The organism is Candidatus Liberibacter solanacearum CLso-ZC1 (assembly GCF_000183665.1).
Lineage (GTDB): Bacteria > Pseudomonadota > Alphaproteobacteria > Rhizobiales > Rhizobiaceae > Liberibacter > Liberibacter solanacearum.
This window is the reverse complement of the sequence record NC_014774.1, coordinates 1,037,188-1,152,530: the sequence shown is the minus strand read 5'-3', so window position 1 is coordinate 1,152,530 and position 115,343 is coordinate 1,037,188. Positions and strand designations below refer to the sequence as shown.

Below are 115,343 nucleotides of genomic sequence, written 5' to 3'. Positions count from 1 at the left end.
TTAATACGAATATCATATATTCCACGGCGTATAATTTTTTTTAAGCTTTTTGAAACATGAAAATTTTCGAGAGGCAGTATACCTCTTTTTATAGGTCTAATCCATGCAATCTTAGAACTATCATCTGAATTTGCCATTGGAAATATTCCCAAAGAATAGGCTTTTATTAGAATATCTGGAGTTATATTCACAATTTCGATATTGCTCAAAATTTAAAAATTAATACTGTTGTTTTTTTAGGTAGTTATCTTCTAACCAATGGATATCGTAATTTCCTTGTATGATATCTTCATTTTTTATGAGTTTTTGAAATAATGGTATAGTTGTTTTGATTCCATCTATGATAATTTCATTTAATGCACGATCTAAGCGCATCATACATTCATTTCTATTTTTCCCGTGTACAATTAATTTAGCAATAAGGCTATCATAGTGAGGGGGGACTGTATATCCTTGATAAGATGCTGAATCCATTCTTATTCCAAGGCCCCCAGGAGCATGGAAATGAGTAATCGTTCCCGGATTAGGGATGAAATTTTCTGGGTCTTCAGCATTAATACGACATTCAATAGCATGTCCGGAAAACACTATATCCTTTTGTTGAATAGATAAATTATTTTCTGATGCCACATAGATCTGCTCATGAACAAGGTCTATGCCTGTAATAGCTTCAGTAATAGGGTGTTCTACTTGTAAACGTGTGTTCATTTCAATAAAATAAAACTGTCCATTTTCATAAAGAAATTCGACAGTTCCAGCGCCACGGTACTCAATTTTTTTCATGGCCTGCACACAGATTTCTCCTATTTCTGCGCGATCTTGAGCGCTGATTAGGGAGTGTGCCTCTTCCCATATTTTTTGATTTCGACGCTGTACAGAGCAATCGCGCTCACCAAAATGGATAGCATTTCCTTTTCCATCGCCAAAAATTTGTATTTCAATATGGCGCGGTTTTTTAAGATATTTTTCTATGTAAACAGCATCACTGCCAAAGGCAGAGAGAGATTCCGAACGTGCTTGATTAATTGCTTCTATGAGATTTTTTTCAGAATGAGCTATCCTCATGCCACGCCCTCCTCCTCCTGCGGAGGCTTTGACCAAAACAGGAAATCCTATTTTTTGGGCGATAGGCATGGCGGTACGGACGCATATTTCTCCAGATCCAGGAACCACGGGAATGCCAAGTTTTTGAGCGGTTTCTTTAGCAGTAATTTTATCGCCCATAATTTTTATATGTTCTGAAGAAGGTCCAATAAACTTGATATTATGAGCCTCCAATATCTCAGCAAATTTTGCATTTTCCGAGAGGAACCCATAACCAGGATGGACAGCATCTGCGCCTGTTACTTCACACGCAGCTACTATTTGTTGAATATTGAGGTAGCTTTCCTTTGAAGAAGGGGGGCCTATACATACGCTTTCATCTGCTAAACGTACATGCATCGCACTGGAATCTGCTGTCGAATGTACCGCAACCGTAGATATTCCTAACTCTTTGCAGGCACGTAAAATACGCAGAGCAATCTCTCCACGATTAGCGATAAGAATCTTGGAAATCATTAGTTTTCCTCTGTTTTTTCTAACACTAAGAGTGTTTCACCGTATTCAACTAATTGTCCATTTTTTACATTAATATTTTGAATTTTACCAGAACACGGTGCTACAATGTGATTCATAGTTTTCATAGCTTCAATAATGAGAAGGGTTTGTCCTTTGAGCACAACACTTTCTTTTTCAACAAAAGGATCGCTTTCAGGGCTACTTGCTAAGTATGCGGTTCCAACCATTGGAGAGGTTACTATATAGGAGTTGTCAGGTTTAGGCGGGGAGAGTGCCTCCGATTCACTTGTGCTGTGTGTAGGAATTTCTATCAGAGGATGGGTGTCTTTGTTTTCTTCAGAATAATAGTTTGTAATAGTGTTTTTTTGCGGAGAGCGTAGTAGTCGAATCCGCATTCCATCGCTATCTACTTCAACTTCTGTCAAATTAGTTTCGTTCAGGATATTTGCAAGATTTCGGACTAACGTTAGGTTAATTTTTTGTTTTTTATCAGTCATAGATGTCAAATCAAACTTCTCATTTTTATTTCATCGTTAAGAGATATAACTCATTACTTCATACTTGTAGATAGCCCACTTGGTTATTCTGAATAAAAGGTTTTTTTAAAAAAAACAAGTGTTACAATTAGTACTTAACACAAATAAAATTACTTTTCTAAAAGTATTGCTGCGATAATTACGTTTTTATTTTAGATTTGTCAAAATTTGTGTTTTTTTTTACTTGCTAGCTTTAAAGAGGATAAAAACGCCAATATAGAAAACCGATAGCATTCTTGCGTAGTAATCACTTTTTTTGGAATTATGCGAACATGGGAAATTAATATCGGTAATTTATTAATTGATTTGTAATTAAGTAATGTTTTTTTTTAGGGGTGATGTCTTCCAAAATAAAATTTAAAGAAAAGCTATTTTTTATTATGATTTCAAAAAAATCTTTAAATTAAGAAGAAAAATTTGTTATTTTGGTTTTTTAAACGATTTTATATGGATTCATCTTGACGTGAGCGGAAGAAAATATTACCACGACATGTATCTTTAGATCTTTTGAGTTCTAGGTACCTTTTCTCTGGTTTAATTGTTTGGAGATTTGGTTGTTCGTGAACATGTCGTTATTCGACATGCTTTCCTTTGAATTTATGTACAACTAGGCTAGCTTGCTGGTGCGTTTATGTGCAACTGTTGTTTTGTTTTTGGATTGTTGAAGATGGGGGAATATTAAAGATGTTTAGGGAGAATGGTATTAATGCCTACTGTTAATCAGCTTATACGCAAGCCTCGTAAAAGTGCTATTCGTACTTGCGCTAAAGTGACTGCTCTGAGGGGTAGTCCTCAGAAAAGAGGGGTTTGTCTTCGTGTTTACACATCGACGCCTAAAAAACCTAATTCTGCTTTGCGTAAGGTCACTAAAGTGCGTCTTACAAATGGTGCTGAGGTTATAGGTTATATTCCAGGAGTAGGGCATAATTTGCAAGAGCACTCGGTGGTTATGTTATGTGGAGGTCGCGTAAAAGATCTTCCTGGTGTTAAATATCGAGTTGTTAGGGGTGTTCTTGACACTGCGGGTGTGAAAGATCGCAAACAATCGCGTTCTCGATATGGAGCTGGACGTCCTAAATAGTTTTTTGTAAAATAAGTGGTCGTTTTTTTAGAGTATTATTAAGTAGATTATATAAAGACAGAGAGTTAGTATGTCCCGACGTCGTAAAGCGGTAGTGCGTGAAGTATTACCTGATCCAAAATTTTCTGATTCTATTGTGACTAAATTTATGAACTCCATTATGCATGGTGGAAAGAAATCTGTTGCAATGAAGATTATGTATGGAGCATTTGATCTGGTTGAAAAAAAAGAAAAAAAGATCCAGTTGCCTTATTTCATCAGGCTTTGGCCAATGTTACTCCTCTAGTTGAAGTACGTACTCGTCGTGTAGGAGGAACTTCTTATAATGTTCCTGGGGAAGTGACTTCAAAGCGCAGTCAAGCGCTTGCGGTTCGTTGGCTTATAATGGCAGCGCGTAAACGTACTGAAACTACAATGATAAGTCGTTTAGGTGGTGAAATCATTGATGCTGCGAACAATCGAGGGATTGCCGTTAAGAAGCGTGAAGAAACGCATAAAGTTGCTGAAGCTAATCGTGCTTTTTCGCACTATCGTTGGTAAAGTATTGCGGGAAGGTACAAAGAGCAAAATGGTTCGTAAGTGTAAGATAGAAGATAGCCGAAATTTTGGTATTATGGCGCATATAGACGCTGGGAAGACGACGACTACTGAGCGTATATTATATTATGCTGGAAAATCTCACAAAATTGGCGAAGTACACGACGGTTCTGCTACAATGGATTGGATGGAGCAAGAGCAAGAACGTGGTATTACTATCACATCTGCGTCGACTACGGTTTTTTGGGAAGGTCGTGATGGTGTTCAGAAAAGATTGACTGTTATTGATACTCCTGGCCACGTTGATTTTACTATGGAAGTTGAGCGTTCTATCCGTGTATTAGATGGTGCGGTAACGCTGTTAGATTCTAACGCTGGGGTTGAGCCTCAGACAGAAACAGTATGGCGTCAGGCTGATAAATATTCTGTTCCGCGCCTGATATTTTGCAATAAAATGGATAAGATAGGGGCGGATTTTTATCGTTCCGTTGAAATGATTTCTTCTCGTCTTGGGGCGAATCCTTTGGTTATACAGTTGCCAATTGGCTCTGAAAGTGATTTTAAGGGTGTGATTGACTTAGTTGAAATGAAGGCTTTGTTGTGGAAAAATGAGGATTTAGGCGCCAAGTGGGATGTGGTTGAGATACCCGAGGATATGAGGGATTCGGCTAACTCTTATCGCGAAAAAATGATTGATTCTATTGTTGAGTTAGATGATTCTGCAATGGAATCTTACCTTAAGGGTGAAGTGCTTAGTTGTGATAAAATACGTTCCCTTATTCGTTTGGGAACGATTTCTGTAAAATTTTTCCCCGTTCTTTGTGGTTCTTCCTTTAAAAACAAGGGTGTGCAACCGTTGCTGGATTCTGTGGTTGATTATCTACCATCTCCTATTGACGTTCCGCCTATTAAAGGCGTTGAGGTAAAGACGGGGGATGAGATTGGTGTGCCTGCGTTAGATTCTGCTCCTCTTTCTATGTTGGCATTTAAGGTAATGGCGGATAGTTTTGTTGGTTCGCTGACTTTTTGTCGTATTTATTCAGGAAAGGTTTCTAAGGGGGACACTCTATTAAATACGGTAAAAAACAAAAAAGAGCGTGTTGGTCGTATGTTGCAGATGCACTCCAACTCTCGTGAAGATATTGAAGAAGCCTATTGTGGGGATATTATTGCTCTTGCGGGATTGAAAGAGACAACGACGGGAGATACGTTGTGCGATTCTGCAAGGCCTGTTATTTTAGAACAGATGGATTTTCCTGAGCCTGTTATACAAGTTGCTATTGAGCCTAAATTGAAGGGCGATCAGGAGCGTATGTCTTTGGCTTTAAGTCGTCTTTCTGCGGAAGATCCTTCTTTGGGAGTAAAATCAGATCCAGATTCTGGGCAAACTATTATAACTGGTATGGGTGAATTACATCTTGATATCATTGTGGAACGAATGTATCGTGAATTTAAGGTAGAAGCTACTGTTGGTGCTCCTTACGTTTCTTACCGTGAATCAGTTACCAAGGTTTGTGTACATGATTATATTCATAAAAAGCAATCTGGTGGAGCGGGGCAGTTTGCTAAGGTGAAGATAGGCTTTGAGCCCAATCTTGATGGAGATGATTTTATTTTTGAATCTAAGATTGTTGGTGGATCTATTCCAAAAGAGTATATTCCTGGTGTTCGAAAAGGTATTGAGAGTATGCTTTCTTCTGGTCCTTTGGCAGGGTTTCCTATGCTCGGAATGAAAGTTACGTTGTTAGATGGTTCGTATCATGATGTGGATTCTTCTGTTCTTGCGTTTGAAATTGCTGCTCGAGCTTGCTTTAGAGAAGCGGCAAGTAAAATGGGAGTTCAGTTGTTAGAGCCTATTATGAAAGTTGAAGTTGTTATTCCTGATGGATATGTTGGTGATGTTATTGGTGATTTGAATTCGCGAAGGGGACAGATTCAGGGACAAGAAAATCGTTCTGTATACACGGTTATTAATGCTCATGTTCCTTTAGCCTGCATGTTTAAGTATGTGGACTCTTTACGCTCTATGTCGCAAGGGCGAGGGCAATATACAATGGTCTTTGATCATTATGCTGCTGTTCCTGCTCATGTTTCTAGGGAGATACAGGAAAAGTATTCTGTTGTAAAATAAGTATGGTTTGTGCTAGATAGATGATTTTGAAAAAATAAGTTTGTTCTTTATGGTTTTAGATTTATTGAAGATGAGTTGAGATGAGGGGATTTTATTAGATGGCGGAAAAACGGTTTATTCGTGACAAGGAAAGTCTTGGGATTAGTACTATAGGTCACGTTGATCACGGGAAGACGACGCTAACTGCGGCTATTACGAAGTATTATAGTGATGAGCAGAAGGCATATGGTGAGATTGACAGTGCTCCGGAGGAGAGGGTTCGTGGTATTACCATTTCGACGGCGCATGTTCACTATCAGACTGCCAAGAGATTTTATGGGCATATTGATTGTCCTGGTCATGCTGATTATGTAAAGAATATGATTACTGGTGCGACGCAGGCTGATGGTGCGATTCTTGTTTGCTCTGCCTATGACGGTCCGAAGCCACAAACGAAGGAACATATTCTTCTTGCTCGTCAGGTTGGTATTTCGTCGATAGTTGTGTATATGAACAAGGTTGATACTGTTGATGATCCGGAGTTATTGGATCTTGTTGAGCTTGAGATTAGGGAGCTTTTGAGTTATTACGATTTTCCTGGAGATGAAGTTCCTGTTATTAGGGGTTCTGCTCTTTGTGCCTTAAACGGAGAGAATAAGGAATTGGGGGAAGATTCGATTCATGCTTTGATGGAAGCTGTTGATAATTATATTCCTACACCTTCGCGTTTAACGGATGAGCCTTTCTTGATGCATGTGGAGAGTTCTTGTACGATTGGTGGTCGTGGGACTGTTGCGACTGGTCGTGTTAAGCGTGGTAAGCTTGTGGCTGGATCTGATATTGAGATAATTGGTATGGGTGGCAAGACGCTTAAAGCGAAATGTACAGATATGGAGATGTTTCGGCAGAAGTTAGATGAAGCTATAGCGGGAGACAATGTTGGTTTATTGCTTCGCGGAGTGGATCGTGCGGATGTTCAGAGGGGGAGAGTTATTTGTGCTCCTGGTTCTATTAAAGAGTATTCTAAGTTTGAAGCTAGTGTTTATATTCTGAAGAAAGAAGAAGGCGGTCGTCATACAGGATTTTTAGGTAATTATCGTCCACAGTTTTTTATGGATACGGCGGATGTTACGGGGAAGATAATTTTGCCTCCTGAATCTAAAGCGGTGATGCCTGGTGATAGGGTTACTTTGGAGATAGAGCTTATTAGTCCGATTGCGATGGAAGCAAATCAGCGTTTTTCTATTCGTGAAGGAGGAAAGACGATTGGTGCGGGGATTGTTTCCAAAATTATAGGATAATAGAAGACTTTTCTTCTTAAAAAGAGGATACTTCGCTGAAACTTAAATTTCGAGAAAAGGGGTAGGTTGTGATAAGAGGATTAGATAAATGACAAGTCAGAATATCCGCATTCGTATAAGTCTAAAGGCATTTGATTCGTGGATACTTGATGCTTCTGTGCGTGAAATTGTTTCAACTGCTAAAAAATCTGGTTCACGGATTGTGGGTCCTATTCCTTTTCCTCGTTCTATACGAAGATTTACTGTTAATAGATCTCCTCATGTTGATAAGAAAAGTCGAGATCAATTGGAAATCCGTATCCATAAGCGTTTACTTTATATCATAAAACCTACTCAGGATACGGTTGCTGCTTTAATGAAGTTAGATATTGCTGCTGGTGTTAGTGTTGTGATTAAACTATAGTTTTTTTTTGAGAGGATGAACTAATGCGTCCAGGTGTCGTTGCACGAAAATTAGGAATGACCTGTGTATATAATCTTGAGGGCAAACGTCTTCCTGTAACTGTATTACACTTAGATAATTGTCAGGTTGTGGCTCATCGTACCTTGCAGAAAAATGGTTATATGGCTGTTCAAGTTGGTGCAGGGGATGCGAAGATTAAGAATGTTTCTAAGCCTATGAGAGGTTTTTTTTCGTCTGTTAATGCTTCTCCTAAAAAGAGATTGTCTGAGTTTCGTGTTCAAAAAGAAGATGAATTATTGCAAATTGGTTCTGTGTTGTCCCCAAGTCATTTTAATGTTGGTCAATTAGTTGATGTTACGGGTGTGACAATCGGGAAGGGATTTGCAGGTGCTATGAAGAGGCATAATTTTGCTGGTCTTCGTGCTTCACATGGGGTTTCTATATCGCATCGTTCTGCGGGTTCTACGGGATGTCGACAAGATCCTGGTCGTGTTTTTAAAAATAAAAAGATGGCAGGCCACATGGGTGGAAATCGTATTACTGTTAAGAATTTAGAGGTTATCTCGATTGATGATAAAAGGGGGCTGATCTTTGTTAAAGGTTGTGTGCCTGGTGCCAAGAATGATTCTTGGATTCTTGTGCGTGATTCTTTTAAAAGTGCAGCGAATTATAAGGGGAAAGTTGCGTGATAGAGTTAAGTGTCAGGGATCTTGATGGAGCAGATAAAGGTGTTATTTCTGTTTCTGAAGGAATTTTTGCTTTAAAGCCTCAGCAAGGTATTTTGGCGCGTGTTCTTCGTTGGCAGTCTTGGCGTAGAAGCAAAGGGTGTTCTAAGTCAAAGGGTCGTTCCGAGATTGCGTATACAGGGGCTAAGATGTATACCCAAAAGGGAACGGGTCGAGCTAGGCATAGCTCGAAATCTGCTCCTCAATTTCGTGGCGGAGGGAAGGCTTTTGGACCTGTTCCTGGTAACGGTGCTCATGATCTTCCAAAGAAAATTCGTTCTCTAGCTCTGCGTCATGCTTTGTCAGATAAGTTTTCTTCCAATGATATTTTGGTAATTGATAGTTTGGTTTCTAAGGAGCTTAAAACCAAGTATTTGGCAGAGCGTTTTCGTGCTCTTAATTTATCGAATGCGCTTATTATTGATGGTGTTCAGTTAGATAGAAATTTTCAACTTGCTGCTCGAAACATTCCAAATATTAATCTCCTTTCTGTTCAGGGTATTAATGTTTATGATATTTTGCGTTGTTCTAAGCTGATTCTTTCTAAGTCTGCTGTCGAGGCTTTGGAGGGTCGTTTTAAATGACAAATATTCGGTTTTATGATACTATTATATCTCCTGTGATAGCGGAAAAATCTACTTTGCTGTCCGAGCAAAATAAGGTTGTTTTTAATGTTAAAAAAGATTCTTCTAAGTCCGATATTAAACATGCGGTTGAATCTCTATTTAATGTAAAGGTAGTTTCTGTTAATACCCTGATTAGAAAAGGGAAGACAAAGCGTCTAAATAGAATTTCTACCGCTCGTAATCGAGCTAGATCTTCTCGTGATTTATATGTATCACGAAAGGATATTAAGAGGGCTTTTGTAACTTTGGCCAAGGGGCATTCAATTGATGTTTCGGTTGGTATTTAAAGAGATTTATTGTAGGGAGATTGTATTATGGCGTTAAAGAGTTTTAATCCTGATACATCAAGTCGGCGTCAACTTATTATTGTTAATCGGGATTCTTTATATAAGGGGAAACCCCTCAAGTCTTTAACGAAGGGTTTGTGTTCTAAGGGGGGGCGTAATAATACTGGGCGTATAACCATGCGCTTTCGTGGAGGAGGATGTAAAAATCGCTATCGTATCATAGATTTCAAACGTAGTGATTATGATGTTGAGGGTGTTGTACAACGATTAGAATATGATCCTAATAGAACAGCATTTATCGCTCTTATTGCGTATCCAAAAGAAAAATTTTCTTATATATTAGCTCCGCAACGTTTGTCTGTGGGAGATAAAGTGATTTCTTCAAATGGTGCTGTTGATATCAAACCCGGGAATGCTATGCCGTTACGGTTTATTCCTGTGGGAACTATAGTTCATAATGTAGAAATGAAGCCTCAAAAAGGGGGGCAGATATCGCGTTCTGCTGGTTCATATGCTCGGGTTGTTGAGCGTGATCGTAGTCGCGTTCTTTTGCGTCTTTCTTCTGGTGAAATGCGTTTTGTTCAGTCTTCTTGCATGGCTTCTATAGGTGCGGTTTCAAATCAAGATCAGATTAATATTAATCATGCTAAGGCAGGTCGTTCTCGTTGGTTGAAAATTCGTCCGCATGTTAGAGGGGTGGCGATGAACCCTGTGGACCATCCCCTTGGTGGTGGTGAAGGAAAGACGTCAGGAGGGCGTAATCCTTGCAGCCCTTGGGGTAAACCTACAAAGGGAAAGAGGACGCGGTCAAACAAGTCTACGAATGTTTTTATAGCCTCTTCTCGGCATAAGAATAAAAAATAGGGAGTATTTATAGTGGCTCGTTCAATTTGGAAAGGTCCTTTTGTTACCAAGTATCTTCTTAAAAAGGTCTCGAAAGCGCGTGATTCTGGTAGCCGTGATGTTATAAAGATATGGTGTCGTAATTGTGATATTATGCCACAATTTATTGGCTTGACATTTGGTGTACATAATGGTCGTAAGCATATACCTGTGACGGTTAGTGAAGAGATGGTTGGTTTTAAGTTTGGTGATTTTTCTCCTACACGGTATAGTCCGGGACATGGTAGTGATAAAAAGGTTAGAAGGAGATAACTTATGAATGAGAAAAGGGCTGTGCCAAGGCGTCGTCGGGTAGGAGATAACGAAGCTAATGCTATTGCAAGTATGCTCCGGATTAGCCCTCAAAAGTTAAATCTTGTTGCTGCTATGATTAGAGGAAAAAAAGTTTCTGATGCCCTCGCGGATCTTGAGTTTTCGCGAAAAAGGATTGCTGTTGAGGTTAAAAAGACGCTTCGTTCTGCTATTGCGAATGCAGAAAATAATCATGACCTTGATATTGATCGTCTTGTAGTATCAGAGGCTTATGTTGGTAAGTCTGTTGTTATGAAGAGATTTCATTGTCGTGCACGTCAACGTATTGGTCGTATTAATAAACCTTTCTCTCGTTTGAGTGTTATAGTTCGTGAAGTTCAAGATGAAAGAAAGGTTGTATAATGGGACAGAAAATTAATCCCATATTGTTTCGACTTGGTGTGAATTGCACTTGGAGTAGTCGCTGGTTTGCGCGTGGTTCTGAGTACGGGACTCTTTTGCATGAGGATTTAAAAATACGCAAATATTTAGAAGGTAATCTAAAGCAAGCGGGTGTTGCTAAAATTTTAATAGAGAGAACGCATAAAAAGTGTTTTATCACCGTTTATTCTGCCCGCCCAGGACTGATTATCGGGAAAAAAGGAAGTGATATAGATAGGATTCGTAAGAATCTTTCAAAGATGACTCCTTCAGAGATTCATTTAAATGTAAACGAAGTTTCTAAGCCGGAAATTAACGCTACCTTGATAGCTCAATCTATCGCCCAACAACTTGAAAGACGTGTAGTTTTTCGTCGTGCTATGAAACGTGCAGTTCAGTCTGCTATGCGTTTTGGGGCTGAGGGAATAAAGATTATTTGCTCAGGGCGTCTCAATGGTTTAGAGCTTTCTCGTACTGAATGCTACTTAGAGGGAAGGGTTCCTCTTCAGACTCTTCGTGCTAATATTGATTATGGCTCGGCTATTGCTAAAACTGCATATGGGATATGTGGGGTCAAAGTATATGTTTCTATCCGTGAAGTTTCTGATTCAGATAATGCGACGTCTTCTAATCGTCGTCCGTTAGAAAAGAGTAATTAGCAGTGTTTCTCGTTGGTATGATTGCAGGTTATGTTTTTAGTTTTTGGAGAGAGTGAAAAAATATGTTGTGTCAGCCGAAAAATACCAAATATCCCAAACAGTTTAAAGGGCGTATTAAGGGTATAGCAAAAAGAGGGTCTCGTATTGCTTTTGGTGAATTTGCTCTTAAAGCTCAAGAACCCAATAGAGTTGGGGCGAGGGAGATTGAAGCTGCGCGTCGTGCCATTAGTCGTAGTATGAAGCGCGCTGGCTGTATTTGGGTATGTGTTTTTCCTGATATTCCTGTAACTGCCAAGCCTACAGAAGTCCGTATGGGAAAAGGAAAAGGTAGTGTTGAAGAATGGGTATGTCGTGTAAAGCCTGGGCGTATTTTATTTGAACTTGATGGTGTTAGTGAAAAGGTTGCTAGGGAAGCCTTGCGTCTTGGTGCGTCTAAATTGTCTGTCGTTACAAAGTTTGTGCAACGGATTGCAGAATGAGGATAAGATGTTAAAATTCAAAGACATTTCTATTATGAATGCTGATCAATTAAGGGAGCAGTTGGTTCAGTTGAAAAGAGAGCAGATGTCTCTTCGTTTTCAAAAAGCTACTGGTCAGCTTGAAAAACCTTTTCGTATGAGGGGAATTAATCGCGATATTGCGCGTGTTAAAACTATGATGAATAGTAAAAGTTTTGAGAATAAATCTTAAGGGGATATAAATGCCGAAGCGGGTTTTGCAGGGAGTGGTTGTGAGTGATAAGTCTGAAAAGACTATTATTGTTTTAGTTGAGAGGAGATTTTCGCATCCTCTTTTTCAAAAAACTATCCGTCGTTCCAAGAAATATGCTGTTCATGATAAAAACAATAGGTTTAAAATAGGGGATCATGTTTCTATAGAAGAATGTCCTCCTGTTTCCAAGAGAAAATCTTGGTCTGTGGTTTATACTGAAAGTGCGTAGATTTTAATTTTATTAAGAAGATTTGTGTTTTAACATAGTTTCTTTTGATGAGGTATGTAAGTTGTTATGGCCTCGTATAGTGGTTCGTTTTTTTAGTAAAGAAGGTATATTTAGCAATGATTCAGATGCAGACAAATCTTTCGGTTGCGGATAATTCTGGTGCGCGTTGGGTTGAGTGCATTAAAGTTTTAGGTGGTTCAAAGCGCAAATGTGCTTCTATTGGTGATATGATTATTGTAGCTGTTAAGGAAGTTGTTCCTCGTAGTAAGATAAAAAAAGGTAGTGTTCAGAAGGCGGTTATTGTTCGAGTTAGTTATGGTATTCGTCGTTCTGATGGAAGTGTGGTTCGTTTTGATGATAATGCTGTTGTTCTGGTAAGTGATAAAAAAGATTTGTTGGCTACTCGTGTTTTTGGTCCCGTGCCACGTGAATTACGTATTAAAAGTCATTTAAAAATTCTTTCTTTGGCTGCAGAAGTTGTATAAGGGATTATAGCAATGGAAAAGATTCGTATGGGTGACCGTGTTGTGGTTTTAGCTGGAAAGGATAAGGGTAGGATTGGTCAGGTTACGGGAGTTGTGCGTAAGTCTAGGCGTGCTTTTGTTCAAGGTGTAAATATTGTAAAGCGTCATCAACGTCAGACTCCTAATCAAGAGGCCGGAATTATTTCCAAAGAGGCATCTATCCATCTTTCCAATATAGCTTTGGTTGGTAAGGATGGTAAGAAATTAAAAATTGCCTTTTCGTTTGTTGATGGTAAAAAGATTCGTGTAGAAAAGCGTTCAGGGGAGCGTATTGATGAGTGATTATAAGTATGAGCCGCGTCTGAAAAAAGAATATCGTGAGCGTATTCGTGAAGGAATGCAGAAAGAATTCTCCTATAAGAATGTTATGCAGATTCCAAAAATTGAAAAAGTAGTGGTAAATATGGGTGTGGGTGAGTCAATATCAGATTCCAAAAAGTTGGATTCAGCTGCTTCTGATCTTGCTTTGATAACAGGGCAAAAACCTGTTGTTACGCGTGCGCGACGTTCTATTGCGGGATTTAAATTAAGAGAAGGTATGCCAATAGGAACTAAGGTTACTTTACGTGGCACAAATATGTATGAATTTCTTGATAGTTTGATTAATATGGGCATGCCCCGTATGCGTGATTTTCATGGTTTAAATTCCAAAAGTTTTGATGGTCGTGGTAATTTTTCTTTTGGTATAAAAGAGCATATTATATTTCCACAGATAAACTATGATAAGGTTAGTAGTATTCTGGGTATGGATATATCTATTTGTACGACTACTGGGAGTGACAAGGAAGCCAAACATTTATTAACCTTATTTGGATTTCCATTTCCAAAATAATTTAAAGGAGTTGTGTTTATATATGGCAAAAGTAAGTTTAGTTGAAAAAAATAAACGCCGTTTTAGAACTGTCAACAATCAAGCTTCTAAGAGACTTGCTTTAAAGAAGATACTCATGGATAAATCGGTAACATTGGAAGAAAGATTCAATGCGATGATCCAGTTGGGTTCTTTGCCTCGCAATGGTTCTAAGGTTCGAACTTGCAATCGTTGTGAGGTTTCGGGTCGTTCTCACAGTGTTTATCGAGATTTTAGGTTGTCTCGCTTAGCTTTGCGTGAGTTGGGAAGTGTGGGCAAAATTCCTGGTATTATTAAGTCGAGCTGGTAAGGAATGAAAATAATATGAGTTGTCTAGGAGATATGTTGACCCGTATTCGTAATGCGAATCTTCGACGCAAGCCGTCTGTTGTGATTCCTTTTTCGAGATTACATGCTAGTGTTTTAGATGTTTTACAAGAAGAGGGTTATATTAAAACCTATCGTAGAGTTGATGTCGGCAAAGATCGGATTCAGTTGGAAGTGGATTTGAAATATCATGATGGCGTCTCAGTCATACGTGAAATTAATTGTGTTTCTAAGCCGGGTCGGCGTTTTTATGCTTCCTCTAAAGAGATTCCTCAGGTTTATAATGGATTGGGTATAATGATTGTCACAACTTCGAAGGGTGTAATGGCAGATCATCGTGCTCGAGAATATAGGGTAGGGGGAGAAGTTTTGTGTTCTGTATTTTAAGGTCAATTCTTATTTCGCTTTCTTCTGATTGGAGTTTGTAAAGATGTCTCGCATTGGTAAAAAGAGTATTCAAATTCCTTCTGGCGTAGATGTTGCGATTGAAAATCGTGAAATAAAGGTTAAAGGCCCCAAAGGTCAATTGTCATTTATGGTCACTGATGATATAGATGTTGTTTCTGACAAAGGTATGTTGTCTGTTAACGTCGTTGGTAACTCTAAAGTATCTCGCTCTATATGGGGTATGTCGCGTACTATGATTAGCAATCTCTTCCATGGGGTGACAAATGGTTATCAGCGAAAGCTTGAAATTAGTGGGGTAGGATGTCGTGCTTTCATGGATGGCGCTAACCTGAAGATGAGTCTTGGTTTTTCGCACGATATTATTTATTCTCCTCTTGAAGGGGTTTCAATTTCTGTTTCTAAGTCGACTGAAATTGTTGTTTCTGGTATAGATAAGCAGAAAGTTGGGCAGGTTGCTGCTGACATTCGTTCTTACCGAACTGCTGAACCTTATAAAGGCAAAGGAATTAAGTATAGTGATGAAGTTGTTGTGCGTAAAATAGGTAAGAAGAAGTAAGAGGGAGGCTGGGATGACTATTAAAAAAAAGGCTCTTGCTCGTCGTACTAGTCGTATACGTCGGAATTTAAAGCGTGTGACGAAAGGGCATCTTCGATTGAGCGTTTATCGTTCTTCTAAGCATATATACGGGCAGATTATAGACGATAATGTCGGGCATACTCTTGCTTCGGCTTCCAGTTTGAATGAGCCTCTCCTTTCTTCTTTAAAGACGGGTTCAAATGTAGCTGCTGCTACCGCCGTTGGAAGTCTTTTGGCGGAGCGTGCGGCGAAAGTAGGTGTTAAAGCTATTTATTTTGATCGTGGTCCGTACTTATATTGTGGTAGGATTGCTGCATTAGCTGATGCGGTGCGCAAAGGTGGAATTGCCTTTTGATGATAAGGTATGATGCAGTTTTTGTTGTTTTTTAGAAGGGAATCGTAAAAGATGGCGCAAAAAGAGCGTTCTCAGCGTGATAATTGGCAGAATCGTGAAGAACGTGATAATAGTATTATTGATCGAATTGTTTCGATCAATCGTGTTTCCACCGCTCTTCCAGGCGGACGCAGGTTTGCTTTTTCCGTTTTGGTTGTTGTAGGGGATACTAAGAGCAAAGCTGGTTTTGCCCATAGTACTGCTCGGGAAGTTCCGGAGGCTGTTCGAAAAGCAACTGAGGCGGCTAAGCGGAATATGGTTTCTATCTCATTGTTAGATGGGCGTACTTTGCATCACGATGGTTTGGGGCGTCATGGAGCTGGTAAAGTTCTGATACGGTCTGCTATGCCTGGTACTGGTGTTATTGCCGGTGGGGCTATTCGTGCGGTTTGCGAAGTTCTGGGTGTGCATGATATTGTTGCTAAATCTATTGGTTCTTCTAATCCCCATAATGTGGTGCGTGCTACTTTTAAAGCGCTTCGTTCCCAATCTCATCCAAGAGATATTGCTAATCGTAGGGGGATAAAACATTCTCTTCTCCAGGCAAGGCGCGTTGTTTCTTCGAAATCTAAGGTTTCTTCTAATCATGGTGAGGATAAGTAGGTGGCGCTTTCTTCTGAGGTAAAAAAAATAACTGTTAAGCAGGTTGGAAGTCCTATTCGTCGCCCTTCTGTTCAACGTAGGATTTTAGTCGGATTAGGCTTGAACAAGATGAATCGTTGTCGTGTTTTGGAGGATACTCCTTCTGTTCGTGGAATGATTCACGCTGTTCGTCATCTTGTTCGTATTGTTGAATAAAGATAATTAAGGTTTGTGATAAAATGAAGTTAAATGAAATTAATTGTGACAAAGGATCTCGTAAGGCGAGGAAGCGAGTTGCGCGTGGAATTGGTTCTGGCACGGGAAAGACAGCTGGTAGAGGCGTTAAAGGGCAAAAATCTAGATCTGGTGTTAGCGTTCGTGGCTTTGAAGGTGGGCAGATGCCTTTATACAGGCGTTTACCAAAACGTGGTTTTGTAAACATTGCTGCTTCAAAATTTGTCACGGTTTCATTGGGACGATTGCAGGCTTATGTGGATCAGGGTAAGTTAGATTGTTCGTCGGAAATAGATGAAAGCGTTCTTGTGTCTTCCGGGCTTATAAAGTCTTCTCAAAAAGGGGTGCGCGTTTTATCTGATGGTGATTTGAAGGTAAAATTGATTTTGCGTGTTACGGGTGCTTCAGCTTCTGCAATTTCTAAAGTTGAGAAATTGGGCGGTACGGTTCATCGTTTGGAAATCCCGCGTTGATTGTTTTTATATACGATTGATTTTAGATATGAGTTGCTCTAGTTATAAATGACGATTATGTTTTATCTTTTGGATCCTTTTTTTTTTTAGTTTTAGTAATTTATTTTACGATTATAAGATCTGAGGTTTTTTATGGTGTCTGCAGTAGAGCAATTCGTTTCTAATTTGAGTATTTCTTCGTTTTCTAAAGCGAAAGATTTAAAATCTAGAATTGTATTTACTCTCATTGCTATTGTGGTATATCGTTTAGGTACTCATATTCCTTTGCCAAGTATTGATCTTGTTGCTTATACGAAAGCTTTCCAGTCGAAGAGTGCCGGAATATTTGGTATTTTTAATATGTTCTCAGGAGGAGCTGTTGAGCGTATGGCAGTTTTTGCATTGGGGATCATGCCTTATATTTCTGCTTCTATTATTGTCCAGTTGATAGTTGCGATGGTTCCTTCCCTTGAAAGCCTTAAGCAAGAGGGAGAGCAGGGGCGTAAGATAATAAATCAGTATACTCGCTATGCTACTGTTTTTTTGGGTATCATACAAGCTTATGGAATCGCGATTGGTTTAAAGAATGGGCGAGGCATTGTTTCCGATTCCGATTCTTTCTTTGTTTTTTCTACCGTTGTTACCCTTCTTGGTGGCACTATGTTTCTTGTATGGTTAGGAGAACAGATTACTTCACGGGGTATAGGAAATGGTATCTCTCTAATTATTTTTAGCGGTATTGTTGCTGGCTTACCTTCTGCTTTTATTGGTGTTCTGGAGCTTGGAAGAGTGGGAAGTATTGCTACTCCCTTGATATTGTTAGTTTTTGTTTCCATTATTTTAGTGATTGCTTTTGTTGTTTTTTTTGAAAGGGCACAGCGTCGCTTGCTTATTCAGTATCCAAAGCGTCAGGTTGGAAATCGTATTTTTCCAGATGACGTTTCTTATTTACCCCTAAAATTGAATACTGCTGGTGTTGTACCGTCGATATTTGCCTCTTCTTTGTTGTTATTGCCTGCTACTATTGTGGGTTTTGTTGATGTCAGTTCGTCTCCAGAATGGGTTATTAATCTGGTTGGCGCCTTAGGTCATGGCCAATTATTATATATGGTGTTATATGCCGCATCGATTGTTTTCTTTTCTTTTTTTTATACGGCTATTGTTTTTAATCCGATAGAAGCGGCTAATAATCTGAAAAAGCAAGGTGGGTTTCTTCCGGGTATTCGACCTGGAGATCGTACTGCAGAGCATATTGATTATGTATTAACACGAGTTACAGTTGTTGGGGCGTTATATCTTGTGTTTGTTTGTATTCTTCCAGAAATTTTAGTTTCTGTTACGGGAATACCTGTGTCGTTAAGTGGGACTTCTATTTTGATTATTGTCAGCGTTGTCTTAGACACGGTAATGCAGGTTCAAGGGTACTTGATTGCGCAGCAGTATGAGGGCCTTGTTAAAAAGTCTAAACTTCGGAATAGGAAGAAAGGTTCATGAGAATTATATTTCTAGGCCCTCCAGGAGCTGGAAAAGGGACGCAAGCTGCCCGCTTATCTCATAAATTGAATATTCCTCAATTATCAACGGGTGATATGCTTCGTGCAGAAGTTAGTAAGGGTACTTTTATTGGTAAACAAGTTAAAAATATTATGGAATCTGGACATTTGATTTCAGATAGTATTGTTAATCGAGTAGTTTGTGATAGAATAGGTCATTCTGACTGTTCTGGTGGTTTTATTCTTGACGGCTATCCTAGAACTGTGGATCAAGCTCAGAATTTGCAAATTATTGTTTCTGGTATGAATTGTTGTATAGACGCAGTAATCGAGTTGCAAGTTGATGATTCTCTTATGTTTAAGAGAATAGAAAGCCGTGTTTCGAAAGCAATTTCTTCTGAGAAGTCTGTGCGATCAGATGATAAATATGATGTTTTTATTAGGAGAATGGAAGATTATCGTAGAGTAACAGTTCCTCTTTCTTCCTATTATCGTGATAGGGGTTGTTTGCATGTAATTGATGGAATGTTAGATGCGGATACAGTATCAAGGGATATTGACTCTCTTCTTGTTTCTATAGAGGGGAAATGCTGTAGGAGTTGATTATTTTTGTTTATTTCGTTAGGTTCGCATTGAGGTAACTTTTTGTTATATTAATGTGGAATTTTATGTATCTATAATATTAAGGAAGGAGATGTTAGTGTGGCGCGTATTGCTGGTGTCAATATACCGAGTACAAAGCGTGTAGTTAGAGCGCTTTGTTATATACATGGTATTGGTTTCAAGAGTTCGCAGGATATTTGTAATAAACTGGGGATTTCTCCTGAGCGTCGTGTTCATCATTTGGTAGAATCGGAGATTATTAAGATTCGTCAAGCTATTGAGCAAACTTATCAAGTCGAAGGTGATTTGCGTCGAATGACTGTTATGAATATAAAACGCTTGATGGATTTGGGTTGCTATCGAGGTTTGAGACATCGTCGTAATCTTCCTGTGCGTGGTCAGCGTACGCGTACAAATGCTTGTACTAGAAAAAGATCTGGTAAGGGTGGTGGATCTGTTAGGAAAAAATAGTTTTTCTTTTTTGAATTTTAATAATAGAGGAGTTGAATTTGCTTATTAGTTTGGGATGTTTTAGGAGAAGAGATAGGGAGGTGTTGTGATGCCCAAGAGTCCTGCCCGTGTTCGGAATCGTGAGCGGAAAAATATAGTTTCTGGTTGCGCTCATGTGGTGTCAACGTTTAATAACACTAGGATTACAATAACAGATCCTCATGGTAATACCATTGCTTGGTCTTCTCCTAAGGTGGTTGGTTTTTCTGGGTCACGTAAAAATAGTCCATTTGCTGCTCAAGTTGCGGCAGATGATTGTTCGGCAAAGGCTCAAAATCATGGTATGTCTTCGTTGGAAGTTAAGGTAAGTGGATTAGGTGCTGGGCGTGATTCTGCTTTGCGGGCCTTACGTGCTATTGGTTTTACCATTGTTTCTATCTGCGATGTAACTATGATAGCCCACAATGGATGTCGTCCGCGTAAAAGACGTCGCATTTAAACCTCTTTTGTGTGTTTTTCCATTCAGTTTAGCATTTTGATTTACGCTAAATCTTTCGATTGGTTGTTGGTGATTTTAAAAAGGTTGATGATATGATCCAGAAAAACTGGCAAGAATTAATTAAGCCAAATAATATTGAATTTACAGTTCTTGGTCATGAGGAAGAAAATAGGACTATGGTAGTCGCTGAACCTTTTCCTCGTGGCTTTGCTCATACTCTTGGTAATGCGCTTCGTCGAGTATTGCTATCGTCGTTGCGTGGTGCTGCGATAACTGCTGTCCAAATTGATGGGGTTTTGCACGAGATTTCTTCTATTAAAGGGGTTCGAGAAGATATAACTGATATTATTCTTAATATTAAAGGTATTAACTTGAAAATGTCTTCTGATTCTTCCAAGCGCGTAACTATTTATAAGCGTGGTCCTGGGGTTGTTACGGCAGGAGATATACAGACTGTTAATGATATTGAAATATTGAATCCAGACCATGTGATTTGTAACCTTGATGTGGATGCAGTGGTTCGCATGGAGTTGACAGTTTCTAAGGGGCAGGGTTATGTTCCTGCTAAACATCATAGGACAGAAAATGATCCTATTGGTTTAATTACGATTGATGCTTTATATTCTCCGATTAAAAAAGTTTCTTATAAGGTAGAAAGTGCGCGTGAAGGGCAGATTCTTGATTATGATAAATTAAATATGATTATTGATACTGATGGTTCTATCGGTGGAGAAGATGCGGTTGCTTTTGCCTCGCGTATTTTACAGGATCAATTAAATGTATTTATAAATTTTGATGAGCCTACAAAGGAAGAAAAAGAAGATATGGATGTAGATCGTCTTCCTTTTAATCCTGCTTTATTGAAAAAAGTTGAAGAATTAGAGCTTTCTGTTAGGTCTGCTAACTGTTTGAGAGGCGATAATATTATTTATATAGGTGATTTAATTCAAAAAACTGAGGCTGAGATGTTGCGTACTGCTAATTTTGGTCGTAAATCTCTTTTAGAGATAAAAGGGGTTTTGGCAACTATGGGATTGTTTCTTGGTATGAATTTGCCAGATTGGCCTCCTGAAAGTATAGAAGACTTGGCTAAGAAATATGAAGACAAGTGTTAAGATCAAATTATTTTTTTAGGTAAAGAGGAAAGTTGTAATGCGACATGCTATAAGTGGAAGGAAGCTGAATAGAACTTCCAGTCATCGTAAGGCGATGTTCTCGAACATGGCTACTTCTCTCATTTTGCATGAGCAGATTGTAACTACCCTTCCAAAAGCGAAGGAGTTGCGTCCAATTGTTGAGAAGTTAGTAACTTTGGGGAAAAAAAGTAATCTGCACTCTCGGCGTTTGGCGATATCTAGGATTAGAGATGTTGGAGTTGTTTCCAAGTTGTTTGATGTGATAGCTTCGCGTTATGCTAATCGATCTGGAGGTTATTTGCGGATTATGAAGGTTGGATTTCGTTATGGTGATAGCGCTCCTATGGCTGTGATTGAATTTGTTGATCGAGATATTTCGGCAAAAGGAAAGAGCATAGATGCCCCTCCTAAAAAAGGTAAAAAATGATAATTTTTTGATATTTTTTGAATATTTATGTGTTCTATTAGAACAAGTTATCAAGAAGATTATTGCAAATCCTATTCTTGAGGATATGGGCTTTCATTATATTCCATGAAGGGTATATTTTTTATAAGATGGGATGCGTGTTTTACGTTTTTCAGGATAGTTTAGTTTGTCATTTTTTTTATACGTACGTGTGAGCGAGAAGTGTTTTCTTCGTGATATTTTTTCGTATTCGGGATGTAGATAGGCGGAGGTGTTTTGTCTAAAAATATAAAAAAAGTTGTCCTTGCGTATTCAGGTGGCCTTGATACTTCAATCATATTAAAATGGCTTCAAGTGGAAAAAGGTTTGGAGGTTGTGGTTTTTATCGCTGATCTTGGTCAAGGAGAAGAATTAACAGCAGCTTGTGATAAAGCTAAATTACTTGGCGCAAAAGAAGTTTACGTTAAAGATCTACGGAGAGAATTTGTTCGTGATTTTGTGTTTCCTATGTTTAGAGCTAATGCTTTATATGAAGGGTGTTATTTATTAGGTACGGCTATTGCTCGTCCTCTGATTTCTAAATATCTGGTTGATATTGCCCGTGAAACAGGAGCGGATGCGGTTGCGCATGGCTCTACTGGCAAGGGAAATGATCAAGTACGTTTCGAATTATCTGCTTATTCTTTGAATTCAGATATAGAAATTATTGCTCCATGGAGACATTGGGATTTTAAAGGTAGGCAAGATCTTCTTGAATTTGCAGAAAAGAATGCGATTCCGATAGATAAGAATAAACGAGGAGAAGCGCCGTTTTCTGTAGATACTAATTTGTTGCATTCTTCTTCGGAGGGAAGGGTTTTAGAAGATCCATCGGAACCAGCGCCTGACTATGTATATAAAACCACTATATCTCCTGAAGAGGCTCCAGATAGTCCGACTTTGATTAAAATTGATTTTCAAAGAGGTGATCCTGTTTCTATCAATGGTGAGCTTATGCCGCCAGAAGTTTTGTTAGATAAGTTGAATCAATATGGTTCTTCTAATGGCATTGGTCGTATTGATATAGTGGAAAATAGATTTATTGGAATTAAATCTCGAGGAGTGTATGAAACTCCTGGAGGAACGATTTTGCTACATGCTCATCGTGCTATTGAATCAATTTCTTTAGATTCAGGGGCTGCTCATTTAAAAGATGAATTGATGCCTCGATATGCGAATCTTATTTATCAGGGCTTTTGGTTTTCTCCTGAAAGAGAAATGTTGCAAGCTCTGATTGATAAGAGTCAAGAATATGTGCAAGGTACTGTTGCCCTGAAGCTTTACAAAGGAAATGTAATGGTTGTTGGGCGTGAGAGTAATCAGTCCTTATATTTAGATAAGCTTGTAACTTTTGAAGATGATTTAGATACTTATAATCAAGGTGATTCAGAGGGTTTTATAAAATTACAAGCTTTGCGTTTGCGTACTCTTGCAAGGCGTAAAAAAGAATCCAAGCCATTATAATTGAAAGTATCTTAATCTTTTTATTGATTAATTAAGGTCTTTTTATTTTGGATGGGATCTTTTCGTTAAATACATTGAGATGGGAGATTGGAAATCAATTCTTTCGTTCTGTGATGTTGTTGGTTTGGTTTTTATAATATGAAAGATAGGAATATATGCAGATTCGCAATGTGGCTATTATTGCTCACGTAGATCACGGAAAAACAACATTGGTTGATGAGCTTCTTAAACAGTCGGGATCTTTTCGTGACAATCAGCGTGTTAGTGAACGTGTTATGGATTCTAATGATTTAGAAAAAGAACGGGGTATTACTATCCTTGCAAAAGTTACTTCTATTTTGTGGAACGATGTTCGTATCAATATAGTTGATACTCCTGGCCATGCTGATTTTGGAGGGGAAGTTGAGCGAATTTTATGTATGGTAGAAAGTGTGGTTGTATTGGTTGATGCTGCAGAGGGACCTATGCCACAAACAAAATTTGTTGTTGGTAAAGCTTTAAAGTTAGGTCTTCGGCCAATAGTGGTAGTTAATAAAGTAGATCGTTCTGATGCGCGTTCAGAAGAAGTGATAAACGAGGTTTTTGACCTTTTTTCGTCTTTAGATGCGACTGATGATCAATTAGATTTTCCAATTCTTTATGGCTCTGGTCGTATTGGATGGATGAGTGATTCACCTGATGGTCCACAAGATCAAGGGCTAGCTCCTCTTTTAAACCTTATACTTGACCATGTTCCTCCGCCTGTTGTTGGTGATGGGGGATTCAAGATGATAGGAACTATTTTAGAAAAAAATCCATTTTTAGGGCGTGTTATAACGGGTCGTATTCATTCTGGGGCTGTAAAGCCTAATCAAAATATTAAAGCACTTGGCCCTGATGGTTCTTTAGTGGAATCTGGTCGTATTTCTAAGATTCTTGCTTTTCGTGGTATTGATCGTCAACCAGTTAATGAAGCATATGCGGGAGATATAGTTTCTATTGCTGGATTGGTTAAGGCAACGGTAGCTGATACTTTTTGTGATTTATCGGTTGATGAACCATTAGAAGCCCAGCCGATTGATCCTCCAACTGTGACCATGACATTTCTTGTCAATGATTCTCCTTTAGCCGGTAGCGAGGGAGATAAGGTCACGAGTCGTATGATACGAGATCGTCTTTTTAAAGAGGCTGAAGGGAATATTGCTCTTCAAATTGAAGAAAGCGATTTAAAGGATTCTTTCTTTGTCTCCGGTCGAGGAGAGTTGCAACTGGCTGTTTTGATTGAAACCATGCGTCGTGAAGGTTTTGAGTTAGCTGTTTCGCGTCCTCGTGTTGTGATAAAAAAAGAGGGTGATACTATTTTAGAGCCTGTGGAAGAAGTAGTTATTGATGTTGATGAGCAATATTCTGGATCAGTTGTGCAGAGAATGACTTTGCATAAATCTGAAATGATAGAATTACGTCCTTCAGGGGTAGGACGTGTTCGTCTTGTATTCCTTGCTCCTACTCGTGCTTTAATAGGATATCACTCGAAACTATTGACGGATACACGCGGTACAGCAATTATGAATCGTTTGTTCCATTCTTATCAACCTCATAAGGGGGAAATAGGCGGTCGTACTAATGGTGTTTTACTTTCTAATGAAGAAGGTAAAACAGTTGCATATGCTTTATTTAATCTGGAAGATCGAGGTTCGATGATTGTGGAGCCTGGCGATAAAGTATACAAAGGTATGATAGTTGGAATTCATAATCGAGAAAATGATTTAGATGTAAATGTCCTTAAGGGGAAGAAACTGACTAACATGCGTGCTTCGGGAAAAGACGAAGCTGTTAAGTTAGTTCCCGCTATTAAGATGACGTTAGAACAATCTTTGTCATGGATACAAAACGATGAATTAGTTGAAGTAACGCCGAACTCTATCCGTTTAAGAAAGATATATTTAGATCCTAATGAACGTAAGAGAAAAGAAAAGTCGATCAATAAGGAATATGGTTTTTAACATTGTTCTCCAAAGAATAAGAGTATGATTTTCTTATGATAAGAAATTTTTTTGTTTTTGCTTGAGTAAAGAGATGGTTATTTTTTTATAATTGTCTCACTCAATATATATTCAAAGTAAAATAATGAGTGTTTAAGAGAGAGAGGAGTAAAGCTTATGAAATTAGATGCTATTTCTATTGGCTCAAATCCACCAGTAGATGTTAATGTTTTTATTGAAATTTCTCTTGGTGGACATCCAATCAAATATGAGATAGATAAGAAAAGTGGTGCTCTTAAAGTTGATCGTTTTGTTTCCACTTCTATGCTTTATCCGGGGAATTATGGTTTTATTCCACATACGCTTTCTGATGATGGCGATCCCATTGATGTTATCATTTATAATTCAGAACCTATTTTGCCAGGTTCTTTCATAAGTGTACGCCCTATTGGTGTTATGAAAATGGAAGATGATGGAGGTATGGATGAAAAAATATTTGCCGTTCCGTCAAAACATATCACTAGCTTATATGAATCGATTCAAAGTTATGAAGATGTTCCGAGTTTTCACTTGCAAAAAATAGAGCATTTTTTCAAGCATTATAAAGATCTTGAATCAGGAAAATGGGCTAAATTAGATGGTTGGGAAGGAGTAAAAAGTGCTCACAAGATTATATTAGAAGCTATTGAAAGAGGGGCTAAAGAGTAACAGGATTATTTCTTTTAAATAATTCAATGATCTCTTTACAATCTTTGTCAATATAGATCTTCTTGATAGGAGAAGAGTGCTTGGAAAGCATCTTCAAAGATGATTTATTAAGAGATAATCTCTCCGCAAGTATAGTAAGCATGGCTTTATTTGCTTTGCTTTTTTTGGAGGGGCGTGTACTTTCATTTTAATATAAATAGTATCGTTTTGCAGTATTGCAAACGATACTATGCCACTTTGCTTGGCATTAGGTAAAAGATGAATAGTAATGTCGCACATGAAGGTTAGACCTACTTTACACAACAATGATTCATTGCATAAGAGCTATCAAGCCGTTTTGCAAAATATATATTATCAACAAGAGAATTAGATATGATAGGTCTATGTGTAAAGAGTTTGTTACAGCTATAGGTATAATCTTTCGTATTATTATTAGAGGTGGTTCTGTAATACTATGGAGTAATTGTGTGACTAACCTGACAAAAAAATTAGATGTATTGACTATGTTATAAGAGCAGAGAAAAGAGATTATAATGTTTATGAAAAGTATTTGACTGTATAATTCTAAAAATAAGTGCATAATTTTAAAAAAAAGTTCATGTTATTTCTCCGTTATTTTTAAAATAATTGCAACAACAGTCTTGTACTATAGGGGATAAAATAAAAAAACCAAGTTATTTTTCTATTGTCGATGTTGTTATTTTATATTAGAAAACTAATCTTTTATAATCTCAAGTTATAGGACAAAATTGCCTTATTACATTTTATTTTTTTCTGCTTTTCGATTGATATGCTCAAAATTTTCTTCATTAAAACTTCTTAACATTTGTACAGATGAAAATGCTCGTATATTCCCATTTTAAAATAGAATATAGATAGAAATTAACTTTTTGCATTAATTTGTCATTATCAAAGGTAATTTTTTTTTATATTTCGTCAATAATTTTACGTTTGTTGGGCGAAAAGATATGCGCTATAATTATGATAATTAATATTTCTGTATCTATGAAGGTTGCTGATAAGTTACTTTTTGCTACATTTCCCTATATATTAGGTTCTAAATTACAAAAAATTGAATCTATTAACCTTAATAAGTTTATTTTTATTAAAATATAGAATATAGAATATCACACCAGAACTAAATAAAAACAAGCCGTACAAAGGCATCTATTGTTACTGTATTAATCGATCTTTTTTAACAATCATTAAGGAGATCTTTATTACGAATATATTTTCTAGAAAGTCAATAGATGTGAGAGAAATGAATTGATGAAGTTTTTTTAATAGAAAATTTCAAAGATCTATTTTCTCTCGTTCTGTATGGTTTATAAGGATGTCTTATGAGCGAGCAATTTCGGATGGATAATTATAAAAGAAAACACGTACTTGAGTGTCTTGAAGATATGCGTCGTAAACTTTTAGATCGCACTGTACAAAATAAATTGCTAAATTTTCGAATAGATCATCAATGTGCATTGCGGATTTTTAACACGTCACCTAATCAGTTATATCAGCAGATTTTTAGAGAAGAGGTGATGCAGTTTATGCCATTGCCTATGCCTACTAAAAAGCAAGCTCGGGAAAATGGTTTGTCAGATGTTGATAATTATCATGATATAGATGAACAAGCATGGATTGAGAAGTTAGGTTTTAGTATTATTTATGATTTGCCCGTAGAATATAAATTGGATGATGAAGAGAAAAACCATCAAACACTTCGGAAGATCAGAGATTTCATTTGTGAAGATATCAAAACCTCAGATGATCCGATAGATATAAATGGGTTAGAAAAGAAAACAGGGATAGGTTTAAAGGAGTTAAATTCTCTTATACAGAACTATGGTTATGACGATATAGAAGATTTGGAACGTGCGGTTAGGGATAATAAGCCCTTGAATTTACCTCATTATCAGAATCATTTGGCAGATAATCAAATACAAACTGCTTATTTTCAAGACAAATTAGAGTTTGTATTGCGAGCAATAAATGAAAAATCACAGAGTTCTATTAGAGAAACAGGCACTTCTATACTTTATGTTGTTTTGGGTTTTCTTGAATGGTATGAAGCAGATGATTATGAGAATCCACGATTAGCACCTCTTTTTACGATTCCAGTTTCATTAGAAAGAAGAAACTCTGCTTCTCAATCAAGCCTTAGCCAATATCAGTTGCGTTATACAGGTGAAGAAATACTTCTGAATTTTTCCCTTAAAGAAAAACTACAAAGTGATTTTGGGATTATTTTGCCGCCGATTGAAGAGGGTATGTGGCCAGAAGATTATTTTCTTCAAATTCAGAAAATTATAGAAGAAAGCAAACCACATTGGGCGGTACGTCGTTATGGTGTGTTAGGATTACTGAATTTTAGTAAAATGTTGATGTGTCTTGATCTTGATCATCTACGATGGGCAGAAGGGGATGATAATATTCTGAACCATGACATTATCCAGCGTCTTTTTGTTGCGCAGTCACGTGATCATGATAAGGAGACTACGTGTGCTAATCAGGATACGGAGTATAATATTGATGAGATAGAGGGAATTCATCATAATTTTCCGTTGATTGATGATGCCGATAGTTCTCAGCATAGTGCTTTGATTGATGTAATGAATGGTAAAAATTTGGTGATTGAGGGTCCTCCGGGTACAGGAAAGTCACAAACTATTACCAATATTATTGCTAATGCAATGTTGCATGGAAAAAAAATCCTATTTTGTGCTCAAAAAATGGCAGCCATTGAAGTGGTGAAACAGCGTTTAGAAAAGGCTGGTTTGGGAGATTTTTGTCTGGAACTGCATAGTCATAAGGTGCATAAACGGGCGATTCTTGATGATCTTCGTAAACGTATTGACAATAGAAACCTACAGAAAAGTCCAAAAGAAATTGATGTAGAAATCACCCGCTATGAAGAATTAAAGGGACAATTAAATCAGTACGCTCAAGAAATTAATCAAATCTGGAAGAACACTGAGTTAAGTATTCATCAGATTTTAATGGGATCTGCTCGTTATTGTCATAATTTACCATTAGATCCTGCACAATTACATGTGGAAGGATTGTCGGGAGAAAATGCAGATCGTTTGTTACTCTCACGCCTTGAAGATCAAATTAAGGCATTTAGGGATGTTATTATAGAATTTCACAAGCAAGCTGGGGAGAGTATGGAATTGATGAACCATCCTTGGTATGGTGTGCATAGTTCTGATATTCATGTATTAAATTATCGTAATGCTCTTTCTTCTTTAAGCAATTGGCAAACTGCGTTGATTGATTGGCAAAAAAGCCACGAATCTTTTTTAGAAAAATATGGCATCCACAATCAACGTCAGCAATTATTATATTGGCAAGGACAGTTTATAAATGCGGTTGAGCAAGTTCCTACTTTGCCTCAATTGGTTTGTTTTGAAGCCTTTAAAAAACTTGATGATGATTCTATTGCATCTATTCAACAATGGATTGAAGATTTTAGTCATATACGAGATGATTTTGATGATATAAAAACTTATCTAGCTCCTAAGAAAATAGATGATTTGAAAATTGGCAAGGAGATATCCTTTTCATTTGATTTATCCGAAGAATTTGGTATTGACGCAGAGAGTTCTTTCAAGGATATAAGTAAAATTATCTCTTCTTTACAGAAGATGAAGGTATCATGCGAAAAATATTGGGAATCATTTTCGGGATTGATCCAATGCTTCCCTCCAGTATTTGCTCAGAATATTCGTGCTGATCGCCAAGGTTTTCAAAATGCTGTTTTATTGATGGATTTGGCGGTTGAATTGCCGGTATCGTTGTTGCGTTTGAGGGATAGTTTTTTTGATAATAGTGGCATAGATTCGGTGTTAGAAGATTTAGCGGAACGATTGGATTCGCTAAATATTCTTCAAGCCTCTTTAGAAGATGTCTTCAATATCAAAAAACTTCCCGATGCGAAGGTTTTGCAAGATCTTAATAAAGAACTTCACTCATCTGCGTTGTTTTCTTCATGGAGTTCGTCATGGAAACAAGCAAAAAAATCTCTTTTGAGTTTAGCAAAGAATCATAGTATTTCTTGGAAAAAACTTTATGCGCAATTACCTAATGCCCATCAATTTGTCGTTGAAAGAGATAAACTTGAGAAGAAAAATTTTAGCAAGATATTAGGAGAACATTACCGCGGATTATCGACGGATATTGGAGCTTTGATCAATATAAGAGAGTGGTATCGCAAGGTTCATCAAGTTTGGAAAGATCATTCAGGTTTGGATGATGTCCTCATCAATGGTTTTTTAATGCTAGACAGCCAACTTTTCAAAGGGATCCAAAAACTTCATCGTGAAGAATTAGGTCAAAAAATAACTAAAGTTCTTGATAGGATTATAGAGCTTGAACAAGTTCTTCCCAAACAAAAAGAATTACAAGAGCATTCTGCTATCTTTGTTGGAGAGGATAATATTTTTCATTCTCTTATTCAAAAATTATCTCATAGTTTTGAACCTTTGCAAAGCTGTTTCAATGGAGATGATATTTTGTTGCAGAAAGCCAAAGAGATAGGTGAAAAACTGCATCAAATACAGCATAAAAATATTGCGTTGGAAGAAAGATCATTAATCAAATGTTTTTTTGGAGAAAAAATTAAACCAAGTGTTTTTGCTTCGAATAGTAAGGAATCGGCTCATTCTTTAGAGGTTATCAATAGCACTTTGGAATTCATAAGTTCTATTAAAAAACAGGTTCTTTTTGATGAATTGATGGAAGGGATCAATCATATTAATGATCGTCATTCTTATGATATTTTCATAAAAGATCTCAAAAAATTGAGAATTGTTTGGCAAAAACAGATTAAAAAACAAGATTCTTTTATACAAGATACGCAATTAGATTTAGCACAATGGACATTGCGTTGTAATGATAAACTTCTTACATTGATTGCACGTAATGCCGATGCTATCAATAAACCACGCTGGTTAAATGGGTGGATAAACTTAATGCATATGGTTCACGATATGCAGGGTAAGGGATTGAAGGCCATCCAGGAAGCAATCTTTAATAATACGCTTGATGTTAAACAGTTAGAATCAGGTTTGTTAGCAGCAATATATCATCAACTTTCTCGCGAAATTTTGACAGAAAAACCGCATCTAATGCATTATTCAGGTGTTCAATTCACAGCAAAACAAGAAAGGTTTCGCGAATACGATAAAAAATTGCAGATTCTTCAAAGACAGCATATTGCTAGCGTGATTGGTAATCAGAAAATCACCCAAGGTATTTCAGGAGGGCTGAAATCTGATTATACCGAGCTATCTTTGATTCGCAGTGAATTAGGGAAGAAATCTCGGAATATCCCTATTCGGCAATTGATTTCTCGTGCTAAGAATTCTCTTCTTCAGTTGAAGCCTTGTTTTATGATGAGTCCGATGTCTGTGGCTAATTATCTAGAGCCTAAGGATATTAAATTTGATCTTGTCATTATGGATGAATCTTCGCAGATCAAACCAGAAGATGCTTTAGGGGTTATTGCTCGAGGAAAACAAGTTGTGGTTGTAGGGGATCCAAAACAGTTGCCTCCTACTAGGTTCTTTGACCATGATGGTGAGCAGGGAGATTATGATGAAGAGGTAGCGGCAGTTAGTCAGACTGAAAGTATTCTAGATGCATTATTGCCTTTATTTTCTATGCGTCGTTTGCAATGGCATTATCGATCACTCAATGAAAATCTTATTGCTTGTTCTAATTATCATTTTTATGATAACAGCCTTATTGTTTTTCCTTCTCCATATACTAACGTAGAAAGATATGGAATTGGCTTTACTCATGTGAAAAATGGGATGATAATTGATCAATATAACCCTGAAGAAGCTCGAGTTATTGCGCTTGCTGTGAAAGATCATGCCATGCAACATCCTACAGAATCTTTAGGAGTGGTTGCAATGAATGCAAAACAACGTGATCAGATTGAAAATGAAATCAATAAATTATGTCGCAAGGATAGTGCGATAGGAAAAGCGATTAGCAATTTGCGTATGCATTCTGATCCTTTCTTTGTTAAAAATCTAGAAAACGTTCAAGGAGATGAACGAGATAGAATTTTTATCTCGTTTACCTATGGTCCGAATGAACCAGGTGGGCGTATTTTCCAACGCTTTGGTCCTATTAATTCGGATGTTGGATGGAGGCGTCTTAATGTTCTGTTTACCCGTGCTAGAAAACGCATAGATGTTTTTAGTACGATGCGGTATTTAGATATTATGGTTGATGCAGATTCGAAGCTTGGTATTCGGGTAATGCGTGATTTCCTACATTTTGCTGAAATGGGACATATGGAGCATTCCCTTAAGAAAAATACAGAAAAAATAGATAGTGATTTTGCAATGTCTGTCAAAGAAGAACTTAAAAAAGTTGGTTTCGATTGTGACACTCAATTAGGAGATATGGGATTTTCCCTTGATGTTGCTGTATATGATCCATCTAATCCAGGATATTATTTAATGGGAATTGAGTGTGATGGGGCAATGTATAATTCTGCTAAATCTGCGCGGGATAGAGACCGTTTACGACAAGAAGTTTTAGAACGGATGGGTTGGCGTATTCGACGTATTTGGTCTGTAGATTGGTTTAGCAACCCAGATGAAGCTATTGAACCGATCATTCGTGAATTACGTCAATTAACAAAAAAAAGTAACCATGCGCATGATATAAACGAAAATGAAGCGACATGATGTTCCTTTATAAAATATATTTCAAGGAACCTGATCGTGTCGTATACTAAGAAAAACAGTAAATGACTAATGAGGAAAATCAGTCATCATTGATGTAATGCTATTATTCGTAGGTAGTTTGATCTTTTGGTTGTAGTGAGTAATGGGTGATTCCATATTTCTCAATATTGCATCTGTTTTTCAATTTTACTTCTTATTAGATTGAATCAATTCCATATGCGTAATATGCTGTTGTTGTGCAAGTTTTATATTAGGGATGTTGAAAGAGTAGAAACAAGATACACTTGGCAAGTTGTTTAGATCTTTATTGTTTCTTTGTGCATAGAAGTATTTCTCTAGATTACTCATTTTATTGAGGGAAAATGATAATTGACGGGAAATTAAAGGACAACTTTATTTTTTTCTGCATTTTTTTATCCTGACAAAGTAAATACATGAAAGGCTTGATTTATGTGTATCATGAATTTTCTAGTACAACATATTTCTTTGGTAGCTTTTTAAACTATGGTTTTCATCAGTAATCCTTCACCAAAAAATATTATGTCCTTGAATCAACAAGTAGAACGATCGCCAGGTTTTGTACATTTGCAAGTACATTCGTCATATTCATTATTGGAGGGAGCTCTTTCTTTAAATAATATTTTGGATAAAGCTATTGCAGATCAACAGCCTGCTATTGCCATTACTGATACGAACAATCTTTTTGGAGCATTGGAATTTTCGCAAAAGGCTTGTTTAGCTGGTATTCAGCCTATTATTGGATGTCAGATCGAGATTGATATGCAAGATGGTTTAGAGGTCACTCATAAGGGAAAATCATTTTTCCCAGAGCTACCATCTATTGTTCTTTTAGTATCCAAGGCTGAAGGTTATCAAAGATTAATTGAACTTGTAAGCCGTATGTATCTTTTGAATCAAGGGCATAAATCTGTTCGTATTTATTTCTCTTGGTTGCAAGAGATAGGAACAGAAGGGCTTATTATGTTAACAGGCGGGAGTTCTGGTTCAATAGATAGAGCTTTCTTGTTTAATAATCCTCAAATAGCGGAAAAAAGACTTCTTTCTTTTAAAAATATTTTTGGTAATCGTCTCTATGTCAATTTGCAGCGTCATAGGGGATACGATCGTTATCGTGAAAGTCAAGTCATTCAATTAGCTTATAAGCATGAATTACCCTTGGTCGCAACCAATAATGCGTTATTTCTATCCCAAGAAGATTATGATGCGCATGATGTATTGATGGCAGTTGCACATTCAACTGTGATATCTCAAGAAGATCGTCCACGTGTAACGCCTGATCATTATTTAAAGAATCGTGCTGAGATGTTGTCTATGTTTGCAGATTTGCCAGAAGCTTTGGATAATACTGTGGAAATCGCTAGGCGTTGTTCTTTTATTCTTCAAGTGCATAAACCAATTTTGCCACGTTTTATTGACAAAGAATGTGATGATTTTGAAAAAATAGAAGAAAATGAATTGCGAACAAAAGCTATAGAAGGATTAGAAACACGTCTTTCTCAAGGGATAATAGCTAAAGGATACAGTGCGCAAGATTATAGAAAACGTCTTGATTTTGAGTTGGATGTAATCGCACGTATGAAGTTTTCTGGATATTTCTTGATCGTTGCGGATTTTATACAGTGGGCTAAAAAAAACAATATTCCAGTAGGTCCTGGGCGTGGTTCAGGAGCTGGTTCTGTAACTGCATATGCTTTGACGATTACCGATATTGACCCTTTACGTTTTTCACTACTCTTTGAACGATTTTTAAATCCAGATCGGATGTCTATGCCGGATTTTGATATTGATTTTTGTCAAGATCGACGTGATGAAGTCATTCAATATGTGCAAAATAAATATGGGCATGAACGGGTTGCTCAAATTATTACTTTTGGATCTTTACAAGCGAAAGCTGCGTTGCGTGATGTTGGACGCGCCTTACAGATGCCTTATTCTCAAGTTGATCGTCTTTGTAAGTTAATTCCCAATAATCCAGCACATCCTGTATCTCTTAAGCAGGCTATCGCCGATGATTCTCGCTTTCAAGAAGCAATCTTAGATGATCCTTTTGTAGATCGTCTTCTTGAAATTTCTCTGAAATTAGAAGGGTTATATCGACATGCATCTACTCATGCAGCGGGTATTGTCATTGGTGATCGTCCCTTATCTCAATTAATTCCTATGTATCGTGATGTACGATCCGATATTCCTGTCACACAGTTTAATATGAAATGGGTTGAAAAAGCTGGCTTAGTTAAATTTGATTTTTTAGGTCTTAAGACGCTGACTGTCTTGCAAAAAAGCCTAGATTTACTAGAGCAACGAGGAATAAAAGTTGATCTATCGTTGATTCCTTTTGATGATCATGAGACTTATCATCTTTTAACAAAGAAAGGAACGCTGGGGATATTCCAATTGGAAAGTTCTGGAATGCGTCAGGCTTTGGAAGGTATGCAACCAGATTGTATTGAAGATATTATTGCTCTGGTTTCGTTATATCGTCCAGGTCCAATTGAGAATATTACGATTTATAATAATCGCAAAAATGGAAAAGAAAAAATTGTTTCTATTCATCCATTAATTGATTCTATTTTAAAAGAAACACAAGGAGTTATTGTTTATCAAGAACAAGTTATGCAAATAGCCCAATTGCTTTCAGGATATTCTCTCAGTGAAGCAGATGTTTTGCGACGTGCGATGGGGAAGAAAATTAAAGAAGAAATGGACAAACAGAAAGAGCGTTTCGTTTCTGGAGCAAGTAAAAATGGTCTCAGCAATATAATGGCTGTGAATATTTTTGAACTGTTAGCAAAATTTGCAGATTATGGATTCAATAAATCGCATGCAGCGGCCTATGCGGTTATTTCTTATCGAACTGCATGGATGAAAACGCATTATCCTGTTGAATTTTTAGCTGCTTCCATGACTTTGGAAATGGATAATGTAGAAAAGATTAAGAAATTTTGTCAGGATGCTCGGCAATTTAATATTCAAATTATTCTTCCATCTGTTCAGACTTCGTGTGTGGATTTTGAAGTAGGAGAAAAATGTATTTATTATTCTTTGGCTGCTATCAAAGGAGTGGGAACGATAACAGCCCATCATATTATGACAGTGCGTGCAGATAAACCTTTTGAAAGTTTAGAGGATTTTTGTTCGAGAGTTGATTCAAAACAATTAAATCGTCGAGTATTAGAAAGTCTCATTTTTGCAGGGGCTTTAGATTGTTTTGGCTATAGTCGCGAGCAATTATATCAATCACTTGATAATATTCAAAAGTATGCGCAGTGGATTGAAAAAAATCGTACAAATGATCAAGCAAATATCTTTGTTGATGAGGAGGGATCTTTTTCTGAAAAAATTTCCTTGGAAGAGTTTTCGGTTGAGAATTCTTCTGCGCGATTTGAACATGAAAGGCGGGTATTAGGTTTTTATTTTTCAGGACATCCTCTTGATGTTTACAAGGCAATATTGCAAAAAATGGGTATTAAGAGCTATGAAGAAAGTATTGCTTCTGTCAAAGAGAGTATTATCAGATTAGCAGTGATGGTGATGTCTAAAGAACAAAAGAAAACACGAAAGGGATCTAGAATAGGTTGGGTTACTTTTTCTGAGCCGGATAAGGAATATGAGGGGATCTTTTTTCCAAACTATAATAGTAGTAATAGAAAAAAAACATCCAATAAGAATCGTGATTTTCTGACACTTGAAGATTGTTATGATCATTCGATAGAAAGAAAATTACAGGAAGCAGAAGAAGATCCTAATTTTTTATCGGTGCAAGAACAACGGAAGTTAGAAAAGAAAAAACCTTATTTATTAAGAGAAAAAAATCCGTATATTATTTTTGTTTCTCAAGAAGATATGGTTTCTGTAAAAAGAGATTCGGTTCGTTTATTGTTGGTGCAATCTCTGAAAAATAAATCCATGGAAATGTTAGTTTCTCTAAAAATATATCTTCAGGATCATAGCCCCCTTACAGAGATTCATAAATATTTTCAGAATCGTCAAGTTCAACATCATGATAAACATGGTAAGATAGATTTGGTTTTTGTTAGGTTGCAGGAAGAAATTGAACTAGAAATAACGCTTGATCAATATCCCATATCGTTGGAAATTTCTTTCGATCTTGAGCATATTGCGGGTATAATGAAGGTTGTTCCAATAATACGTGATGAAAGTTAAACATAAAAATTGTTTTCCACGATACTATCTTGATATTTTGGAATAGAGCAAAAATAATTTTATTCCATAAAAGTAGATATAAATATGCATTATCCTCATGATTTTATAGATGATCTTTTGATTCGTACCCCTATTTCTCATCTCATTGGTCAGCATGTTAATTGGGATCGCAAAAAGACTAATGCTGTAAAAGGTGATTATTGGTCTTGTTGTCCATTCCATAATGAAAAAAATCCAAGCTTTCATTGCGATGATAGAAAAGGGGTGTATTATTGTTTCAGTTGTCATGCAACTGGTAATCATCTGACTTTTTTGTCTACATTATTGGGATGTTCTTTTATCGAATCTGTGCAAAAATTGGCTGTAATAGCAGGGGTTTCATTGCCAACTTTCGATCCTATCCTAGATAAAAAACAAAAAAAACAAACAAGTTTAATACAGCTTATAGATATAGCTGCAGATTTTTTCCACCAATCTTTAAAAAATAATGATAATAAGCGCTTGCGTTATTATCTAGATAAACGTGGAATAAACTCTCATTCCATAGAGACATTTAAGTTAGGCTATGCTCCAGATAGTCGTCACTCTTTAGAGGAATATCTTCATACAAAAGGTTTTACCCAAGAAAAAATTATTGAAGCAGGTCTTTTGATTCACGGAGATAATATTACTACACCGTATGATAGATTTCGAGATCGGCTTATTTTCCCTATCTTGTCTTCAAGAGGGCAAGGCATTGCTTTTGGGGGGCGTTCTCTCTCAAAAGGGGACAATATAAAATATCTTAACTCACCAGAAACAATTCTTTTTCACAAGGGAAAAAATCTTTATAACTTTTTTGGAGCTCTCAATTATCGTCAAAGATCAATAAGACAAGACGTACAAAAGCAAAGCTCTTCTTTCATCGTTCTTGTCGAAGGCTATATGGATGTTGTTTCCTTGCATCAAGCTGGTATACAAAACGTTGTATCTTCTCTTGGAACTTCTTTAACAGAAGATCAATTACGTCTTCTATGGAAATTATCTCCTCGTGTGGTTTTATGTTTTGATGGTGATGATCCTGGATTACGTGCTGCCTATAAAGCTGTTGATCTTGTATTATCTCATTTATCCATTGGGAACAGTGTGAATTTTATTTTATTATCGGAAGGAGAAGATCCAGACAGTTTTGTGCAACGCTATGGTAAAATAGCTTTTGAAAAACTTATTCTGGAATCAGTTCCATTAGTAGATGTTCTGTGGAAGCGTGAAACGGAATATCATTCTTTTGAAACGCCTGATGCACGTGCTGAATTAGAAGGACGTCTTAAAAATTGTCTTGATCGCATTACAGATCAAAAATTGCGTTATTATTATTTTAAATCTATACAAGAGCGTCTTCATCATTTATTCCAGACCAATCCAAGACCACATTCTTCATATGGTCATGGTCAATATTGGGGGAAAAAGGTAAAATATAGAGATAAAGCAGGACCTTCGCAACGATTAATGCAATCCTCTCTTGTAAAGGGTAAGAATTCTAAAAAACCATCTTTGCGAGAAGCGGCTTTGCTATTGACTTTGATTAATCATCCAAAGATTTTGCAAGAACAATGTTATGAATTGACTGATATCAGCTATGATAATAGTGAATTGCAAAAAATGTGGTCTTTTTTGTTTAGTGAGTTTGTAGTTCAGAAAGATTTTTCACGTGAAGAAATAAATCAAAAACTTTGTACACGTGGTTTTGGCGAATTATTACAACGGCTTGACAAACAAGTTCGTGATGCAGGGTTATGGAGTGCAACTGCTGAAGCAGATATTGTTGATGTTCGTCAAGGTTACCAACAAGCTGTAGCATTATATAAGCGTTTTCGGTTGTTATCACGTCAAAAAGCGGATCTTGAAAAGCAAATTGCTCAAATGACTGAGCAGGGAGAAGAAAAAAAGACCACTACCCTGATATCTATCTTGAACGATATTCATATTCAAATTAACACCATCGAATGTCAAGAAGCCATAATAGAAGGCTTTGGTAAAATGTCAGGACGCGTTTAAAAAATTAGTTTTTTCCCCCGATCTTTTGAGAGATTATTGTTTTTTTAGTGATATGACATATAAATTCGACAATTAAAGATGATGTATAAAAAGAAAAAGGTAGAGATTATCCTGTTTTTATTGACGCGTTGTTCTCTTCTTCCTTTTATGTTTTACATCTAGCAGAGATCTTGAAGATCAAAATAATCATATTTTCCTTGATACATTCATTCACTCCATCTCGCTAGAATATAGAAGAAAAGGATTGGAAGAAAGATATGGATATCGACGGTCTTTGGATTTCGATCTACGTCTTTTTTAAACATGCTTGTGCGATAGTATGGGCTAGATAAGAGGTTTTTTGTTCTTTAGGCGACATTATACACTTCATATTGAATAATACATTTCAAATTCAACAGGAGAGGGGCTTTGTTCTAATCGAAGTACCTCTTTCATTTTGATTTTGATAAACGCATCAATTTGATCATCATCAAAAACATTTCCTTTTTTTAAGAATTCTCTATCATTATCGAGATTTTCTAAGGCTTCTCGTAACGAATAGCATATTCTGGGTATTGTCTTTTTTCCTTCAGAAGAAAGTTCGTTAATATTTTTATCCATTGGTTTTCCAGGATGAATTTTATTTGCAATTCCATCTAATCCTGCCATGAGGATTGCTGCGGGAGCAAGGTAAGGGTTGGCGGTCAGGTCGGGAAATCTAATTTCAATGTGTTGGTCATCTGCTTTTTTTGCATATGGGATACGACAAGATGCTGAGCGATTGTGAGTGGAATAAACAAGTTGCACTGGTGATTGACAGCAAGTCAATAGGCGTTTATAGGAATTAGTTGAGGCATTTGTTAAGGCATTAAGGGCTTTCGCATGTTTGATAATACCTCCTATATAATAAAGGCATGTCTTGGATAATCCTTTACATTCATCTCCTGCAAAAACTGGCATATCTTCTTTTCGAATTGACATACTAAGATGCATACCCGAACCATTGTTATTATCGATAGGTTTGGGCATGAAAGTAGCAGTTTTGCAATATGAATTGGCTACCTGATGAACGGCATATTTATATTTTTGAAGGTTATCAGAAGAGCGTAACAATGATTCGTGCTGTAAATTGAATGAATGCTGAGCATTATTGGCTTGATTGTGATATTTAGTAATTTGAACCCCTATATTATTTAAGGCACTTACAATTTCTGATCGCATATCATGTGATTTATCTTGTGGAGGAAGTGTATAACCACTTTTTGCATTGGAGTAGTGTCCTTTATTTTTGCCGTTATTTGCAAATTCGGTAGATTCCAATGTAAATCCTGATTCAGTGGGTGAAACTGTATAATGAACGTTGTCAAATATAAAACAATCGGTTTTTATCCCGAGTAATAATGTATCACCGATCTCTTTTTTCTTGAGGTATTCTATCGCTTTTTTGGTCGTATAGCGAGGATCGCGATTATAGGGCTGCAGAGTGATAGGATCATACACATTGCAAATGAAGATCATGGTTGATTGTGCATAAAATGGATCTATGTGGATTGTTTCTATATCGGGAATTAAGAGTAAATCGGGGTTTTGAGAGTGCCATCCGGCGATAGAAGAGCTATCAAACATGATGCCATTAAGAAGAAGTTCTTCATTGAATAGGGAAGCGTCCATTGATATATGGTGAAATTTTCCTTGTAAATCGGTAAAACGAAAATCAATAAATTTTACGTTTTCTTGTTGTATTTTTTGGATGATAGAGGTAGCGTCATCAACCATTTTACACGTTCCTTCTAGATTTTTAGTAATGAGGTAATGATAAAATAATCTTTTGCAATCCTTTCTTCTTTAGGGGATTGATATGCATATTATCTTTTATTTTCAAAAAGGTTCTTAAAAACGTTCATCCTATCATTGTGCCATAATAAATAATGATACTTGAAATATTCTTCATACGCATTTCGGGTATTATTATTTTTGGCTGCCGTAACTAATATTCTATAGAATATAAAATGTGTAATTTTATGAGATAATCAAATACAAAATACTCATCCGAATTATTTAAGTCAATGAGATATTTTACCAAGTATCTTAAGGGATGAGGATATATTTGAAAAGTTTGCGACCATCGCAATACAAAGGGTTATCATCTTTTAAAAAGATGAAAGTAAAATATTATGCTGCTTGCAAAGCAAGTAGATCGTAAAGACTGAGACAATTATTCGAAAGGAAAAAATATGTTAAGTGCATTTTTATATCAGTCGAAAGAAAAGTCTTCGTCTTATTCTGGAAAATAAAAAATAACCTTTTCCGCTTTATGGGAATGAAACAATGAGATGAAAATAAAGGAGAGCACTATGAGAGAGGGTGATATATCTTAATAAATTAGAGAAATTTTTCTGGCTCTTCCGAACAACGTCAAGACGATTTCAAATATGGTATGACGAATAATGCCGTCAAAAATAAAGTAGAATCAAATACTCCCTCAAATACAACTCCCGATTCTTCTACCTCTATTGATCAAGTAAAAATAATCCGTTAAACGATAATGATAATAAAAAGAATGAAAATCTCAAGGGAGATCTGAGAGGTTTAAAAAGAAATCCAAAGCGGATGTACTACGTATTGATAAAAAGAAAAACGAGTTAGCAGAATCAATTATTGATTTGGCAAGGGGGTTAGTACAGTGTTATTCATTGAGTTTAATATGCTTGAACGTGTTATTATTTCTCTTTGAGAATTGATTTGAGAAATTTTCCGGTATATGAAGATGCTTCTTTGGCAATATCTTCTGGAGTTCCAGATGCAATGATTTTGCCACCATTGTCTCCTCCTTCAGGTCCGAAATCTAAAATCCAATCAGCTGTTTTGATGACTTCCAAATTATGTTCAATAACAATGATTGAGTTTCCTCTCTCAACGAGTGTATGCAAAATATCTAGTAGTTTAGCTATGTCATGATAATGCAGTCCAGTGGTTGGTTCATCTAAGATGTAGAGAGTGTTTCCTGTTGCTTGTTTTGAAAGTTCTTTGGCGAGTTTAACACGCTGTGATTCTCCTCCCGACAAGGTGTTTGCTGATTGTCCAATTTTTATATATCCCAGCCCCACCTCTTTGAGGGTCTTTAATTTATTGTGTATTGCGGGAATGGTGGTGAAAAAGTCCACACTTTCTTCAACCGTCATTGCGAGAATGTCGGCTATTGATTTTCCTTTAAAACATATATTTAGGGTTTCAGGATTATAGCGTTTTCCCTGACATATATCGCACGTGATGTATACATCTGGGAGAAAGTGCATTGCAATTTTGATGACACCATTGCCTTCGCAAACCTCACATCTTCCTCCTTTGACATTGAAAGAGAAACATCCTGCTTTATATCCAAGGGCTTTGGATTCTGGTAGATTGCTAAACCAATCGCGAATTGGTGTGAAGGCTCCTACATAAGTGGCTGGATTAGAACGAGGTGTATGACCGATCGGAGATTGATTGATGTTAACGACTTTATCAATATATTCAAGCCCATCAATACGGTCATAGATTCCGGGATTGTATTTAGCTCCCATAATAAGGCGTGCAGCGGCTTTGTATAAAGTGGATATGAGAAAAGTGGATTTTCCTCCTCCAGATATTCCGGTAATTGCAGTAAATAATCCAATAGGAATAGAAGCTGTAATATTTTTCAGATTATTGCTTCGTGCATTGATAACATGTATCATTTTATTTGGATTATGTTGGCGTCTTTTTTGAGGTATTTTTATTTTCATTTCCCCTGACATATACTTTCCAGTCAGAGAAGTTGGATGTGCTATAATTTGAGAAGGTGAGCCTTCGGCTACAATATTTCCTCCATTGACTCCTGCATCAGGGCCTATATCGACAATATGATCGGCAGCAAGCATGGTTTCTTCATCATGCTCAACAACAATCACAGTATTGCCTGTATCGCGAAGATGTTTGAGAGTATTGATCAGTTTAGCATTGTCGCGTTGGTGCAATCCTATGGAGGGTTCGTCTAATACATAAAGAACCCCGGTTAATCCAGATCCTATTTGAGATGCAAGGCGTATGCGCTGACTTTCTCCATTTGACAACATATTAGAATTGCGGGATAAAGTTAAATAATCCAGCCCTATTTCCACAAGAAAACGGATTCTTTTCTGAATTTCTTCAAGAATAGATTCGGCAATTTTATTGGCTTTTTGTGAGATTTGAGCAGGTAGTTTCTCAAACCAAATTTGTACTTTTTTGATGGACATATCGGTTATTTCTCCGATATGCTTTCCATTGATTTTTATAGCAAAGGCTTCGCTTTTAAGGCGATATCCATTACAGGCTGGGCAAGGAGATGATGACATATAGCGTTGAATTATTTCTTGGAAAAACGCTGAATCTTCTTTATTCCAACGTTGTTCTAATGTTGGAATGATTCCTTTGAAACAACAATTGGTGTGGGAAGATTTTTTATTAAGAGAGGGAATGGTATCGTTCTTCTTCGTGCCATAAAGAAGTATTTTTTGAATTTCTTCAGATATATTACACCATCTATCGCTGAGGGAAAATCCTAATTCTTCGCCCAGAGTAGTAAGGATTTTGGTGTGATATTCGGATAGAGGAGTAGACCAAGGTGCAATAGCGCCATTATGTAAGGCTAATTTTGGATTGGGTATTATAAGGTTTTCGTCTATTTTTTGGCTTATTCCCAAGCCGTCGCAATGATGACAAGCGCCTGCTGGATTGTTAAAAGAAAAAATACGAGGTTCTATTTCTGCAATGCTAAATCCTGATACAGGGCATGCAACTTTTTCAGAAAAAAGAATGTTCTGAGGAGTGGAATGATTCATATCGTCGGGTGTTTTTTTATCACAACTTTGAGAAGAATCAATAATTTCGGCAATACACAAACCATTAGCCAGTTGCAAGCAAGTTTTTAGACTGTTGACGATTCTATCGCGGATGTTTTCATGAATAACAATACGATCTACAACCACTTCAATATTGTGTTTATATTTTTTATCAAGATTGGGTGCATCAGATATCTGATAAAATTCCCCATCAATTTTAATTCTTTGAAATCCCTGTTTTAGTAGAGCGGCTAATTCTTTTTTATATTCTCCTTTGCGATTGCGTACGATAGGAGCAAGCATGTACATGCGAGTTCCTTGTTCAAAGGTAAGAATACGATCAGCCATCTGGCTGACAGTTTGTTTTTCTATAGGTAAGCCTGTTGTGGGAGAATGAGGAATACCTATCCGTGCGAATAATAATCGAAGATAATCGTGAATTTCGGTTATAGTTCCAACGGTGGATCGTGGATTATGCGATGTATTTTTTTGTTCGATAGAGATTGTAGGAGATAAGCCATCAATGCGGTCTACGTCTGGTTTTTTGATAGTTCCTAAAAATTGCCGTGCATATGTAGAAAGGCTTTCTATATAACGTCTTTGTCCTTCAGCGTGAATTGTGTCGAAAGCTAGAGAAGATTTTCCTGATCCAGAAACGCCAGTTATGACAATTAATTTGTTTCGTGGTAGTTCTATGCTAATGTTTTGAAGATTATGTTCACGAGCGCCGTGAATAGAAATGTTTTTGATTTTGCACATTATGTTTGATAGAGTCTTTAATTAGATGAAAAATAGCGGTACAATGAATTGTTTATTCTTGGTATAAGGTAGTATAGAACAATAGAATATATGAATAAAGGAGAATAGACTATATTGATTCGCATTTGTAGAGTAGATGTAGATCTTTGTCTGCAGAGGTTTTGTATCCAATTATATAAATAATTGAGGCGTAGGGGTGTTTGATAAATGGTGGCAAGTGTCAATAAAGTTATTTTGATAGGAAATCTCGGAGCAGATCCAGATGTACGGCATACACAAGATGGGCGTAGAATTGTCAATATTCGTGTTGCTACTTCTGAAAATTGGAAAGATCGTGTTACAGGTGAACGTCGTGAGAAAACGGAATGGCATTCTGTCGTTGTTTTTGTTGAAGAACTTGGAAAAGTAGTTGAACAATATCTTAAAAAGGGTTCTAAAGTTTATATAGAAGGTTCGATTCAAACTCGAAAGTGGCAAGACCAATCTGGTAATACTCGCTATACAACTGAGATTATTATGCGTAATATGGTTATGTTAGATGGGCGTAAAGATTCTCCTCAAGGGAATCAAGAGAACAACGACAATTCTAAGGACAATATTGTTGAAAATCGCTATTCATCTCTATCAAAAGATAATGTATTCTCTGATGATCTTGACGATGAGATTCCATTTTAGTAATCCCATCAAGAGGAGTAGGGTTTAGTGAATCTAATCTCTAACTTGAGGTTTTTAATGTCTAATTTTAAATTGTACGAGAGCTATCTAGTACAGTAATGTGTGTTAAAATTTTTATAGAAGGATCGTAAAATCCATTGACCGAGCATATTGTACCCAATGATGAAGAGGGTGAGAAGGGCATAACTTCTGTTTCGATAGTTGAGGAAATGCAAAATTCTTACCTTACCTATGCAATAAATGTCATTTTAGGCCGTGCTATACCTGATTTGCGAGATGGTTTAAAATCTGTCCATCGTCGTATACTTTTTGGTATGATGCAGATGGGGGTAGAGTGGAATAAGAAATATGTGAAGTGTGCGCGTATTTCTGGAGAAGTGATGGGTAAATACCATCCACACGGTAATGCTGCGATTTACGATGCTTTGGCACGTATGGCACAGGATTGGTCATTGCGTTTATTGTTGATTGAAGGGCAGGGGAATTTCGGCTCAATTGATGGAGATCCTCCGGCAGCGGAAAGGTATACTGAATGTCGTTTGCAAAAAGCGGCACATTTTTTGCTGGATGATCTGGGCAAAGATACAGTTGATTTTCGTCCTAACTATGATGGTTCTTTTCAAGAGCCTGTTGTTCTTTGTGCTAAATTTCCTAACTTACTTGTAAATGGTGCTGGTGGTATAGCCGTTGGTATGGCGACGAATATTCCCACCCATAATTTGGGAGAGGTGATTGAGGGTTGTATAGCTTTAATTGATAATCCTGATATTGATCTTGATGATATGATGAAGATTATTCTTGGTCCAGATTTTCCGACAGGGGCTATCATTTTAGGGCGTTCTGGAATTAGAAGTGCTTATGCAACAGGTCGAGGATCTATCGTAATACGAGGCGTTACTCACATAGAAAAAACAGAAGGTGATCGAGAAAAGATTATCGTTACTGAGATCCCGTATCAGGTAAATAAATCAGCAATGCTGGAAAAGATTGCTGAGTTAGTTAGAGAAAAGCGTATAGTAGATATATCAGATCTGCGAGACGAATCAGATCGTCAAGGTTATAGAGTAGTCATTGAGTTGAAGCGAGGTGCTTCTGCTGATGTTATTTTAAACCAATTGTACCGCTATACTTCTTTACAAAGTTTGTTCAGCGTCAATATGGTTGCTTTGAATGGATATAAACCTGAGCGATTTACCCTGATAGAAATCCTCAAAAATTTTATTGCTTTTCGTGAAGAAGTTGTAGGCAGAAGAACAAAATATCTTTTGAACAAGGCACGTGATAGGGCTCATGTTTTAGTTGGTCTTGCTATTGCTGTTTCTAATTTAGATGAAGTGGTGCGTATTATTCGTTTTTCTCCAAATCCAGAATCTGCTCGACGAGAGCTGATGCAGAGAAATTGGAATGCTGTAGATATTAAAGATTTGATCGATCTTATTGATGATTCCAGCTATACTATAAATAGTGATGGAAAGATGTATCTATCAGAAGTTCAAACGAGAGCGATTTTAGAACTTCGTTTAGCACGACTGACGGGGTTAGGACGAGACGATATTCGCGATGAATTGAATAGTCTTGGTACAGAAATTAAGGATTGCTTAGAGATACTATCATCACGATCCCGTTTGTTGAATATTATCAAACAAGAATTGAAATTTATTAAAGATGAACTTGATACTCCTCGTCGGACAGAGATTGTAGATGGTTTGTTGGATATGGAAGACGAAGATTGTATTGTGCGAGAAGATATGGTTGTGACGGTTTCGCATTTTGGATATGTCAAGCGTGTTCCACTTTCTTTATATCGAGCACAGCGTCGCGGTGGGAAAGGGCGTTCTGGCGTAGTAACACGTAATGAAGATTTTGTAACGGATTTGTTTATCGTGAATACACATACACCAGTTTTGTTTTTTTCGTCTTTAGGATTCGTTTATAAGGAAAAAGTATGGCGTTTGCCTATTGGATCCCCTCAATCTCGTGGAAAGGCTTTAATTAATATTCTTTCTCTGCAACAGGGAGAACGCATTACGACGATTATGCCTCTTCCAGAAGATGAATCGAGTTGTAGTGATTTATATGTTGTGTTTGCTACTAAACTTGGAAATGTTCGGCGTAATAAGCTCTCTGATTTTGTTCAGGTAAATCGTAGTGGTAAAATTGCTATGAAATTAGATGAAGGGGATGAGATTCTTTCTGTTGAAACCTGTATGGAGGGAAATGACGTATTACTAACTACTAAGTTAGGGCAATGTATTCGATTTGCAATTACTGATGTGCGAGTTTTTTCAGGGCGTAATTCAGTGGGGGTAAGGGGAATAGTTCTTGCAGAAGATGATCAGGTGATCTCTATGGCGATTGTTCTCCATGCTGATGCAGATTATGATGAGCGCGTTTGTTATATGAAGTATATGGCTTCTCATCGTCGTCTTATTGCAAGTGATATTGATGAAGGTGGTGTTCTTAAAAATGATTCTTCTATTGAAGGGAAGATTTCGGAAGAGCGTTGTAAAGAATTAAAGTCAAAAGAACAATTTATCTTGACCGTATCAGAAAAAGGATTTGGCAAAAGAACATCTTCTTATGATTTTCGTATTTCCAGTCGTGGCGGGAAAGGTATTCTTGCTACTGATACTTCAAAAATGGATGAAATAGGACCATTGATATCAGCATTTCCCGTTAATGATAAGGATCAAATCATACTAGTTTCTGATAAAGGAACTCTTATTCGAGTTCCTGTTAATGATATTAGAATTGCTAGCCGTTCTACAAAGGGAGTTGTTATTTTTTCTACTGCGAAGGATGAGAGAGTGGTATCAGTTGAGCGTATTAGTGAATCTGATATTATTGATGTGTCAGAAGAAGAATAAACTAAATTTTATTTTAGAATATTGTTGTATTGATGAAGGACGATAAAAACGATTACACAATGTAGTTTTTATCGTCTTTTTTTATTAAATAATTTTCATTTACAGCAATCAAAACAAAGAATATAACAGTGGATCTCGTTATAATTATTGGCTATCCAAGTATATTTTTTAAATTAGATAGGATGAAGTATTAATGATTTTTCTTTCAAAAAAATATTGATGATGGTTTTTTTATATTGAGAAAAAATTAGTTTAAGATTTTAATTTTTAGTACAGTGTCTCGATTGATGGTACATTTTATTTATTCTGTTTTGTAAATAAAAATGACTATTAATTCCGATTAATAATAAAAAGGATCATGTGCATGCTGAGGAAGGCTGTTTATACAGGGTCTTTTAATCCTATTACGAATGGACATATAGATATACTCATTCAATCTCTTTCTTTCGTTGAAGAAGTAGTGGTATCTATTGGTTGTAATCCTGTTAAACAAGATGATTTTCTTTCGATTCAAGAGCGTTCAGAATTAGTTATGAAATCTGTTGCTGATGTGATTCCAGGGAGTATAAACAGAGTATCTGTCATATCTTTTGAGGGATTAGCTGTAAATTTAGCAAAAGATCTTTCTGCTCAAGTCATAATACGTGGTTTAAGGGATATGACAGATTTTGATTATGAAATGCGCATGACCTCTGTTAATCGTCGTCTTTGTCCGGAAATTGTCACTATTGCTCTTTTTGCCAAGGAATCTTCTCGATATGTAACTTCTACTTTGATTCGTCATCTTGTATCCATAGGCTCAGATATAACTTCTTTTGTACCAGATCCCGTTTGTGTTTTTTTAAAAGAGCGTGGCAAGTAACTGTATCGAATTATTGGTATAAAAAAAAGCATGAGATACAATAACGGGTGATTGAGCTCTCTTTCTTATTGTATTTTTCAATATTCTGAAAAGACTTAATCTTTAATATTTTTTGTTTTATTATATTTTTCAGAAAAAAATCTGTAATCTGATGGATCGTACTATAAAACATTCACATGAATTAAGATTTAAGGAGATAATGTAGTTATGATGGTGAAAGAATTTGATTTTCATCTTCCATCTTCTAGAATTGCATTAAGGCCTGTATCTCCGAGAGATAGCGCTCGTCTCATGGTTGTATATCCAAATTTATCATGTTCTCAAATGATTTCAGATTATTCAGTGCGTGATTTACCTATTTTTTTAAATTCTAATGATGCCATTGTATTTAACAATACTAAAGTTATTGCGGCACAATTAAGAGGAAGACGATTGCGTCGTACAAATGATAGCGAACATTGGATATCTTGTACTTTGCATATGCGTATTTCTTCTAATAGTTGGAGTGCTTATGTTCGTCCAGGTAAAATTATTAGACAAGGAGATACAATCTATTTTTTTTCGCAAGATGGTCAATCTAAATTAGAGGCGAATGTTATAGAAAAGAGAGATACAGGAGAAATTCTGCTGGTTTTCCCTCTTTCAGGGACGGAATTAGATAGACAAATTGCTTTGATAGGAACTATGCCGCTACCACCTTATATTGCAAAAAAACGTCCTATAGATGAACGTGATTATGTCGATTATCAAACGACATATGCTAGCATTCAAGGTTCAGTTGCAGCTCCTACAGCTGGACTGCACTTTACATCTGATCTTTTGTCGAAGCTTGTTTCTATGGGTGTTGCAGTATATTTTATAACTCTACATGTTGGTGCAGGAACTTTTATGCCAGTTAGAGTAGAAGATACTGATGATCATATTATGCATAGTGAAATAGGTTTTATAGATGCGCAAACAGCACAAGATTTAAATGCTGTTAAATTGCGAGGAGGGCGTATCGTTGCCGTTGGAACTACATCATTGCGTCTTTTAGAAACAGCAACAACAGAAGATGGAATCATAATGCCATTATCAGGGTATACTAATATTTTTATAACTCCAGGATATCGTTTCCGTGCTGTTGATGTATTGCTGAGTAATTTTCATTTACCAAAATCAACTTTATTAATGTTGGTATCGGCATTTTGTGGAGTGGAAGAAACAAAAACAATGTATCAACATGCTATTGCCAATTCGTATCGTTTTTATTCGTACGGTGATGCAAGTTTGATTTTTAAAAAATAATTTTTCTTGTTATAAGAACAAAATAAAATATTTATAACATTAAAAAATAGGAGTAATAGAAATTGCTGAAAATAGTATTTTTTCTAAAAATATTTTTTTTGTTTTGTTGAAAATCATCCTCTATACTGTCAGTATTGATAACAGAGAGAAAAAATGATTTGTATTAAACTAATTTTCTTTCCTTTTGATGTAGAACTCTTACTACGATAAGAAATATATTTTTTCTCATAGAAATGTTGGGTATGGATAAAAATTTTTGCTTCAATATTAAAGCTAAAAGTGGCAATGCTCGTTTAGGTGAGATTATCACCCCTAGGGGGATTATTAAAACGCCAGCATTTATGCCTGTCGGCACTTCTGGAGCTGTTAAAGCTATGTACTTTGATCAGGTACGTGATTTGGGTGCAGATGTTATTTTAGGAAATGCATATCATTTAATGTTACAACCCGGGGCTGATCGTATTGCCCGCCTAGGTGGATTACATCAATTTATTCGTTGGTTCAAGCCAATACTAACGGATTCAGGTGGTTTTCAAGTGATGTCTCTTTCAAAATTATGTTCTATCGATGAACAAGGTGTTAGTTTTAGGAGTCATATAGATGGTAGTTTACATCGAGTTTCGCCAGAAGATTCTATTGAAATTCAAAATCTTCTTGGATCTGATATACAAATGCAACTTGATGAATGTTTGGCGTTACCAGCTGATGAGAAAGAACTAAAACGCGCGATGGAATTATCGTTGAGATGGGCTGAAAGATCTCTTGTGGCATTTGGTAATCAACCAGGTAAAGCCTTGTTTGGTATTGTGCAGGGTGGTGATAATATTAGTTTGCGATCTTTTTCTGCTGCACGGCTAAAAGAGTTAGATCTGAAGGGTTATGCTATTGGTGGCTTAGCGGTTGGTGAACCACAAGAAGTTATGTTGCATATTTTATCGAATATTTTACCTATATTACCTGTTGAAAAACCGCATTATTTAATGGGAGTTGGTACGCCAGATGATATTTTAAAGTCAGTAAGTTGTGGTGTAGATATGTTTGATTGTGTCATGCCTACTCGTGCAGGGCGACATGGTTTATCTTTTACTCGTTTTGGTAAAATAAATTTGCGTAATGCAAGACATACCGATGATATGCGTCCTTTGGATGCAGAATCTAATTGTCCAGCATTGCGTGATTATTCTCGTGCTTATTTACATCATCTTTTACATGTCAATGAATCGTTAGCAGGTATGATTCTTTCTTGGGCAAATCTTTTCTATTATCAAGATTTAATGAGAGAAATAAGAAATGCTATTGCTCAAGATTGTTTTGCTGATTTTATGATGCAAACACAAGAAAATTGGAGGAAAGGCGATATTCCTCCTCTTGTTTAAGTAGCGATGGTTCAAATGATCAGTGTCATTAAGGAAAACGAGTTATATTTTTTCTCACTATAACGGCATTGTTATCACGTCATTATTTATTTTTCAAATTCATGCAATATTGTTGGTCCGAAAATGCTTTCGAATGATTCTCGAATAAGAGTATCTATATATTGTGTTGAATAAAAATGTCCGAGTTCTTTTAAAGAAGTAACACCGTGTTGATTAATTCCACAAGGAATAATTCCAGAATAATGGCTTAGATCTGGAGAAATATTCAGTGAAAATCCATGAAAAGATATCCATTTACGTATTCGTATTCCAATAGCTGCTATTTTATCTTCAGCCAAGCATTGCTTTCCCGCTATTGTTTTATCTGAGCGAACTACCCAAATTCCGATACGATCTTCACGTCTTTCACCGATTATACCTAATTTGTTGAGAGTACATATGATGACTTCTTCAAGGGCAGCAACAAAACAACGGAGATCTTTTTGACGTTTTGCAAGATTAAGCATGAGATAAACAATGCGTTGTCCTGGTCCATGGTAAGTATATCCGCCACCGCGTCCTGTGTTATAAACTGGAAAACGTTCAGGAGACACTAAATCATGGGAATTAGCACTGGTCCCACTAGTATAGAGAGGCGGATGCTCAAGAACCCATACAAGTTCTTCCGATTTTCCTAAGGCAATTCGTTGGACTTCACGTTCCATGATCATCTGACATTTTTCATAAGACATGGGATAATTAGTTACCCACCAACGAACAGGAGGAAGGCTTTCTACAGGAAACATTGATATATTTAGAGCATTCCTTGACAATATTATCCTATAAAGAAACATTTTTTGGTGCGGTCGAGAAGACTCGAACTTCCACAGGTTTCCCTACAGCGACCTCAACGCTGCGCGTATACCAATTCCGCCACGACCGCTTTTTATGTAACAGAGGTATAATATTGCTGAATATGTAAAAAGTACAGATACTTTTTTTATAATTATTGCTTATTCAATAATTCGAAAATTATTTTTTAAAATAAAATACATCATTCAAGTTTGACAAATACTTTGTCTTGGCTTTTGGAGTTAATGAGAAGGTTTGGTTGTGATAATAAGAAATGTTGAGTATTATCCAATGGTCCTTATTATGATAACAGCAATTTTTTAAAAATCATGTTGCGTTATATAAAAAAGAATATTTCCAATCATTTTATAGTATTTATCAAGTATAAGTGATAATAAATTCATTTATAAATAATATTATATGCAATAAGATATATTTTTACAAATAACTTACTATGAAATTTTTATTTAAATACACATAAAACACAGTATAATTATAATAATAAATTAAAATAATTTTATTTTTATATTGAATTAATAAATATTTTTAAATTATTTTGTTTAAAAGTAATTGGTATTTTCATGGTTATAAAGAAAACAATGTTCAGGAGAGACTTTATCTATCAAAAGAATCTTCCTATGAACGGCTTAAACAAAATGCTTTGAAGTGTTTAAGGCAATTTTTTATAGTTTTTATATTATCCTTCCAAGGGATTAACTTTGGCTATTGCTAATAAGAGTGTTCCTTATTCTTCTTATGAAACGGATATGAAATTAAATCTGGTTAATATCCTTTCCCATTTTAGCACTAAGAATATTTTTTATTCTGGTTATCAGGATAGAATTGTAACCGTAAATACAGTGAGTGCATTATCTGATTTGATAGATAAAAATGGATTGTTGGGTGGCAATGAGGCTAGCTATCTTTTATCGCAGAATAGATTTCTTTTTAGAAAAAAAAAGCATAAATCCAATGACGGGATCTATCTATACATTTGGGGTAGGGAACCATTTTTTTTATATCCGCATGATGACGAATCCAGCAATTCGATTCGGTGATATTTCGGCATATATGAAAAAATGCATTTTATATATGGATTAGATTCTAAAGAATTCTATAAAAAAAATGATTTTATTGCCTCCTTTGGATTTAATAGATTTAAAATTATTCTATTCTTTGTGGTCTATGATTAGTGGTCAAACTATAGGTTTACCTATATTAAATATTACAAAAAATATTGGCGTTATACCATCAATGCGTTTAGTTTTAACCTCATATGCTGTGCTCGAAAAACGTTTTTTCTCAAATTTTTTACAAAAGATAAAGAAATAAATATGGGTTTTAGCTAGGATAAAGCCGTTCATTTATCCAATAATGTCTATCTATGGAGGACTTGGAATTAACAAAGTTTTTTCTTTTAATAAGATAGATATTGGAGGATCTTTGGCTGTTTGGAAACAACCGGAATTACTTTCAGATTATCCGGCTACAGCCGTCAAAATGGGTGAAATGGTAAAATTAGACTTGTTATATCACATAACAGACCATTTAAAAGTATCTATGGATATAGCATATAAGTAATGGCTACTCTTTAGGGGAAGTTGTTTCTGCCTCTCCCATTTAAAAGTTAGTTTGAACTTTATTTTGATGAAAGTAGACTGTCATCTCATAATCAAATTACAAGCGTATGATATAGCAAAGAGAACATTACGTTTTTCTAAAAATAAATTGAAGTATTGTAGATATGTAAGATAGAGATGATTTTGATAATATCAATGTTGCGTGTAATACTGTGCAGAGGTTTATGAGCAGTGATTTCCTTCTTGATTTATTATTATTTATTGCTGGTTGTAGTCGGTGGTATATCAAAGATAAAATATTCAGTGCTAACCCCTTGTTGTCAAGAGATCAGCTATTTATCTTAAAAATTTTAGATAGAGCCCAAAAGACAATTCAAAAAAATAATAAAAGATTGGTTTCAAGATGATATTTTAACATATAAGATGTTGTTTTTTATAAAAACACCTTCATGTGTGAATTTATAACTAATATAAACACGCGCAGTCTCCTCGCAACCATGGCATGTTCCAACACGAAAAGAAAAAATAAATTCAATATCATCATTATTTTTTTCTGTTTTCATCAGTACTGCAGAGTCCTGTATATTAGAATAGGGATGTTGTTTTTTGAAATCTAACCAAACTTTAGAAGTTAGGAGATCATCGTAAATGTCCTCAGTATAAATCGGTTTACCTGCAGGAGGTATCAATAAAGTTGTAGTGTTTGTATTAGCTCTAAAAGGATATTCAATTTCCGCAATACCTATAGGTCCTTCTTTTCTAAAGGAATATACGTAGCCCATCTCTCTGGTTTTATTTAGATATTGAACTGCTTTCAGTGCTTCTATAGAACCGCTTTTTTCAATTTCCTTAATTAAACAAATATCACGTGTTTCATAGCTAGCGCACTTATTAGCTAAATCATCGTGCCAAACTGATTTTTCATTGATAACAGAAGCGCTATGTGGAGGTGGAGCATTTTCTTTTTTTTGAACATTTTTTTTATCACAACTAATAAGAACCAGAGTAATGAATAAATATAACATAATACTAGATCTCATCGCATGTTCCTCGTAACAGATCTTTATTTTATATTTTTTTAAATGAAATTAAGTAATAATTTTATTTTTTGAAAATTCTGTGATGTTTAAAATATATAATGATAATGTATAGGGTCACATTAGTAATGTCTATCAAAATATTGAGTTGTTTAGAAAAACATTGATGATTTAATTTGGTCAGGATGATCAAAATATTTTATCTCATGTATGCTACGAATTCATTTGGCAATCTAATGGATGATGATGATATATCGCATGATATTTGCAATTAAAAACGTATGATAAATGGCGAATTCATTTTACTATATTCAGTGCAACAGAATTATATTTTTATTTTTTATGATAGTTGTTTTGATCCTTTCTCGTTGATACAGGTAAGTAAAAGATTATTTTGAATGTAGTGGGTTTTTATAGGTAGTAGAAAGCTCAATGGGTTCATTGCAAGAAGAGAAGTTGAGGCGGAGTTATTGTTATATGGTTAGTCGCACCTTTTAAAAGGTAAGATAAATATTTTTAAAAAATCATGCAAAATAAATGAGTTACGATTTTACTGGTGACCTCTGCAGGGGAGGCACGCCAATCCTTAGTCTTGTTTCTCAATTTTTAACAACTCCAATTTCTATAGCGGAGAAGCATTTATGAGCTATGCCTAAGATCCTTGAGGGTGGAGCAAATGGCATGTCCGCTTGGTCTTATAGGGCAAAGTTCTTAGCTTTTGGTATGTCCTGAAGGGGATTGTCGCCAACACAGCAAGAAAGGCTGTTACAGGTTAAGAACTCGATTGATTTTACCGATCCAAAGACATTAGCTTTGCTCACGGCGAGAACCCTTACGCACTATGATAGGTTTTTCAACGAATATCACCATGACTTCAAAGACCTCTTGCACGCTGTCCCTGTAGCTTCAACCATTATTGGTTTGGGCGACGCAAGAAACATCTTCGGAGAAGACGAAGAAAAAAGAGAGAAAGCCAATGCCAACTTTGCTAAGGAACTCGCTAACAATATTCCTTTAAAGAACTTGTTTTATGCCAAGGCTGCTTTTCAGAAGATGATAGTAGACAATCTCTGTGAGTACTTCAACGAGGGATACAAAGAGAGGTTAGATATGAATCGTGAACTCCGTAAAAGCAGGAGCAATATAGGATGACTAAAAAGCAAGAACAGTATGCAACGAAACAAGCGTTAATGCTTTAGCCACTGAATACAAACCCTATCCATCAAGGTTGATCATATTGACGAGCAATTTAAAGCATCAGAGGCGAGGGACGAGAAGCAACAAAAAGGTATAGAAGAAATTCTGAATATTCTCAACACTTCAAAAGGTCTTGCTTCATTTATTAAAACGAGCGGTGCAATAACCGCTTCTCTTTCCGCTATTATCTATGCACTCTATAATCTCAAGAATTGGATTAAAGGATGATACAGTCGTTTCTTGTAGGGGAAGTCTTTAGATTTGCTCTTCGGTTTATCCCGTCTGTATTTGAGAAAATAGCTGATGGTGTATTAGAATATCTGATGCAAAAACAATCGATAGAATATGATAAAATGAAACTTGAGTTGGCACGGATTAACAGCTCTACTCAACTAGATCTTGCAGATATTAAATTGGAGATTGAAGAACTCAAAGCTGATCAGCTAATCAGATTAGCAAGAATAAAAGCCCAAAAGGTCAAGAGTGGCATACAATGGATTGATGGCTTTAACGCTTTTGTTCGTCCTTTGACATCACTTTTTTGGATTATTGTTTATCCGTTATTGGTCTGGTGGAGTGTGAAAGGAGGGCATCTTTGACAGAAGCCCCTTTTCGATCCTAAGCCCATTTGAACAAGAGATTATCGCTTGTATCCTTGGTTTCTGGTACACCGATAAAATTGTGCAGAAGAGGCGGGGTTAGTTAGCTCCCGCTGCTCCCAGCTCTGGTTTAGGTGCTTCAGCTGTTGTAGCCGCTCCAGCTTGTTTAGGTGCTTCAGCTGTTGTAGTTGCTCCAGCTGGTTTAGGTGCTTCAGCTGTTGTAGCTTCTCCAGCTTTTTTAGGAGGTGTGTCAGCTGGTTAGGTTTAGCTACTTCAGCTGCTTTAGCTGCCGATTCTGCTGCTTTAGGTTTCGTTTTATTACAACCACCTGAGGAACCGTTACAAGGACCTAAGAAGGAAACGTTACAACCACCTAAGGAAACGGCTGTTGATAGCATTGCAACTATAGAAATTAAACCTGGCTTTTTTATATTCATATTGTTATCCATATATACGTATTTTAATATCATTTAATGCAAATTAATATCAGCTAACAACTATATATTTAATGCAAAATTAATATCATCTAAAAACTATATATTCCGCGAGTCAATACCCTGCCGCAGCTTTTAATTGATTTGGTTAAGGGCTTTGTAGTGCAGAAGAGGCGGTGAGCGGTTATTTAGGATCCCTGCCTGTTAAATTCTTATAGTCTCTCTTTAGTTGATTCGTCGCATTCCATACTGGCTTAGTCACATGATACAATTCGGTAATTTTAGCGTCTGCTTCTTTTACCTCTGGGTGTGATTTGTCGCCTCCATGTTTATTCAACAAAAAATCGTAATTAATTTTTAGATCAAGATCTTTAGAACTTAATTCGTCCTCTTTTCGTTTCGATTCTTTCCATTTTTCATACAGTATTTGGCTATCAGATTTAACCAGTATTTGTTTTGTATTTCCACTATCACTACCAGATTTATTTTCTTCTTTTGGTATTATTAGTTCTTCTGTACTTTTACTACAAGAAGTATTTGCTATTGGTATTTGAGCTATCTTCGCAGGAGTGTTATGAGATTCAGATTCTAACAAATCACAACCATTTAACCATACAGACGATGACAACAGTATGGAAGTCAATGCAATTTTTTTTGATATCATCATTAAACTCTTTGGTTTTAAAAATAAAAAAATATTTTACAACACACCTGAGTGAAATAGTCTAGTAATTGAAAATTGCATTTTTTATCTATTCGTAACCTCTTCTTGATTTAATCAAAAGATTTGCAGGACTTCGCCTAACAGCTTATCGATGTTCTGCTGGCATTTGGACTATCGGTTATGGCCATACTGGAAATGATGTTTTTGAGAACTTGGCCATAACTGAACAACAAGCAGATGATCTTCTTAAATGGGATGTTTCGAAGTGCTTAAGCCAAGTATTTACCGTTTCTCCGATTCTTATTCATGCTGGTGAAAACCGCATATCGGCTATTGGAGATTTTGTTTTTAATTTTGGAATTGGAAGATATCGGGCAAGCGCTTTAAGGAAATGTGTAGATGCTGAAGATTGGGTTACTGCTTCTCATGAAATACGAAAATGGGTTTTTGCTGGTGGCAAAAAGCTCAACGGATTGGTATTGAGGGGAGAGGTTGAAGCAGAGCTGTTGTTGAAAAATTAGATAAAAACATGATTATGAATTACTAGCGTTAGTCGCACTTTCTTAAAAGGTAAGACCAACTTATATAAAAAAGTTCTACTAAATCAATATCTTACAATTTTAGTGGTACGCCCTAGGGGAATCGAACCCCTCTTTCCAGAATGAAAATCTGACGTCCTAACCGATAGACGAAGGGCGCATACTCGTTGCCCGCGCACAGATTCCATAAGAAGAACGGACGCTGCAACGACTCTTGTATATTCAAAAAATAATAGAAACACAAGAATTCTCTCTTATTTTTTGAGCATTTATATCAGTGTTTTATAAAAAAAGTAAATGATCTGGAATAACTGTGGAAAAGTATTATTGGATATCTTTTTATAAAAAAAATTTTCAAAATATTTAGGAGAATATTTTCGCGATAGGTTGTTATGAGTTATTTTCTAAGAGATTGGATTGCTAGTTGTTATTTAACAGCGGAAGCATGGATATAAATATTTTCTATGGGATGCTATCATCAAATGATTTCTAGATTGCTAGATAATAAAAAACAGATTGAGTATGTGGTTTTTTTATTTGTTGACCAAATATGTCAAGTGAGCGAAAAACTATTTCTTCAAGGAAAATACTACTACTGTTATAGCAATATCTATTCCGCTGAGAGACCTTTATATTGCATGTGCATTCCTTTAAATTTAATAAAAAGGAATGCTAAAAAATTTTTTATTTCAATGTAATAGATGATATCGTTTATATCAACCATATGTAAATGGGGGAATATTATTTGTAAAAATTATTATTTACTCTATTGATAATCCAGAGAAACGTTTTTTGAATTTTGATACTTGTCCTCCGCGATCAGTGATTTTTCGTTTTCCACCAATCCAAGCGGAATGTGAAAGAGGATCAATATCAAGTTTCATGACAGCTCCTTCTTCTTTCCAAGTAGTGCGGGTTTGATATTCTGTTCCATCAGTCATAACGACTGTGATTAAGTGAGTTTTTGGATGAATGTTTTTTTTCATTTTTTTCTCCTAGGATGAAGGATTTTAAATTAAATGTAGACCAACAAGATAAGAATTAGATATTAGTGATTTCTTTAATTTAGCACAACATGTCTGATCAAACATATTAGCATAACATAAAATCCAACGGTAGTGGTCTATTGATATAATATGGCAAATAAAATGGCACAGAAGAATTCCAAAAATATCCTTTCATTATTTAGATTTCAGATGTTGTATCTTAGATATTGTTGGTGGTTTTTAATAGGGGAATTGGTAGCGATCTTTCTTTATTCAGGTATTATGCTATGGCTTCCTATCATAACTTCTGTTCTGTTAAAGAAAGTAGGGATAGCGCCGTATCTTTGGTGTGTATTTATGTTCTTGCTTTTGGCAATTGCGAGTTCTTTGCGTTATTATTGTGCTACAATGCTCGGAGAGCGCATGATTTTGTTTATGCAAAGAGATATTATTGCGAAGCTTATCAATTTTTCTCCTTCTTTTTTTAGTTCAAGAAGCCATAGCGATATTTTTTCAACCTTAGTTAGGGATACAGAGAGAATTAAAACCACGATAGGAATCAGCATGTCGATTGTGTTGCGCAATTTGCTGATGGCCCTTGGCTCTATGTATATGATGTTTTTCATTAGCATAGATCTTTCACTGAGCATTATAGGCGTGGCATGCATAACAATTATCTTGATTATTATTATCATGAAGTTTTCACGTAAAAAAGTTAATACTCTTTATCTTGATGAAAAAAAACTATTAAATATTTTCTCTGACATGATTAAATCTATGATGGTTATACAATCTTTTAATGCAGGAAAAGAAAGTGTAAAAAGTTATAACATACAATCTGAAAAGACATATAAAAATTTTCTGAAATCTGTACTCATTCGCGCATGTATGACATGTTTCGCGATCTTTTTTCTATCTTGTGGCATTTCTATGGTATTGTTATTGGGGGCGCATCGTGTGTCTATCGAAGGAATGTCACAAGAAAAATTAACTCATTTTTTAATCTATTCTTTTACTTTTTTAGGATCAATAAGATCTGCTTCAGGATTTGTTGGAGGAATATCACAAGCAATTGCTTCGTTGAAACGATTGCGTGATTTGATGGCATATGAGTTGGATACTCCATCTCCACCTCTATCTGTAGCACTTCCCTCTCCAGTATTGGGAAGTATTGTTTTTCGAGATGTTTCATTTTTCTATCCTAAAAAGTCAGCAAAATCTATTTTAAAAAATATCGATTTCACAGTACGTTCAGGGGAAACAGTAGCATTAGTGGGGCTTTCTGGTGCTGGGAAAACTAGTTTTTTTCTTTGTTATTGCGTTTTTATAATCCTTGTTCAGGATCTATAGAAATAGATGGCATAGATCTTCGGAATGTATCATTAAAAGAAATTCGTCGGTGTATTGCTTGGGTTCCACAGAATCCACTAGTGATTAGTGCATCTGTGCATGATAATATTGCTATAGGATTTCCTAAGGCGACTCGTGAAGAAGTTCAGAATGCAGCGATAGCTTCGCAAGCGCATGAATTTATCAGCTGTTTAGAAGAAGGATACGATACGATTTTAGGAGATGATGCAATACATTTATCAGCGGGTCAAATTCAGCGTATCGCCATTGCGCGTGCCATTTTGAAAGATGCACCAATTTTGTTGTTGGATGAGATGAGTTCGGCACTAGATATTAAAAATGAAAAGAAGATATGGGAAATGTTGCGTGCAAAGAGACGGGGGCGTACGACAATTTTTGCATCTCATCGACTATCCACTATTCAGAATGGAGATACAGTTTTTATATTGCATGATAAAGTAATTGTAGAAAAAGGAAAACATGAAGAGCTTCTGAAAAAATCAGATCTTTATGCTCATTATCATGCCGTTGATATTTCTTAAAATTGGTATTACCGTTATTTTAAGTATAAGATGTAGACGCATTGGCAGTGTATTTACTATTGTTGGGATGATTTATTGTAAATGAAAAATAATGTAGGAAATACCTAGAATATGAAATATTTTCTTAGTATTTCTTGGACAAGAGATAATTTTTAATATGTCTTCTTCGTCTTACTGCCTTTTTAAAGGATTAAAATATCAACTAAAATAGTTTGGATTAATAAGGAATAAATATTGTGGATAAGAGTAAGGCATTGGATGCGGCATTATCGCAGATAGAACGTTTATATGGAAAAGGGTCAATAATGCAGCTTGGCTCTCAAAGTAGTATTTCTGAAGGAGTTGAAGTTGTTTCTAGTGGTTCTTTAGGGTTGGATATTGCTTTGGGGATAGGTGGTTTTCCCAAAGGGCGTATTGTTGAAATTTATGGTCCAGAAAGTTCTGGAAAAACGACTTTAGCTCTTCATGCCATTGCTCAGTCTCAGAAAGCAGGAGGAACATGTGCTTTTGTGGATGCAGAGCATGCGCTGGATTCTGTTTATGCGAGAAAACTAGGAGTTGATTTGAAGAATTTACTCATTTCTCAACCAGATACGGGTGAGCAAGCGTTGGAAATAACAGATATGCTGGTGCGTTCAGGAGCGGTGGATATCATTGTTGTAGATTCAGTTGCTGCGTTAACTCCGCGTGCTGAAATTGAGGGCGATATGGGTGAAAGTTTGCCTGGATTACAAGCACGTTTGATGAGTCAAGCACTGCGTAAGCTTACTGGGTCAATTTCTCGTTCTAATTGTATTCTTATTTTTATTAACCAAATAAGGATGAAAATAGGAGTTATGTTTGGATCTCCCGAAACTACTACAGGAGGAAATGCACTGAAGTTTTATGCTTCTATTCGATTAGATATTCGCCGTATAGGTGCTATTAAGGAAAAGGATGCGATTGTTGGGAACCAAACGCGAGTAAAAGTTGTTAAAAACAAAATGGCTTCTCCGTTCAAGCAAGTGGAGTTTGACATCATGTATGGAGAAGGCATTTCTCGTGTTGGTGAACTGATTGACTTGGGTGTTAAGGCTTCTATCGTTGATAAATCAGGAGCGTGGTTTTCATATAAGGGGCAACGCTTAGGTCAAGGGCGTGAAAATGCCAAGGTGTTTTTACGAGACAATGTTGAAGTGGCCAGTGATATAGATAATTTATTACGCCAAAATGCTGGATTAGTTTCAGATATCCTTTTACAGGAACCTGCAATTAATACGAGGGATGACGCTAATGTTGAGTAAATGAGTAGTATTTACTGTATAAGTATTCGGTATAGTTGGTGTGTAGAACGCGCTTGATTTTACAATAGAAATTAAAGGCTATTGCAATGAGAAATCTGGGTAGTATTCGGAAGACATTTCTTGATTTTTTCCAAAAAAGAGAACACAAGATTTTAGATTCTTCTTCACTTATTCCGCATAATGATCCAACATTAATGTTTACCAATGCGGGTATGGTTCAATTTAAAAATATTTTTACAAGCCAGGAAAAACGTTCCTATAAGACAGCGGCAACGGTACAAAAGTGTGTCCGTGCCGGTGGCAAACATAATGATTTGGATAATGTTGGTCGTACTACGCGTCACCATACTTTTTTTGAAATGTTAGGTAACTTTTCTTTTGGTGATTATTTTAAAGAAAGAGCTATTAAACTTGCTTGGGAACTTCTGACTAAGGAATTCGATATTGATTGTCGTCGAATTGTTGTAACGGTTTATGATGGCGATGAGGAGGCTTTTAATCTTTGGAAAAAAATTTCTGGTTTGCCCTCTAATAAAATTATTCGTGTTGCTGGTAAAGATAATTTTTGGTCAATGGCTGATACTGGTCCATGTGGTCCTTGTTCTGAAATTTTCTTTGATCAGGGAGAGGGATTCCTAGGAGGATTGCCAGGATCTGCTGAAGCAGGAGATCGTTATCTTGAGATATGGAATCTCGTTTTTATGCAATTTGAGCAGAAAAGCCAGAAAGAGCGTTGTATCTTGCCTAGTATGTCAATAGATACTGGCATGGGATTAGAGCGCATATCGGCTGTCTTGCAGGGGAAGACGGATAATTATGATATAGATCTTTTTAAAACCCTCATTCAAGCTTCCGAACAAATAACGGGAGTAAAATATAAGGGAGATGATATTATCAATCATCGTGTTATTGTTGATCATCTTCGTTCATCTTCTTTTCTTATTGCAGATGGTATATTGCCCACAAATGAAGGACGTGGATATGTATTACGGCGTATTATGCGTCGTGCTATGTGTTATGCTCGATTATTGGGATATGAAGACCCTCTTATGATGCGTCTTTTCCCTGTTCTTTGTTCTGAAATGGGAAGTGCATATCCTGAATTAATTCAAGCTCAGCTGCTTATTGAAGAAACCCTCAAGGTAGAAGATATGCGGTTTAGCAAGACATTGGATAAGGGAATTTATTTGCTTGATGAAGTATCATCTTCTCTAGAAAAGAATGCGATTTTAGATGGAAGTGTTGCTTTTAAATTATATGATACACATGGTCTTCCTTTAGATATTATGCAAGATATTTTATGGGCACGGGGCTTGGGTGGTGTAGATGTTGCTTCTTTTAAGCAATCTTTAGAAGAACAAAGGTCGAAGGCACGATCCCATTGTTTGGGTTTAGGAGAGAAAATAACAGAAAAAATTTGGTTTTCTCTCAAGGAAAAATACGGCACTACTCAGTTTGTAGGCTACAATATTCATCATGGTTCGAAAGTAATAGCGGGAGATGAAAAAAAAGGTGATTATTCATTATCCCAAAAACCTTCGGTAGATTTTACTCAAGGAATTCCAGCTATAGTCAAAGCTATTGTGCTGCAAGATTCGATAGTTGATGTAGCAAGAGCAGGACAAAAAGTTGAAGTGCTCTTTGATCAAACGCCTTTTTATGCTGAATCAGGTGGTCAAGTAGGAGATACGGGTATTGCTGTTGGTGAGGGAGTTAGCCTTCAGATTACTGATGTACAAAAAAAAGTAGGGGGAATATTTGTTCATCATGCGACCATTGAACATGGTGTATTGCGAACAGAGATGCCAATTATTCTTACAATTAATTACCAAGATCGTCGGCAACTGAGTATTAACCATTCGGCAACACATTTGTTGCATGCGGCATTACGTACGATTCTAGGTCCCCATGTTTCTCAAAAGGGATCGCATATTATTCCTGAAAGATTGCGTTTTGATATAGTGCATTCAAAGCCAATAACCAGAGAAGAGATAAAATTGATTCAAGATCATATTAATGATGTTATTGCACAAAACTATTCTATTATAACGAGAATTATGAATATAGATGATGCCATAGCATCTGGATCCTCTGCTTTATTTGGGAAAAAATATAGTGATAAAGTAAGAGTTGTTTCCATAGAATCTGACGATGGGAGAGTTTATGCTTCTGAATTATGTGGAGGAACTCATGTTTCTTCTACAGGAGAAATTATGCTCGTACATATTGTTTCTGAAAGTGCGGTCAGTGCAGGTATTCGTCGTATTGAGGCTGTTTCTGGACAAAGAGCCCGTTCATATCTTGTTGAGCAGGATGAAAAAGTGAGATCACTCGCTTCTTTTCTGAAAGTACAACCAAGTAATGTTGTCAAACGTGTAGAAGAAATTTGGGAAGAGCGTCGTGAACTTCATCTTATCAATGCTAAGCATAAATTAAAATTGAATGTTGATGATTTGTCTTGTCATACGATTGCAAATGTTAATTTCATGAGTCATGTGATTCCTGATGCGGATTTCAAAGAACTTAAGGGATTAATTGATATGTTGCAAAAAAAAATAAAATCCGGAATCATTATGCTTATTGGTGTTTCTAAAGAGAAAAAAGCTTCTGTTGTGATAGCAGTTACGCAAGATTTAATTGATCGTTTTAATGCAATTAATCTTGTTCGTTTAGCTGCTAAGGTATTGGGTGGCAGTGGAGGTGGTGGACGTCCTAATATGGCTCAATCTGGTGGGCCAGATGGTAATAAAGTGGATCAATCTATTGCCAACATTGTATCTTTTTTAAAAAATGAAATAGAAAAATAGAGATAAAAACGTTGTTCCAAACCTTTTTTATTTATGGCTAGAATTTGCTAGAAATAGCCCGATGATAGAAAAAATTATAGTACAAATGAAAGGGACAAGACTTCTCAATGGGTATTGTTGTTTTCTTTATATAAAGATTCTAGCGAGTATAATTTTTTTAATAGTATTTTATTCTTTTCGCCCATTATAATTCAATTATTTTACCATTAGAAATTTAATTTAATAAGGGTAAAGCATTTTTTCGGGTTTAACAATGGTGTCATATTCTTCGGCAGAAATGAGTCCGCTAGCGATTGCTTCTTCTTTAAGTGTTGTGTTGTTGTGATGGGCTTTTTTGGCAATCATAGTTGCATTATCATATCCTATTTTAGAGGTCAGAGCAGTTACCAGCATTAAAGATCGGTTGAGAGAATTTTTAATATTATCGATACGTGCTTGGATATCGAGGACGCAATTATTAGTAAAAGACTCAATAGAATCACTCAAGAGTTGTATGGATTGCAAAACATTATAAGCAATCATTGGCTTATAAACATTGAGCTCGAAATGTCCTTGGCTATTGGCAAAAGTAATAGCGGCATGGTTCCCAAAAATATGAGCACAAACCTGTGTTAGCGCTTCACATTGTGTTGGATTAACTTTCCCCGGCATTATAGAAGATCCGGGTTCATTTTCAGGTAGTGCTAGTTCTCCAAGCCCAGAACGCGGACCAGATCCTAAGAATCGAATATCGTTGGCTATTTTAAAGAGAGAGGTAGCCGTTGTATTAATGGCTCCATGACAAAAAGTAACAGCATCATGAGTAGCAAGTGCTTCAAATTTATTAGGAGCGGTAATAAAAGGTAATCCGGTAATGTTACGTATGTTGAGGGCAATTTTTTCGGCAAATCCTACTGGAGAATTCAATCCAGTCCCAACAGCTGTTCCGCCTTGAGCCAGTTCATAAAGACCATTTAAGGTTATTTCTATGCGTTTAATGGAGTTCTTAACTTGTGCAGCGTATCCTGAAAATTCTTGGCCTAAAGTTAAAGGAGTTGCGTCTTGGGTGTGGGTGCGTCCAATCTTGATAATATCTTGAAACTCGTTGATTTTTTTTGTAAGGGCTGAATGTAAATTGCGAAGAGTTGGTAACAGACGATGCACTATCCGCTCTGCACACGCTATGTGTATTGCTGTTGGATAAGTATCGTTTGAAGACTGGCATAAATTAACATGATCATTAGGATGAACGGGATTTTTTGATCCCATAGTTCCTCCTAGTATTTCTATTGCACGATTGGATATTACTTCGTTAACATTCATATTGGACTGTGTTCCAGAGCCTGTTTGCCAGACGACTAAAGGAAAATGAGCATCTAATTTGCCGCTAATCACTTCTTCTGATGCTTTTATAATAGCATTTCCGATTTTTGGATCTAGTTTTCCTAGTTCCATATTAACACGCGCTGCTGCTTGTTTGATAATTCCAAGTGCACGTATGATAACAAGGGGCTGTTTTTCTTCTCCAATTTTGAAATTTTCTAAAGAACGCTGTGCTTGCGCCCCCCAATAGCAATCTTTTTGTACTTCAATAGTGCCAAAACTATCTTGTTCATTACGGGTATTAGACATTATTTCTTCTTTCAATATTAGAAACTAAGTTAGTCAATTGGATGCATTATAAATGTTTTTTTCGTTAATATAAGTAAATGATCATATTTTTTTGATTATGATTTCTGTTTAAACTCTTAGTTTAGGATAGGCAAATGTATGTGGTATTATGATTTATTTTATCTTACTTTTATCCACTCTTTTTTGTTTCATAATGACTTCTATCACTTTATTTTTCCCTGTAGTAACTGAAAATTCTCGGGAGTAAATTCTTTCTTTGTTGCGTGCAATAACAACATAATCTCCTTCTGAAAGAATCATAGAAGGGAAAGCATGAACGCTTTCACCTACTGTATCTCCACCAGCTGTTAATATTGACCATGCAGTATCAGCAATTGCTTCTCCACCTGCTTCTGATACAAGTTTAAATGTTGTTTTGGCAGCTCTATTCTGAATAGTTACATCAATGACTTTTCCAGATTCTACTTTAACGATAGTACTGACAACAGCATTATATTTTCCATAATGAGAAGTTATTTGATAATTAGTTGATCCCAATAATCGTATGAGTGTTCCAGAGCTTACTTTGTCAGCAATCATCAAGGGTTTTTGATTGGGATTGGAATAAATAGAAAAGGTGAGTTCATCGTCTACAATCGGTGAATCTGGCTTGTATATGCTATATAAACGTATTCCTCCTGCGTTGAATACAAACGTATGTTTTTCGATTTGTTTTGTTGGGGTAACGGTTATTCTTTTAACGACTCCAACATGACCAAAAGAAGCACTAACCAAATAATCTCCAGGGAAAAGTTCTAAGTATACTATTCCTCCTATAATTTTCTTAATAGTTGATAAAGTATCTTTTTTATTCAAAGTAGTATCAAATACATGCCAAGAAACACCGCTGTTTATAAAAGGACTATTTTCAGTTAAGCGTGCTTTGCAAATAATTTTTTGGGCGGGAATTATTTTTTTACCTTTTCCTTTTGACATATCATTAGACGATGTAGATGTCGTGTGAATGTCACTAGGATTTTCTGTTTTAGCATAGGATGGAAAAGAGCAGTGTATGCTCATAATAATGCTGATAACATAATAGAAGAATGAACTTTTATGGAGAGATAAATATAGTTTCATTATTGTTGACTAAGATGATAGTTGTTAAAAACATTTCTGCTAAAATCGATATTTTCTTGCACATGAGAGTAGATGACATATATCCTTAAAGGCAGTTTAATCAATCCATCATGATAACAAATAATCGTTTACAAGTACATTGAGTTCCACAGCATTGCTTAATATAATTTGAAAAATAAAATAGAGGAGATCTTGTATGGATATTTCTTCATTATTATTAAAAAGAAAATTTCTGTCAGATTAAAATGAGGAAAATATAAATCCAATAGAGATTTGTTTTTATTTCTCGTTCTTATAAAATTATCGCGATGATATTTTTTTATAAGAATAGTTTCTTTTCTTTTCTTTTCTTTTTAAGTATTTTTTGGTAGCTGTTGTAGAATACATTTTTTAAAATGGGAAGATCGTTATTTTATCCCAAATCATTGTCTTATATTTTATCGCTCTTCTCTTTTAATAGAGAGTACTAATTTATTCTCAAAAGATAATTTTATGATATCCTCGTTGTGGTTGGGACCTTCAGGTAATAAAGATGAATATATTTGATTCTCGTGCGATTTGTAGTAATTTCCCAGTAAGTGGTTTTTTTATTTTCGTCGTACTTTATACGATAGTCTGTGCATCCATTATAGGAACTTGGAAATATGGTATATACAAGCGTCCTGCATTAGACATGATCGCTTCTATGATCTGTGGATTGTTGATGTCTTTGTTAATTATTTTATCTTTTAGCATTATGCAGGATAAAAAACCGCATTTTTGGATAGGTCCAAGCATGCATAAAAATTTACTTTCTGACTGATAATCTCAAAATTACAGTTCATAAAATATAGATTTAGGCACGATTAAATCTACAGGCACATCATGAATAGAAATCAAAAATTACCAAATACTATTACATAAAAAGAAGGATACTGGCATAAAAAGAAAAAAATTCAATGCTTTTACATTTTACGAAGCAGAAAGCTAGTTATCCTTGTCTCACTTTATGTTTGGGGCTAATCTTATTGATAATATAGATTCTGTTTTTACGGCGCACGATTCTATTTGCACGGTGACGCGACTTAAGTACACGAAGAGAATTTCTGACCTTCACGATATAGCACTCCAGATAAAAACAATAGGGATAAACACATCTATCTTTCTTTCATTTTTAAGTCAATAGTTTTATTGGTTTTCTGACAAAGGATGTACAAGAATATCTTTTGGATAGATCTGTGTGATATGCCCCATTTTTCTTCCAGGAAGCGTTTTTGATTTTCCATAAATATGGACAATACTAGAATCACAATTGAGCCATTTTTCGGATTGATTAATTTCAGATCCAATGATGTTATACATCACACAATTTGAATGTCTGTAGGGATTTCCAAGGGGGAGGCCAGAAATGCTACGAATATGTTGTTCAAATTGTGAAATAGTACAAGATGCTTCCGTCCAGTGTCCAGAATTATGAACGCGTGGTGCCATTTCGTTGATGAGAACGTTTCCATCCTCTGTAACAAAGAATTCTATACACAGGACACCAACATAATTGAGTGCGTTCAAAACCTTTTCCATTGCGCTATAAGCTAAACAGGTTGTTTTTTTGCTGATATGGGCGGGGACTACCGATTTGTGTAATATCCCATTAATATGGGTGTTTTGTATGGGGTCATAGAAATGCATAGAACCGTCAAGAGCGCGAGCAGCTATAATTGATATTTCACAATCAAATATTGCAAAGTGTTCAAAAATCAACGGTTTATTGCCAAGAGAAACGTATAGATTTTTTGTGGAATCATTTTGATTATAGACCTTTTGCCCCTTGCCATCATATCCCATACGTCTTGTTTTTAGTATGCCTTTACCTTTGAAATTGGTAAGAATTTTTGTCAGAGATTCTTGTGAATTAATTTCGCAAAAATCTACTGTACTAAGACCATAATCTTGGAAAAATTGCTTTTCATACAAACGATCTTGGGCAATTTCGATTACTCTAGCCGATGGGTGTGTGGGAAGCAGTGTAGAGAGGTATGAGATTGATTTAGTAGGAATATTTTCATTCTCATATGTTACGTAGTCGCAAAGATTAGCTAAATTTTTCAGGGAATCTATATCATCATATTGTGCCACTATTTGCCGATTAGAAACTTGGTTGGCGGGGCAAGTAGAATCAGGGTCTAAAATAACAACGCAAAATCCTAAGCGGGCGGCGGACATAGAAAGCATGCGCGCTAATTGCCCCCCTCCAATAATGCCGATTGTTTTTCTATTCATTCTGAAAAATCCTTCGGGTATTCGGAAACTGATGTCGTTTGTTGGATGCGCCAATCTTCCAAACGTTCAGTAATATTTTCGTCATTCAGCGCAAGAATCGCTATTGCTAATAAAGCCGCATTGACCGACCCAGATTTCCCAATGGCTAGGGTTCCTACAGGCACTCCTGCGGGCATTTGAACAATTGATAAAAGGCTGTCTAGCCCTTGGAGCGCTCGCGACATTATTGGTACCCCTAAGACAGGTAGAGATGTCATAGCGGCGATCATTCCAGGTAAATGTGCAGCTCCGCCAGCTCCCGCAATTACTAATTTAAATCCTTCGAAACGAGCGTTTTTAGCAAATTCTACTAATCGATCGGGAGTGCGATGTGCTGAAATAATGCGTGCTTCGTAATCAACTCCTAACGTATCCAGCATATCAGCTGCATATTTCATGATTTTCCAGTCAGATTGACTTCCCATAATAATGGCGATAGGGGGAGTTCTGCTCATAATTTCTCCTTTATATTATGTTGTCAGAAATAACTTGTTCTTGGATGATAGACAAGTATAGGGCAATATTTTCTTCCATTAATGATGATAGTTGATGATCATCTTGGTGTTTCAGTTGTTCTATCTTGCAAAAAGATGGAGGAATAGGGCTTGTGTTTTTTCATATATTTGAAATATTTTTGGGGATATCTGACGAATCATAACGGATCTGTGAAAGCTAATTGACAGTGATTGTCCGTGTATTTTATGCGCATTGATTTCAGCTGGTTGGATTAAGGGATCAATGGGGCGTTTATGATATAGGATGTTTTTTGAGATGGATCGCATGATAAAAGTAAAAACAAAAATTGTCCTTCTCGTTTTGTATTTAAGTGGAGGTTTTGTGAATTACTAAAGATTAATTGCATAGATTCCTTTGTAGGATGCAATCGCTCTTTTTAAATATTTTTTGCTATCTTTTTTGCAAAAAAACAAGAACTATCATATAGTTAAAAATATAAAATTAATCGTAGTATTGCTCATTATAAAGTAGCTATAAGGCGCGTCATATAGAGAGGAAAGTCTTTTAAATTGTGGATTGTGAGCATTGTATTTATTCCTTTATGGATAACGTGCTTTCCCTTCTATTCCTTGTCGCATATTTTTATAAGAATGGGATGATAAAATATTTTTAAATTTACCATATTTTTTTTAGAGAGTATCCTTCATTATGCTTGAAAGCGTACAATCAATCAAATTTATTGATTGTTGTCAATTGCTCTTTGTACATTGAATCTTGAGCATGCGAATCAAAAAATGGATTTTCTGCTGTAATTATAGTGGTAAATTTTGATTTTATGGTCTGATGTGATTAAAAAAGTTCTATTTTTTTATCATAATATTTGTGTGTATATTATGATAGAGATAGAGATTTTATGATTTTTTTGTCAAATTTTCTTTATACTGTGGCGAAAGATCGTTGACTCTCTCTCTATAGAAAGAATACGATAATCTTCTTTCTATAGTGTGTGTATGTTTGTCATGAGTTAAGTTTTCCTGATTTTATCTGCGCTTTTTTTGACTTAGATGATTATACGAAAGAGAGATCTATAATATGCCCCGTTCTGCTCTTCTCAATGTTATGGTAAGTGCTGCTTTAAAAGCCGGTAAATTGTTGTCACGTGATTTTGATGAGGTGCAAAATTTACAGGTTTCTCGGAAAGATCCTAGTGATTCCGTAGCGCAATATCATTTAAAATATCAAGAGATTATTTATCAGGAATTGTTGTATGCCCGCCCTAAGTATGGTTTTTACGGCGAGGGAAAATCATGTGTTGGACAAGATAGTTTGACGCGTTGGATTGTTGATCCATTGAATGGTTCTACCAATTTTTTACACGCTATTCCGCACTTTTGCATCTCGATTGCTTTGGAACGTGCGCAAGAAATAATTGCCAGCGTTATTTTTAATCCTATTACAGATGAGTTGTATACAGCTGAACGTGGTGCTGGGGCTTTTTTAAATGATCGTCGTATACGTGTTTCCTCTCGCCGTCTTTTGTCTAAATCTCTTATTTCTTGCGGTATTCCGCGTGTCACTTGTCAACAAAATAATCATTTTCTTGCCCATTTTAATGGCATTATAGATAGTATAGCTGGGGTGCGTAGTTTTGGTGCGATAGCTCTTGATTTGGCTTATATTGCATCTGGTCGATTTGATGGTTTTTGGGAAAAAGGATTTTCTCCATGGAGTATTGCGGGTGGATTACTTCTTGTTCGTGAAGCAGGAGGATTTGCCACTGATTTTTTGGGGAAAGCTACGATTGTCGAAAGCAAAAGTATCATCAGCGGCAATATACACATCCATAAACAACTTTTAACTGTCATGAATAGCTAAGTGCTTTTCATTTTATGTTCTGCTACAGCTTTTCTCACGATGGGATATTAAAGCTTGCAAAGCGTTCTATATTTCAGCGATCTATTGTTAAAGGAAAATGATTTTTGATTGTGTCGCAAATTGTTGACATTGAACTAAAGCTAATAGATTGCTAAATCTTGCTAAAAAAAGAGAATAAGATTAAAAAATAATTAGTTTAGGATTTCTTTTTTCTTCATGGCTAAACTATGAAAAGAGATTTTTTATATTTAAAGAAATTTTTTTTTTTACTAATCTTTGTATGGATCTGATCTATATTGTAGTTATACAATATTTTTCTTAAAAGATGATCATTTTCTTTTGAGATAATTATTTATTTATAAAAAAGTTTTGTTTATCTTTGTCAAGATACAAGGTTTGGTTCTCATTTATATTAGACTACTACAAGAATACTGGTAATTTTGGTCTTTAAGTTATGAAGTTATGGGAATAATTTTATAGATATGTCCTTAATGTATTCCCGACAATATAAATTGTTTTCCTGAGAGGATAAATTCGTTATGTCACATATATGCAAGCCAAAATCAAAGCCTATGCGTCCCTTTTTCTCTTCTGGTCCATGTGTAAAGCGTCCGGGATGGTCTCTTAGTGTATTAGAGGGGGCGTTACTTGGGCGTTCTCATCGTTGTACTCTGGGAAAAGAAAGAATAAAGAGGGCGATAGACTTAACTCGGGAGGTTTTGGAAGTTCCTGAAAGTTATCGCATTGCTATAGTTCCTGCTTCAGACACTGGGGCTGTTGAAATGGCATTATGGTCTTTGCTTGGTTCTCGTGGCGTTGATGTCCTTGCGTGGGAAAGTTTTGGGCTTGGGTGGATGTCAGATATTCGGCAGCTTTCTCTTCAAGATGTTCGAGAATTTACGGCTCCTTATGGTGAGCTTTCGGATTTTTCTAAGGTGGATTTTGATAGAGACGTGGTATTTGTTTGGAATGGAACTACTTCGGGTGTTTGCGTTCCTGATGTGGAATTTATTCCAGAAAATCGAGAAGGTTTGGTTATTTGTGATGCAACTTCAGCAGTTTTTGCGCGTCATATTGATTTTAAAAAATTAGATGTTTTGACTTTTTCTGCACAAAAAGTTTTGGGTGGAGAAGCGGGTTTTGGGGTTATCATATTATCCCCTCGATCTATTGAACGTCTTGAAAATTATGTTCCTTCTTGGCCCTTGCCTAAGATTTTTCGTATGACTAAAGGGGGTAAGGTGATGGAGGGTCTTTTCTCTGGAGAGACAATAAATACCCCTTCTTTATTATGTATTGAAGATTATATTGATGCATTGGTATGGGTGAAGGAAATGGGAGGGCTTTCTGCGTCTATTACGCATTGCAATGAAAATGCTGCTGTTTTGTTTCAGTTTATTAAGGAAAATGATTGGGTTGAAAATCTTGCGATTGATTCGAAAAATCGTTCTAACACGTCTATTTGTATGAGAATTGTTGATTCCGATATTGTGTCTTTTGATCGCAATACCCAAGCATCTTTTTGCAAATCTATGGTTTCTTTTTTGGAAAAGGAATCGGTTGCTTATGACATTGCTTCTTATCGTGACGCTCCTTTTGGCCTACGTGTATGGGTTGGGGCAACTGTTGAGAAAGAAGATCTTGTATCGCTATGTGATTGGTTAAAATGGGCTTTTTATTTCCAGAAAAGTGCTTTTTTACGGGCTATATCGTAAATTTTAATTGAGTAAAAGGAGAAAATCATGTCAAAGCTTAAGGTTCTTGTATCTGATGAATTATCAGTTAGTTCCATACAGATTTTTCGTGATCGGGGTATAGACGTTGATTTCCGCCCAGAAATTGGGAAAAACAAAGAAGAGATGGCTCGCATTATAGGCGATTATGATGGTCTTGCCGTGCGATCTACTACCAAAGTAACCGAGTATTTATTGTCGAAAGCTAAAAATCTTAAGGTGGTTGGTCGAGCTGGTGTTGGGATAGATAATGTGGATTTATTGTCTGCTTCTCGAGCGGATATTGTTGTAATGAACACTCCTTTTGGAAATTCTATTACGACTGCTGAGCATGCTATTTCTTTGATGTTGGCAGTTGCTCGACAGATTCCCGCTGCTAATGAATCAACTCATAAGGGTAAATGGGAAAAATCAAAGTTTATGGGAGTAGAGATCTCTGACAAAGTATTGGGTGTGATTGGAGTAGGAAACATTGGCTCTCTGGTTTGTACCCGTGCTATTGGGTTGAAGATGAAGGTGATTGCTTTTGATCCTTTTTTATCTCAAGAGCGTGCTAAGGAGATAGGGGTTTTGCAAGTACAATTGGAAGATCTTTTATCTCAGTCGGATTTTATTAGTTTGCATGTTCCTCTAACAAATAAAACCAAAAATATTTTAAATAAGGAAAATTTGTCCAAAACGAAGCCAGGTGTTCGCATTATCAATTGTGCTCGTGGTGGTTTGGTTGATGAAAAAGCTTTAGCCGAATTGCTTCAATCGGGTCATGTGGCTGGTGCTGGTTTTGATGTATTTGAAGTTGAGCCAGCGCTACAAAATCCTCTTTTTGGATTGCCAAATGTTGTTTGTACGCCGCATTTAGGGTCTTCGACAGTGGAAGCCCAAGAAAAGGTTGCTCTTCAATTGGCCCATCAAATGTCTGATTATTTGCTAGAGGGAGTAGTTTCTAACGCATTGAATATGGATTCTGTTTCTCTTGAAGAGGATCAAATATGATTCTGCCCCTATTATCATGAAGGAAAATGCTGTTATTATTTCTACAATAAAACGCGATAAAAGTGGTATATGGGATGGGTATATTGAGTTGATAGTGAAAACGGCGTGTGCGTCGTATTCGGTTACAGGGACAGTTTTTTCTGATGGCAAGCCAAGATTTATTAAAATTCAAGGGATTAATTTTGATGCAGACATAGGAAATTCAATGAGTTACATTGTCAATGAAGATGTGCCTGGGATAGTGGGCTTTGTTGCAATGTTTTGTTTTGGGAAAAGCTGGAATCAATATTGCTCATTTCCACCTTGGGCGGAGTAAGTTAAAAGAGGATGCTGTTTCTTTGCTTTGTGTAGACGGTTGTGTTTCAAGTGATATTTTAGAAGAGTTGTCGTCTAATTCTGCAATTCGTTCTATAAAACAATTTGAATTTAATGTTGAGTGATTTTTTATAAATAGGATGCATGTAAAATCGTTTACGATGAGGTGGTGTAAAGTTGAAGTTGGTGAGATATGAATAGCCTAGATTTTGATAAGAATCCAAAGGATATGCGTGTTGTTGTAGCTATGTCTGGAGGGGTTGATTCTTCTATTGTTGCAGCTCTTTTGAAGCGTGATGGGTATGATGTTGTTGGTGTCACGTTGCAGTTGTATAACGGTGGAAAAGAATCAAAAAGAAAGGGTTCTTGTTGTGCGGGACAAGACGTGTATGATGCTCGTCGTGTTTGTGATGCTATTGATGTTCCGCACTACGTTTTTGATTATGAAGAGCGTTTTCATAATGCTGTTATTGTTCCTTTTGCAAATGCATATATTGCCGGAGAAACCCCTTTGCCATGTGTAGATTGTAATCGAACTGTTAAATTTTTGGATTTACTTTCTGTAATGCGTCGATTGGGGGCAGATGTTTTGGCAACAGGACATTATATACGTTCTCGTTTCCACGTTGGAGCTGATGGGGTACGTCGACGCATAATGTGTCGCCCAGTAGATTCAGAGCGAGATCAAAGTTACTTCTTGTTTGCCACTACGCAGCAACAGTTATGTGATTTACGTTTTCCCCTTGGAGAGATGAAAAAAGAATCAGTCAGAGATTTGGCGAGGGAGATGAAATTGGAAGTGGCGGATAAATCAGATAGTCAAGATATCTGTTTTGTTCAAAAAGGGAAATATTTTGATATAGTAAAGAAGTTGAGCTCTGACATATCTTTGGAAGGGGAGATTGTGCATTTAAGTGGACAAGTATTAGGGCGTCATAATGGGATTATAAATTATACTATAGGGCAAAGGCGTGGTCTTGGTATAGCGGCAAGTGATCCTCTTTTTGTTGTGTATCTCGATAAACAAGGCTCTAGAGTAATTGTCGGACCAAGAGAGGCTTTGGAAGTTCGTCGTATTTATTTACGTGAAATTAATTGGTTAGGTGATGGATCTTTCGAAGATGTGGTTGTTGATGGATTCAAATGTTTTGCTAAGATTCGTTCTTCGCAAGATCCGGTTTCTGTTTTTGTGAAACGAGATGATAGTGGGGTGTATGTGGATTTTGAAAACAGTGAAGAGGGGGTTGCTGCTGGTCAGGCATGCGTATTTTATAGCTCAGATTCGAATGATGCCCGTATTTTAGGGGGGGGATTTATTAGCTGCTCTAAACGTTCAGACAAGGTGGAAAAATCTTTATTTTCTATAATGAAAAAAAATCCTTCTTTATAAGAAATATTGAAGAAAGTTCGAGGCTATTGATTGATATATAGTAATATGCATATATGTTATGGTATTATGCGAAAATTTATTTTTGTATAATACTTCTATGAATGGTTTTATTGGTATTGATTGCAGCTTTTTTTCTTGATAAAAAGAACAATGTTGGGATGATTTTTGGCGGAGTAGCTCAGTTGGTTAGAGCGGAGGAATCATAATCCTTGTGTCGGGGGTTCAAGTCCCTCCTTCGCTACCATTTCATTCCTGTAACTTTTGTTATTGTCAAATGGTCGTGCGCTGGGATTTTCTTTTTAGATGTTGGTAATGAGTATATTTCTCGAACATAATGTTTAGATTGCTGTTATTATGGTTTTAGATTTATTGAAGATGAGTTGAGATGAGGGGATTTTATTAGATGGCGGAAAAACGGTTTATTCGTGACAAGGAAAGTCTTGGGATTAGTACTATAGGTCACGTTGATCACGGGAAGACGACGCTAACTGCGGCTATTACGAAGTATTATAGTGATGAGCAGAAGGCATATGGTGAGATTGACAGTGCTCCGGAGGAGAGGGTTCGTGGTATTACCATTTCGACGGCGCATGTTCACTATCAGACTGCCAAGAGATTTTATGGGCATATTGATTGTCCTGGTCATGCTGATTATGTAAAGAATATGATTACTGGTGCGACGCAGGCTGATGGTGCGATTCTTGTTTGCTCTGCCTATGACGGTCCGAAGCCACAAACGAAGGAACATATTCTTCTTGCTCGTCAGGTTGGTATTTCGTCGATAGTTGTGTATATGAACAAGGTTGATACTGTTGATGATCCGGAGTTATTGGATCTTGTTGAGCTTGAGATTAGGGAGCTTTTGAGTTATTACGATTTTCCTGGAGATGAAGTTCCTGTTATTAGGGGTTCTGCTCTTTGTGCCTTAAACGGAGAGAATAAGGAATTGGGGGAAGATTCGATTCATGCTTTGATGGAAGCTGTTGATAATTATATTCCTACACCTTCGCGTTTAACGGATGAGCCTTTCTTGATGCATGTGGAGAGTTCTTGTACGATTGGTGGTCGTGGGACTGTTGCGACTGGTCGTGTTAAGCGTGGTAAGCTTGTGGCTGGATCTGATATTGAGATAATTGGTATGGGTGGCAAGACGCTTAAAGCGAAATGTACAGATATGGAGATGTTTCGGCAGAAGTTAGATGAAGCTATAGCGGGAGACAATGTTGGTTTATTGCTTCGCGGAGTGGATCGTGCGGATGTTCAGAGGGGGAGAGTTATTTGTGCTCCTGGTTCTATTAAAGAGTATTCTAAGTTTGAAGCTAGTGTTTATATTCTGAAGAAAGAAGAAGGCGGTCGTCATACAGGATTTTTAGGTAATTATCGTCCACAGTTTTTTATGGATACGGCGGATGTTACGGGGAAGATAATTTTGCCTCCTGAATCTAAAGCGGTGATGCCTGGTGATAGGGTTACTTTGGAGATAGAGCTTATTAGTCCGATTGCGATGGAAGCAAATCAGCGTTTTTCTATTCGTGAAGGAGGAAAGACGATTGGTGCGGGGATTGTTTCCAAAATTATAGGATAATAGAAGACTTTTCTTCTTAAAAAGAGGATACTTCGCTGAAACTTAAATTTCGAGAAAAGGGGTATAGCTCAGTTGGTAGAGCGGCGGTCTCCAAAACCGCAGGTCGTGGGTTCGATCCCCTCTGCTCCTGCCAGAAAGATCTATGGTGGTTTGTTTGGTAGGGCTATTATAGATCTCTATTTTTTCTCTTGCTTTATATATCAAGGCATGTTCTACAAGTATGGTATGGTGTTCTTTCTTTGGTGAGAGTTAATGGTTTGAGTATAGTAAATTTTTTTAAGCAGGTTAAGGTTGAGTTTAAGAGGATATTTTGGCCATCTCGCAATGAGGTTTTGATCTCAGTTGTCGTTGTAATAATTATGTTGTCCATATCTTCGATGTTTTTATTAGCAATTGATCAGTTGATAGGATGGTTCATGCATTTTCTTTTGAATATCGGTGACTAATTGTTAGGTGATAAGATGACGTCTCATTGGTACATAGTACAAGTTTATTCTAACTGTGAGAAAAAGACAGTTGAATCAATGCTTGGGAGATTAAATAGAGCTGGCCTAGATAATTTGGTAACAGAAATAACCGTTCCTTCTGAGAAAGTGGTTAGTGTTCGTAGGGGACGTAAGGTTAATTCTGAACGTAGATTTTTTCCTGGCTATGTATTGCTTAAGGCAGTTATGACTGATGAAGTATATCATACCATCAGGAATACGCCAAAAGTTATGGGTTTTCTTGGTTCTGGTAAAAACCCATCTCCAGTATCAGATTCTGAAATTGAGCATATTATGGGTCAGATTGAAGCGTCTGTTCATAAGCCTGTTTCTACCATTATTTTTGAGATTGGTGAACGAATTTGTGTTTCTGACGGCCCCTTCGCTTCTTTTAATGGAATTGTAAAGGATGTTGATGAGGAAAAATCGCGTCTTAAAGTAGAGGTTTCAATTTTTGGTCGTGCTACTCCAGTGGAATTGGCGTATAGTCAGGTTGAGAAAATCGTTTAATCTTGTAAGTTTTGATGTTATGTAAATGGTTTTTATGCTTGCTTTAGAAGTTTTTCAGGTATAAATATTTTTCTTTTTGGTTGTTTTGTAAGTATTAGGTTTGTTGTTGTTTTGGGAAAGGCTGGAAATGGCAAAAGTGGTTTTTCGTCAGGTTAAATTACAGATAGGGGCGGGTTCTGCAAATCCTTCGCCGCCAGTAGGTCCTGTTATTGGGCAGGCTGGTGCTAATATTATGGATTTTTGTAGGCAATTCAATGCGGCAACAGAGCATATGAGAAAAGGTGATCCCATCCCGACTACTGTAACTATCTATAAAGATAAGTCTTTTGTTTTTAAGCTGTCTAATCCACCTGTGAGTTTTTTCCTTAAAGAAGGGGCAGGGATTAAATCAGGTTCTAGCCTTCCCGGCAAAGAAATTAGCGGTACTATTTCTCGGGAAAAGATTAGGAAAATTGCAGAGATAAAAATGCAGGATATGGGTGCTTTTAGTATTGAGCAGGCTATGAGTATGCTAGAAGGTTCGGCTTCTTCAATGGGTATAGGTGTGGTGGATTAGATGGTGTCTAAAATTTCAAAACGTATGCAGCGGATTTCTAAAGGAATTGATTTTTCAGTATTATACGGATTAAGTGATGCTGTGGATATGCTCAAAGAGCGTGCTGTAGCTAAGTTTGATGAAACCATTGAAATAGCAATGAATTTAGGCGTTGACCCTCGTCATGCTAATCAAATGGTTCGAGGTGTTGTTTCTATGCCTAACGGTACGGGTGTCAATGTTCGTGTAGCTGTTTTTGCCAAATCTGCTGAGGCTGATAAAGCTAGAGAAGCAGGTGCTGATATTGTCGGGGGAGAAGATCTTTTCGAAATCGTTAAGGGTGGAAAAATAGAATTTGATTGTTGTATTGCTACCCCTGATATGATGCCTTTAGTTGGACAATTAGGTAGGCTTCTAGGGCCTCGTGGTATTATGCCTAATCTAAAGCTTGGTACTGTGACAACAGATGTTGCTACTACTGTTCGGAAATATAAGAAGGGTGCTGTTGATTTTCGATCTGAAAAGGCAGGGATCGTTCATGGGATAGTAGGTAAAGCTTCTTTTGATAATAAAAAAATAGAAGAAAACGTTTTGGCTTTTGTCAGTGCTGTTATAAAGGCAAAGCCTCCTGTTTCAAAAGGTCACTATATAAAGCGTATTACCTTATCATCGACTATGGGGTGTGGGATAAAGGTTGACCATTCTGTTCTCTCTGTTTAATACTCTTTTTGGGTTTTTTTTCTAGATTCCCTTTTTATTGTCATTTGTTGTTTTTAAGGGGAGTTGTTGGGAGACTGTTATCTCTTTCTTTGAGAATGAGATTTTAGTACGGTAGATTTGTCCTTATATGGGTGTGGACAGAATATTTAGTATTTAGGTATATTTGTCATCTGGAGATGAAAGTTGAATAATCAAGAAAAGAGCGTAGAAATTTCTGAGTTAAGTGATATTTTTTCTTCTTCTAGCTCAATCGTTGTCGCTGACTATAAGGGGCTTAATGTTGCGCAGATGAAAGATCTTCGGGCAAGATTGCGAGAAGCTGGAGGAGGAGTGAGAATTGCAAAAAACACTCTCGTTAAAATTGCCATTCGTGATTTGGGATTTGTTGTAGATTTTGCTGATCTTTTTGTTGGGCAGTCATTGATAGTATATTCTGTTGATCCTGTTATTGCCTCTAAGATTTCAGTTGGTTTTGCTAATGATAACAGTCAATTTGAGATTCTTGGTGGAATTTTGGAAAAAGATATGCTTACCCAAGATTCAATCAAGAAAATTGCTTCCTTGCCAAATATTGAGGAAATTCGCTCTGGTATTTTAAGTGCTATTCAGTCCACTGCAACTAGATTGGTTATGCTTCTTGAAACACCTCAGAATCATATTGTTCGTGTTCTTTCTGCTTTTGAGGAGAAGAATCGGCAAGATTAGTTCTGTTAATTGTAAAAAAACTAAAATAAAAAAAGGAAATGTGTAATATGTCCAATATTGAATCAATTGTTGAACAATTGTCGTCTCTTACTCTTATTCAAGCTGCAGAGCTTTCGAAGAAATTAGAAGAAAAATGGGGTGTTTCTGCCTCTGCTCCTGCTGCTGTATCGGCTTCCGCAGCAACAGAAAGTGTTGCTGTTGCTGAAAAGACTGAATTTGATGTTGTGTTAACAGGTTTTAATGCTACGAGCAAAATCAATGTTATTAAGGAAGTACGTGCAATCACTAGTTTAGGTCTCAAAGAAGCCAAAGAGCTTGTGGAAAGTTCTCCAAAGAGCTTAAAAGGAGGCGTTTCTAAGGGAGATGCTGAAGAAATAAAGAAAAAGCTTGAAGCTGCTGGTGCAACGATAGATATACGTTAGTTGATTGACACTTTAAGATCTTTTGTCTTTCAAGGGATTTCGTTTTTAAGGAAGTATCTATTTTTTCCTATTATGCAGTTTATCATGAGTTTATTATGAGGAGAAACGATGGCTAAGGACGTTGTGTTCAATGGTCTCGGGCGTGCGCGCAAATTTTTTGGAAAGATTCCTGAGATAATTGACATACCTGATCTTATTGAAGTTCAGAGGGCATCCTATGATCAGTTTTTGATGATGAATAGTTCTCCTGAGGAACGTCCTAATGAGGGTTTACAGGCCGCATTTAAGTCTGTTTTTCCTATTACGGCTTTTTCTGGGGCTGCGATGCTTGAATTTGAGTCTTATGAATTTGACTCCCCAAAATTTGATGTGGATGATTGCTTGCGGCGTGATTTGACGTATGCTGCTCCTTTAAAGATTATTTTGCGTTTGATTGTTTTTGATATTGATGAATTTACTGGTGCAAAATCTATCAAAGATATAAAGGAACAAAGTATCTATATGGGCGATGTTCCACTTATGACTAAAGATGGAACTTTTGTTATTAATGGTACTCAGCGTATAGTTGTTTCTCAGTTACATCGTTCTCCAGGCATACTTTTTGATCATGATAAAGGGAGGGCCAGTTTATCAGGAAAGCTATTGTATGCTTGTCGTATTATTCCTGATCAAGGGCTATGGATGGACATAGAATTTGATTCCAAGGATATTATCCATGTGCGTATAGATAGGCGTCGTAAAGTTCCTGTGACGTCTTTTTTAATGGCTTTGGGTATGAATTCTGAGGATATTTTATCTACGTTTTATTCCAAAATTGTTTATGTAAAAAAGGGCGAATATTGGTGCTTTCCATTGAGTTGTGCCGATTTGATTGTTGGTTCAAAAGTATCTTCTAGTTTGATTGATGTTGATACGGGTGAGCGAGTTATTGAAAGCGGGAAAAGGTTTACTGCGAACTTGCTCAAAAATCTTAAAGAAAAAGGGGTAGGTTTTTTAGGGGTTACTTCAGATTATTTGTATGGATCTTATGTAGCAGAAGATATTGTCAATGAAACAACAGGGGAGATATACCTTGAAGCTGGTGATGCAATTGATGAACCTACTCTAGCGGCAATTGTATCTTGTGGAATTGAGGATATACCTGTTCTCCATGTCGATTCTATTGATTCTAATGCTTATGTGCGTAATACATTAGTATTGGATAAAAACAAAGATTACAAAGATGCACTTCTGGATATTTATCGTGTTATGCGTCCAGGTGATGTGCCAACTGTTTCGGCTGCAGAATCGATGTTTAATTTCCTTTTCTTTGACCCTGATAAGTATGATCTTTCTGCGGTTGGTCGCGTTAAGATGAATATGCGTCTTAATCTTGATGTTCCTGATACTGTGCGTCATGTCAGAAAAGAAGATGTGATAGCTATTATCAAAATCTTAGTTGATCTGCGTGATGGTAAGGGGAAGATTGATGATATTGATAATTTAGGAAATCGTCGAGTACGTTCTGTCGGTGAGATGTTGAAAAATCAATATCGTCTTGGACTATTGCGTATGGAACGTTCTATTAAGGAACGCATTTCATCAGTTGATATTGATTCTGTTATGCCACAGGATCTCATTAATGCTAAGCCTGTAGTATCTGCTGTTCGTGAATTTTTCTGTTCCTCGCAGCTTTCTCAACTTGAAGAACATGTTAACTCGCTTTCGCGTATTACACATACGCGTCGTTTATCTGCTCTAGGGCAAGGGGGTGTGGCAAGAGCGAGGGCAGGGGTTGAAATGCGTGATGTCCATCCAACGCATTACGGTCGTATTTGTCCTGCAGAGACCTCAGAAGGCCATAACATAGGTTTGGTGAGTTCTCTTACATCTTTTGCGCGTGTTAACGCATATGGATTCATTGAAACTCCATATCGTAAAGTTTGTGATGGTAAGGTTACAAATGAGATAGTATATCTTTCTGCTATAGAAGAAGAAAATCGTTATATTGCTCAGTCTAATGCTTCTCTTAAAGAGGATGGCTCGTTTGCGGAAGAATTAGTTTTTTGTCGTTGTGCAGGAGAAGAAGTTCTTGTTCCTCGAGAAAATATAAATTTTATGGACACTTCTCCAAAACAAGTGGTTTCTATTGCAGCATCTCTTATTCCTTTCTTAGAAAATGATGATTCAAACCGTGTTCTTATGGGTTGTAATATGCAGCGTCAAGCTGTTCCATTATTGAAGGCCGAAGCTCCTTTTGTTGGGACTGGTATGGAATCTGTCGTTGCCAAAAGTTCAGGGGCTGCTATTGTTGCGAAGCGTGCTGGAATAGTAGAGCAAGTTGATGCAATACGTATAGTCATTCGTGTGGTGGAAGAAGATTTAAATCCTTCTGCTTCAGGGGTTGATATTTATCGTTTAATGAAATTTCAGCGTTCCAATCAAAATACTTGTGTTAATCAGCGTCCATTAGTAAAGGTTGGTGATGAAGTTCGTAGAAATGATATTATAGCGGATGGTCCATCTACAGATTTAGGGGATTTGGCGCTTGGTCGTAATATGCTCGTTGCCTTCATGCCTTGGCACGGATACAACTTTGAAGACTCAATGTTGATATCTGAGCGTATGGTTTCGGAAGATGTTTTTACCTCTATTCATATAGAGGAATTTGAGGTTATGGCGCGTGATACTAAGTTAGGACCAGAAGAAATAACTCGTGATATACCTAATGTCTCGGAAGAGGGATTGAAGAATATTGATGAGTGTGGAGTTATTTGTGTTGGAGCTGAGGTTAATCCCGGTGATATTTTAGTAGGTAAAATTACTCCTAAGGGTGACAGCCCCATGACCCCCGAAGAAAAACTTTTACGTGCTATTTTTGGTGAAAAAGCTGTAGACGTTCGTGATACATCGTTGCGTGTTCCTTCTGGAGTTTCTGGTACAGTTGTTGAAGTTCGTATTTTTAACCGCCATGGTATTGATAAAAATGAGCGTTCTTTGTCTGTTGAACGAGAACAAATCGAGCTTCTTGCACGAGATCGAGATGATGAACAAGCAATTTTAGATCGGAATATTTATAGTCGTTTAAAGGAAATTTTATGCAGTCAAACAGCGATTTCCGGACCTAAAGGCTTTAAGAAATCTTCTGTTCTTTCTAGTGATTTGATATCTGGATATCAGCGATCTCAATGGTGGCAGTTTGCTGTGCAAGATGAGAAAGTGCAGCGGAACATTGAATCTTTAAGAGCTCAATATGAACATTCTAAATCTGTTCTTGAGAGTCGTTTTAAGAATAAGATTGAAAAGATACAATGGGGGGATGATATGTCCCCAGGAGTTTTAAGAGTAGTTAAAGTTTTTGTTGCTATGAAGCGTTCAATTCAGTCAGGAGATAAGATGGCTGGACGTCATGGTAACAAAGGAATTGTTTCTCGGATACTTCCTTGTGAAGATATGCCTTTTCTTGAAGATGGTACTCCTGTTGATATCGTTCTTAATCCACTAGGTGTTCCTTCTCGTATGAATGTTGGACAAATTTTTGAGACTCATCTTGGGTGGGCATGTGTTGGTCTTGGTAAGAAGATTAAGAGTATTATTAATGATTATAAGGCCAATGGTGATATAGCGCCATTACGTAGTTTTTTAGAGAAGATTATAGGGACTGGTCCTCATGCTGAGAAAATATCAGATTATGATGATGCGTCTGTACTACGTTTGGCAGAACAATGGAAATCAGGTGTGCCTGTTTCAACGCCTGTTTTTGATGGGGCTGATGAAGAGGCTATTAATTCTATGCTTCGTATGGCTGATTTGGATGAAAGTGGGCAGTCCATTCTTTATGATGGTCTGACTGGTGAACCATTTGATCGACCAGTTACCGTTGGGTATATTTATATGTTGAAGCTTAATCACATGGTTTCTGATAAAGTTCATGCTCGTTCTATTGGTAGTTATTCTCTTGTGACACAGCAACCTTTAGGAGGAAAATCTAATAGAGGTGGTCAGCGTTTAGGAGAAATGGAAGTATGGTGTACGCAGGCTTATGGTGCTGCCTATGTTTTACAGGAAATGCTTACTATTAAATCTGATGATGTTGTAGGTCGTACTAAAGTTTATGAATCTATTGTTTCTGGAGACAACTCTTTTGAAACTGGTATACCAGAGAGTTTCAATGTCTTGGTAAAAGAAATGCAAGCTTTGGGTCTAAGTATTGACTTAGAAAATTCACGTGCAAAAAGTACTGTAAAAATGGAAGAGATTCCTGATTTAAATGAATAATAGATAAGACAAATATTTTCTTTTTTAAGATATTTTGCCTTTGAATGGGGGATATAAGGGTATGCAACAAGAGGTCATGAGATTTTTTAATCCGTGGACAGATGATAGAGAATTTGATTCCGTCAGGATTTCAATTGCCTCTCCAGAAAAGATTTTATCTTTGTCTTATGGTGAGATAAAAAAACCTGAGACAATTAATTATCGTACCTTTAAGCCAGAACGAGATGGTTTGTTTTGTGCTCGAATTTTTGGCCCTATTAAAGACTATGAATGTATATGCGGCAAATATAAACGCATGAAGTATAAGGGCATTATTTGTGAAAAATGCGGTGTTGAAGTAACGCTATCTTGTGTTCGTCGAGATCGAATGGCTCATATCCAACTGGCTTCTCCAGTTGCTCATCCATGGTTTCTTAAATCTTTGCCATCACGTATATCAACGTTGCTTGATATGACTTTAAGAGATGTAGAGCGTGTATTGTATTTTGAGAGTTATGTTGTTATTGATCCCGGCTTGTCTTCGTTAGAGAAATATCAGATTTTAACAGAAGAAGAATATGTAGAAGCGGTAAATGATTTTGGTCAAGATCAGTTTATAGCTATGATGGGGGCAGATGCGATACGTGAGCTGTTAATTTTATTAGATCTGCCGAATCTAGCTATTACCTTGCGTGGTCAACTGAGTAAATCTTCTTCTATTTTTAGAAGAAAAAAGATAATTAAGCGTCTTAAAATTGTAGATAGTTTTCTGATATCAGGTAATCGTCCTGAATGGATGGTTATGACCGTTATTCCAGTTCTTCCTCCTGATTTAAGGCCGCTGGTAGCTCTTGATTTTGGAAGATTTGCGGCATCTGATTTAAATGATTTGTATCGTCGAGTTATCGGTAGAAACAATCGTTTGATGAGATTAAAAAGTTTGCATGCTCCGGAAATTATTGTTCGCAATGAAAAAAGAATGTTGCAAGAATCTGTTGATGCATTGTTTGATAATGGTCGTCATAAGCGTGTAGTAACTGGTGCGAATAGACGTCCTTTGAAATCTCTATCTGATATGTTAAAAGGGAAGCAAGGTCGTTTCAGGACTAATCTTCTCGGTAAAAGGGTGGATTATTCTGGTCGTACTGTTATTGTGGCAGGTCCAGAATTGCTATTGCACCAATGTGGTCTGCCTAAGTTAATGGCACTTGAACTTTTTAAACCCTTTCTATATGCGCAACTAGAAAAGAAGGGGTATGTTTCCACAGTTAAACAGGCTAAAAAATTCGTTGAAAAAGAAAGACCTGAAGTTTGGGATGTCCTTGCGGAAGTCGTTCACCAGCATGTTGTATTACTCAATCGTGCTCCAAGTTTGCACCGATTAAGTATGCAGGCTTTCGAGCCTAAAATTATAAGTGGAAAAGCTATTCAACTTCATCCTTTAGTATGTGCAGGATATAATGCTGACTTTGATGGAGATCAAATGGCTGTGTATGTCGTTCTCTCTCTTGAAGCGCAATTAGAAGCACGTGTATTAATGATGTCTACTAACAATCTTTTGCATCCAGCGAGCGGAGTGCCAGTTGTGGTTCCTTCGCAAGATATGGTGTTAGGGCTTTATTATCTGTCTATTATCCATGAAGGTGATCCTGGTGAAGGGATGGTTTTTGCTGATGTGGATGAGGTATATCATGCTCTTGAAAGAAAAGTAGTTACTTTGCATTCTAAGATTCGTGGTAGATATAAAAATATTGATGAAAGTGGTAATTGGGTATCCAAGATTTATGAAACAACCCCAGGACGTATGATTCTAGGTGAAATATTGCCTCGTCATCATAATATTTCATTTGATATTTGCAATCAAGAAATGGTTAAGAAAAATATTTCAGCGATGGTGGATGCAGTTTATCGTCATTGTGGACAAAAAAGCACAGTTGCTTTTTGTGATGATCTTATGCGTTTAGGATTCCGATATGCTTGTTCTTCGGGAATTTCCTTTGGTAAAGATGACATAGTTGTTCCTAAATCAAAGGGAAAAATTATCGCAGAAGCTGATAAGATGGTGAAAGAATATGAGAATCAATACAATGATGGATTGATTACGCGTGGAGAAAAATATAATAAAGTTGTCGATTTGTGGGGTAAAACCACTGATAAAGTTACCGAAGAGATGATGTCTCTTATTAAACAGGTTGAGTTTGATCCGGAAACTGGTCGTCAAAAAAAGATGAATTCTATATTTATGATGTCTCATTCTGGTGCTCGTAGTTCTGTGCATCAGATGCGTCAGCTTGGTGGAATGAGAGGATTGATAGCCAAACCATCAGGAGAAATCATTGAGTCACCTATTCGTTCTCACTTTAAAGATGGACTTTATGGATTTGAATTCTTTCAATCTTGTGTTGGGGGTCGTAAAGGATTGCTTGATGTTGTTATGAGAACTGCTAGCTCTGGTTATTTGAGTCGTAGGTTGGTAGATGTTGCTCAAAATTGTATTGTTAATCAGGTTGATTGTGGTACCAATAAAGGTTTGAGTATTACGCATATAGTAGATTCAGGACAAGTAGTATATTCTCTTGGAAGTCGTGTTTTAGGACGCATAGCCCTTGATGATATTGTCAATCCGGTGACAAATGCATGCATCATAAAGGCTGGAGGATTAATACTTGAATCACATGTTACTGAAATTGAAAAAAGCGGTATCCGTTCTGTGAGAATTCGTTCGGCTTTAACTTGTGAATCTAAGAAGGGAGTGTGTTCGCTATGTTACGGTCGGGATCTTGCTCGAGGATCTCTTGTTAATGTAGGTGAAGCCGTTGGTGTCATCGCTGCTCAGTCGATTGGTGAGCCTGGAACACAGTTAACAATGCGTACTTTCCACCTTGGGGGCGCAGTGACGGTTATGGATCGATCCTTCTTAGAGTCTTCTTGCGAAGGAACAGTTAAGATTAAGAACCGTAGTGTATGCCGTAATTCTGCAAATGATCTCATTTCCATGGGACGTAATACGACGCTTCAGATTTTAGATGTATCAGGTCAGGAGCAATCTTCGCATCGCATTATGTACGGTGCTAAACTATTCGTTGATGATGGTGATATTGTCAAATATGGACAGCGTGTTTCTGAATGGGATCCTCATACTTTTCCAATGATAACAGAAGTTTCTGGAATAGTAGATTTTGAAGATCTTGTTGATGGTCTTTCTGTGATAGAAAGCGTTGGTGAATCTACAGGAATTGCTAAACGAAAAGTTATTGACTGGCGATTTACTAGTCGCGGACAAAATTTAAAGCCTGCTATTGTAGTTAAAGATGAAAATGGTGCTGTTCTGAAATTTTCTCGTGGAACAGATGCTAGATGGTTTTTACCAGTAGATGCTATTCTTTCCGTTTCTCCTGGACAAAAAGTTTCTGTGGGAGATGTTTTGGCGCGTTCGCCGATATCTAGTGCTAAGACAAAAGATATCACAAGTGGGTTGCCACGAGTTGCTGAGCTTTTTGAGGCGCGTCGTCCTAAGAATCATGCTATCTTGGCAGAAGTTAGCGGATCTATTAAAATCAAGAGAAATTATAAGAATAAATCTCGCGTATTAATCGAGCCTTTTGAAGAAGGTGTTGAGCCAGTAGAATACTTTATTCCTAAAAATAAACATTTTTATCTGCAGGATGGAGATAAGGTTGAAAAAGGTGATTATATCCTTGAAGGAAATCCCGCTCCACATGATATTTTAAGGATTAAGGGAATAGAGGCCTTGGCATCTTATCTTATCAATGAAGTTCAAGAAGTTTATCGTCTTGAAGGTGTTCTGATCAATGATAAGCATATAGAAGTTGTCATTCGTCAGATGTTACAAAAAGTTGAAATAACTGATCCAGCGGATACTGAGTATATATTAGGAGATAATATTGACCGTGTTGAAGTAGAGGAATTGAATAGATCGCTTGCGCAACAAGGAAAGAAACAGGTTTCTTTCTCTCCTGTTCTTCAGGGTATTACAAAAGCTTCTCTTCAAACTAAGTCGTTTATATCAGCTGCTTCTTTCCAAGAGACGACTAAAGTTCTTACCGAAGCCGCTATTGCTGGAAAAGTTGATATGTTAGAAGGGCTTAAAGAAAATGTTATTGTAGGTCGTTTGATTCCAGCTGGAACGGGGGCTATTTTACATGAAAAACGTCGTATTGCTATGAACAGAGATCAAATGATTCTCAAAGCAAGATCTAATTCCTCGCAGGACAGCGATTCAAAAAATAATCAAATTCAAGGAATTATAGCAGAATAATGAGTTCTTTTTTAGGTATAATTAAAAGTATATCTTTTGATTTTTTTAGATAAGTAAAAATATTAATATTTTCTGCAACATTTCTTTTTAGGATAAAAAGTATTAAATTTTTTATTCATGCTGATTCCTATCAGCATGAATTGACTTAATTAAAAGGTTCGACAGCCTGCAATTCGAATTTATTCGATGTTCTGCTGGAGTTTTGGCTATCGATTAAAAAGAGATTGTTTGTGAAGTTGTTGTTGAACTATTAGAATAGTTTTATAATGAAAATGTTTGGGTTGTGCTAAAGAAAAAATGGTATAATCAAACCCTTATATATTTTGGATTAAAAAATATTAAGTTACTTATTTTACTTTGTTATTGTGTTTTTTAATCTGATGAATTGACCTCTTCTTTTCCATTCTAGTTGTTGAAGTCTTTTTTCCGTGCATCGTTCCTTTGATTTTCAATTGCACTGTTACATGTTTTTGATCCGGATAAATCACCATCACTAAACGCAACGGGTACTGACAATACTACTACAGCAGAGGCTAAACTTAGTTTTTTTTGATATTTTTATTGTCTTTCGTCTACAAATACGCACTAACGTTGCCAATTTTTTAAATCTTATTATATGTTTATAAAATACCTAAGCTTAATCGATTTTAATCAAGAGATTTGAGGGACACTTACAAGGCCTATCAATATCCTTCTGGAGCATGGGCTATTATTGGCTGTGTCCATACAGGAAATAATATTTATGAAGATATGAGTATTACGCTTCAATAAGCGGATGATCTTCTTATGAGATGGAAGCATATTGAAAACTTTAGATCAAGTTTTAAGATTTCTTTAATACTTTATAATGCTGCTGAAAACCGTATATCAGCGATTAGAGAGTTTGTTTTCAACCCTGGAATAGGGGGCCGGTGAACAGTACTTTGAGGAAACGTAAGGTGGTAGTTTATGAATGTAAAAGGTAGGTTTTCGCTTGCTGGGTAAGAGTTTCAAAGGTCTAGTGGCTCGTAGGAAAGGATAAAGTGGAATTGTTGTTGAATGTTTGAGCCCAGTGGATTCTTTTAATCTTTTCTGCAAAATTTGTCATCGTTCTTTTACTCTAATTGCTCTTTTTTTATCACACCGATCATAATTTAAGGAAGGGATGAGACTGTCCAATTAATAATTTCCGAGGAAATACGAGAAAAAGCACGATTAAGAGACTCAATAAAACATAATTTATTATCCTCTTCAAAAGCTTCTTCAACATGAAAAACTTTCTGTGCTATTATGTTACCGGTATTTATATCAATGATTTTTAGAGATATTTCAATTATAGCATAATGATGATGAATATCAATTTCGAAAGCTCTAATAATAGAAGAGATTTGATAATTTGGATAAATTCCTTGATTGGGTTTAATGATGGTTGATATTTTTCCATTATTTTCAAAATTTGCAATCAATTTTAATTGTACCATGCGTGGCAATCTATCACTCCATTGAGATCCTATCAGATATTGTATTTCAACGGGGGAAGAGCGGACGATAATATCTGGGCTATCTAGAGTTTTTGATGTCACAGGTTCGTTGATGGTAAGTCGTACATTATGTTGGATAGATTGATTATGTTTTGTGCTTTCTGTTAAATCAAATATATTTTTAGGGATATTCCCAAAACATGAAGAGAGAAACATGCACAATGATATGGCAGGAATACACAATCTCATGTTCTTGGTAATTTTTTTTAATTTTTTATCCATAAGTTCACTCATCCATTTTGATTAGTGTTTAGGTTTATATTGTTTAACAGTTTCTTTCCCCCATATAATATTTTGAGGATTGCGTTCGAAATTACTGAGAGAATCGTCAAAATGACCGACTGTTTCCTGGAGATTTCTGATAAGATTTTGCAAGTCATACAGGCCAGAATTTGAAAAATTTTGCAAATTTTTTGCAATAGGGGGAATATATTCATTGATTTTTTCAGTAGTATTTTGAAAAGATCGTATTGCTTTTTGAGCGTCTTCAATAAGTGATTTTTTTCCTTCTGAATCTGTAAAGCTATTGATTGTTGTCATTAACTCTTTCAATTTTATGGAAGAATTATTAAGATTTTCTGTCATTTTTTCTATTGTATCAATGGTTAAAATAATTTTTTGACTATGATCTGTAATTTCCCGTATAGCAGATGTACTGTTACGTATATTTGAGCTAGATTCAGAAATATTTTCCCAAAAATCAAAAGCTTCTTTACTGTGTATTTGAGAAGAAACATCTGACAAGAGGTGATCTGCTTTTTTCCCTACTCCTTGAAAAGTGTGTGTCGTTTCTTGTAAATCATTGATTGTATTTGTAACTTGATCAGATGATTTAATGAAATTATTGCTAACCACTTGAATATTTTCGATTATCTGATTAATTTTTTGTATATCAACGGCTTTAATTGTTTTGTTTAATGATGTGATAAAATCAGAAGTATTGCTAAGAGTCTTTGTAAAATCAACGGCAACATTATTTTTTCTATGTATCATTTTGTCTAAATCAGAAACATTATCTACGAGTATTGTCGAGATAGTTTCAAAATTTTTTATAATTCTATTAAGAGGGTTGTCGGCATTGTTTATAATTTTTTGAATCTGATCAGACGATACATTTATTTTGTTTAATGTATCTTCTGCAGTTGACAAAAGATGATTTATTCCTGAAGGGATGGCGGTAATCATAGCGATTTTTTTTTCTTTGGTAGCGGTTTGAAAGAGGGTATAATTTTCTGTGCGTTCAGTAGACAGCTCTATATATGTCATGCCTGTTATTCCTTGTGCTTTGATCATTGCTTTGGTTGAAGGATATAAAGGAACATCAACTCGAACGAGTGTCTGAGCCATAGAGTAATGCGGGTTGTCTTTATCAACGAATAACCCAGTAACATGGCCGATTGGAATACCATTAAAACGGACAGATGAATTAACTGCAAGACCTTCTACTGATCCTGGAATACGAATAATGAGTTCAGTCGTGGGACCATTATATTGGTCATTGCGTGATAGCCAATATATAGAATAAAATGATAAAAGTAGGATTGAAATTGCAAAAAATCCCACAGCTGTATAATAGTTTTTAACTTCCATTAATTATTTAGGTTCCTTTGTAAATCTGCTAAAATAAGAGCGTATCCAGGGATCGTTGGAATTTAGAATATCCGAAATAGTTCCTTCTTTCAGAATGCCTTTTTTTTTAAGAACTATCACTCTGCTACAAGTAGAGACTAAACTATCAAGATCGTGCGTAATCATATATACTGATAATCCCAAAAGATGGTGTAATTTTATAAGTAAATTATCAAATTCTGATGTTCCTATCGGATCTAATCCAGAAGTTGGTTCATCTAAGAAGATGAGATCAGGATCAATAGCTAAAGATCGTGCTAAAGAAACACGTTTAATCATTCCTCCTGATAATTGAGAAGGTAACACATCGGCAACTTCTATAGGTAACCCCACCATAGACATTTTGTTTTGAACGATATCGTTAATAAGCTCTTCAGGAAGATTAAGATGTTCTCGAATAGGAATGCTAATATTTTCTTGGACAGTCATAGATGAAAATAATGCCCCATGTTGAAAAAGAACCCCGAACTTGGTATTGATAGTATTATCTTTTTTGTTTGTAGAAAGGTTAAGATTTTTTCCTAATACTTTAACTTCTCCTGAAAAACGAGGTATAAGCCCTAGAATTGCACGCATTAGAATTGATTTTCCTGATCCTGATGGTCCAATAATTCCAAGAATTTCTCCGCGCGACATATCTAAATTAATATTTTTTAGTATAGTTTTATTTTCTAATTTAACCGTAAGGTTCTGAACAGATAATATTTTTTCTTTTTGAAGTGATATATTATCTAACTGCATTATCGTTCCTTATAAATCTATATGCCAATTGCAAAATAGAAAATTGCAAATAGTGAATCTATAATAATCACCATGGAAATTGATTGAACAACGCACGTTGTCACCCTTTTTCCAAGAGAGTCCGAATTTGTTCCCACTCCGAATCCTTCTTTCATTGCGACTATTCCAATAGCGCATGCCATGAAAGGAGCTTTTATTAATCCTGTAAAAACGTTTCCTAATGTTGCTGTGGAATGAAAGCGTGCAAAAAACACAGAAAAAGGAATATCATAGTATTTCCAAACGATTATAGATGCTCCAACAATAGCAGAATAATTGGCTAAAATGGTGAGTAATGGCAATGAAATTATAAGCGCCCAAATGCGTGGAGATATTAGAACTCTAACGAGATCTATGCCTATCGTTTTGAGAGAATCTATTTCTTCATTGATTTTCATAGAACCAATTTCAGCTACAATAGCGCTTCCAGAGCGTCCGGCAACCATAACAGCTGTTAGCAATACTCCTATTTCACGTAATTGAAGGATACTCATTAAATCAATTGCAAAAATTTCTGCTCCAAAATTACTAAGTTGAAACGCTCCTTGTTGTGCGATCACTGCACCAGTTACAAAAGATATAAGAATAATCACTGGGACTCCGGTGACACCCACGTAATAAATTTGCCTGATCAGAGAAGGGAAAAATTCCTTGAACTTATGGATGTTAACGAATAATGCTCCAACATTGCTAATGATTAATCCTAAAATATGTAATTGAATAAAAGAATTATTGATGCTTTTGAAAGCCTTTTTGCGAATATAATGGTACAATTTTCTAAAAATATCATAAGAAAATATATCTTTTGGTTTTTTTGTTTTAATTTATTGTTTGGATTTAAGGACATAATGGAAAATAATTGTTCCATATGTGCAGTCATTCCTTGTAATTGTATTTTTCCTCTGTATTTCTCTGTAAAATAGATTATGGTTGCAACACCTATGGTATCAATTTCTGTAATTTCCAAAAGATCAACGATTGCAAGATCTTCTTGCGTAGATTTATTTATAGTTATAAGTATACCTTTGGAGATTTTAGAAATTTCTGCTGACCTCCAACTCCCGGTAAGGCGAAATACTTTTACTCCGTTCTCTGAAGTAGAAGAAATGATGTTCGTTGAAATAGAGTTTTCTAGTTTTGTTTTCATTTCTTTATTGTTTACCGTTTATTGGATTAGTTAAGAATAATAAAAGATCATAAATAATAAAAAAGTCGATTGGCGTACTGTATTCCTCTATAATGCTCTGTGATTAGCAAGGAATTGTTATTAATAGTTTTATTAGAGTTGCAATTAAATTTCGAAGCAGCAGTATGGATACAATAGAGTACAGCAGTTAATCGTTTCTTTATTGTGTATTTGAAATTTGAAAAAAGGATTTTGGTTATGGAAAAAAAATCATCAAAAAAAATGAAAGATCCTCAATTTCAAAAGGAAGATGATTTATTTAAGCAGGCTCTGCTATATCATCAATATCCTTCTCCTGGAAAATTAGAAATTAATGCGACAAAAATACTCAATAATCTGAATGACCTTTCTTTAGCTTATTCTCCGGGTGTTGCGGCTCCTTGTATGATAATTGCTGAAGATCCTTCCAAGGCACAAATGTATACTACTCGTTCTAATCTTGTGGCAGTGATATCTAATGGTTCTGCTGTCCTTGGATTAGGAAATATAGGTCCGTTAGCTTCTAAACCTGTTATGGAAGGGAAAGCAGTATTATTTAAAAAATTTGCGGGTATTAATGTATTTGATATAGAAATCGATGCAAAAGACGTTGATACAATGGTTTCAACGATTTCTGCGTTGGAACCGACATTTGGAGGGATTAACTTAGAAGATATTAAATCTCCTGAGTGTTTTGAAGTTGAAAAAATTTTATCGCAAAAACTAAAAATACCTTGTTTTCACGATGATCAACATGGAACTGCTGTTACTGTTACCGCCGCAGCATTAAATGGAATGAAATTAATAGGCAAAAAATTTAGTGATATTAAAGTTGTCACTTTAGGAGCAGGTGCCGCTGCATTAGCTTGTTTAAATCTTCTAGTAACAATGGGAGTACGACGCGAGAATATTTGGATTCATGATCTTGAAGGTCTTGTTTATAAAGGGCGTAAGAGAAAGATTGATCAGTGGAAATCATTTTATGCTCAAGATGGTGGTTTCAAAACACTTGCTGAAACAATGCAAGACGCTGATTTGTTTCTTGGTTTATCTGCTGCTGGAGCGCTTAAACCTGATGTTTTAAAATATATGGCTCCTAATCCATTGATAATGACTTTAGCTAATCCAATTCCTGAAATTATGCCTGATGTGGCGAGAGAGATTCGACCTGATGCAATGATTTGTACAGGTCGTTCCGACTTTCCTAATCAAGTAAATAATGTCCTTTGTTTCCCTTATATTTTTAGAGGAGCGTTAGATTGTGGAGCTACTTCTATAAATGAAGAGATGAAGGTAGCAGCAGCGCATGCTATGGCTGCATTGGTTCGAGATGTTCCTCTTGATATAGTCTACAATGATTTTTCTACAGAATATCCTGTTTTCGGATCTGATTATCTCATTCCATCTCCTTTTAATCCAAATTTGATTTTATACATAGCTCCTGCAGTTGCTAAAGCGGCAGAGGAAACTGGGGTGGCTTCTTCTCCTATTAAAGATTATGAAGCTTATCGCGATTCATTAAAACAGTTTTTGTTTCCGGGAAGATCATTGATGAAAAATATCTTTTCGATTGCAAAGAATGCGGATTTAAAGCGAATTTTATTTTCTTCAGGAGAAGATGAGCGTATTTTGCGTTCTGCACAAATTTTGATAAAAGAAAAGATGGCTAGACCAGTTCTTGTCGGTTCTCCTTCTGTTATTCAGAACAATATCCGCTGTTTAGATTTGCAAATCCTTCCTGAAAAAGATTTCGATATTATTGATTTAAACAGTCAGGAAACTTTGGAAAATTATGTTGATTTATATCGTGCATTAACTGGAGAAAAGGACATATCTTCGGATTCTGTGCATACGATTCTCCGTTCTAATGCTACCCTGGTAGGTTCTTTAGCACTGAAAAGCGGAGAAGCTGATGTGATGATTTGCACATGTGGGTCTGAAGATCAATATGACAGTCATTTGACAGATATCAACAAGATTATAGGGAAAAAATCAGGAATAAGTAATCATTCAGCAATGAGTATATTAGTTGCAAAAGATCAGATTATTTTCTTTGCCGACACACATGTTTCTGTTGATCCATCTGCTAGAGAAATAGCAGAAAATACGGTATTGGCATCTCAAGCTGTGCGTTCTTTTGGAATGAATCCGCTGGTTTCTTTGTTGTCTCGTTCTAATTTTGGATCACATAATACGAAAAGCTCGTTGAAAATGCATGAAGCTCTAGAGCAGATACGTGAACTTTCTAGAGATTTAAAAGTCGATGAAAAAATACAAGGAGAGGCTGATTTTTCTGAAATTTTCTGTAATAATGCTGTGCGGGATACATCTTTATCTCAAGATGCTAAATTATTGATTTTTCCTAATATTGATTCTGCCAATATTTCTTTGGAAATGGTAAAATCTATTACCAATGGGTTGTATATTGGAAAGGTCTTATTAGGATCAGCATTACCAGTACATATTTTACCTGCTGCTGTTAATGTAAGAGAGATTATTGATATGGTTGCATTAGCAATTGCGGAAAATTGTAGAAATAGTGCAAATATACAGATATGATGGATAAATCTCAGTAATTGAGAAAATTTTTCTTGAATTTTAGTGAATATTATTAAGATGATGTTTTAAAAATCATTATCATCGTTGATTACTGTTCTTTGTATGAGTTGTAGGTTGGTATATCAGTACATGATCTTGGTTTTAAGGAATGGAGAATAATATAATGTGCTTAACAGAAATTCATAGATTGATTTATAGGTTTTCAGTCCAAATTCTATTTGCTCAGTGCATTATTTTTAGACTGTAAGATACTATATTTATCGTGATTTGATTGTGATACGTTCCTTAGTTTTAATATTTTTTAGCAAGAAAATAATATCTTGATTGGTGGTTTTTGTATGTGGAGTGGCTTATAGAATTAGTTCGTTACAAGAAGAAACGAGATTCTTAACCATTCCACATACAGATCATTTCGATTAGATGAGGAGCAATCATATCTAATTGTCCTAATAGTCACGAAATAATAAAAATTTTAGATCATTTTGGATCTAAATATAGTTAGTAACACAACAGCGTAACAATTACATTTGCTCAAGATCATCTATCATTCTTTCAACTGCTTGTAATCCTCTGTTCCAAAAATTTGGATCAGAAAGATCAATGTTTAAAGGTTGAAGAAGTTCTGAATGATTTTTTGAATTTCCTGCACGTAGGATATTAAGATATTTTTTCTGAAATTGATCAACAGTATTGCTCTTATATATCTCGTATAGTGAATTAACTAGACAATTACCAAAAGAATATGAATACACATAAAAGGAACTATGGATAAAATGAGGAATCATCATCCAAAAATTATCATATCCTGAGTTATCAAGTTCAAAAGCAGGACCGAGAGATTCTTTTTGGGTCTCAAGCCATATTTCATTGATTCTTTGAATAGGAATAGATCCGGTACGGCGTTCTGTGTGTATCCTCAGCTCGAAATCGTAGAAAGCAATTTGTCTTATAATGCTACTAAGTGAATCTTCAATTTTATGGGTAAGTAATATTTTGCGATCGTGTTCATTAGAGATTGAATCTATTAAAGAATCGAAAGTCAAAGCTTCGCCAAAAATAGAAGCAGTTTCTGCTAATATCAGTGGAGCATTAGCCATCAGCGCCCCTTGTTGAGCTGATAATACTTGATGAATACCATGCCCGAGTTCATGAGCTAGTGTCGTAACATCTCGCGATTTCCCTGAATAATTTAAAGAGATATAAGGATGAGAAGAGGGTACAGTTCCATGTGAAAATGCTCCTATTCCTTTTCCTTCACATTGAGGGGCATCAATCCAATTATTAGAAAAAAACTTTTCTGCTATTTCAGACATTTGAGGAGAAAATTTAGCATAAGATGCGAGAGTGATATCCCTGGCTTTTTCAAAAGGAATGATGACTTCCGATGAGTCTAGCAAGGGAGCAGAACGATCCCAAAAATACATCTTGTCTAATTTTAGCCATTGTTTTTTTAAGCTGTAATATCTATGCGATATCTTTGGATAATAATTTTTAACAGATTGTACGAGAGACTCTATCACGTACGGTTCTATATCATTGCTGAGATGACGACTATCGGAAACATTTTCATATTTTCTCCATTTGTCTTGAATTTCTCTATCTTTTGCTAGAGTATTGGTAATAAAAGAGAAGATATGGCTGTTTTTTTCAAATGTTTTAGATATCGCCTTTCCAGATGATTCGCGTATCTTTCTATCTGGATTCAGTAATAACGTAGATGCTTTTTCAAGAGGTAATTTTTGGTCATTTACTTTGAATCGGAGAGTTTCTAGGGTTTCGGAAAAAAAATGTTTAAGTGCTTCTGATCCTGTTTGAGCTGTATCAGAAAATAAGCATTCTAGCTCATCTGACAATAAGTGTTTTTTATATTTTCTTATATTTTTGATCCAAGGAGAGTATTTGAGCGCCAATAAATCTTGATTATAGGATTTTTCTAAAAGCGTATTATCTAGATCATTTATTTCTAGTGTAAAAAAAATCAATCTTTGTTCTAAATCAGTTATTTTTGCATTCGTATCGGTATGAAATTTACAGATAGTTTGATCCGATAGATGGGTACTATATAATAAGTATGCATAAGAATAAATACGTCCTGCGAGATCAGAAAGTTTTTCATATTCAGATATAGCCGCTCCTAATCCAGTACTGCCGGTTTGATTAGTAGCATTTTCTAAATTACCTTTCCAACGTGTTCTGAAAGCTAGACTTTCATGATCAAGGCGTTCCATATCAGTTAAGATTTCTTTGCTATCATGAGACGGATATAGATCTTTCAGATTCCAGCGAGGAAGATCTCCCAAATATTCTGTAGAATCTTTTTTTATATCTGGCGAAAAAAAAATTTTAGGAGCGAAATCATCAGTGGGGGATTTGTAAGTCATCTTCATTATCGTCGTATATCCTCTAGTTACAGAATAATATTTCAATTTTATATAAGATCATACAAAGAGATCTTGTTTAAGAATAGCAGTGATCTCATTTTTTTAATCATTTCCCTAAAATTAGAGCATTTAATCCAATAAGATTTTCAATTCTAGCTATTAGATTGAGTGGAATAATGTTTTATTCCATATTAAGGAAAATCGGAAAATGCATATAAAAAGGAGTTTGGATGATCGTCAAGGATTACTAATTATAGATCAGGATGATGAACAAAGCAATCTTATCAAAGAGTATATGGAATCTTATGGATATGACGTTTTTATTATCGACGTATTATCCCAGTGCCCTGATCTGTTAGTTTTAGATAAAATAAAAGTAGATGTGATTTTTTTAAGCCTTATCAATTTTGGAGATGATAAAGGAAAAGTTTTACAAACAATTGTGGAAAAGATGCCCAATATCCCAATTATTGTGCAAACAAAACATGATGAGCTTAAGATTCTTATCAGCTCTTTACAGGATAGGATTCCCAAATGTTTTTTTAATCCAGTTTCGCAAGAGCATCTTTTCTATTCTATCCGATCTATTTTAGAAAGGAAAAAAAATTCTTCCGCAGAAGAACAAAAATATTTTACTTTAGATTCCTTAATTGCAGTCAGCTCTGAAATGATTCAAGTGATAAATTTAGCAAGGAAAGCAGTATATTGTACTATTCCAGTGATGATAGAAGGAGAATTTGGAGTTGGAAAAAAGACATTAGCTCATTCTATTCATGCATCAGGATCACGTGCTTCTTTTCCTTTCGTAGTTGTGAATTGTGGAATCAGTGATCAGGATAAAGTTGAAAAAGATTTATTTGGTAAAGTGGATTTGCAAGGTGAAAATAGTACGTATTTTCTTGGAAAGTTTGTTGAAGCAAACGGGGGGACTATCCTTTTAGAAGAGCCAAGCGCATTGTCTCTAAAAGTACAAAGAAAGATTCTCCATTTTATTGAGACAGGGAAAATTGAATTTGATGATTCTAGAAATGCATTAAAGCTAGATGTTCGTCTTATTTTTGCAACAGAGAAAAATCTTTTTCAAGAAGTTAAGAATCAGGTTTTTAGTAAAGATCTTTACTATAAAATTAGTATTTTCTCATGCAAGATTCCTACATTGCGTAGTCGTCAGGATGATATTCCATGGTTAGCGCGTTTTTTCTTGAAACGTTTCTGTCTGGAAAATAATGTACAACAGATAAATTTGTCAGAAAAAGCATTGTCTATGTTAACTCATTATAAATGGACTGATAATGTACAAGAGCTTGAAAATATTATATTGCGATCTGTAGTTGGGATTAAGGATTCTTATATTACAGAAGATTGTTTTACTTCCTTATTATTTGAAGCAGGAAATCAAGAAAAAGAAATTAATTCAAATACATCGGAAACATTCGACATTTATTGTATGCAAGATGAAAACAACAATATCCCTCAATCCAGTAATTATTTATCTATTTCGAAAGGAACTATTTTTTCTATTGATAAATATGGAGAGATACGCCGTTTATCTGACATTGAAAAAGAAATGATTAGATTAGCGATGAAATTGTATCGAGAGCAGATGAGTGAAGTTGCTAGAAGACTAGGTATAGGTCGCTCTACTCTTTATCGTAAAATCAAAGAATATAATATTGAAGTTGATACTCTATAATTACAATATTTTATTTGAAAAAGTACGGATTCATCTAGGAATTGATTCTAAAAGTATTTCTGACAAATGAAAAATATGGGTTTTTACCAATGGAAAGAAGTTGAAGGAAATTTTTCAGACACCTAGGTAATTAAAAACAAATATATTAAATCTATTTAAATCATAGTAATTATAGGATCTATCAGAGTATAATACATGATAGTATTATCTTCCTGTAACTTTGAATAGGTCGTTGGATTGTCAGCTTTACGTCCCGCATTAATGAAAAAATTTAATACTACTATAGCGAAGAAAAGAAGTTCATTTTTTTAGAATTCTTTTCTTTTTATGGAGATTGCCTAACAAAAATTTTAAATCTAGTTCTATTGGATTAAGAGCCCATTTTGTTGGATAGATTATCTACCGTATCTTTCAAGATATGATAGTTTTTCTCATTTTGAAGGAACAAACCTGATCAATATCAATTAAAAAGCTGATGTTATAAATGTAATTTCTTGGCAAGAAGAAAATATTATGGCATTAAATAGCAATAATCATTTCTTAATTTTTAATATCATTTGGATAACTTAAGGATAGTTTTTCATTTTATAAATTTTAATAGAAAAGGTTTTTCCCTTATGAGTAATTTAGCTATTCAATCTGCTCTGCAAAGTATTGAAATAGAGAAAAAGGGTTTGAGTTCTTTAGAATCATCTTTACTAGGAGAATTATCTTCTCATTTTAGTCGTGCTGTAGAAAAAATTAAGGCTATTAGAGGTCGTGTGGTTGTTACTGGAATTGGTAAAAGCGGTCATATTGGTTCGAAATTAGCTTCTACATTTGCTTCTACGGGAACGCCTTCATTCTTTGTACATGCTGCTGAGGCTAATCATGGTGATCTTGGCATGATTACGCAAGATGATGTGATTATTGCCCTATCGTGGAGTGGAGAAAGCAATGAACTTAAGGCTATTTTATGTCATGCTCGTCGGTTTTCTATTCCGTTAATTGCTATTACTTCGGAAAACAAATCGATTGTAGCTTGTCATGCAGATATTGTACTTAAATTACCAAAAGAACCAGAAGCTTGTCCTTATGGCTTAGCTCCGACGACTTCTACTATCATGCAATTAGCAATAGGAGATGCCTTAGCTATGGCGCTTATGGAAGCAGAAAATTTTACAGAAAATGATTTTTATGCTTTGCATCCAGGTGGGAAATTAGGATCATTGTTTACTTGTGCTACAGACGTCATGCATACTGGTACACGGCTTCCCCTTGTAAAGATGGGTTCATTATTAATAGATGCTATTCCAGTACTTTCGGAAAAAAGATTTGGGTGTATTGCGGTTGTTGATGAAGATCAAAGATTAAAAGGAATTGTAACAGAAGGAGATATATTTAGAAATTTTAGAAAGAATCTCAATGTGTTAACTGTTGAAGATATTATGACGAAAAATCCTAAGGTTATTTCGGAAGATACTCTCCTAACGGTATCTATGCAGTTTTTAAAACAGCATAATATTTCTGTTCTTATGGTTGTGGATGCTAATCAAAAGATAATAGGTATTGTCCATTTTTTAGATTTGCTGAGATTTGGTATTGCCTAAGATATACATTGTGCCGGATGTGAGAATGAGCATTATCCATGATAGGTGGTTTCAACGCCAAAAGAGTGATTGAGATATTTTCCATAAAGGTAGTAATTTTTTCTTGAATATTACTTTTAAGTAATATCAATTGCTATTGAAACAAGATAAGATAATGTTTGTTTTTGGGAAATTAAGTTGTCTAGAGTTCTATCTAATCAATAGAATTGGTTAGGAAGAGGCTATTGATAGCATAAATTGTGAAAACAAATCGTTTGGAATATTGTCTAAAACCACATTTTTATGATATAAAAATCGTGCAATAGTAATCACAATAGTATTTATATTTTTTAAAGGAATAACATTTTTTGACAATACTTTGATGATGGTAAAAAGAGAAATAGATTTTATAATTTATTAATCTTGAAGAATATCAATGGATAATCAAAATACTTTTTAAAAATATTATATGAAACTATTGCTATCTTTTGCTAGATATGAGATCAAAACCTTATCAGATAATCAGCTGACTGTTATAGGTAGTCGTTATTTGTAATCTATAATTCAGTAAATAAGATATTTTTCATTATTGGGGTGTAGCCAAGTGGCAAGGCAGTGGTTTTTGGTACCGCGATCCCTGGTTCGAATCCAGGCACCCCAACCATTTTTTTAAAATAAGATAAAATATTCTACTATTCTCTATTTAATATCAATAATTGAAGTTCATTGTTTTGCAATTGTGCGGATTATTTTTTCTCCATGTGTCACATAATCCTATTTTTTATAATATTTTTTTATGCTGAATTTTGTAGAAAAAATTCATCGAAATCAGTATTGTTTAAATGTGCAACGAACTCTAACACATGAATTTTGTCAATTTTATATAACATAAATTGAGCAAATAACTTTTTAAAGATTGGTTATATTATGGGATTGATCTCTGCGTATTATAAAGCGATTTTCTCATAGAGATCATGTTTTTCTTTTACGAGATCAGAAGAATTGTTTATATATTAATGATTTCGTTTTTTCCCCAGATTAGGAAAAATTTGTAATATAGCACCTATACTGTACAAGTAAATCCCACATAAGCTAAAAGAGAAAAAAAACCAATAAGGTACCTGAAAATTTGATAACAGAGCATACACCCCTAAAGAAGACCAACAAAATAAAACAAAAACATTAAGAGGACGTAGTCGCACGACCCTAATTGGATGTAAGAAATTCACAGGCGCAAATGTAAGAATTGTAGATGTAGCAATAACTATCGTTGAAACAATAACGCTAGCATTAAGCGCAATAAGAAAAAAAACAACCATGTTCCAAACTGCGGGAAAACCAGAAAAGAAATGCTCTTCTGTTTTCATATTTGTATAAGCATAATAAATAGCGCTTGATATAACAATCATTCCGGCAGCGATAGATGATCCAGTGCTATCCAGTAAATTGCTTTGATACAGTGCAAAAGCTGGAAGGATGACGTAGGTTAGATAATCAACGATATTATCAAGTGTATCTCCGGACCAATTAGGTAGAACTTCCTTGACACGCATTTTGCGAGCAATAGGCCCATCAAATCCATCAATAATAAGAGCTAAACCGATCCACCAAAACATATCAACTAATCGATATTGAGCAGCGGCTATGACACCAAGAAATGCACAAAAAGAACCGCAAGCAGTTAGAATATGTACTGAAAAAGCACCAATACATTTAGATGAAAAGTTTCTATAATTCATTTTTCCAATCGTGGGGTATTCCAATTAATTTTTTCTTAAATTTTCTATCACAATTTTATCTTTTATAAAAGCAAGAAGCTTTTTCTTTAAACAGTATAGTATGATATAGCATAGAAAGAAAAGCGTTTATTGCTACTAGTCAATATCATCAATAAAATATACAGTGTTAGTATATTATATTGGCGGGGGAAAAGTGCATTTCGATAAAGGTAGAATCCAATGAATCGTTTTGATGTGATTATTATAGGCGGTGGACTGATAGGTTTTATTGCTGCACTTGGCTCTGCAAGAAAAGGTCTATTGACAGCATTTGTCTCCCCCTCATCTTCTTTTCAGGATTTGCGAACGACTATGCTGATGAATGAAGGCATTGGTTTTTTAAAAGATATAGAAGTATGGAATTCTATTCAACACATTGCAGAACCTGTATCTTCCTTCAAATTGGTTGATATTACTGGTTATTTGATCAAGGCTCCAGATGCGGTATTTCAATCTACTGAAATTGGTTTAGATGCGTTTGGTTATAATATTCCTAATCATGCATTAATGGAAGTTCTTGATGAGGTAATTTCTCAAAATTCTCTTATCCATTGTTTTAATGCTTCGGCTGACAAAGTTAAAGTAGAAGAAAAAGAGGTCAGTGTTACTCTTTCTACAGGAGAGCAAATTATTGGTCGATTGCTTGTTGGTAGTGATGGGCGCAACTCATTGGTTCGCCGACAAATGGGTTTTAGACAAAAAAAATGGTCTTATTCACAAAAAGCGCTTGTTCTTAATTTTAAGCATTCTAAGCCTCATAATGGTCTATGTGTAGAGTTGCATAAGCCTCTAGGAACTGTCACTCAAATTCCTATGGGGGGTAATTGTTCTAGTCTTGTATGGATTATGGAATCTCAAGAAGCAGATTTTTATCTTAAACTTCCTTGGAATGAAATATCTCGTAGGCTTGAGCAGTATTTGTTTTCTGCAGTTGGTAAGATTGAGGTGATAACAGAAGTTCAAGGTTTTCCTCTATCGGGAATGATATCGTATTGTTTGGGTAAAAATAGGGTGGTTTTGATTGGAGAAGCTGCGCACGCACTTCCTCCGATATGTGGGCAAGGACTTAATTTATCAATCCGAGATATCATTGTTTTATTGGATTTGCTTCAGGAAAATAAAAGTTCTTTTCAGAATATAGGAAATCGCTTTCATTCTATTCGTTGTGGAGATGTTATTAAGAGGACTGTATTTACAGATTTGTTTAATCGATCGCTCTTTGTAAACTATCCTTTGCTACAGATTTTACGTACAGGAACGTTCCATATGTTGAACACAATAAAACCTCTCCGTCAGCAAATTATGCGTCAATCGCTATTTTTACGAGATCTATAGGGTTTATTCTATCTCTGCTGAAGAACCACTTTTCTTATCATGACAGAATATGCCATATGCTGCAATGATCATATAGCAAATAGCAGGGATTATTAATGCTTCTCTTAAGGTTGTGATGTCTGCCATGTATCCAAAGATTAAAGGAATAATGACTCCTCCTGAGATGGTGGTACATATAATACTAGATCCTTCAGATTTTCGATCTTTCAGATCTACGGTTGCTAGAGAAAATATAGTAGGAAACATAATGGAATTGAATAGACCAACGATTATTAGAGACCATCCTGATATAAAGCCAACAGTACAGGCAGAAATGATCACGAGAGAAGATGCTGTGAGACAACACACACACAAGTTTTTGGCATCAGAAAAACGGGATAGTATCCAACAACCTAAGAATCGACCAATCATGGCACTGCCCCAATAGATCGCGGTATGCTGGCCAGCAGACACGCTTCCTAGGAATAGGGTGTCTTGGCGCATTAGATAATTGACCATAATACTACCAATAGCTACTTCTGCACCAACGTAAAGAAAGATACAGAAGGCGCCCATCGCAAATCGAGGTTTTTTTAAAATGGTAAATATCTGGAAAAATTTTGAGTATTTTATTTTAGGTTCCGTAAAATTATTGCGTTGCCTCCAGAATAAAAAGGTAAAAAGTAATAAAAATATCGCAATTGTTAAATACATTTGCGATATAACGCTTGTTGTGTGGTATTGATTGGTTTCCAATTCAGATTGAAGTATGGATTTATTCGTATCCGTTAAATTTCCCAAGATTAATATAGAGCTGATATAGGGGAAAACAGTCGTTCCTAAAGAATTAAAGGATTGCGCAAAAGTAAGTCTACTAGATGTTGTCTTGGGACTTCCCAATAATGAGACAAGGGGATTCAAAGCAACTTGAAGAATTACTACCCCTATTGCCAAGATACATAGAGCAACTAAAAATACTTCAAAGGTTGTGATGTAAGTAGTGGTTATAAACAGTATGCAACCTATTGATAAAATCAATAATGCTATGCAGATGCTTTTTATATAACCATATCGTTGGATGAGCATCCCAGCAGGGATGGAAAAAAAAAATAACAGGAAAAGAAAACTGCTTCAACAAGCATTGCTTGTAGGTATGTGAGAGAAAAACTATTCTGTAATTTGGGAATAAGGATAGAGTTTAAACTAGTTATTCCTCCAAAGATAAAAAAGAGAATAAACACATATATCTTTGTATATTTGTAGGTATTATAATTAGTACTAGCAGTATTTATCACGAGTGTTCCTATCTAATTGGAATTGATGACATGCAAAGTATTTTTACAATTCAATTTTTTTTAGATTAACGGGTGTCCCCTTTCAATTGTTGGAATTAATAGCCTTCAAAGTATTGTTATAATTCAATTTTTTTAGATTGAAATAAACAAAGATACGGCAAAAAATAATCAGCATAGATTTTTCATATTCAAAACATTTTTCAACTATCACTTTATGATACGAGTGTAAACCATTAAGTGGGGATATTTTTTCAAAATAAAATAAAAATTTAGGATAATACATCTATTTACAAAGACATTAGTAAGTATTCTTTAGTCTATATTTTTTTAATAATAATTTATGAAACGTGTGAGAGAAAAGCTATTATCAGGTATCATTCTATGAAAGGATCAATTTATACGTGGTCTTTTTAAGAGATGATTAAGATGTCGCGATAAGAACATTCTATTATACTGGTAGTATGTTAGTATAAAGAGATGGATTAAAATATCAAGAATAAGGATTTGTTCGCAATGGAATTTACCAGTAAATTATGGTGGGTGATGCAGGTTTCGAACCAGCGACCGGCTGATTAAGAGTCAGCTGCTCTACCACTGAGCTAATCACCCAAAGGAAATTATTTTTACAACAGGCATAGTATAACTTACTATTTGCTTTTGTCTAGTATTTGCATGATAGCATGATAGAGTGTGCGTTAAAAGATATTATATGGTAATAAAATATGATGCTAATTTTTTTATGCAAATCATTGCCATATTCTTTGTCTATTGCAAATAGGCGGATGGTGTTTAAATTTCTTCTTTTAACAACATTTATAATATTTTGCAGGAGGGGGAGGGAGAGGAAAGGTATCTAGTATACTTTCTGTATTTTTAGGTTTTTTCAGATCTTTTTTATTTGAAAGAACAAGTATATTTTTATTTATTACATCTTTTTTACTTTGATAAGAGGGTTTTTCTTTCTGCCCATCAGCTCTCTCTAGAGGGAAATTTTCCTCTCCAATCGTTGCCGATTCGGATGCTATTTCATGTGTTTGAAGGGCGATACTATAAGAGCAAAAAGCTGCCCAGTATTGGAGGATTAAAACGCAAAAGATCATTTTTTTATGAACAAAACGCACAAACAACGGGGATACCTCTTTCATAGCCAATAAAACATGTGGAATATATCTATAACATATCTTCCAGAAAACATCAATTATTCTGAGAGATTTAAGACTTAAAAAGATCGATAGTTTTATTGGTTTTTAATGGGAAAAGAGAGGCTTTAGGAGTAAAGTTATTGATGGGATTAAAAACATATTATGCGATCTCTTTCGCTTAACGGTTGGTAATTTTCCAGGAGTTTGCGAGCTTTTTTCTCATCTTTTTGAGTATGCTTTTGTAATTCTTGGAGGTCTTTAAATTTTATTTCTGGACGCAAGAAATCAAAGAATGAAACAGCGCATGTTTGTCCATAGATTTCTTGAGAGAAGTCGAAAATAAAACTTTCTAGAAGGAGAGGGCCGTTTTGAATGACGGTTGGATTTCTACCAAAGTTTGCAATTCCATTATAAGATATTTTATCTTGTGTGCGAAAATGGATAGTATATACTCCTTCTTTAAGTGAGGTTTCCGATGATAGTTGCATATTTGCTGTAGGAAATCCTAATGTGCGTCCTATTTTTTTTCCATGAACGACTTTTGATTCAATGGTAAAATGATATCCGAGTAAATGAGCAGCGTTATGAACATTGCCATTTGTTAATTCTGTTCTAATCTTGCTAGAAGATATAATCTGATCGGTGTTATCACGCAATTCATCAATGAGGATGGTATTAAATCCATATTTTCGTCCACTTTTTTCCAAGAAAGTTCCGTCTCCAGAACGATTTTTCCCGAATCGGAACTGGGATCCTGTAATCACTTTTTTTGCTTCTAGCCATTCTACTAACACTTTACGGATAAATTGCTCGGAAGAATAATTAGACATTTCTAGGGTAAATTTATATCTAATAAGCGCAGAAAAGCCCATTTTTTCGAGGATTTTTGTCTGAATGGATTGGGGGGTTAACGTAAATAGTGGAGTAGAAGATTGTAGTACAATACGGGGATGGGGGCTGAATAAAAGAACCGCAGTTGGAGCGCCATTAGCTATTTTTATGGCATGTTCTAGTATTGAATAATGCCCAAGATGTATTCCGTCAAAATTTCCTATGACGACTACCCCACCCTTTAAATGATTTGGCAGTGGTTGGTTTGTTTCAATATTATGGAAAACGTGCATAGTTGTCCCTGTTTAGATTAATTCTCGAATCCACCAATGAGGATGTAAATTTTTCCTTATAAAGAAATTTTGCAACATTTGTGCCTCAATTTTATTATTTGCCGAATATTCATGCGTATGAATTCCTTGGCTCACGTATAATGCATCTATTCCGGATTGTAGGGCTCCTTTAATGTCGGTTTCCATTCCATCTCCTATAGCAAGTATACGTTTCTTGTCTAATGAATTACATAGAGTAGATATTTTTTTAAATGCCATTTCGTAGATAGGTAAATGGGGTTTTCCTACCATTTTAATTATTCCGTTTAATTGTTGATAGATGAGGGCTAGTGCTCCGGCACAAGGAACAACTTTATTGCCACGATTGGCTAATATATCGGGATTAGCGCAGATAAAAGGAATGTTACGGCGCGCAAAAGGCTCTAACAATATGCGATAATCTTCAGGTTTTTCTGTTTCATCGTTGTATAAACCAGTGCAAATTATTGTTTCGGCATATTGTTCATCAACTACTTTAACATTGAGATTTTCAAGTAGAACGCGATCTCTGTCAGGTCCTATGAAAAATATATTGTGTGATTCTTTTGCAAGTAGGTGATGGGTTAGATCGCCAGAAGTGATTATATCGTCCCAGAATTTTTGTGAGGATCCTAGTGATTGTATGTGGGAGATAACACTGGCAGATGGACGTGGAGAATTGGTCAATAATATTATTTTTAAGCCATTCTCACGCGCTTTTTGTAAAGCGGGAATGCTTCCAGGAAATAATTTTTGCCCATTATGGAGCACTCCCCATACATCACAAAGGATGATATCGTAAAATGGTGAAATTTGACATAGAGATGAGATTTCTTTCGTCATTTAAATTCCTTTATCCTCAGTAAAATCTATAGTAGTACATGGATATTTAATTTACTATTGAATATAAATATTCTTTGATTCAATCATTCCTATTACTGATTTATAGTGCAATCAATGTGATTGATCTTTTTATCCTCAGTAAAATCTATAGTAGTACATGGATATTTAATTTACTATTGAATATAAATATTCTTTGATTCAATCATTCCTATTATTGATTTATAGCGTAATAAATGTGATTGATCTTTTTTGGTTTATTGTTGGGGGATCCCCCTTGACTTCATAGTGGTTTGTTCCTAGATAAACGTTACTAGCACTCGTGTGGATTAGAGTGATAACAGTAACAAGGATATTGTTTTAGCTTGTTGTTGTATTCGTTTTTTTTAAATTTAGGAGTTGGAATATGGTGGATAAGCGCTATTTGCGTCCGTCAAGAGGTCGTGTGGTTATACGCCGTCTTCAAAGTGAAACAATGACAGAAAGCGGTCTTATAATACCAGATACCGTTTCTGAAAAGCCTTCTGCCTGTGGAGGTGAAGTAGTATGGGTTGGCGCAGGTGTTACCGATCAATCTGGAAAAGTTATTGAACCTGAAGTAAAGCCTGGTGATGTCGTTCTTTTTGGCAAATGGTCTGGAACGGAAATTAAGCTTGGAAGTGATGAAGAATATCTTGTTATGCAAGAATCAGATATCATAGGTGTCGTAGTTGGAGACAGGCCAAAATAAGTAATGTTTAAATGGGATCTTGTTGATCTCTGTTAATTATATGATTTCGTAAAATCAGGAGTTTTAGTCTATGTCTGCTAAAGATATTAAGTTGGGTATTAATGCTCGGGACAGTGTGGCGTATGGTGTGAACGCACTTGCTGACGCTGTAAAGTGTACTCTCGGTCCCAAAGGGCGTTGTGTTATCATCGCTAATTCTTTCGGGGCTCCTCGTGTCACTAAGGATGGTGTGAGTGTTGCTAAAAGTATAAGTTTTAAGAATCATTTCCATGAAGTCGGTGCTCGTATGATACGAGATGTAGCGACTAATGCAGAAGATAATTCAGGAGACGGTACAACTACCGCTACTTGTCTTGCTCAGGCGATTATTAATGAAGGTCGGAAGTATGTTGCCGCTGGACTTAATCCTATGGATTTGAGGCGTGGTATCAATCTCGCTGTTCAAGAAGTTGTAGATTATCTTAAAGTTAACCATAAAAAAGTTGGAAGTCGTGAAGAAATCATCCAGGTAGCAACTATTTCTGCTAACGGTGATAGAGATATTGGTGAAAAAATTGCTTTTGCGATGGAAAAAATAGGTCCACATGGAATTATTACCATTGATCAAGCCAAAACAGCTACTACTGAAGTTAGAGTTGTTAAGGGGATGCAATTCGATCGAGGGTATATATCTCCGTATTTCATGACCAATTCTGAAAAAATGACTGCTGAAGCTGAAAATCCATATATCTTGGTTTATGACAAGAAAATATCGGCTCTTCAACCCCTCCTTCCATTGCTGGAAATTGTTGCTCAATCTGGTCGTCCTTTATGCATTATTGCTGAGGATGTAGAAGGGGATGCATTGGCAACTCTTGTTGTTAATAGATTGCGTTGTAATTTATCAGTTCTTGCGGTAAAAGCACCTGCTTTTGGTGATCGTCGTAAGGCGGTTCTTCAGGATATTGCTGTTTTAGTAGGGGCTACTGTTATCTCCGATGAAGTTGGGCTTAAACTTGAAAAAGCTACAGTTGCTGATCTAGGTTCTGCTAAAAAAGTTGTTATGACCAAAGATGATACAACAATCGTTGGGGGATGTGGTTCTCAGGAACTAGTTCAGGCTCGTATTAGTGAAATTCAGGCCGCTATTGAAGAAACTAAATCAGATTATGACCGTGATAAGCTTAAAGAGCGTTTGGCTAAATTAGCTGGTGGTGTTGCTGTTATAGAGGTCGGAGATGTGACTGAGGCAGCGTTGAGTGAGAAAAAAGATCGCTACCAAGATTCTCTTGATGCTACACGTGCTGCATCCGATGAAGGTATTGTTGTGGGGGGCGGTATTTCGCTCATCCGAGCTGCTCAAGCATTATCTGTTAAAGGAGATAATAGTGACCAGTGCGCTGGCATAGAGATTGTTCGCAAAGTCTTGGGATATCCATGTCGTCAAATTATTGAAAATGCTGGCGATGAAGCTGCGCTTATTGTTAGCAAGATACAGGAAAACAAAAATGTTAATTTTGGGTATGATGCTCAGAAAGGCGTTTTTGGCGATATGTTTGAAATGGGTATTATTGATCCTGTGAAGGTAGTTCGTAATGCTCTACAGTCTGCGGCTTCTGTCGCGTCTATGCTGTTAATTACTGAAGCTGTTGTTGTTGATCTTCCAAAAGATGAATCAGCAGCTCCTCAAATGCCTGCCGGCGGCGGTATGGGCGGTATGGGTGGTATGGGTGGTATGGGTGGTATGGACATGATGTAAATCATTGTCATACATCCGTATGCCTATGGAGAGGGGGATTTAAAAAAATCCCCCTCTTTTTTATTATTTTTTCGTATAAAAGTCATGTTTTGAATTTTATTTTTTAATTACAATTAGGAATAATTTTTACTGGTACAGAGATGTATTTTATTTGAGATAAGATATGATTTTTTGGGTATTGAGCGTTATGTAGAGTTATTGCTTTTTTCGTCGGTTTTAAAGATATGAATTTATAGTTGTGAAAAATTTTAGTGTTCATTTTTTAAATTATTGGTATTTCAATCTTTATTATTGTTCTTAAGAGTGATTCATTGGGAGAGGTGTGTGCGGTGTTATTGCGCTCACATATCTGTTTAGATAATTTGCGATGATGGTATGTATTGACTTTTTTATTTTAAAAGACGCTCATTTTAGGATTGATGGATTTTTTTGCGCTCTATATTGGAATAGTTCAGGAATCTTTTTTGAATATTGTAATATATTTACCAAAATATTCGTGGTTTTATAATTTTTTCAATACTTGCTCTTTATGGAGACAATCAATGATAGGAAGTTAAAAAATATAGGGATATAATTAATATCTTATGAAATAGAATATTTCTACATCATTAAAGAGCAAATTTTTTTGAACTATCTTTATACACATGGTGGGCAATGAGAGATTCGAACTCCCGACATCCTCGGTGTAAACGAGGCGCTCTACCACTGAGCTAATTGCCCTCTAATTAGATCACTGATACAATAATTTACAAATGTTCGCAAATAAAAAATGGCATAATAAAAATAATTTTTTTGTTGATAAAAATAACATATCATTTTAGGTTAGTGATTGATTGTTTTATTGTGCATAGTAATAATATGTATTATATGGTAATTATGCTGTTGATGTTTTTAATTTAATGTGACTGACGTATTTCAATTGTATTTCCTGTCAGTTTTGTAGTAAATGAGTATAGAATATTTTTTCTAGTTTATTAGTTATGTATATAAGTTTTAGACTCGCTTTCTTGATTGATTGTCGCAAGTCAAATGATAATTGCGGGTGTAGCTCAGTTGGTTAGAGCGCCGGCCTGTCACGCCGGAGGTCACGGGTTCGAGCCCCGTCACTCGCGCCATATATATTAATTCACACCGTATATTTGTAATTTATGTGATATATTGTTCTCCTTTTAATATAATGTTATTGTATTGTTGTGAGAATGTATTTATTTTTATCCGTACAGATTAGTGCGTTTTGGTAATGGAAGTTAAGTCAAAGTGAATGATCTTTTAACCTCTTATGCTCCGATTTTAGTATTTATAGCCATTGCATCAGCAATAGTGATCGCTCTTATGATTTCTCCATTTTTAGTGGCTTTTAAATCTCCTGATCCAGAAAAGTTGTCAACTTACGAGTGTGGTTTTGATCCTTTTGACAGTGCTCATATGAAGTTCGATGTTCGGTTTTGTTTGGTATCTGTTTTATTTATTATTTTTGATCTAGAAATTGCTTTTTTATTTCCGTGGGCGGTTTATTTCAAGAAAATTGGTTGGTTGGGATTTGGATCCATGATGGTGTTTTTGGGGATTCTGACTGTTGGCTTCATTTATGAATGGAAAAAGGGAGCTTTGGAGTGGGACTAACGAAATTTGATCGAAAGATTGTTGTTGATCACAGTTCTTTTTCTCTGGAAAAGGCGGGTATGGATTTTCCCAGTACAGATACTGAGCTAATGAACAAAGGCTTTCTTGTAGCTCCTATTGATCAATTGGTGACTTGGGCTCGTACTGGATCATTGATGTGGATGACCTTTGGATTAGCATGTTGCGCTGTTGAAATGATGCAGGCTTCTATGCCTCGGTATGATCTTGAGCGTTTTGGTTTTGCGCCACGTGCTTCTCCGCGTCAATCAGATGTTATGATTGTTGCTGGTACGTTAACTAACAAAATGGCTTCG

Annotated in this window: 95 protein-coding genes, 8 tRNA genes and 4 pseudogenes (2 of these 107 only partly in view); 76 read left to right on the top strand and 31 right to left on the bottom strand. The window is 35.9% G+C overall.

Going from position 1 to position 115,343, the window contains the following annotated elements; all coding sequences use genetic code 11:
* The 3 genes from aat to CKC_RS05225 form a co-directional block, all read right to left on the bottom strand.
* Positions 1-137: the 5' portion of a leucyl/phenylalanyl-tRNA--protein transferase gene (gene aat / locus CKC_RS05235; protein WP_013462482.1), read on the bottom strand. 409 nt of this gene lie to the left of the window's left edge; the window shows 137 of its 546 coding nt (coding positions 1-137); it begins with the start codon at positions 135-137; the stop codon falls past the left edge of the window.
* 82 nt (positions 138-219) lie between these two features.
* Complete coding sequence (gene accC / locus CKC_RS05230; protein WP_013462481.1) at positions 220-1,560, bottom strand: acetyl-CoA carboxylase biotin carboxylase subunit; 1,341 nt, start codon at positions 1,558-1,560, stop codon at positions 220-222.
* On the bottom strand, positions 1,560-2,057 hold the full coding sequence (locus tag CKC_RS05225) for an acetyl-CoA carboxylase biotin carboxyl carrier protein (RefSeq protein WP_013462480.1): 498 nt from the start codon (positions 2,055-2,057) through the stop codon (positions 1,560-1,562). Before CKC_RS05225 ends, accC begins: the two co-directional genes overlap by 1 nt.
* Before the next feature lie 745 nt (positions 2,058-2,802).
* Here CKC_RS05225 and rpsL point away from each other — a divergent pair.
* The 34 genes and pseudogenes from rpsL to ppa all read left to right on the top strand — a co-directional run bounded on the left by rpsL (position 2,803) and on the right by ppa (position 25,447).
* Entirely contained in the window at positions 2,803-3,177 is a 375-nt protein-coding gene (gene rpsL / locus CKC_RS05220; RefSeq protein WP_013462479.1) for a 30S ribosomal protein S12, read from the top strand.
* A 70-nt stretch (positions 3,178-3,247) separates the two neighbouring features.
* Positions 3,248-3,717: pseudogene (rpsG, locus tag CKC_RS05215) on the top strand (30S ribosomal protein S7).
* 28 nt (positions 3,718-3,745) lie between these two features.
* A complete protein-coding gene (fusA, locus tag CKC_RS05210) occupies positions 3,746-5,845 on the top strand; it encodes an elongation factor G (protein ID WP_013462476.1) in 2,100 nt (699 codons plus the stop codon).
* Between the two features lie 98 nt (positions 5,846-5,943).
* Complete coding sequence (gene tuf / locus CKC_RS05205; RefSeq protein WP_013462409.1) at positions 5,944-7,125, top strand: elongation factor Tu; 1,182 nt, start codon at positions 5,944-5,946, stop codon at positions 7,123-7,125.
* An 88-nt stretch (positions 7,126-7,213) separates the two neighbouring features.
* The gene (rpsJ, locus tag CKC_RS05200) at positions 7,214-7,528 is read left to right on the top strand and encodes a 30S ribosomal protein S10 (protein ID WP_013462475.1); all 315 of its coding nucleotides are present in this window, start codon (positions 7,214-7,216) and stop codon (positions 7,526-7,528) included.
* A 23-nt stretch (positions 7,529-7,551) separates the two neighbouring features.
* Positions 7,552-8,217, top strand: a complete 666-nt coding sequence (rplC, locus tag CKC_RS05195) for a 50S ribosomal protein L3 (RefSeq protein WP_013462474.1) — start codon at positions 7,552-7,554, stop codon at positions 8,215-8,217.
* Positions 8,217-8,837, top strand: coding sequence for a 50S ribosomal protein L4 (rplD, locus tag CKC_RS05190; RefSeq protein WP_044054401.1), 621 nt, complete (start codon positions 8,217-8,219; stop codon positions 8,835-8,837). The genes rplC and rplD overlap by 1 nt, the downstream gene beginning before the upstream one ends.
* On the top strand, positions 8,834-9,166 hold the full coding sequence (locus tag CKC_RS05185; RefSeq protein WP_013462472.1) for a 50S ribosomal protein L23: 333 nt from the start codon (positions 8,834-8,836) through the stop codon (positions 9,164-9,166). Before rplD ends, CKC_RS05185 begins: the two co-directional genes overlap by 4 nt.
* Before the next feature lie 27 nt (positions 9,167-9,193).
* The gene (gene rplB / locus CKC_RS05180; RefSeq protein WP_013462471.1) at positions 9,194-10,030 is read left to right on the top strand and encodes a 50S ribosomal protein L2; all 837 of its coding nucleotides are present in this window, start codon (positions 9,194-9,196) and stop codon (positions 10,028-10,030) included.
* 12 nt (positions 10,031-10,042) lie between these two features.
* Positions 10,043-10,321 (top strand): 30S ribosomal protein S19, encoded by a 279-nt coding sequence (rpsS, locus tag CKC_RS05175; RefSeq protein WP_013462470.1) that lies wholly within the window; start codon positions 10,043-10,045, stop codon positions 10,319-10,321.
* Positions 10,322-10,324: 3 nt separating this feature from the next.
* The gene (gene rplV, locus CKC_RS05170) at positions 10,325-10,723 is read left to right on the top strand and encodes a 50S ribosomal protein L22 (protein WP_013462469.1); all 399 of its coding nucleotides are present in this window, start codon (positions 10,325-10,327) and stop codon (positions 10,721-10,723) included.
* The gene (gene rpsC / locus CKC_RS05165; protein WP_013462468.1) at positions 10,723-11,400 is read left to right on the top strand and encodes a 30S ribosomal protein S3; all 678 of its coding nucleotides are present in this window, start codon (positions 10,723-10,725) and stop codon (positions 11,398-11,400) included. The genes rplV and rpsC overlap by 1 nt, the downstream gene beginning before the upstream one ends.
* A 65-nt stretch (positions 11,401-11,465) precedes the next feature.
* The gene (rplP, locus tag CKC_RS05160; protein WP_013462467.1) at positions 11,466-11,879 is read left to right on the top strand and encodes a 50S ribosomal protein L16; all 414 of its coding nucleotides are present in this window, start codon (positions 11,466-11,468) and stop codon (positions 11,877-11,879) included.
* 7 nt (positions 11,880-11,886) lie between these two features.
* A complete protein-coding gene (rpmC, locus tag CKC_RS05155) occupies positions 11,887-12,090 on the top strand; it encodes a 50S ribosomal protein L29 (RefSeq protein ID WP_013462466.1) in 204 nt (67 codons plus the stop codon).
* A 10-nt stretch (positions 12,091-12,100) separates the two neighbouring features.
* Complete coding sequence (gene rpsQ / locus CKC_RS05150; protein WP_013462465.1) at positions 12,101-12,340, top strand: 30S ribosomal protein S17; 240 nt, start codon at positions 12,101-12,103, stop codon at positions 12,338-12,340.
* Positions 12,341-12,456: 116 nt separating this feature from the next.
* Positions 12,457-12,825, top strand: a complete 369-nt coding sequence (gene rplN / locus CKC_RS05145; RefSeq protein WP_013462464.1) for a 50S ribosomal protein L14 — start codon at positions 12,457-12,459, stop codon at positions 12,823-12,825.
* 12 nt (positions 12,826-12,837) lie between these two features.
* Complete coding sequence (gene rplX / locus CKC_RS05140) at positions 12,838-13,146, top strand: 50S ribosomal protein L24 (RefSeq protein WP_013462463.1); 309 nt, start codon at positions 12,838-12,840, stop codon at positions 13,144-13,146.
* Entirely contained in the window at positions 13,139-13,696 is a 558-nt protein-coding gene (gene rplE, locus CKC_RS05135) for a 50S ribosomal protein L5 (RefSeq protein WP_013462462.1), read from the top strand. The genes rplX and rplE overlap by 8 nt, the downstream gene beginning before the upstream one ends.
* A gap of 22 nt (positions 13,697-13,718) precedes the next feature.
* Complete coding sequence (gene rpsN, locus CKC_RS05130; protein ID WP_013462461.1) at positions 13,719-14,024, top strand: 30S ribosomal protein S14; 306 nt, start codon at positions 13,719-13,721, stop codon at positions 14,022-14,024.
* A 14-nt stretch (positions 14,025-14,038) separates the two neighbouring features.
* The gene (gene rpsH, locus CKC_RS05125) at positions 14,039-14,428 is read left to right on the top strand and encodes a 30S ribosomal protein S8 (RefSeq protein WP_013462460.1); all 390 of its coding nucleotides are present in this window, start codon (positions 14,039-14,041) and stop codon (positions 14,426-14,428) included.
* Between the two features lie 43 nt (positions 14,429-14,471).
* Positions 14,472-15,005, top strand: coding sequence for a 50S ribosomal protein L6 (gene rplF / locus CKC_RS05120; RefSeq protein ID WP_013462459.1), 534 nt, complete (start codon positions 14,472-14,474; stop codon positions 15,003-15,005).
* A gap of 13 nt (positions 15,006-15,018) precedes the next feature.
* A complete protein-coding gene (gene rplR / locus CKC_RS05115) occupies positions 15,019-15,381 on the top strand; it encodes a 50S ribosomal protein L18 (RefSeq protein ID WP_013462458.1) in 363 nt (120 codons plus the stop codon).
* A 51-nt stretch (positions 15,382-15,432) separates the two neighbouring features.
* Complete coding sequence (gene rpsE, locus CKC_RS05110) at positions 15,433-16,023, top strand: 30S ribosomal protein S5 (RefSeq protein ID WP_013462457.1); 591 nt, start codon at positions 15,433-15,435, stop codon at positions 16,021-16,023.
* Positions 16,024-16,218 (top strand): 50S ribosomal protein L30, encoded by a 195-nt coding sequence (gene rpmD / locus CKC_RS05105; RefSeq protein WP_013462456.1) that lies wholly within the window; start codon positions 16,024-16,026, stop codon positions 16,216-16,218.
* Positions 16,219-16,241: 23 nt separating this feature from the next.
* On the top strand, positions 16,242-16,709 hold the full coding sequence (gene rplO, locus CKC_RS05100; RefSeq protein ID WP_013462455.1) for a 50S ribosomal protein L15: 468 nt from the start codon (positions 16,242-16,244) through the stop codon (positions 16,707-16,709).
* Positions 16,710-16,841: 132 nt separating this feature from the next.
* Positions 16,842-18,182 (top strand): preprotein translocase subunit SecY, encoded by a 1,341-nt coding sequence (gene secY, locus CKC_RS05095; RefSeq protein WP_044054145.1) that lies wholly within the window; start codon positions 16,842-16,844, stop codon positions 18,180-18,182.
* Positions 18,179-18,784 (top strand): adenylate kinase, encoded by a 606-nt coding sequence (locus tag CKC_RS05090; protein WP_013462453.1) that lies wholly within the window; start codon positions 18,179-18,181, stop codon positions 18,782-18,784. Before secY ends, CKC_RS05090 begins: the two co-directional genes overlap by 4 nt.
* A gap of 99 nt (positions 18,785-18,883) precedes the next feature.
* Positions 18,884-19,255 (top strand): 30S ribosomal protein S13, encoded by a 372-nt coding sequence (gene rpsM / locus CKC_RS05085; protein WP_013462452.1) that lies wholly within the window; start codon positions 18,884-18,886, stop codon positions 19,253-19,255.
* Positions 19,256-19,343: 88 nt separating this feature from the next.
* A complete protein-coding gene (gene rpsK / locus CKC_RS05080; protein ID WP_013462451.1) occupies positions 19,344-19,733 on the top strand; it encodes a 30S ribosomal protein S11 in 390 nt (129 codons plus the stop codon).
* 92 nt (positions 19,734-19,825) lie between these two features.
* Complete coding sequence (locus CKC_RS05075) at positions 19,826-20,848, top strand: DNA-directed RNA polymerase subunit alpha (RefSeq protein WP_013462450.1); 1,023 nt, start codon at positions 19,826-19,828, stop codon at positions 20,846-20,848.
* 37 nt (positions 20,849-20,885) lie between these two features.
* Positions 20,886-21,296: a 50S ribosomal protein L17 gene (gene rplQ / locus CKC_RS05070; protein ID WP_044054143.1), complete on the top strand. Its 411-nt coding sequence runs from the start codon at positions 20,886-20,888 to the stop codon at positions 21,294-21,296.
* 255 nt (positions 21,297-21,551) lie between these two features.
* Positions 21,552-22,778: an argininosuccinate synthase gene (locus CKC_RS05065; RefSeq protein ID WP_013462447.1), complete on the top strand. Its 1,227-nt coding sequence runs from the start codon at positions 21,552-21,554 to the stop codon at positions 22,776-22,778.
* 155 nt (positions 22,779-22,933) lie between these two features.
* Positions 22,934-24,760, top strand: a complete 1,827-nt coding sequence (gene typA / locus CKC_RS05060) for a translational GTPase TypA (protein WP_013462446.1) — start codon at positions 22,934-22,936, stop codon at positions 24,758-24,760.
* Positions 24,761-24,916: 156 nt separating this feature from the next.
* Positions 24,917-25,447: an inorganic diphosphatase gene (gene ppa, locus CKC_RS05055; protein ID WP_013462445.1), complete on the top strand. Its 531-nt coding sequence runs from the start codon at positions 24,917-24,919 to the stop codon at positions 25,445-25,447.
* Positions 25,448-25,757: 310 nt separating this feature from the next.
* Here ppa and CKC_RS06005 read toward each other — a convergent pair whose 3' ends face one another.
* A complete protein-coding gene (locus CKC_RS06005; protein WP_080550999.1) occupies positions 25,758-26,027 on the bottom strand; it encodes a YggT family protein in 270 nt (89 codons plus the stop codon).
* A gap of 760 nt (positions 26,028-26,787) precedes the next feature.
* Here CKC_RS06005 and hhe point away from each other — a divergent pair.
* The 3 genes from hhe (at position 26,788) to dnaG (ending at position 38,370) form a co-directional block, all read left to right on the top strand.
* Complete coding sequence (gene hhe, locus CKC_RS05045) at positions 26,788-32,148, top strand: DUF4011 domain-containing anti-phage protein Hhe (RefSeq protein ID WP_013462442.1); 5,361 nt, start codon at positions 26,788-26,790, stop codon at positions 32,146-32,148.
* A gap of 540 nt (positions 32,149-32,688) precedes the next feature.
* Positions 32,689-36,333, top strand: coding sequence for a DNA polymerase III subunit alpha (dnaE, locus tag CKC_RS05040; protein ID WP_244392012.1), 3,645 nt, complete (start codon positions 32,689-32,691; stop codon positions 36,331-36,333).
* An 84-nt stretch (positions 36,334-36,417) separates the two neighbouring features.
* Positions 36,418-38,370 carry a DNA primase gene (gene dnaG, locus CKC_RS05035; RefSeq protein ID WP_013462440.1) on the top strand — a complete coding sequence of 651 codons (1,953 nt, stop codon included), beginning with the start codon at positions 36,418-36,420 and terminating at the stop codon, positions 38,368-38,370.
* Positions 38,371-38,736: 366 nt separating this feature from the next.
* On the opposite strand, the gene glnA is transcribed toward dnaG, so the two are convergent.
* Together glnA and uvrA are read right to left on the bottom strand one after the other, a co-directional pair.
* Positions 38,737-40,125 (bottom strand): type I glutamate--ammonia ligase, encoded by a 1,389-nt coding sequence (glnA, locus tag CKC_RS05030; protein ID WP_013462439.1) that lies wholly within the window; start codon positions 40,123-40,125, stop codon positions 38,737-38,739.
* A gap of 944 nt (positions 40,126-41,069) precedes the next feature.
* Positions 41,070-43,949: an excinuclease ABC subunit UvrA gene (gene uvrA, locus CKC_RS05025; protein WP_013462438.1), complete on the bottom strand. Its 2,880-nt coding sequence runs from the start codon at positions 43,947-43,949 to the stop codon at positions 41,070-41,072.
* 207 nt (positions 43,950-44,156) lie between these two features.
* Between uvrA and ssb the strand changes: the two genes are divergently transcribed.
* The 5 genes from ssb to tgt all read left to right on the top strand — a co-directional run bounded on the left by ssb (position 44,157) and on the right by tgt (position 51,016).
* Positions 44,157-44,624 carry a single-stranded DNA-binding protein gene (ssb, locus tag CKC_RS05020; protein WP_013462437.1) on the top strand — a complete coding sequence of 156 codons (468 nt, stop codon included), beginning with the start codon at positions 44,157-44,159 and terminating at the stop codon, positions 44,622-44,624.
* 137 nt (positions 44,625-44,761) lie between these two features.
* Positions 44,762-47,491, top strand: a complete 2,730-nt coding sequence (gyrA, locus tag CKC_RS05015) for a DNA gyrase subunit A (RefSeq protein ID WP_013462436.1) — start codon at positions 44,762-44,764, stop codon at positions 47,489-47,491.
* Between the two features lie 364 nt (positions 47,492-47,855).
* A complete protein-coding gene (gene coaD, locus CKC_RS05010) occupies positions 47,856-48,353 on the top strand; it encodes a pantetheine-phosphate adenylyltransferase (protein WP_013462435.1) in 498 nt (165 codons plus the stop codon).
* A gap of 207 nt (positions 48,354-48,560) precedes the next feature.
* On the top strand, positions 48,561-49,640 hold the full coding sequence (queA, locus tag CKC_RS05005) for a tRNA preQ1(34) S-adenosylmethionine ribosyltransferase-isomerase QueA (protein ID WP_013462434.1): 1,080 nt from the start codon (positions 48,561-48,563) through the stop codon (positions 49,638-49,640).
* Positions 49,641-49,882: 242 nt separating this feature from the next.
* Positions 49,883-51,016 (top strand): tRNA guanosine(34) transglycosylase Tgt, encoded by a 1,134-nt coding sequence (gene tgt / locus CKC_RS05000; protein WP_013462433.1) that lies wholly within the window; start codon positions 49,883-49,885, stop codon positions 51,014-51,016.
* 86 nt (positions 51,017-51,102) lie between these two features.
* On the opposite strand, the gene lipB is transcribed toward tgt, so the two are convergent.
* Together lipB and CKC_RS04990 are read right to left on the bottom strand one after the other, a co-directional pair.
* Positions 51,103-51,801, bottom strand: a complete 699-nt coding sequence (gene lipB / locus CKC_RS04995) for a lipoyl(octanoyl) transferase LipB (protein ID WP_013462432.1) — start codon at positions 51,799-51,801, stop codon at positions 51,103-51,105.
* A 52-nt stretch (positions 51,802-51,853) separates the two neighbouring features.
* Positions 51,854-51,938, bottom strand: a tRNA-Leu gene (locus CKC_RS04990).
* A 628-nt stretch (positions 51,939-52,566) separates the two neighbouring features.
* Between CKC_RS04990 and CKC_RS04985 the strand changes: the two genes are divergently transcribed.
* Both CKC_RS04985 and CKC_RS04975 read left to right on the top strand, forming a co-directional pair.
* Complete coding sequence (locus CKC_RS04985; RefSeq protein WP_013462431.1) at positions 52,567-52,905, top strand: hypothetical protein; 339 nt, start codon at positions 52,567-52,569, stop codon at positions 52,903-52,905.
* Positions 52,906-53,221: 316 nt separating this feature from the next.
* Positions 53,222-53,428 carry a hypothetical protein gene (locus CKC_RS04975; protein WP_013462429.1) on the top strand — a complete coding sequence of 69 codons (207 nt, stop codon included), beginning with the start codon at positions 53,222-53,224 and terminating at the stop codon, positions 53,426-53,428.
* Positions 53,429-53,825: 397 nt separating this feature from the next.
* Here the strand turns inward: CKC_RS04975 and CKC_RS04970 are convergent, their stop codons facing one another.
* Entirely contained in the window at positions 53,826-54,467 is a 642-nt protein-coding gene (locus tag CKC_RS04970; RefSeq protein ID WP_013462428.1) for a hypothetical protein, read from the bottom strand.
* A 735-nt stretch (positions 54,468-55,202) separates the two neighbouring features.
* On the opposite strand from CKC_RS04970, the gene CKC_RS04965 reads away from it, so the two are divergent.
* Together CKC_RS04965 and CKC_RS04960 are read left to right on the top strand one after the other, a co-directional pair.
* On the top strand, positions 55,203-55,616 hold the full coding sequence (locus tag CKC_RS04965) for a hypothetical protein (protein WP_013462427.1): 414 nt from the start codon (positions 55,203-55,205) through the stop codon (positions 55,614-55,616).
* A 269-nt stretch (positions 55,617-55,885) separates the two neighbouring features.
* Positions 55,886-56,363, top strand: a pseudogene (locus CKC_RS04960) (hypothetical protein).
* Here CKC_RS04960 and CKC_RS04955 read toward each other — a convergent pair.
* Together CKC_RS04955 and CKC_RS04950 are read right to left on the bottom strand one after the other, a co-directional pair.
* Entirely contained in the window at positions 56,302-56,697 is a 396-nt protein-coding gene (locus CKC_RS04955) for a small effector proten (RefSeq protein WP_013462425.1), read from the bottom strand. The pseudogene CKC_RS04960 and the gene CKC_RS04955 sit on opposite strands and share 62 nt — an antisense overlap.
* Positions 56,698-56,878: 181 nt before the next feature.
* On the bottom strand, positions 56,879-57,358 hold the full coding sequence (locus tag CKC_RS04950) for a hypothetical protein (RefSeq protein WP_013462424.1): 480 nt from the start codon (positions 57,356-57,358) through the stop codon (positions 56,879-56,881).
* A gap of 113 nt (positions 57,359-57,471) precedes the next feature.
* On the opposite strand from CKC_RS04950, the gene CKC_RS04945 reads away from it, so the two are divergent.
* On the top strand, positions 57,472-57,879 hold the full coding sequence (locus CKC_RS04945; protein WP_044054126.1) for a glycoside hydrolase family protein: 408 nt from the start codon (positions 57,472-57,474) through the stop codon (positions 57,877-57,879).
* Positions 57,880-57,982: 103 nt separating this feature from the next.
* On the opposite strand, the gene CKC_RS04940 is transcribed toward CKC_RS04945, so the two are convergent.
* Positions 57,983-58,057: transfer RNA gene (locus CKC_RS04940), tRNA-Glu, on the bottom strand.
* Positions 58,058-58,658: 601 nt separating this feature from the next.
* Positions 58,659-58,883 (bottom strand): 50S ribosomal protein L31, encoded by a 225-nt coding sequence (gene rpmE, locus CKC_RS04935; RefSeq protein ID WP_013462423.1) that lies wholly within the window; start codon positions 58,881-58,883, stop codon positions 58,659-58,661.
* 150 nt (positions 58,884-59,033) lie between these two features.
* Between rpmE and CKC_RS06430 the strand changes: the two are divergent.
* The 3 genes and pseudogenes from CKC_RS06430 to alaS all read left to right on the top strand — a co-directional run bounded on the left by CKC_RS06430 (position 59,034) and on the right by alaS (position 64,865).
* Positions 59,034-60,775 (top strand): annotated as a pseudogene (locus CKC_RS06430) (ABC transporter ATP-binding protein).
* 236 nt (positions 60,776-61,011) lie between these two features.
* Entirely contained in the window at positions 61,012-62,058 is a 1,047-nt protein-coding gene (gene recA / locus CKC_RS04925) for a recombinase RecA (protein ID WP_013462420.1), read from the top strand.
* Between the two features lie 86 nt (positions 62,059-62,144).
* Complete coding sequence (alaS, locus tag CKC_RS04920) at positions 62,145-64,865, top strand: alanine--tRNA ligase (RefSeq protein ID WP_013462419.1); 2,721 nt, start codon at positions 62,145-62,147, stop codon at positions 64,863-64,865.
* A gap of 219 nt (positions 64,866-65,084) precedes the next feature.
* On the opposite strand, the gene fumC is transcribed toward alaS, so the two are convergent.
* A complete protein-coding gene (gene fumC, locus CKC_RS04915; RefSeq protein ID WP_013462418.1) occupies positions 65,085-66,476 on the bottom strand; it encodes a class II fumarate hydratase in 1,392 nt (463 codons plus the stop codon).
* Positions 66,477-66,629: 153 nt separating this feature from the next.
* The gene (locus CKC_RS04910) at positions 66,630-67,535 is read right to left on the bottom strand and encodes a hypothetical protein (RefSeq protein ID WP_013462417.1); all 906 of its coding nucleotides are present in this window, start codon (positions 67,533-67,535) and stop codon (positions 66,630-66,632) included.
* Between the two features lie 592 nt (positions 67,536-68,127).
* Here CKC_RS04910 and CKC_RS04905 point away from each other — a divergent pair.
* The gene (locus CKC_RS04905; RefSeq protein WP_013462416.1) at positions 68,128-68,397 is read left to right on the top strand and encodes a hypothetical protein; all 270 of its coding nucleotides are present in this window, start codon (positions 68,128-68,130) and stop codon (positions 68,395-68,397) included.
* A 168-nt stretch (positions 68,398-68,565) separates the two neighbouring features.
* Here the strand turns inward: CKC_RS04905 and rpmJ are convergent, their stop codons facing one another.
* From rpmJ to purE, 3 genes are all read right to left on the bottom strand, one after another.
* Positions 68,566-68,691 (bottom strand): 50S ribosomal protein L36, encoded by a 126-nt coding sequence (gene rpmJ / locus CKC_RS05995; protein ID WP_076969620.1) that lies wholly within the window; start codon positions 68,689-68,691, stop codon positions 68,566-68,568.
* Positions 68,692-68,762: 71 nt separating this feature from the next.
* Positions 68,763-69,854 (bottom strand): 5-(carboxyamino)imidazole ribonucleotide synthase, encoded by a 1,092-nt coding sequence (locus CKC_RS04900; protein WP_013462415.1) that lies wholly within the window; start codon positions 69,852-69,854, stop codon positions 68,763-68,765.
* On the bottom strand, positions 69,851-70,348 hold the full coding sequence (gene purE, locus CKC_RS04895; protein WP_013462414.1) for a 5-(carboxyamino)imidazole ribonucleotide mutase: 498 nt from the start codon (positions 70,346-70,348) through the stop codon (positions 69,851-69,853). Before purE ends, CKC_RS04900 begins: the two co-directional genes overlap by 4 nt.
* 1,093 nt (positions 70,349-71,441) lie before the next feature.
* Between purE and CKC_RS04890 the strand changes: the two genes are divergently transcribed.
* The 15 genes and pseudogenes from CKC_RS04890 to rpoC all read left to right on the top strand — a co-directional run bounded on the left by CKC_RS04890 (position 71,442) and on the right by rpoC (position 90,132).
* Positions 71,442-72,224: an inositol monophosphatase family protein gene (locus CKC_RS04890; RefSeq protein WP_013462413.1), complete on the top strand. Its 783-nt coding sequence runs from the start codon at positions 71,442-71,444 to the stop codon at positions 72,222-72,224.
* Positions 72,225-72,763: 539 nt separating this feature from the next.
* A complete protein-coding gene (locus CKC_RS04885; RefSeq protein ID WP_013462412.1) occupies positions 72,764-73,939 on the top strand; it encodes a phosphoserine transaminase in 1,176 nt (391 codons plus the stop codon).
* A 27-nt stretch (positions 73,940-73,966) separates the two neighbouring features.
* Positions 73,967-75,390: pseudogene (locus tag CKC_RS04880) on the top strand (NAD(P)-dependent oxidoreductase).
* A 68-nt stretch (positions 75,391-75,458) separates the two neighbouring features.
* A complete protein-coding gene (mnmA, locus tag CKC_RS04875; RefSeq protein WP_013462410.1) occupies positions 75,459-76,655 on the top strand; it encodes a tRNA 2-thiouridine(34) synthase MnmA in 1,197 nt (398 codons plus the stop codon).
* Positions 76,656-76,822: 167 nt separating this feature from the next.
* Positions 76,823-76,899: transfer RNA gene (locus tag CKC_RS04870), tRNA-Met, on the top strand.
* Positions 76,900-77,058: 159 nt separating this feature from the next.
* Positions 77,059-78,240 carry an elongation factor Tu gene (gene tuf, locus CKC_RS04865; RefSeq protein ID WP_013462409.1) on the top strand — a complete coding sequence of 394 codons (1,182 nt, stop codon included), beginning with the start codon at positions 77,059-77,061 and terminating at the stop codon, positions 78,238-78,240.
* Between the two features lie 57 nt (positions 78,241-78,297).
* Positions 78,298-78,373, top strand: a tRNA-Trp gene (locus CKC_RS04860).
* A gap of 109 nt (positions 78,374-78,482) precedes the next feature.
* Complete coding sequence (gene secE, locus CKC_RS05990) at positions 78,483-78,686, top strand: preprotein translocase subunit SecE (protein ID WP_013462408.1); 204 nt, start codon at positions 78,483-78,485, stop codon at positions 78,684-78,686.
* Positions 78,687-78,701: 15 nt separating this feature from the next.
* Positions 78,702-79,235 (top strand): transcription termination/antitermination protein NusG, encoded by a 534-nt coding sequence (gene nusG / locus CKC_RS04855; RefSeq protein WP_013462407.1) that lies wholly within the window; start codon positions 78,702-78,704, stop codon positions 79,233-79,235.
* Between the two features lie 127 nt (positions 79,236-79,362).
* A complete protein-coding gene (gene rplK / locus CKC_RS04850) occupies positions 79,363-79,791 on the top strand; it encodes a 50S ribosomal protein L11 (RefSeq protein WP_013462406.1) in 429 nt (142 codons plus the stop codon).
* 3 nt (positions 79,792-79,794) lie between these two features.
* Positions 79,795-80,490, top strand: coding sequence for a 50S ribosomal protein L1 (rplA, locus tag CKC_RS04845; RefSeq protein WP_044054397.1), 696 nt, complete (start codon positions 79,795-79,797; stop codon positions 80,488-80,490).
* A 183-nt stretch (positions 80,491-80,673) separates the two neighbouring features.
* Positions 80,674-81,195 carry a 50S ribosomal protein L10 gene (gene rplJ / locus CKC_RS04840; protein ID WP_013462404.1) on the top strand — a complete coding sequence of 174 codons (522 nt, stop codon included), beginning with the start codon at positions 80,674-80,676 and terminating at the stop codon, positions 81,193-81,195.
* A gap of 47 nt (positions 81,196-81,242) precedes the next feature.
* Positions 81,243-81,617 carry a 50S ribosomal protein L7/L12 gene (gene rplL / locus CKC_RS04835; RefSeq protein ID WP_013462403.1) on the top strand — a complete coding sequence of 125 codons (375 nt, stop codon included), beginning with the start codon at positions 81,243-81,245 and terminating at the stop codon, positions 81,615-81,617.
* A 108-nt stretch (positions 81,618-81,725) separates the two neighbouring features.
* A complete protein-coding gene (gene rpoB / locus CKC_RS04830) occupies positions 81,726-85,874 on the top strand; it encodes a DNA-directed RNA polymerase subunit beta (RefSeq protein ID WP_013462402.1) in 4,149 nt (1,382 codons plus the stop codon).
* Between the two features lie 61 nt (positions 85,875-85,935).
* Entirely contained in the window at positions 85,936-90,132 is a 4,197-nt protein-coding gene (gene rpoC / locus CKC_RS04825; RefSeq protein ID WP_013462401.1) for a DNA-directed RNA polymerase subunit beta', read from the top strand.
* Between the two features lie 1,133 nt (positions 90,133-91,265).
* Here the strand turns inward: rpoC and CKC_RS04820 are convergent.
* From CKC_RS04820 to CKC_RS06340, 5 genes are read right to left on the bottom strand one after another with little or no spacing between them, the layout of a single operon-like run.
* Complete coding sequence (locus tag CKC_RS04820; protein WP_013462400.1) at positions 91,266-91,874, bottom strand: ABC-type transport auxiliary lipoprotein family protein; 609 nt, start codon at positions 91,872-91,874, stop codon at positions 91,266-91,268.
* A gap of 21 nt (positions 91,875-91,895) precedes the next feature.
* Positions 91,896-93,242, bottom strand: a complete 1,347-nt coding sequence (locus CKC_RS04815) for an MlaD family protein (protein WP_013462399.1) — start codon at positions 93,240-93,242, stop codon at positions 91,896-91,898.
* A 3-nt stretch (positions 93,243-93,245) separates the two neighbouring features.
* Positions 93,246-94,022 carry an ABC transporter ATP-binding protein gene (locus tag CKC_RS04810; protein WP_013462398.1) on the bottom strand — a complete coding sequence of 259 codons (777 nt, stop codon included), beginning with the start codon at positions 94,020-94,022 and terminating at the stop codon, positions 93,246-93,248.
* Positions 94,023-94,039: 17 nt separating this feature from the next.
* The gene (locus CKC_RS05855; RefSeq protein ID WP_244391953.1) at positions 94,040-94,834 is read right to left on the bottom strand and encodes an MlaE family ABC transporter permease; all 795 of its coding nucleotides are present in this window, start codon (positions 94,832-94,834) and stop codon (positions 94,040-94,042) included.
* Entirely contained in the window at positions 94,765-95,208 is a 444-nt protein-coding gene (locus tag CKC_RS06340; protein ID WP_013462396.1) for an STAS domain-containing protein, read from the bottom strand. The genes CKC_RS05855 and CKC_RS06340 overlap by 70 nt, the downstream gene beginning before the upstream one ends.
* 237 nt (positions 95,209-95,445) lie before the next feature.
* Between CKC_RS06340 and CKC_RS04795 the strand changes: the two genes are divergently transcribed.
* Positions 95,446-97,785: a phosphate acyltransferase gene (locus CKC_RS04795; protein WP_013462395.1), complete on the top strand. Its 2,340-nt coding sequence runs from the start codon at positions 95,446-95,448 to the stop codon at positions 97,783-97,785.
* Between the two features lie 521 nt (positions 97,786-98,306).
* Here the strand turns inward: CKC_RS04795 and CKC_RS04790 are convergent.
* Positions 98,307-100,172, bottom strand: a complete 1,866-nt coding sequence (locus tag CKC_RS04790) for a M3 family oligoendopeptidase (RefSeq protein ID WP_013462394.1) — start codon at positions 100,170-100,172, stop codon at positions 98,307-98,309.
* A gap of 202 nt (positions 100,173-100,374) precedes the next feature.
* Here CKC_RS04790 and CKC_RS04785 point away from each other — a divergent pair, with 202 nt between their 5' ends.
* The 3 genes from CKC_RS04785 to CKC_RS04775 all read left to right on the top strand — a co-directional run bounded on the left by CKC_RS04785 (position 100,375) and on the right by CKC_RS04775 (position 104,091).
* Positions 100,375-101,859, top strand: coding sequence for a sigma-54-dependent transcriptional regulator (locus CKC_RS04785; RefSeq protein WP_013462393.1), 1,485 nt, complete (start codon positions 100,375-100,377; stop codon positions 101,857-101,859).
* 617 nt (positions 101,860-102,476) lie between these two features.
* A complete protein-coding gene (locus CKC_RS04780) occupies positions 102,477-103,448 on the top strand; it encodes a KpsF/GutQ family sugar-phosphate isomerase (RefSeq protein WP_013462392.1) in 972 nt (323 codons plus the stop codon).
* Positions 103,449-104,017: 569 nt separating this feature from the next.
* Positions 104,018-104,091 (top strand) — tRNA-Gln (locus tag CKC_RS04775).
* A 349-nt stretch (positions 104,092-104,440) separates the two neighbouring features.
* Here CKC_RS04775 and CKC_RS04770 read toward each other — a convergent pair.
* On the bottom strand, positions 104,441-105,166 hold the full coding sequence (locus CKC_RS04770) for a CDP-alcohol phosphatidyltransferase family protein (protein ID WP_013462391.1): 726 nt from the start codon (positions 105,164-105,166) through the stop codon (positions 104,441-104,443).
* Positions 105,167-105,385: 219 nt separating this feature from the next.
* On the opposite strand from CKC_RS04770, the gene CKC_RS04765 reads away from it, so the two are divergent.
* A complete protein-coding gene (locus CKC_RS04765) occupies positions 105,386-106,540 on the top strand; it encodes an FAD-dependent monooxygenase (RefSeq protein WP_013462390.1) in 1,155 nt (384 codons plus the stop codon).
* 3 nt (positions 106,541-106,543) lie between these two features.
* Here CKC_RS04765 and gluP read toward each other — a convergent pair whose 3' ends face one another.
* From gluP to CKC_RS04740, 5 genes are all read right to left on the bottom strand, one after another.
* The gene (gene gluP, locus CKC_RS04760; protein ID WP_244391951.1) at positions 106,544-107,605 is read right to left on the bottom strand and encodes a glucose/galactose MFS transporter; all 1,062 of its coding nucleotides are present in this window, start codon (positions 107,603-107,605) and stop codon (positions 106,544-106,546) included.
* A 743-nt stretch (positions 107,606-108,348) separates the two neighbouring features.
* Positions 108,349-108,423 (bottom strand) — tRNA-Lys (locus tag CKC_RS04755).
* Positions 108,424-108,617: 194 nt separating this feature from the next.
* Positions 108,618-108,959 (bottom strand): hypothetical protein, encoded by a 342-nt coding sequence (locus tag CKC_RS04750; protein ID WP_044054134.1) that lies wholly within the window; start codon positions 108,957-108,959, stop codon positions 108,618-108,620.
* Between the two features lie 146 nt (positions 108,960-109,105).
* The gene (locus CKC_RS04745) at positions 109,106-110,080 is read right to left on the bottom strand and encodes a bifunctional riboflavin kinase/FAD synthetase (protein WP_013462387.1); all 975 of its coding nucleotides are present in this window, start codon (positions 110,078-110,080) and stop codon (positions 109,106-109,108) included.
* Positions 110,081-110,092: 12 nt separating this feature from the next.
* Complete coding sequence (locus CKC_RS04740; protein WP_013462386.1) at positions 110,093-110,941, bottom strand: TIGR01459 family HAD-type hydrolase; 849 nt, start codon at positions 110,939-110,941, stop codon at positions 110,093-110,095.
* Positions 110,942-111,344: 403 nt separating this feature from the next.
* Between CKC_RS04740 and CKC_RS04735 the strand changes: the two genes are divergently transcribed.
* Together CKC_RS04735 and groL are read left to right on the top strand one after the other, a co-directional pair.
* Complete coding sequence (locus CKC_RS04735) at positions 111,345-111,668, top strand: co-chaperone GroES (protein WP_013462385.1); 324 nt, start codon at positions 111,345-111,347, stop codon at positions 111,666-111,668.
* Positions 111,669-111,738: 70 nt separating this feature from the next.
* Entirely contained in the window at positions 111,739-113,406 is a 1,668-nt protein-coding gene (gene groL / locus CKC_RS04730; protein ID WP_013462384.1) for a chaperonin GroEL, read from the top strand.
* Between the two features lie 645 nt (positions 113,407-114,051).
* On the opposite strand, the gene CKC_RS04725 is transcribed toward groL, so the two are convergent.
* Positions 114,052-114,126: transfer RNA gene (locus CKC_RS04725), tRNA-Val, on the bottom strand.
* Positions 114,127-114,444: 318 nt separating this feature from the next.
* Here CKC_RS04725 and CKC_RS04720 point away from each other — a divergent pair.
* The 3 genes from CKC_RS04720 to CKC_RS04710 form a co-directional block, all read left to right on the top strand.
* Positions 114,445-114,521 (top strand) — tRNA-Asp (locus CKC_RS04720).
* A gap of 142 nt (positions 114,522-114,663) precedes the next feature.
* The gene (locus tag CKC_RS04715) at positions 114,664-115,029 is read left to right on the top strand and encodes an NADH-quinone oxidoreductase subunit A (protein WP_013462383.1); all 366 of its coding nucleotides are present in this window, start codon (positions 114,664-114,666) and stop codon (positions 115,027-115,029) included.
* Between the two features lie 59 nt (positions 115,030-115,088).
* Positions 115,089-115,343: the 5' portion of a NuoB/complex I 20 kDa subunit family protein gene (locus tag CKC_RS04710; protein ID WP_244392010.1), read on the top strand. It continues 234 nt past the right edge of the window; only the first 255 of its 489 coding nucleotides appear in the window; its start codon is at positions 115,089-115,091; its stop codon lies beyond the right edge, outside the window.

What these genes read in the sequence shown, in the direction of transcription:
- rplO (WP_013462455.1), top strand. Translation starts at nt 16,242, where the DNA reads ATGAAGTTAAATGAAATTAATTGTGACAAAGGATCTCGTAAGGCGAGG.
- alaS (WP_013462419.1), top strand. Translation starts at nt 62,145, where the DNA reads ATGAGAAATCTGGGTAGTATTCGGAAGACATTTCTTGATTTTTTCCAA.
- CKC_RS04820 (WP_013462400.1), bottom strand. Translation starts at nt 91,874, where the DNA reads ATGGATAAAAAATTAAAAAAAATTACCAAGAACATGAGATTGTGTATT.
- CKC_RS05225 (WP_013462480.1), bottom strand. Translation starts at nt 2,057, where the DNA reads ATGACTGATAAAAAACAAAAAATTAACCTAACGTTAGTCCGAAATCTT.
- rplF (WP_013462459.1), top strand. Translation starts at nt 14,472, where the DNA reads ATGTCTCGCATTGGTAAAAAGAGTATTCAAATTCCTTCTGGCGTAGAT.
- ssb (WP_013462437.1), top strand. Translation starts at nt 44,157, where the DNA reads ATGGTGGCAAGTGTCAATAAAGTTATTTTGATAGGAAATCTCGGAGCA.
- rplR (WP_013462458.1), top strand. Translation starts at nt 15,019, where the DNA reads ATGACTATTAAAAAAAAGGCTCTTGCTCGTCGTACTAGTCGTATACGT.
- rpsC (WP_013462468.1), top strand. Translation starts at nt 10,723, where the DNA reads ATGGGACAGAAAATTAATCCCATATTGTTTCGACTTGGTGTGAATTGC.
- rplX (WP_013462463.1), top strand. Translation starts at nt 12,838, where the DNA reads ATGGAAAAGATTCGTATGGGTGACCGTGTTGTGGTTTTAGCTGGAAAG.
- nusG (WP_013462407.1), top strand. Translation starts at nt 78,702, where the DNA reads ATGACGTCTCATTGGTACATAGTACAAGTTTATTCTAACTGTGAGAAA.
- tgt (WP_013462433.1), top strand. Translation starts at nt 49,883, where the DNA reads ATGGATAAAAATTTTTGCTTCAATATTAAAGCTAAAAGTGGCAATGCT.
- CKC_RS04780 (WP_013462392.1), top strand. Translation starts at nt 102,477, where the DNA reads ATGAGTAATTTAGCTATTCAATCTGCTCTGCAAAGTATTGAAATAGAG.
- rpmE (WP_013462423.1), bottom strand. Translation starts at nt 58,883, where the DNA reads ATGAAAAAAAACATTCATCCAAAAACTCACTTAATCACAGTCGTTATG.
- CKC_RS06340 (WP_013462396.1), bottom strand. Translation starts at nt 95,208, where the DNA reads ATGAAAACAAAACTAGAAAACTCTATTTCAACGAACATCATTTCTTCT.
- groL (WP_013462384.1), top strand. Translation starts at nt 111,739, where the DNA reads ATGTCTGCTAAAGATATTAAGTTGGGTATTAATGCTCGGGACAGTGTG.
- rpsQ (WP_013462465.1), top strand. Translation starts at nt 12,101, where the DNA reads ATGCCGAAGCGGGTTTTGCAGGGAGTGGTTGTGAGTGATAAGTCTGAA.
- accC (WP_013462481.1), bottom strand. Translation starts at nt 1,560, where the DNA reads ATGATTTCCAAGATTCTTATCGCTAATCGTGGAGAGATTGCTCTGCGT.
- ppa (WP_013462445.1), top strand. Translation starts at nt 24,917, where the DNA reads ATGAAATTAGATGCTATTTCTATTGGCTCAAATCCACCAGTAGATGTT.
- CKC_RS04750 (WP_044054134.1), bottom strand. Translation starts at nt 108,959, where the DNA reads ATGAAAGAGGTATCCCCGTTGTTTGTGCGTTTTGTTCATAAAAAAATG.
- purE (WP_013462414.1), bottom strand. Translation starts at nt 70,348, where the DNA reads ATGAGCAGAACTCCCCCTATCGCCATTATTATGGGAAGTCAATCTGAC.
- CKC_RS05090 (WP_013462453.1), top strand. Translation starts at nt 18,179, where the DNA reads ATGAGAATTATATTTCTAGGCCCTCCAGGAGCTGGAAAAGGGACGCAA.
- CKC_RS04900 (WP_013462415.1), bottom strand. Translation starts at nt 69,854, where the DNA reads ATGAATAGAAAAACAATCGGCATTATTGGAGGGGGGCAATTAGCGCGC.
- rpoC (WP_013462401.1), top strand. Translation starts at nt 85,936, where the DNA reads ATGCAACAAGAGGTCATGAGATTTTTTAATCCGTGGACAGATGATAGA.
- CKC_RS04815 (WP_013462399.1), bottom strand. Translation starts at nt 93,242, where the DNA reads ATGGAAGTTAAAAACTATTATACAGCTGTGGGATTTTTTGCAATTTCA.
- CKC_RS04745 (WP_013462387.1), bottom strand. Translation starts at nt 110,080, where the DNA reads ATGCACGTTTTCCATAATATTGAAACAAACCAACCACTGCCAAATCAT.
- rplC (WP_013462474.1), top strand. Translation starts at nt 7,552, where the DNA reads ATGCGTCCAGGTGTCGTTGCACGAAAATTAGGAATGACCTGTGTATAT.
- rplB (WP_013462471.1), top strand. Translation starts at nt 9,194, where the DNA reads ATGGCGTTAAAGAGTTTTAATCCTGATACATCAAGTCGGCGTCAACTT.
- rpsL (WP_013462479.1), top strand. Translation starts at nt 2,803, where the DNA reads ATGCCTACTGTTAATCAGCTTATACGCAAGCCTCGTAAAAGTGCTATT.
- rplN (WP_013462464.1), top strand. Translation starts at nt 12,457, where the DNA reads ATGATTCAGATGCAGACAAATCTTTCGGTTGCGGATAATTCTGGTGCG.
- lipB (WP_013462432.1), bottom strand. Translation starts at nt 51,801, where the DNA reads ATGTTTCCTGTAGAAAGCCTTCCTCCTGTTCGTTGGTGGGTAACTAAT.
- CKC_RS06005 (WP_080550999.1), bottom strand. Translation starts at nt 26,027, where the DNA reads ATGCACTTATTTTTAGAATTATACAGTCAAATACTTTTCATAAACATT.
- CKC_RS04955 (WP_013462425.1), bottom strand. Translation starts at nt 56,697, where the DNA reads ATGAATATAAAAAAGCCAGGTTTAATTTCTATAGTTGCAATGCTATCA.
- CKC_RS04905 (WP_013462416.1), top strand. Translation starts at nt 68,128, where the DNA reads ATGAATATATTTGATTCTCGTGCGATTTGTAGTAATTTCCCAGTAAGT.
- rpmC (WP_013462466.1), top strand. Translation starts at nt 11,887, where the DNA reads ATGTTAAAATTCAAAGACATTTCTATTATGAATGCTGATCAATTAAGG.
- CKC_RS04770 (WP_013462391.1), bottom strand. Translation starts at nt 105,166, where the DNA reads ATGAATTATAGAAACTTTTCATCTAAATGTATTGGTGCTTTTTCAGTA.
- fusA (WP_013462476.1), top strand. Translation starts at nt 3,746, where the DNA reads ATGGTTCGTAAGTGTAAGATAGAAGATAGCCGAAATTTTGGTATTATG.
- CKC_RS05185 (WP_013462472.1), top strand. Translation starts at nt 8,834, where the DNA reads ATGACAAATATTCGGTTTTATGATACTATTATATCTCCTGTGATAGCG.
- CKC_RS04765 (WP_013462390.1), top strand. Translation starts at nt 105,386, where the DNA reads ATGAATCGTTTTGATGTGATTATTATAGGCGGTGGACTGATAGGTTTT.
- CKC_RS04740 (WP_013462386.1), bottom strand. Translation starts at nt 110,941, where the DNA reads ATGACGAAAGAAATCTCATCTCTATGTCAAATTTCACCATTTTACGAT.
- CKC_RS04970 (WP_013462428.1), bottom strand. Translation starts at nt 54,467, where the DNA reads ATGAGATCTAGTATTATGTTATATTTATTCATTACTCTGGTTCTTATT.
- secY (WP_044054145.1), top strand. Translation starts at nt 16,842, where the DNA reads ATGGTGTCTGCAGTAGAGCAATTCGTTTCTAATTTGAGTATTTCTTCG.
- uvrA (WP_013462438.1), bottom strand. Translation starts at nt 43,949, where the DNA reads ATGTGCAAAATCAAAAACATTTCTATTCACGGCGCTCGTGAACATAAT.
- rpsH (WP_013462460.1), top strand. Translation starts at nt 14,039, where the DNA reads ATGAGTTGTCTAGGAGATATGTTGACCCGTATTCGTAATGCGAATCTT.
- coaD (WP_013462435.1), top strand. Translation starts at nt 47,856, where the DNA reads ATGCTGAGGAAGGCTGTTTATACAGGGTCTTTTAATCCTATTACGAAT.
- CKC_RS04950 (WP_013462424.1), bottom strand. Translation starts at nt 57,358, where the DNA reads ATGATATCAAAAAAAATTGCATTGACTTCCATACTGTTGTCATCGTCT.
- CKC_RS04885 (WP_013462412.1), top strand. Translation starts at nt 72,764, where the DNA reads ATGTCACATATATGCAAGCCAAAATCAAAGCCTATGCGTCCCTTTTTC.
- tuf (WP_013462409.1), top strand. Translation starts at nt 77,059, where the DNA reads ATGGCGGAAAAACGGTTTATTCGTGACAAGGAAAGTCTTGGGATTAGT.
- rpsK (WP_013462451.1), top strand. Translation starts at nt 19,344, where the DNA reads ATGCCCAAGAGTCCTGCCCGTGTTCGGAATCGTGAGCGGAAAAATATA.
- rpsJ (WP_013462475.1), top strand. Translation starts at nt 7,214, where the DNA reads ATGACAAGTCAGAATATCCGCATTCGTATAAGTCTAAAGGCATTTGAT.
- CKC_RS04975 (WP_013462429.1), top strand. Translation starts at nt 53,222, where the DNA reads ATGTCTATCTATGGAGGACTTGGAATTAACAAAGTTTTTTCTTTTAAT.
- rpoB (WP_013462402.1), top strand. Translation starts at nt 81,726, where the DNA reads ATGGCTAAGGACGTTGTGTTCAATGGTCTCGGGCGTGCGCGCAAATTT.
- CKC_RS04790 (WP_013462394.1), bottom strand. Translation starts at nt 100,172, where the DNA reads ATGAAGATGACTTACAAATCCCCCACTGATGATTTCGCTCCTAAAATT.
- rplQ (WP_044054143.1), top strand. Translation starts at nt 20,886, where the DNA reads ATGCGACATGCTATAAGTGGAAGGAAGCTGAATAGAACTTCCAGTCAT.
- rplK (WP_013462406.1), top strand. Translation starts at nt 79,363, where the DNA reads ATGGCAAAAGTGGTTTTTCGTCAGGTTAAATTACAGATAGGGGCGGGT.
- CKC_RS04810 (WP_013462398.1), bottom strand. Translation starts at nt 94,022, where the DNA reads ATGCAGTTAGATAATATATCACTTCAAAAAGAAAAAATATTATCTGTT.
- glnA (WP_013462439.1), bottom strand. Translation starts at nt 40,125, where the DNA reads ATGGTTGATGACGCTACCTCTATCATCCAAAAAATACAACAAGAAAAC.
- mnmA (WP_013462410.1), top strand. Translation starts at nt 75,459, where the DNA reads ATGAATAGCCTAGATTTTGATAAGAATCCAAAGGATATGCGTGTTGTT.
- fumC (WP_013462418.1), bottom strand. Translation starts at nt 66,476, where the DNA reads ATGTCTAATACCCGTAATGAACAAGATAGTTTTGGCACTATTGAAGTA.
- CKC_RS04785 (WP_013462393.1), top strand. Translation starts at nt 100,375, where the DNA reads ATGCATATAAAAAGGAGTTTGGATGATCGTCAAGGATTACTAATTATA.
- gluP (WP_244391951.1), bottom strand. Translation starts at nt 107,605, where the DNA reads ATGCTCATCCAACGATATGGTTATATAAAAAGCATCTGCATAGCATTA.
- dnaG (WP_013462440.1), top strand. Translation starts at nt 36,418, where the DNA reads ATGCATTATCCTCATGATTTTATAGATGATCTTTTGATTCGTACCCCT.
- CKC_RS05075 (WP_013462450.1), top strand. Translation starts at nt 19,826, where the DNA reads ATGATCCAGAAAAACTGGCAAGAATTAATTAAGCCAAATAATATTGAA.
- rplL (WP_013462403.1), top strand. Translation starts at nt 81,243, where the DNA reads ATGTCCAATATTGAATCAATTGTTGAACAATTGTCGTCTCTTACTCTT.
- rplV (WP_013462469.1), top strand. Translation starts at nt 10,325, where the DNA reads ATGAATGAGAAAAGGGCTGTGCCAAGGCGTCGTCGGGTAGGAGATAAC.
- dnaE (WP_244392012.1), top strand. Translation starts at nt 32,689, where the DNA reads ATGTCCTTGAATCAACAAGTAGAACGATCGCCAGGTTTTGTACATTTG.
- CKC_RS04735 (WP_013462385.1), top strand. Translation starts at nt 111,345, where the DNA reads ATGGTGGATAAGCGCTATTTGCGTCCGTCAAGAGGTCGTGTGGTTATA.
- CKC_RS04910 (WP_013462417.1), bottom strand. Translation starts at nt 67,535, where the DNA reads ATGAGCATACACTGCTCTTTTCCATCCTATGCTAAAACAGAAAATCCT.
- rplE (WP_013462462.1), top strand. Translation starts at nt 13,139, where the DNA reads ATGAGTGATTATAAGTATGAGCCGCGTCTGAAAAAAGAATATCGTGAG.
- CKC_RS04890 (WP_013462413.1), top strand. Translation starts at nt 71,442, where the DNA reads ATGCCCCGTTCTGCTCTTCTCAATGTTATGGTAAGTGCTGCTTTAAAA.
- hhe (WP_013462442.1), top strand. Translation starts at nt 26,788, where the DNA reads ATGAGCGAGCAATTTCGGATGGATAATTATAAAAGAAAACACGTACTT.
- rpsE (WP_013462457.1), top strand. Translation starts at nt 15,433, where the DNA reads ATGGCGCAAAAAGAGCGTTCTCAGCGTGATAATTGGCAGAATCGTGAA.
- typA (WP_013462446.1), top strand. Translation starts at nt 22,934, where the DNA reads ATGCAGATTCGCAATGTGGCTATTATTGCTCACGTAGATCACGGAAAA.
- queA (WP_013462434.1), top strand. Translation starts at nt 48,561, where the DNA reads ATGATGGTGAAAGAATTTGATTTTCATCTTCCATCTTCTAGAATTGCA.
- tuf (WP_013462409.1), top strand. Translation starts at nt 5,944, where the DNA reads ATGGCGGAAAAACGGTTTATTCGTGACAAGGAAAGTCTTGGGATTAGT.
- CKC_RS04795 (WP_013462395.1), top strand. Translation starts at nt 95,446, where the DNA reads ATGGAAAAAAAATCATCAAAAAAAATGAAAGATCCTCAATTTCAAAAG.
- rpsN (WP_013462461.1), top strand. Translation starts at nt 13,719, where the DNA reads ATGGCAAAAGTAAGTTTAGTTGAAAAAAATAAACGCCGTTTTAGAACT.